Annotated in this window: 103 protein-coding genes and 1 pseudogene (2 of these 104 only partly in view); 57 read left to right on the top strand and 47 right to left on the bottom strand. The window is 72.8% G+C overall.

What is annotated here, in order from left to right:
- On the top strand, positions 1-432 hold the end of the coding sequence (locus tag ACZ4UV_RS29485) for an AraC family transcriptional regulator (protein WP_451018818.1). It extends 483 nt beyond the left edge of the window; only the last 432 of its 915 coding nucleotides appear in the window; the start codon falls outside the window, past its left edge; the stop codon is at positions 430-432.
- Between the two features lie 9 nt (positions 433-441).
- Positions 442-1,278, top strand: a complete 837-nt coding sequence (locus tag ACZ4UV_RS29490) for a pentapeptide repeat-containing protein (RefSeq protein ID WP_451018817.1) — start codon at positions 442-444, stop codon at positions 1,276-1,278.
- Here ACZ4UV_RS29490 and ACZ4UV_RS29495 read toward each other — a convergent pair.
- Positions 1,234-2,769, bottom strand: a complete 1,536-nt coding sequence (locus ACZ4UV_RS29495) for a cytochrome P450 (RefSeq protein ID WP_467841936.1) — start codon at positions 2,767-2,769, stop codon at positions 1,234-1,236. The genes ACZ4UV_RS29490 and ACZ4UV_RS29495 overlap by 45 nt on opposite strands.
- Positions 2,770-2,876: 107 nt before the next feature.
- Between ACZ4UV_RS29495 and ACZ4UV_RS29500 the strand changes: the two genes are divergently transcribed.
- Positions 2,877-3,482, top strand: a complete 606-nt coding sequence (locus tag ACZ4UV_RS29500) for a TetR/AcrR family transcriptional regulator (RefSeq protein ID WP_390036267.1) — start codon at positions 2,877-2,879, stop codon at positions 3,480-3,482.
- 111 nt (positions 3,483-3,593) lie between these two features.
- Entirely contained in the window at positions 3,594-4,325 is a 732-nt protein-coding gene (locus ACZ4UV_RS29505) for a DUF2470 domain-containing protein (protein ID WP_451018815.1), read from the top strand.
- On the opposite strand, the gene ACZ4UV_RS29510 is transcribed toward ACZ4UV_RS29505, so the two are convergent.
- From ACZ4UV_RS29510 to ACZ4UV_RS29520, 3 genes are all read right to left on the bottom strand, one after another.
- Positions 4,293-5,495: a lactonase family protein gene (locus tag ACZ4UV_RS29510; protein WP_451018814.1), complete on the bottom strand. Its 1,203-nt coding sequence runs from the start codon at positions 5,493-5,495 to the stop codon at positions 4,293-4,295. The genes ACZ4UV_RS29505 and ACZ4UV_RS29510 overlap by 33 nt on opposite strands.
- 105 nt (positions 5,496-5,600) lie before the next feature.
- Positions 5,601-6,656, bottom strand: a complete 1,056-nt coding sequence (locus tag ACZ4UV_RS29515) for a hypothetical protein (RefSeq protein ID WP_451018813.1) — start codon at positions 6,654-6,656, stop codon at positions 5,601-5,603.
- The gene (locus tag ACZ4UV_RS29520) at positions 6,653-7,933 is read right to left on the bottom strand and encodes an FUSC family protein (RefSeq protein ID WP_451018812.1); all 1,281 of its coding nucleotides are present in this window, start codon (positions 7,931-7,933) and stop codon (positions 6,653-6,655) included. Before ACZ4UV_RS29520 ends, ACZ4UV_RS29515 begins: the two co-directional genes overlap by 4 nt.
- 197 nt (positions 7,934-8,130) lie before the next feature.
- Here ACZ4UV_RS29520 and ACZ4UV_RS29525 point away from each other — a divergent pair, with 197 nt between their 5' ends.
- Entirely contained in the window at positions 8,131-8,529 is a 399-nt protein-coding gene (locus ACZ4UV_RS29525; RefSeq protein WP_451018811.1) for a DUF3592 domain-containing protein, read from the top strand.
- 83 nt (positions 8,530-8,612) lie between these two features.
- Positions 8,613-9,521 (top strand): DUF3626 domain-containing protein, encoded by a 909-nt coding sequence (locus ACZ4UV_RS29530; protein ID WP_467841941.1) that lies wholly within the window; start codon positions 8,613-8,615, stop codon positions 9,519-9,521.
- On the opposite strand, the gene ACZ4UV_RS29535 is transcribed toward ACZ4UV_RS29530, so the two are convergent.
- Positions 9,467-10,096, bottom strand: a complete 630-nt coding sequence (locus ACZ4UV_RS29535; RefSeq protein WP_451018809.1) for a helix-turn-helix transcriptional regulator — start codon at positions 10,094-10,096, stop codon at positions 9,467-9,469. The genes ACZ4UV_RS29530 and ACZ4UV_RS29535 overlap by 55 nt on opposite strands.
- On the opposite strand from ACZ4UV_RS29535, the pseudogene ACZ4UV_RS29540 reads away from it, so the two are divergent.
- The 6 genes and pseudogenes from ACZ4UV_RS29540 to nrfD form a co-directional block, all read left to right on the top strand.
- Positions 10,097-10,908 (top strand): annotated as a pseudogene (locus ACZ4UV_RS29540) (ferredoxin reductase domain-containing protein); the annotation flags it as partial.
- 226 nt (positions 10,909-11,134) lie between these two features.
- Positions 11,135-12,424 (top strand): ROK family transcriptional regulator, encoded by a 1,290-nt coding sequence (locus ACZ4UV_RS29545; protein WP_390036253.1) that lies wholly within the window; start codon positions 11,135-11,137, stop codon positions 12,422-12,424.
- A 112-nt stretch (positions 12,425-12,536) separates the two neighbouring features.
- Positions 12,537-12,758, top strand: a complete 222-nt coding sequence (locus ACZ4UV_RS29550; RefSeq protein WP_390036251.1) for a hypothetical protein — start codon at positions 12,537-12,539, stop codon at positions 12,756-12,758.
- Positions 12,759-12,783: 25 nt separating this feature from the next.
- A complete protein-coding gene (fdh, locus tag ACZ4UV_RS29555; protein WP_467841946.1) occupies positions 12,784-16,029 on the top strand; it encodes a formate dehydrogenase in 3,246 nt (1,081 codons plus the stop codon).
- Positions 16,026-16,859 (top strand): 4Fe-4S dicluster domain-containing protein, encoded by an 834-nt coding sequence (locus ACZ4UV_RS29560; RefSeq protein WP_451018808.1) that lies wholly within the window; start codon positions 16,026-16,028, stop codon positions 16,857-16,859. The genes fdh and ACZ4UV_RS29560 overlap by 4 nt, the downstream gene beginning before the upstream one ends.
- Complete coding sequence (gene nrfD, locus ACZ4UV_RS29565; protein WP_467841950.1) at positions 16,856-17,833, top strand: NrfD/PsrC family molybdoenzyme membrane anchor subunit; 978 nt, start codon at positions 16,856-16,858, stop codon at positions 17,831-17,833. The genes ACZ4UV_RS29560 and nrfD overlap by 4 nt, the downstream gene beginning before the upstream one ends.
- A 37-nt stretch (positions 17,834-17,870) precedes the next feature.
- Here the strand turns inward: nrfD and ACZ4UV_RS29570 are convergent, their stop codons facing one another.
- The 3 genes from ACZ4UV_RS29570 to ACZ4UV_RS29580 all read right to left on the bottom strand — a co-directional run bounded on the left by ACZ4UV_RS29570 (position 17,871) and on the right by ACZ4UV_RS29580 (position 20,886).
- Entirely contained in the window at positions 17,871-18,833 is a 963-nt protein-coding gene (locus ACZ4UV_RS29570; protein WP_467841953.1) for an SDR family NAD(P)-dependent oxidoreductase, read from the bottom strand.
- Positions 18,834-19,137: 304 nt separating this feature from the next.
- Positions 19,138-19,800 carry an HAD family hydrolase gene (locus ACZ4UV_RS29575; RefSeq protein WP_451022809.1) on the bottom strand — a complete coding sequence of 221 codons (663 nt, stop codon included), beginning with the start codon at positions 19,798-19,800 and terminating at the stop codon, positions 19,138-19,140.
- A gap of 48 nt (positions 19,801-19,848) precedes the next feature.
- Complete coding sequence (locus ACZ4UV_RS29580; protein WP_467841957.1) at positions 19,849-20,886, bottom strand: PHP domain-containing protein; 1,038 nt, start codon at positions 20,884-20,886, stop codon at positions 19,849-19,851.
- 67 nt (positions 20,887-20,953) lie between these two features.
- Here ACZ4UV_RS29580 and ACZ4UV_RS29585 point away from each other — a divergent pair, with 67 nt between their 5' ends.
- Positions 20,954-21,211, top strand: coding sequence for a hypothetical protein (locus ACZ4UV_RS29585; protein WP_351486610.1), 258 nt, complete (start codon positions 20,954-20,956; stop codon positions 21,209-21,211).
- Between the two features lie 16 nt (positions 21,212-21,227).
- On the opposite strand, the gene ACZ4UV_RS29590 is transcribed toward ACZ4UV_RS29585, so the two are convergent.
- Positions 21,228-22,472: an RICIN domain-containing protein gene (locus tag ACZ4UV_RS29590; RefSeq protein WP_451022811.1), complete on the bottom strand. Its 1,245-nt coding sequence runs from the start codon at positions 22,470-22,472 to the stop codon at positions 21,228-21,230.
- Positions 22,473-22,638: 166 nt separating this feature from the next.
- The gene (locus ACZ4UV_RS29595) at positions 22,639-23,235 is read right to left on the bottom strand and encodes a VanZ family protein (RefSeq protein ID WP_451019579.1); all 597 of its coding nucleotides are present in this window, start codon (positions 23,233-23,235) and stop codon (positions 22,639-22,641) included.
- 537 nt (positions 23,236-23,772) lie between these two features.
- On the opposite strand from ACZ4UV_RS29595, the gene ACZ4UV_RS29600 reads away from it, so the two are divergent.
- Genes ACZ4UV_RS29600 through ACZ4UV_RS29625 form a run of 6 tightly spaced genes read left to right on the top strand, consistent with a single transcriptional unit; the run spans position 23,773 to position 27,518 of the window.
- Positions 23,773-23,955 carry a hypothetical protein gene (locus ACZ4UV_RS29600; RefSeq protein ID WP_451019563.1) on the top strand — a complete coding sequence of 61 codons (183 nt, stop codon included), beginning with the start codon at positions 23,773-23,775 and terminating at the stop codon, positions 23,953-23,955.
- Complete coding sequence (locus ACZ4UV_RS29605; RefSeq protein WP_390036233.1) at positions 23,952-24,404, top strand: MrpF/PhaF family protein; 453 nt, start codon at positions 23,952-23,954, stop codon at positions 24,402-24,404. The genes ACZ4UV_RS29600 and ACZ4UV_RS29605 overlap by 4 nt, the downstream gene beginning before the upstream one ends.
- Positions 24,397-24,651: a Na(+)/H(+) antiporter subunit B gene (locus ACZ4UV_RS29610; protein WP_451019565.1), complete on the top strand. Its 255-nt coding sequence runs from the start codon at positions 24,397-24,399 to the stop codon at positions 24,649-24,651. Before ACZ4UV_RS29605 ends, ACZ4UV_RS29610 begins: the two co-directional genes overlap by 8 nt.
- Positions 24,648-25,388, top strand: coding sequence for an MnhB domain-containing protein (locus ACZ4UV_RS29615; RefSeq protein ID WP_451019566.1), 741 nt, complete (start codon positions 24,648-24,650; stop codon positions 25,386-25,388). The genes ACZ4UV_RS29610 and ACZ4UV_RS29615 overlap by 4 nt, the downstream gene beginning before the upstream one ends.
- 22 nt (positions 25,389-25,410) lie before the next feature.
- The gene (locus ACZ4UV_RS29620; RefSeq protein WP_451019580.1) at positions 25,411-25,758 is read left to right on the top strand and encodes a sodium:proton antiporter; all 348 of its coding nucleotides are present in this window, start codon (positions 25,411-25,413) and stop codon (positions 25,756-25,758) included.
- The gene (locus ACZ4UV_RS29625) at positions 25,758-27,518 is read left to right on the top strand and encodes a complex I subunit 5 family protein (protein ID WP_467841963.1); all 1,761 of its coding nucleotides are present in this window, start codon (positions 25,758-25,760) and stop codon (positions 27,516-27,518) included. Before ACZ4UV_RS29620 ends, ACZ4UV_RS29625 begins: the two co-directional genes overlap by 1 nt.
- A gap of 14 nt (positions 27,519-27,532) precedes the next feature.
- Here the strand turns inward: ACZ4UV_RS29625 and ACZ4UV_RS29630 are convergent, their stop codons facing one another.
- Positions 27,533-28,165: a DUF4230 domain-containing protein gene (locus ACZ4UV_RS29630; RefSeq protein WP_467842882.1), complete on the bottom strand. Its 633-nt coding sequence runs from the start codon at positions 28,163-28,165 to the stop codon at positions 27,533-27,535.
- Positions 28,166-28,388: 223 nt separating this feature from the next.
- Positions 28,389-29,201 (bottom strand): helix-turn-helix transcriptional regulator, encoded by an 813-nt coding sequence (locus ACZ4UV_RS29635; protein WP_451019568.1) that lies wholly within the window; start codon positions 29,199-29,201, stop codon positions 28,389-28,391.
- A gap of 77 nt (positions 29,202-29,278) precedes the next feature.
- Here ACZ4UV_RS29635 and ACZ4UV_RS29640 point away from each other — a divergent pair, with 77 nt between their 5' ends.
- The 3 genes from ACZ4UV_RS29640 to tuf all read left to right on the top strand — a co-directional run bounded on the left by ACZ4UV_RS29640 (position 29,279) and on the right by tuf (position 32,270).
- Positions 29,279-29,995: an SDR family oxidoreductase gene (locus ACZ4UV_RS29640; RefSeq protein ID WP_451019569.1), complete on the top strand. Its 717-nt coding sequence runs from the start codon at positions 29,279-29,281 to the stop codon at positions 29,993-29,995.
- 59 nt (positions 29,996-30,054) lie between these two features.
- Positions 30,055-31,011, top strand: coding sequence for a ribose-phosphate diphosphokinase (locus ACZ4UV_RS29645; protein ID WP_390036221.1), 957 nt, complete (start codon positions 30,055-30,057; stop codon positions 31,009-31,011).
- A gap of 65 nt (positions 31,012-31,076) precedes the next feature.
- Positions 31,077-32,270, top strand: coding sequence for an elongation factor Tu (gene tuf, locus ACZ4UV_RS29650; protein ID WP_467841967.1), 1,194 nt, complete (start codon positions 31,077-31,079; stop codon positions 32,268-32,270).
- A 20-nt stretch (positions 32,271-32,290) separates the two neighbouring features.
- On the opposite strand, the gene ACZ4UV_RS29655 is transcribed toward tuf, so the two are convergent.
- Positions 32,291-32,683: an anti-sigma factor antagonist gene (locus ACZ4UV_RS29655; protein ID WP_467841970.1), complete on the bottom strand. Its 393-nt coding sequence runs from the start codon at positions 32,681-32,683 to the stop codon at positions 32,291-32,293.
- A gap of 224 nt (positions 32,684-32,907) precedes the next feature.
- On the bottom strand, positions 32,908-33,336 hold the full coding sequence (locus ACZ4UV_RS29660) for a MarR family winged helix-turn-helix transcriptional regulator (RefSeq protein WP_451019572.1): 429 nt from the start codon (positions 33,334-33,336) through the stop codon (positions 32,908-32,910).
- Between the two features lie 104 nt (positions 33,337-33,440).
- On the opposite strand from ACZ4UV_RS29660, the gene ACZ4UV_RS29665 reads away from it, so the two are divergent.
- Both ACZ4UV_RS29665 and ACZ4UV_RS29670 read left to right on the top strand, forming a co-directional pair.
- Positions 33,441-34,898, top strand: a complete 1,458-nt coding sequence (locus ACZ4UV_RS29665) for an aldehyde dehydrogenase family protein (RefSeq protein WP_451019573.1) — start codon at positions 33,441-33,443, stop codon at positions 34,896-34,898.
- 25 nt (positions 34,899-34,923) lie between these two features.
- Complete coding sequence (locus ACZ4UV_RS29670; protein ID WP_451019574.1) at positions 34,924-36,030, top strand: NAD(P)-dependent alcohol dehydrogenase; 1,107 nt, start codon at positions 34,924-34,926, stop codon at positions 36,028-36,030.
- 7 nt (positions 36,031-36,037) lie between these two features.
- On the opposite strand, the gene ACZ4UV_RS29675 is transcribed toward ACZ4UV_RS29670, so the two are convergent.
- Positions 36,038-36,988, bottom strand: coding sequence for an NADP-dependent oxidoreductase (locus ACZ4UV_RS29675; RefSeq protein WP_467841975.1), 951 nt, complete (start codon positions 36,986-36,988; stop codon positions 36,038-36,040).
- A 157-nt stretch (positions 36,989-37,145) separates the two neighbouring features.
- Here ACZ4UV_RS29675 and ACZ4UV_RS29680 point away from each other — a divergent pair, with 157 nt between their 5' ends.
- Positions 37,146-37,994, top strand: a complete 849-nt coding sequence (locus ACZ4UV_RS29680) for a hypothetical protein (RefSeq protein ID WP_451019576.1) — start codon at positions 37,146-37,148, stop codon at positions 37,992-37,994.
- 4 nt (positions 37,995-37,998) lie between these two features.
- Here the strand turns inward: ACZ4UV_RS29680 and ACZ4UV_RS29685 are convergent, their stop codons facing one another.
- Positions 37,999-38,565 carry a TetR family transcriptional regulator gene (locus ACZ4UV_RS29685; protein ID WP_351486579.1) on the bottom strand — a complete coding sequence of 189 codons (567 nt, stop codon included), beginning with the start codon at positions 38,563-38,565 and terminating at the stop codon, positions 37,999-38,001.
- Positions 38,562-38,924, bottom strand: coding sequence for a DUF1304 domain-containing protein (locus tag ACZ4UV_RS29690; RefSeq protein ID WP_451019577.1), 363 nt, complete (start codon positions 38,922-38,924; stop codon positions 38,562-38,564). The genes ACZ4UV_RS29685 and ACZ4UV_RS29690 overlap by 4 nt, the downstream gene beginning before the upstream one ends.
- Before the next feature lie 348 nt (positions 38,925-39,272).
- Here ACZ4UV_RS29690 and ACZ4UV_RS29695 point away from each other — a divergent pair, with 348 nt between their 5' ends.
- Genes ACZ4UV_RS29695 through ACZ4UV_RS29715 form a run of 5 tightly spaced genes read left to right on the top strand, consistent with a single transcriptional unit; the run spans position 39,273 to position 43,710 of the window.
- A complete protein-coding gene (locus ACZ4UV_RS29695) occupies positions 39,273-41,093 on the top strand; it encodes a sensor histidine kinase (protein WP_451019578.1) in 1,821 nt (606 codons plus the stop codon).
- Positions 41,094-41,098: 5 nt separating this feature from the next.
- Entirely contained in the window at positions 41,099-41,509 is a 411-nt protein-coding gene (locus ACZ4UV_RS29700) for a roadblock/LC7 domain-containing protein (RefSeq protein WP_046733906.1), read from the top strand.
- On the top strand, positions 41,506-41,877 hold the full coding sequence (locus tag ACZ4UV_RS29705; protein WP_089103419.1) for a DUF742 domain-containing protein: 372 nt from the start codon (positions 41,506-41,508) through the stop codon (positions 41,875-41,877). The genes ACZ4UV_RS29700 and ACZ4UV_RS29705 overlap by 4 nt, the downstream gene beginning before the upstream one ends.
- Positions 41,858-42,463 (top strand): GTP-binding protein, encoded by a 606-nt coding sequence (locus ACZ4UV_RS29710; RefSeq protein WP_351486576.1) that lies wholly within the window; start codon positions 41,858-41,860, stop codon positions 42,461-42,463. Before ACZ4UV_RS29705 ends, ACZ4UV_RS29710 begins: the two co-directional genes overlap by 20 nt.
- Positions 42,460-43,710, top strand: coding sequence for a cytochrome P450 (locus ACZ4UV_RS29715; protein ID WP_390036202.1), 1,251 nt, complete (start codon positions 42,460-42,462; stop codon positions 43,708-43,710). Before ACZ4UV_RS29710 ends, ACZ4UV_RS29715 begins: the two co-directional genes overlap by 4 nt.
- Before the next feature lie 57 nt (positions 43,711-43,767).
- Here ACZ4UV_RS29715 and ACZ4UV_RS29720 read toward each other — a convergent pair whose 3' ends face one another.
- From ACZ4UV_RS29720 to ACZ4UV_RS29730, 3 genes are all read right to left on the bottom strand, one after another.
- A complete protein-coding gene (locus ACZ4UV_RS29720; RefSeq protein WP_451023021.1) occupies positions 43,768-45,498 on the bottom strand; it encodes a hypothetical protein in 1,731 nt (576 codons plus the stop codon).
- 618 nt (positions 45,499-46,116) lie between these two features.
- The gene (locus ACZ4UV_RS29725; protein ID WP_467841983.1) at positions 46,117-47,757 is read right to left on the bottom strand and encodes an amidohydrolase; all 1,641 of its coding nucleotides are present in this window, start codon (positions 47,755-47,757) and stop codon (positions 46,117-46,119) included.
- Between the two features lie 12 nt (positions 47,758-47,769).
- Positions 47,770-49,263 (bottom strand): APC family permease, encoded by a 1,494-nt coding sequence (locus ACZ4UV_RS29730; protein WP_451018674.1) that lies wholly within the window; start codon positions 49,261-49,263, stop codon positions 47,770-47,772.
- A 128-nt stretch (positions 49,264-49,391) separates the two neighbouring features.
- Between ACZ4UV_RS29730 and ACZ4UV_RS29735 the strand changes: the two genes are divergently transcribed.
- Together ACZ4UV_RS29735 and ACZ4UV_RS29740 are read left to right on the top strand one after the other, a co-directional pair.
- On the top strand, positions 49,392-50,120 hold the full coding sequence (locus ACZ4UV_RS29735; protein WP_451018673.1) for a TetR/AcrR family transcriptional regulator: 729 nt from the start codon (positions 49,392-49,394) through the stop codon (positions 50,118-50,120).
- Positions 50,121-50,173: 53 nt separating this feature from the next.
- The gene (locus ACZ4UV_RS29740) at positions 50,174-50,566 is read left to right on the top strand and encodes a VOC family protein (RefSeq protein ID WP_451018672.1); all 393 of its coding nucleotides are present in this window, start codon (positions 50,174-50,176) and stop codon (positions 50,564-50,566) included.
- Positions 50,567-50,571: 5 nt separating this feature from the next.
- On the opposite strand, the gene ACZ4UV_RS29745 is transcribed toward ACZ4UV_RS29740, so the two are convergent.
- Positions 50,572-50,877 carry a DUF4235 domain-containing protein gene (locus ACZ4UV_RS29745; RefSeq protein WP_351486562.1) on the bottom strand — a complete coding sequence of 102 codons (306 nt, stop codon included), beginning with the start codon at positions 50,875-50,877 and terminating at the stop codon, positions 50,572-50,574.
- A gap of 16 nt (positions 50,878-50,893) precedes the next feature.
- Entirely contained in the window at positions 50,894-51,910 is a 1,017-nt protein-coding gene (locus tag ACZ4UV_RS29750) for a glutathione S-transferase family protein (RefSeq protein WP_467841988.1), read from the bottom strand.
- Between the two features lie 302 nt (positions 51,911-52,212).
- Between ACZ4UV_RS29750 and ACZ4UV_RS29755 the strand changes: the two genes are divergently transcribed.
- Positions 52,213-53,130 (top strand): cation diffusion facilitator family transporter, encoded by a 918-nt coding sequence (locus ACZ4UV_RS29755; RefSeq protein ID WP_390036188.1) that lies wholly within the window; start codon positions 52,213-52,215, stop codon positions 53,128-53,130.
- 164 nt (positions 53,131-53,294) lie between these two features.
- Here the strand turns inward: ACZ4UV_RS29755 and ACZ4UV_RS29760 are convergent, their stop codons facing one another.
- Together ACZ4UV_RS29760 and ACZ4UV_RS29765 are read right to left on the bottom strand one after the other, a co-directional pair.
- Positions 53,295-53,735, bottom strand: a complete 441-nt coding sequence (locus ACZ4UV_RS29760; protein ID WP_390036186.1) for a nitroreductase family deazaflavin-dependent oxidoreductase — start codon at positions 53,733-53,735, stop codon at positions 53,295-53,297.
- A gap of 133 nt (positions 53,736-53,868) precedes the next feature.
- On the bottom strand, positions 53,869-54,492 hold the full coding sequence (locus tag ACZ4UV_RS29765) for a LysE family transporter (RefSeq protein ID WP_390036184.1): 624 nt from the start codon (positions 54,490-54,492) through the stop codon (positions 53,869-53,871).
- Positions 54,493-54,785: 293 nt separating this feature from the next.
- Here ACZ4UV_RS29765 and ACZ4UV_RS29770 point away from each other — a divergent pair, with 293 nt between their 5' ends.
- Positions 54,786-56,027, top strand: coding sequence for a cytochrome P450 (locus ACZ4UV_RS29770; protein WP_390036182.1), 1,242 nt, complete (start codon positions 54,786-54,788; stop codon positions 56,025-56,027).
- 12 nt (positions 56,028-56,039) lie between these two features.
- The gene (locus ACZ4UV_RS29775; RefSeq protein ID WP_293991516.1) at positions 56,040-56,240 is read left to right on the top strand and encodes a ferredoxin; all 201 of its coding nucleotides are present in this window, start codon (positions 56,040-56,042) and stop codon (positions 56,238-56,240) included.
- On the opposite strand, the gene ACZ4UV_RS29780 is transcribed toward ACZ4UV_RS29775, so the two are convergent.
- Positions 56,237-56,863, bottom strand: a complete 627-nt coding sequence (locus ACZ4UV_RS29780) for a sigma factor-like helix-turn-helix DNA-binding protein (RefSeq protein ID WP_467841994.1) — start codon at positions 56,861-56,863, stop codon at positions 56,237-56,239. The two genes, ACZ4UV_RS29775 and ACZ4UV_RS29780, sit on opposite strands and share 4 nt — an antisense overlap.
- 72 nt (positions 56,864-56,935) lie before the next feature.
- Entirely contained in the window at positions 56,936-57,487 is a 552-nt protein-coding gene (locus tag ACZ4UV_RS29785) for a TetR/AcrR family transcriptional regulator (protein ID WP_451018667.1), read from the bottom strand.
- An 88-nt stretch (positions 57,488-57,575) separates the two neighbouring features.
- Between ACZ4UV_RS29785 and ACZ4UV_RS29790 the strand changes: the two genes are divergently transcribed.
- The 3 genes from ACZ4UV_RS29790 (at position 57,576) to ACZ4UV_RS29800 (ending at position 59,653) form a co-directional block, all read left to right on the top strand.
- Positions 57,576-58,034 (top strand): nuclear transport factor 2 family protein, encoded by a 459-nt coding sequence (locus ACZ4UV_RS29790; RefSeq protein WP_451018666.1) that lies wholly within the window; start codon positions 57,576-57,578, stop codon positions 58,032-58,034.
- 21 nt (positions 58,035-58,055) lie between these two features.
- Positions 58,056-58,589 carry a flavoprotein gene (locus ACZ4UV_RS29795; RefSeq protein ID WP_451018665.1) on the top strand — a complete coding sequence of 178 codons (534 nt, stop codon included), beginning with the start codon at positions 58,056-58,058 and terminating at the stop codon, positions 58,587-58,589.
- Between the two features lie 95 nt (positions 58,590-58,684).
- A complete protein-coding gene (locus ACZ4UV_RS29800; protein WP_451018664.1) occupies positions 58,685-59,653 on the top strand; it encodes an aldo/keto reductase in 969 nt (322 codons plus the stop codon).
- A 97-nt stretch (positions 59,654-59,750) separates the two neighbouring features.
- On the opposite strand, the gene ACZ4UV_RS29805 is transcribed toward ACZ4UV_RS29800, so the two are convergent.
- The gene (locus ACZ4UV_RS29805; RefSeq protein WP_390036168.1) at positions 59,751-60,533 is read right to left on the bottom strand and encodes a phytanoyl-CoA dioxygenase family protein; all 783 of its coding nucleotides are present in this window, start codon (positions 60,531-60,533) and stop codon (positions 59,751-59,753) included.
- A gap of 69 nt (positions 60,534-60,602) precedes the next feature.
- Between ACZ4UV_RS29805 and ACZ4UV_RS29810 the strand changes: the two genes are divergently transcribed.
- Both ACZ4UV_RS29810 and ACZ4UV_RS29815 read left to right on the top strand, forming a co-directional pair.
- Positions 60,603-61,499, top strand: coding sequence for a helix-turn-helix domain-containing protein (locus ACZ4UV_RS29810; protein ID WP_467842000.1), 897 nt, complete (start codon positions 60,603-60,605; stop codon positions 61,497-61,499).
- Positions 61,500-61,913: 414 nt separating this feature from the next.
- Entirely contained in the window at positions 61,914-63,788 is a 1,875-nt protein-coding gene (locus ACZ4UV_RS29815; protein ID WP_467842003.1) for an RICIN domain-containing protein, read from the top strand.
- A 12-nt stretch (positions 63,789-63,800) separates the two neighbouring features.
- Here ACZ4UV_RS29815 and ACZ4UV_RS29820 read toward each other — a convergent pair whose 3' ends face one another.
- From ACZ4UV_RS29820 to ACZ4UV_RS29840, 5 genes are all read right to left on the bottom strand, one after another.
- On the bottom strand, positions 63,801-64,289 hold the full coding sequence (locus tag ACZ4UV_RS29820) for a universal stress protein (protein ID WP_390036164.1): 489 nt from the start codon (positions 64,287-64,289) through the stop codon (positions 63,801-63,803).
- A 173-nt stretch (positions 64,290-64,462) separates the two neighbouring features.
- Positions 64,463-65,722, bottom strand: coding sequence for an SLC13 family permease (locus ACZ4UV_RS29825; protein WP_451018675.1), 1,260 nt, complete (start codon positions 65,720-65,722; stop codon positions 64,463-64,465).
- Between the two features lie 69 nt (positions 65,723-65,791).
- The gene (locus tag ACZ4UV_RS29830; protein ID WP_467842006.1) at positions 65,792-67,048 is read right to left on the bottom strand and encodes a polysaccharide deacetylase family protein; all 1,257 of its coding nucleotides are present in this window, start codon (positions 67,046-67,048) and stop codon (positions 65,792-65,794) included.
- Positions 67,049-67,239: 191 nt separating this feature from the next.
- A complete protein-coding gene (locus ACZ4UV_RS29835) occupies positions 67,240-67,944 on the bottom strand; it encodes a DUF4232 domain-containing protein (RefSeq protein ID WP_451018660.1) in 705 nt (234 codons plus the stop codon).
- 127 nt (positions 67,945-68,071) lie between these two features.
- Positions 68,072-69,469, bottom strand: coding sequence for a serine/threonine-protein kinase (locus ACZ4UV_RS29840; RefSeq protein ID WP_451018659.1), 1,398 nt, complete (start codon positions 69,467-69,469; stop codon positions 68,072-68,074).
- Between the two features lie 46 nt (positions 69,470-69,515).
- On the opposite strand from ACZ4UV_RS29840, the gene ACZ4UV_RS29845 reads away from it, so the two are divergent.
- The 3 genes from ACZ4UV_RS29845 to helR all read left to right on the top strand — a co-directional run bounded on the left by ACZ4UV_RS29845 (position 69,516) and on the right by helR (position 73,899).
- The gene (locus ACZ4UV_RS29845; protein WP_351486530.1) at positions 69,516-70,064 is read left to right on the top strand and encodes an RNA polymerase sigma factor; all 549 of its coding nucleotides are present in this window, start codon (positions 69,516-69,518) and stop codon (positions 70,062-70,064) included.
- A gap of 168 nt (positions 70,065-70,232) precedes the next feature.
- Positions 70,233-71,432, top strand: a complete 1,200-nt coding sequence (locus ACZ4UV_RS29850; protein ID WP_390036157.1) for a glycosyltransferase — start codon at positions 70,233-70,235, stop codon at positions 71,430-71,432.
- Between the two features lie 295 nt (positions 71,433-71,727).
- Positions 71,728-73,899: an RNA polymerase recycling motor ATPase HelR gene (gene helR, locus ACZ4UV_RS29855; protein ID WP_467842011.1), complete on the top strand. Its 2,172-nt coding sequence runs from the start codon at positions 71,728-71,730 to the stop codon at positions 73,897-73,899.
- A 138-nt stretch (positions 73,900-74,037) separates the two neighbouring features.
- Here helR and ACZ4UV_RS29860 read toward each other — a convergent pair whose 3' ends face one another.
- Positions 74,038-75,513, bottom strand: a complete 1,476-nt coding sequence (locus ACZ4UV_RS29860) for a PucR family transcriptional regulator (RefSeq protein WP_451022281.1) — start codon at positions 75,511-75,513, stop codon at positions 74,038-74,040.
- Between the two features lie 153 nt (positions 75,514-75,666).
- Here ACZ4UV_RS29860 and speB point away from each other — a divergent pair, with 153 nt between their 5' ends.
- Genes speB through ACZ4UV_RS29880 form a run of 4 tightly spaced genes read left to right on the top strand, consistent with a single transcriptional unit; the run spans position 75,667 to position 79,251 of the window.
- Positions 75,667-76,635: an agmatinase gene (gene speB / locus ACZ4UV_RS29865; protein ID WP_467842014.1), complete on the top strand. Its 969-nt coding sequence runs from the start codon at positions 75,667-75,669 to the stop codon at positions 76,633-76,635.
- The gene (locus ACZ4UV_RS29870) at positions 76,632-78,200 is read left to right on the top strand and encodes a purine-cytosine permease family protein (protein ID WP_451022280.1); all 1,569 of its coding nucleotides are present in this window, start codon (positions 76,632-76,634) and stop codon (positions 78,198-78,200) included. The genes speB and ACZ4UV_RS29870 overlap by 4 nt, the downstream gene beginning before the upstream one ends.
- Before the next feature lie 5 nt (positions 78,201-78,205).
- Positions 78,206-78,859 carry a cyclase family protein gene (locus tag ACZ4UV_RS29875; RefSeq protein ID WP_451022279.1) on the top strand — a complete coding sequence of 218 codons (654 nt, stop codon included), beginning with the start codon at positions 78,206-78,208 and terminating at the stop codon, positions 78,857-78,859.
- Positions 78,856-79,251, top strand: coding sequence for a YybH family protein (locus ACZ4UV_RS29880; RefSeq protein WP_467842018.1), 396 nt, complete (start codon positions 78,856-78,858; stop codon positions 79,249-79,251). The genes ACZ4UV_RS29875 and ACZ4UV_RS29880 overlap by 4 nt, the downstream gene beginning before the upstream one ends.
- A 130-nt stretch (positions 79,252-79,381) precedes the next feature.
- Here ACZ4UV_RS29880 and ACZ4UV_RS29885 read toward each other — a convergent pair whose 3' ends face one another.
- Complete coding sequence (locus tag ACZ4UV_RS29885) at positions 79,382-81,766, bottom strand: SpoIIE family protein phosphatase (RefSeq protein ID WP_467842021.1); 2,385 nt, start codon at positions 81,764-81,766, stop codon at positions 79,382-79,384.
- 272 nt (positions 81,767-82,038) lie between these two features.
- On the opposite strand from ACZ4UV_RS29885, the gene ACZ4UV_RS29890 reads away from it, so the two are divergent.
- The 4 genes from ACZ4UV_RS29890 to ACZ4UV_RS29905 all read left to right on the top strand — a co-directional run bounded on the left by ACZ4UV_RS29890 (position 82,039) and on the right by ACZ4UV_RS29905 (position 88,002).
- On the top strand, positions 82,039-85,140 hold the full coding sequence (locus tag ACZ4UV_RS29890; RefSeq protein WP_451022255.1) for a glycoside hydrolase family 2 TIM barrel-domain containing protein: 3,102 nt from the start codon (positions 82,039-82,041) through the stop codon (positions 85,138-85,140).
- A gap of 123 nt (positions 85,141-85,263) precedes the next feature.
- Complete coding sequence (locus tag ACZ4UV_RS29895) at positions 85,264-85,506, top strand: hypothetical protein (protein WP_351486516.1); 243 nt, start codon at positions 85,264-85,266, stop codon at positions 85,504-85,506.
- Between the two features lie 3 nt (positions 85,507-85,509).
- On the top strand, positions 85,510-85,887 hold the full coding sequence (locus tag ACZ4UV_RS29900; protein WP_351486514.1) for a toxin Doc: 378 nt from the start codon (positions 85,510-85,512) through the stop codon (positions 85,885-85,887).
- A 477-nt stretch (positions 85,888-86,364) separates the two neighbouring features.
- Positions 86,365-88,002 carry an RICIN domain-containing protein gene (locus ACZ4UV_RS29905; protein WP_451022254.1) on the top strand — a complete coding sequence of 546 codons (1,638 nt, stop codon included), beginning with the start codon at positions 86,365-86,367 and terminating at the stop codon, positions 88,000-88,002.
- A 120-nt stretch (positions 88,003-88,122) separates the two neighbouring features.
- On the opposite strand, the gene ACZ4UV_RS29910 is transcribed toward ACZ4UV_RS29905, so the two are convergent.
- Complete coding sequence (locus ACZ4UV_RS29910; RefSeq protein WP_351501985.1) at positions 88,123-88,653, bottom strand: hypothetical protein; 531 nt, start codon at positions 88,651-88,653, stop codon at positions 88,123-88,125.
- Between the two features lie 323 nt (positions 88,654-88,976).
- Between ACZ4UV_RS29910 and ACZ4UV_RS29915 the strand changes: the two genes are divergently transcribed.
- Entirely contained in the window at positions 88,977-89,399 is a 423-nt protein-coding gene (locus ACZ4UV_RS29915; protein ID WP_390036137.1) for a subtilase-type protease inhibitor, read from the top strand.
- 134 nt (positions 89,400-89,533) lie between these two features.
- On the opposite strand, the gene ACZ4UV_RS29920 is transcribed toward ACZ4UV_RS29915, so the two are convergent.
- Positions 89,534-89,917, bottom strand: coding sequence for an STAS domain-containing protein (locus tag ACZ4UV_RS29920; RefSeq protein WP_467842026.1), 384 nt, complete (start codon positions 89,915-89,917; stop codon positions 89,534-89,536).
- Between the two features lie 285 nt (positions 89,918-90,202).
- Positions 90,203-91,705 carry an MFS transporter gene (locus tag ACZ4UV_RS29925; protein WP_451021550.1) on the bottom strand — a complete coding sequence of 501 codons (1,503 nt, stop codon included), beginning with the start codon at positions 91,703-91,705 and terminating at the stop codon, positions 90,203-90,205.
- Between the two features lie 196 nt (positions 91,706-91,901).
- On the opposite strand from ACZ4UV_RS29925, the gene ACZ4UV_RS29930 reads away from it, so the two are divergent.
- Together ACZ4UV_RS29930 and ACZ4UV_RS29935 are read left to right on the top strand one after the other, a co-directional pair.
- The gene (locus ACZ4UV_RS29930; RefSeq protein WP_451021549.1) at positions 91,902-92,240 is read left to right on the top strand and encodes an ArsR/SmtB family transcription factor; all 339 of its coding nucleotides are present in this window, start codon (positions 91,902-91,904) and stop codon (positions 92,238-92,240) included.
- A 44-nt stretch (positions 92,241-92,284) separates the two neighbouring features.
- The gene (locus ACZ4UV_RS29935) at positions 92,285-92,809 is read left to right on the top strand and encodes an SRPBCC family protein (protein WP_467842031.1); all 525 of its coding nucleotides are present in this window, start codon (positions 92,285-92,287) and stop codon (positions 92,807-92,809) included.
- A 4-nt stretch (positions 92,810-92,813) separates the two neighbouring features.
- Here ACZ4UV_RS29935 and ACZ4UV_RS29940 read toward each other — a convergent pair whose 3' ends face one another.
- The 5 genes from ACZ4UV_RS29940 to ACZ4UV_RS29960 all read right to left on the bottom strand — a co-directional run bounded on the left by ACZ4UV_RS29940 (position 92,814) and on the right by ACZ4UV_RS29960 (position 99,924).
- Positions 92,814-95,630: an NHLP bacteriocin export ABC transporter permease/ATPase subunit gene (locus tag ACZ4UV_RS29940; protein WP_467842034.1), complete on the bottom strand. Its 2,817-nt coding sequence runs from the start codon at positions 95,628-95,630 to the stop codon at positions 92,814-92,816.
- 1 nt (position 95,631) lies between these two features.
- Entirely contained in the window at positions 95,632-97,854 is a 2,223-nt protein-coding gene (locus tag ACZ4UV_RS29945) for an NHLP family bacteriocin export ABC transporter peptidase/permease/ATPase subunit (RefSeq protein ID WP_451021546.1), read from the bottom strand.
- Entirely contained in the window at positions 97,851-98,657 is an 807-nt protein-coding gene (locus tag ACZ4UV_RS29950) for an HlyD family efflux transporter periplasmic adaptor subunit (protein ID WP_390036123.1), read from the bottom strand. Before ACZ4UV_RS29950 ends, ACZ4UV_RS29945 begins: the two co-directional genes overlap by 4 nt.
- A 125-nt stretch (positions 98,658-98,782) precedes the next feature.
- A complete protein-coding gene (locus tag ACZ4UV_RS29955; RefSeq protein ID WP_293991413.1) occupies positions 98,783-98,998 on the bottom strand; it encodes a type A2 lantipeptide in 216 nt (71 codons plus the stop codon).
- A 512-nt stretch (positions 98,999-99,510) separates the two neighbouring features.
- Positions 99,511-99,924 (bottom strand): PaaI family thioesterase, encoded by a 414-nt coding sequence (locus ACZ4UV_RS29960; protein ID WP_451021545.1) that lies wholly within the window; start codon positions 99,922-99,924, stop codon positions 99,511-99,513.
- 207 nt (positions 99,925-100,131) lie between these two features.
- On the opposite strand from ACZ4UV_RS29960, the gene ACZ4UV_RS29965 reads away from it, so the two are divergent.
- Positions 100,132-101,538 carry a S1 family peptidase gene (locus ACZ4UV_RS29965; protein WP_451021544.1) on the top strand — a complete coding sequence of 469 codons (1,407 nt, stop codon included), beginning with the start codon at positions 100,132-100,134 and terminating at the stop codon, positions 101,536-101,538.
- 103 nt (positions 101,539-101,641) lie between these two features.
- Here the strand turns inward: ACZ4UV_RS29965 and ACZ4UV_RS29970 are convergent, their stop codons facing one another.
- Positions 101,642-103,798 (bottom strand): PP2C family protein-serine/threonine phosphatase, encoded by a 2,157-nt coding sequence (locus ACZ4UV_RS29970; RefSeq protein ID WP_467842886.1) that lies wholly within the window; start codon positions 103,796-103,798, stop codon positions 101,642-101,644.
- Positions 103,799-104,116: 318 nt separating this feature from the next.
- Here ACZ4UV_RS29970 and ACZ4UV_RS29975 point away from each other — a divergent pair, with 318 nt between their 5' ends.
- Entirely contained in the window at positions 104,117-104,725 is a 609-nt protein-coding gene (locus tag ACZ4UV_RS29975; RefSeq protein ID WP_451020042.1) for a LuxR C-terminal-related transcriptional regulator, read from the top strand.
- Between the two features lie 46 nt (positions 104,726-104,771).
- Here ACZ4UV_RS29975 and ACZ4UV_RS29980 read toward each other — a convergent pair whose 3' ends face one another.
- The 4 genes from ACZ4UV_RS29980 to lanKC form a co-directional block, all read right to left on the bottom strand.
- Positions 104,772-106,439, bottom strand: coding sequence for an ATP-binding cassette domain-containing protein (locus ACZ4UV_RS29980; RefSeq protein ID WP_467842040.1), 1,668 nt, complete (start codon positions 106,437-106,439; stop codon positions 104,772-104,774).
- On the bottom strand, positions 106,436-108,142 hold the full coding sequence (locus ACZ4UV_RS29985; protein ID WP_467842042.1) for an ABC transporter ATP-binding protein: 1,707 nt from the start codon (positions 108,140-108,142) through the stop codon (positions 106,436-106,438). The genes ACZ4UV_RS29980 and ACZ4UV_RS29985 overlap by 4 nt, the downstream gene beginning before the upstream one ends.
- 100 nt (positions 108,143-108,242) lie before the next feature.
- Positions 108,243-108,359, bottom strand: coding sequence for a SapB/AmfS family lanthipeptide (locus ACZ4UV_RS29990; RefSeq protein ID WP_093506696.1), 117 nt, complete (start codon positions 108,357-108,359; stop codon positions 108,243-108,245).
- 88 nt (positions 108,360-108,447) lie between these two features.
- Positions 108,448-111,009 (bottom strand): class III lanthionine synthetase LanKC, encoded by a 2,562-nt coding sequence (gene lanKC / locus ACZ4UV_RS29995; RefSeq protein WP_467842045.1) that lies wholly within the window; start codon positions 111,007-111,009, stop codon positions 108,448-108,450.
- A 197-nt stretch (positions 111,010-111,206) separates the two neighbouring features.
- Here lanKC and ACZ4UV_RS30000 point away from each other — a divergent pair, with 197 nt between their 5' ends.
- On the top strand, positions 111,207-112,445 hold the 5' portion of the coding sequence (locus ACZ4UV_RS30000; protein WP_390036109.1) for a SpoIIE family protein phosphatase. Its footprint extends 1,209 nt past the window's final position; only the first 1,239 of its 2,448 coding nucleotides appear in the window; its start codon is at positions 111,207-111,209; its stop codon lies off the right edge, out of view.

A 112,445-nucleotide genomic window follows, 5' to 3' on the forward strand; every position in this document is an offset into this window, starting at 1 on the left:
ATGATCGAGCGGGAGATCCTGTGGCGGCTGATCACCGGCGAGCAGGGCGCACTGGTCCGGCAGATCGGGCTCGCCGACGGCAGGCTCACCCAGATCAGCAGGGCCGTCCGCTTCATCCGTGATCACTACAGCGACCCGCTGCGCATCGAGGACCTCGCCCGGCTCTCCGGAATGAGCGCCTCCCCGTTCCACCGGTACTTCCGCGCGGTCACCGCGATGACCCCGATCCAGTACCAGAAGCACATCCGCCTCCAGGAGGCCCGGCTGCGCCTGATGAGCAGCACCGACGACGTGGCGGACGTGGGGTACGCGGTCGGCTACGACAGCGCCTCCCAGTTCAGCCGCGAGTACCGGCGGCAGTTCGGCCGGCCGCCGGGGGCGGACGCGGTACGGCTGCGAAACGCGGAGGACGAGGTCCGCACCGGTCAGTAAGCTGCTCGGATGCCAGAACAGATATCCGAACGTGGCCCGCTGAGCGGGGACTGCGCCCGCTGTTTCGGGCTCTGCTGTGTCGCCCTGCCGTTCGCCGCCTCGGCGGACTTCGCGGTCGACAAGCCCGCCGGAAAACCCTGCGCGAACCTCGGCGGCGACCACCGCTGCGGGATCCACGCCGAGCTGCGGCAGAAGGGGTTCAACGGCTGCACGGTCTACGACTGCTTCGGCGCCGGGCAGAAGGTCTCACAGGTCACCTTCGGCGGCCGGGACTGGCGGAGCGGGTCCCGGGAGGACGCCCGCCGGATGTTCGACGCGTTCCCGGTCGTCCGGCAGCTGCACGAACTGCTCTGGTATCTGGCGGAGGCCCTGGGCCTGGCCGCCGCCCGCCCCGTCCACGCCGATCTGCGCGCCGCGCTGCGGAGGACCGAGCTACTGAGTCTCGGGACGCCCGAAGAGCTGGCCGCCCTGGATGTGGCCGCGCACCGGCAGGAGGTCAATGTGCTGCTGCTGCGGACCAGCGAGCTGGCCCGGGCCGGGGTGCGCGGGAAGAAGAAGGACCGGCGCGGCGCCGACCTGATGGGCGCCCGCCTCAGGGGCGCCGACCTGCGCGGGGCGAGTCTGCGCGGCGCCTGCCTCATCGCCGCCGACCTGACCGGGGCCGACCTGCGGGACGCCGACCTGATCGGCGCCGACCTGCGGGACACCGACCTCCGCGACGCGGACCTCACCGGCGCCTTCTTCCTGACCCGGCCCCAGCTCGACGCGGCCCGGGGCAACGCGGGGACGCGCCTGCCGGCGTCAGTCACCCGCCCCGTGCACTGGGCAGCCGCCGCCGGTCGCTGACCCGGGTGCCTCCGGCACGGTCACCGGCGCCGGGGCGGGGGTGCGCCGCTCCAGCCGCAGCCGCAGCCCCTCCGGCATCAGCGTCAGCCGCTCGGTCACCCGCAGCCGGTAGTCCGGGTCGGCCCCGAGGCCGTAGCGGCGCAGCAGCAGGCCGAGGACGAGGGTGGCCTCGTGCAGGGCGAACTGGCGGCCGATACAGGCGCGGGCGCCGGTGCCGAACGGCTTGAAGGTGTGCGGGGCCCGGCCCCGTGCCGCCTTCGCCTCGAACCGGTCCGGGTCGAAGCTCTCGGCGTCCGGGCCCCACACCTCGGGGTCCCGGTGCAGCATCGGCGTCAGGACCAGCGCCCAGCCGCCCCGGCGCATCGGATGCCGCCCGGCCAGCACGGTGTCCTCGCGGGCCTCGCGGGCGAACGCGGGAGCCGTCGGCCACAGCCGCAGCGACTCGTCGAGGACCCGGCGGACATAGCGGAGCTTGGCCACCTGGTCGTAGCCCGGCATGGGCGTGTCGCCCCAGACGCGGTCCACCTCGGCGGCGGCCCGGGCGGCGATCCCGGGGTGCAGGGCGAGGTAGTGCAGGGCGAAGGAGAGCGCGCCCGAGGTGGTCTCGTGGCCGGCCACCAGGAAGGTGATCACCTGCCGTCGTACGTTCTCGGCGGACAGCCGCTCACCGGTCTGCGGATGGGCCGTCTCCAGCATCCGGTCGAGCAGGTCGCCCTCCCCGCGGCCGGTCCGGCGCCGCTCGGCGACGAGATCGTCGACGGTGCGGTTGAGGAAGCCGATGTCGGCCGCGTTGCGCCGGGCGGCCTGCCGCAGCATCAGCGGGGCCAGTGGCCCGGGCACGCTGTTCAGGCGCTGCGCGTAGGTGAGCGTGCCGATCATCGCGGTGACGAAGGGATGCGGCCGGTCCCGCTCGAAGGAGCCGAAGTCGTGCCCGAACCCGGTGCGGGCGATCGTCTCCAGGGTCAGCTTGGTCATGTCGCCGGGCACGTCCACCCAGCGGCCGGCCGCCAGCTCCCGGTCCCAGTGGTCGGTCAGCCGCCCGGCCACCGCCAGCATCATCGCGTGGTAGCCCTCCATGGCCTCCCGGCTGAAGCCAGGCGCCAGCACGTCGTGCGCCAGCTGCCAGTTCGGCTCGTGGTTGTACGCCGTGAACAGGCCGTCCCCGGCGACCGGACGCAGGTTGGCCACCCCGAGCCCCACGTGCTTGGCGAACCGCGACTCGTCGGCCATGTCGGCGGCCAGTTCGGCACCCCACACGAAGACGAACTCGTTGCCGAACGCCTTGCGGCGGAAGATCGGGCCGAGCTGGGCGCCCAGGCGCATCGAGTCCTGCAGGGGGGTGCGCCTGTCGACGCCCAGGACGTCGCCGAGCAGGGGAACCCGGCGCGGCGGACGGGGGATGCGGCTCAGCTCGGGCCAGCCCTGTTCGGCGCCCCGGAACCCCTTGGGCAGCGGGGCGTCCGCCTCCGTCCGCGTGACCGTCTCCGCCATGACGCGATCTCCCTCGATGCTGCGGCAGGTGAGCTAGTTGTACATGGGTTCAATAAGCGGTTTCAGTCTCGTCCCGTTGCTGAACCCACGTCAAGTAAGGTGCGGGTATGGCCGCGAACCCGAGTGAGCGCACCCGCCGCAGGCTCAGTACCGCGGAACGCCGTGAGCAGCTCCTCTCGGTCGGGGCCAGGCTCTTTTCCGAGAGCCCCTACGGCGACGTGTGGATCGAGCAGGTCGCCGAGATCGCCGGGGTCTCCCGGGGCCTGCTGTACCACTATTTCCCGACCAAGCGCGATTTCTTCGCGGCGGTGGTGGAGCGGGAGAGCGAGCGGATGCTGCGGATGACGGCGGCCGAGCCCGGTGTGCCCGCCCGTGAGCAGCTGACCGCGAGCCTGGACATCTACCTCGACTACGTCCACACCCACGCGCACGGCTTCCGGGCGTTCCACCGCGCCGAGGCCTCCGGCGACCAGGCCGTGCGGCGCGTCTACCGGCAGGCGCAGGCGGCCCAGGAGCGCCAGATCCTCGCCGCCCTGGCCGCCGACCCCGAGTTCGGCCCCGCCCTCGACCGGCGCCCGGACGCCCGCCTCGCGGTGCGTGGCTGGCTCGCCTTCACCACGCATGTCTGCCTGGAGTGGCTGCGCACCGAGGAGCTGACGCGGGAACAGGTGCGGGACCTGTGCGCGCGGGCCCTGCTGGGCGTCATCTCCTGACCGTCCCGGTCTCTTTCCGTGCCCTGTTCTCCGCGTGCGTGACGCACGCCGTGCTTGGCGTGCTCCCCGATCTTCGCTAAGTTAGGTGAGGCTGACCTAAGGAGGTTCGGGATGGGTGACGAACAGGCAGCCTGGGCGGCCGGGCCCGGTGCGGCGGAGCAGGCCCGGTCCCTGCTGGCCGTCGCGTGGTCGTGCATGGTGACCGCGGACGGCGGACGCGAGGAGTACGTCGGCGCGCACGCCGTCGCCGGCGACGGCCGGGTGCTGCTGCGCGTGCCCGAGGACGGCGCACTGCGCACGGCCGCGATCTGCGCCCCGCGCGGTGAGCCGTCCGCGATGCTGGAGTTCGCCGACGTCGCACCCGTCCCGGTGCGCAGCCGGATCCGGGCCCGGCTCTGGATGGCCGGCTGGTTCACGCCCGTCGACGAGCACCTCGTCTTCCGGCCCACCCGCATGGTGCTGCGCCGGCCCTCCGGTGCGGTGGTCGTCGACCTCGACGAGTTCGCCGCCGCGAACCCCGATCCGCTGGCCGGCGCCGAGGCCGGACTGCTCACCCATCTCGCCGACGCCCACCCGGACGCCGTCGAGCGGCTCACCCGGCTCGTCGAACCCGAGAGCCTGCAGGCCGCGACCCGCGTCCAGCCCCTCGCCGTGGACCGGCACGGACTGACCCTGCGCATCGAACGCACCCGAGCCCACGGCGACGTACGGCTCGCCTTCCACGCGCCGGCCGACGACGTCGCCCAGCTCACCGAGCGCATGCACGTCCTGCTGGCCCAGGCCGGCGCGGCCGCCTCCTGCCCGCGGACGCTACAGCGGCAGCGCGCAGACCGCGACCGGTGACGCGAACGGCTCGCCCGCGAGCCGGAGTCCGCCGCTGTGCGGGTCGACGGTGAAGGCGCTCACGGTGCCGGACCGCTGGTTGGCGGCGAACAGCAGCCGGCCGTCGGGGGAGAAGGCGATCTGGCGGGGGAAGTCCCCGTGCACCGCCACCGTGTCCAGCAGCCGCAGCCGGGCCCCGGCGGCCTCGACCGCGTACCTCGCGAGCGTGTTGTCGCCCCGGTTGGCCAGGTAGGCGTAGGCGCCGTCCGCGGTGACCAGGAACTGGGCCGGGTAGTTGGTGGTGCCGGCGGCGCTGCCGGTGGACTGCGGCTCGCCGATCGTCAGCCGGCCGGTCGCCGGGTCGTAGCCGCAGACCGCGACCGTGTTTCCCACCTCGTTCGCCAGGTACGCGTACCGCCCGCCCGGGTGGAAGGTCAGATGGCGCGGTCCCGCCCCCGGCCCCGTGTGCGCCCGGGCGGCCTCGGTGAGCGTGCCCCGCGCGGGGTCCAGGCGGTAGCTGTAGACCGTGTCGGTGCCGAGGTCCACGGCGAGGACGTGGCCGCCGTCCGGACTGGCGATGAACTGGTGGGCGTGCGGTCCCTGCTGTCCGGGCCCCGGCGCCGGACTGGAGTGCGTCACCAGGTCCGTGCGCTCGCCGAGGGCGCCCGAGACGTCGACCGGGTGCACGGCCACGCTGCCCGAGGTGTAGTTGGCGCTCAGCAGCCAGCGGCCGGTCGGATGGACCGAGACGTGACACGGGCCGGCCCCGCCCGTGCTCCGGCTGCCCAGGATTTTCCGGTCCGACAGGCGTACGGCGGTCACGCTCCCGTCCGTGCGCTCGTCCACCGCGTACAGGGTGCGGCCGTCCGGGTGGACGGCCAGGTACGACGGGTCGGCGACCCCCGTGAGCGTGCCGGCGCCGGTGATCCCGCCGGTCGCCGGATCGTAGGTGGCGAGGCCGATGCCGGTGCCGCCGCCGTCCACGGAGGTGTACGTGCCGAGGTAGAGCGGGCGGGGCGCCGAGGAGGTCTTCGCCAGGCTGTCGGCCGCCGGGTGGGCCGCCCGGCGCGGCCGTTCCGCGGGTGGTGCCGCCGGCGCCGGGACCGCGACCACCGCGGCCGCGCCCCCGAGCGCGCCGACGAACCGGCGCCTGCTCCAGCCGCCGCGCGTCCCTTCCGTACCACTGCCCATGCCACGCACCTCAGGTCGTGATTCACCCCGGACCTGACACACCTTGACGTGGACCGAGGGGGCAACGCAAGAACAGCAACGCCCGTTGCGTCCAGTGCAATGGAGTCACCAGTCGCCGTCCTCCACCGGCTTGCCCTGCGCGTCCTTCAGGGGAACCACCTGCCCCGGGGACGGCTGTTGCCAGGGCTCCAGGTCGTCGCCGAGCCAGTCGCCGACCGGCTTGACCGCCTCCAGGGTGTCCGTGGGGGCGAGGTCCCGGGCGTCCTGGTCGTAGTAGTCGTACCAGGGCAGGCCCGCGCGGGTGTACGCCGCCCGGTCCACCGGCGAGGGCGGGGGTGCCTCGCCCGTGATGCGGTGCCACTGCGGGGGCGTGACCAGGTGCACGAAGACGCGCCCGGCCGGGTTCTCGGCCCAGTCCCGCAGCGGACGCTCGTCCAGGTACACCTCCTGGCGCATCGAGCCGCCGACACCCAGCCCCATCGCCGCCGGGGCCGACCTCCGTCCCCGGGCCGCCGGGGCCGCTCCCGGCGCGGCCGCCGCCATGGGCAGTGCCGCACCGAAGGCGCCGGCCGACCGCCTGCTGCGCGTCCGCTCCCGGCCCAGCCGCTCCTGCCGCAGCCGCTCCTGACGGTGGTACTCGGCGAGCGCCTCCTCGGACAGCGGGAAGGACTGCAGCTGCACCCCGCCCCACACCTCCTCGCCGGTGACCTGCCCCTCCACCGTCGCACCCAGACCGAGCGGAACCGCCACGAACTGGCGCACCGTGCCCTTACCGGTGTTGATCCCGTCGAGCCACGGCTGCCGGGGGAGCGCCAGATAGTTCTGCGGCTGCTGCGAGAGCCGGTCGCTCCACGGCTTGCCGGACACCGCGCACACCTTGCCCACGCCGACCTGGAGAGCCGCCGGCCGTGCCGTGCCCGCGAAGCTCAGCCACATCGCCTCGCGCAGGTACACCGGCAGCATCACCCCGCCCCGTGCCCGCCATTCGTCCGGAACCGTGTCCGGGAAGTCGCCCACCCGCCGGACCGGAAACTCGCCGAGCCCCGGCGGCAGCGGATGCGTGCCCGTCTCCGGCAGCCGCAGCGTGCGCACGAACCGCACCGCCACCCCGCCCGGCAGCCGCAGTGTGTTCCCGTCGATCCGTACCGCCGTGTCCGTCATCGGCGTACCCCCTTCCCCGTCCGTGACGGAGAACGCCCCGGACCGCCGTCCTGGTTCCGCCACAGCCGCTCCGGTACGCCCACCCGCTCCCGCAGCCAGGTCAGCCACGGCCGCTTGGCGCGCTGCTCACCGGAGACCCGGTCCAGTTCCTCCAGCAGGCGGCGGGTGCGGTGCTCGGTGTCCAACTCGTCGAGGAGCCGGTTGACCTCGGTCAGGACCGCGCCGAGCAGCTGCCAGTTCCGGTCGTCGCGGCGGACCTCGTCCTGGAGCAGTTCGGCGAGCTTGTCGCGGGTGCCGGTCGCGGTGTGCAGTTCGGCGGCGAGCCGGGCCTCGGCCGACTCCGCGTTCTCGCTGACGCTGGTGGTCACCAGCACCGCGAAGCTGACCACGGCGTCGGCGATCTGGGACAGCAGCTGCTCCAGGGCCGTGCCCGCGTCCGACGCGAACAGCGGTTCGGGTTCGCGGGCCTTCGCCAGGTCGGTGAAGGTGCGGGCCAGCACGCGCAGCACGACCGTGCAGATCTCCAGCGTGTCCAGGCCGGTGCGCAGCACCACCCGGTGCAGCAGGCCCTCCCGCACCCGTGGGTTGAGCCGCAGGCTGTCCTCCGCCTGCCGCAGCGCCGCGTCCACCTCGACGATGGCGTGGTCCAGGCGGCGGGCCTCGTGCAGCCGTGCGGCGGCCTGCTGCCAGGGCATGATCTCGGCGGCCTCCTCGCCCATCCGCAGCATCAGCTGCCGCAGCCGGCGGGCGAGGCCCTCGATCGACTCCCCGGCCTCGTCCACCCACACCGGGGGCGGAAGGAGGAGGTTGCAGCCCATGCCGACGACCGCGCCGATCAGGGTCTCCACGATCCGCGCCCACGCGGTACTGCTGATGGTGGTGACCCCCAGCACCAGCATGGCGCTGATCGCCACCTCGGGGATGTACTCGTCGACGCGCACCAGATGCCCCACGGCGAGCGAGGCCACGATCAGCAGGGCCAGGCTCCACCAGGTCAGCCCCACCAGCTGGCTGAAGGCGATGGCCACCAGCACCCCGGCCACCACCGCGTTGACCCGGCGGAAGCCGTTGGTCAGGGTGGCGTACAGGGTCACCTGGACGACCAGCAGCGCGGTCAGCGGGGCGGTGAGCGGAGCCGGCTCAGGGCTCAGGTGGAGAGCGACGACGTAGGCGATCGTGGCCGCGGTGGCCGACCGCAGCGTCTGGACGACCACCGGGTCCCGGTGCCGCCGCAGGAGTCGCGACAGCCCCTCGGTCCACTTCCGTACGTTTTGCATCTCTTGGCCTGTTCCCACTCGGGTGTCACGGCGAACGTGCTTTCCACAGATCATGCGCGTCCTGATGGCTGGTTGACCAGAGTCGATTACGGAGGGTGTCCGGCCCCGCGCACCCGCCTCGGAAACCGAACGCCTGGCCGACGCGTCTTGTGCACCCGAGGTGCTGAACGGTCGGGCGGGGCGGAAGGGTTGGGGCATTGAACTTCGGAGCGGTGCTGTGCACGGTGGCCGGCCTGGGGCTGCTCGTGGCCGCGGTGCACGAGGGCACGGTGGTGCACCGCCTGCGGCGGCACGGGGTGCACACCTGGGGATCCGTCGTGGACAACGTGCGCACCAGGGACAGCGACGGACCGAAGCGGGTCCCGGTCATCGCCTTCACGGACCGCCTGGGCTACCGGGTGGAGTTCTCGCCGCGGGTGCAGGGGTCCGGCATGGGACTGGCGACGGGGCGGCAGGTGGAGGTCGTCTACCTGGCGCAGAACCCGCAGATCGCCCGGGTACGCATGCGGCGGCACGTCGTGGGGCCGGTGGTGTTCCTGACCTTCGGCGCGGCGGCCTTCCTGGGGGCCGGGGTGCTCATCGCCATGACGAGCTGACACCCACGGCGGAAAGGCCGCGACCGGGGGGACCGCGACCGGCTAGGGTCGGCCGGCATCGGACCGGCCACAGGGGGAAACCGATGGAACTCACGGACGTCGGCACTGCGCGGGGCGCGGCGGCGCTGCGCCATGTGGCCGCGCTGTCCTCCGGACCGCCCCTCGACCCCGGCCTGCGCATCACCCTGAACTTCCACCCCGACCGGCTCTCGGCCGGTCTGCCGATCCTGGAGGCGCTCGCCCGGGACGGCGCCTACCACTCCCAGTTCGTCACCGGCACCAGCAACGGCGGGCTCACCGCGCACCCCGGCGGCGACCGGTGGCGCTGGGAGAGCCGGATCTTCGGCGGGACCTACGACGACGCCCACCCGGCCGAGCGGCCGGTGTACGGCGCGCTGGACTTCCGCCGCCAAGTGGTCGGCGCGGCCCCCCGGTTCGGTTCCTCGCACCTGCGTCTGACCGGACCGGCACTCCACCGTGCCACCTTCTGCTATCCCGACAGCGCGGCCGAGCCCACGGACTTCGGGGTGGCCGCCGGTACCCACCTGCCCACCCTGGCCGAGGCCGACGAACAGGACGCCCTCAACGACTACATCGAGGCACAGGTGCACGGCGGGGTACGGCTCGACCGGGACGTCGAGGCACTGGTGCTGGACGCCTGCTACCGGAACACGCCCGTGGCCGCGGCCGCCCGCCGGCTGCCCTTCCCGGTCGAATGGCACCCCGGCTACCGGCTCACCGTGCCCGACCTGCGCCGGCGCGCCGACTACCGCGGCCCGGAGTACGCCGAACTCGGCGCCGCGATCGCGGAGAAGGGCGTGGTCGACCCCCGGATCATCGGTGCCGCGGCCCGCGCCGGCCGGTACGCCGTCCAGGACCTGAAAATGGTCTGGCACACCCTGGCCCGCTTCGGCGCCCCGGAAGGTGCGGGTACGGCCTACCGGGCCGGGGCGGGCGGCCAGGCGTCCGGGGTGAGGACGCCCAAGGCGTAGGCGCGGGCGACCAGTTCGGTGCGGTTGGCCGCGTCCCAGCGGGCCGACAGCCGGCGCAGGTGGTAGGTGACGCCGTCCCTGGTGAGGCCCAGGTCACGGGCGGCCCGCTCGGTGGTGGCGCCGCCGGCCAGCAGCGCCAGCACCCGCCCCTCGACGGGCGTGACCCGAGCGGGTTGCGGCCGCGGCGCCTCGTGCTCGCCGTCCACCCGCAGCATCACCAGCAGCGACGGGGTCTCGCCCACCGACTCGCTGACCGGGTCCGCCGTCAGCTCCCCGTACCGCTCGCCCCCGTCGGGCGCCCGCCACCGTACCGACACCTGGTAGCGCGAGCGGTGCCGCAGCCGCAGCGCCTCGGCGATCCGCTCCACCTGGGCATCCTCCTGCGGGCGGAACAGCTCCAGAACGTCCCGGCCGCGCAGCCGGCCGGGTGTCGTACCGCACTCGGCGGCCATCGCCGGGTTGGCCAGCACCACCAGCCCGTACACGTCGCACACCGCGACCGGCACCGCCACCCGGTCGAACAGCGTCAGGGCGCGATTGCGCCACACCACGCCGTCGACCCCGCCCGCCTCCATGCCCACCTCAGCTCCCCCAACCCCTGCCCGCCCGAGCGGGGCGCCCTCGCCTCCCTGCGCGACGACCCGCGCACCCTCGTCGAGATCATCGAGGACCACCCCGCGCCCTGCGCGGCGCCCTCGACTGGCCACGCCTCCTGGACCTCCTGACCCCGCTGAAGCCCCGGCACTACTCGATCTCCTCGTCCCCGGCCACCGCCCCCCGCCACGCCGACCTGATGATCTCCCTCCTCGAGGCCCCCGCCAGGTCCGGCAAGGGCACCTACCGGGGCACCGGCTCCGGCCACCTGGCCGCCCTGCGCCCGGGCGACACGGTGTACGCCCGCGTCCGGCCCTGCCGGGAGGCCTTCCGTATCGACGGCAGCGCACCGGTCGTCATGATCGCCGCGGGCACCGGCCTGGCCCCCTTCCGCGGCGCCGTCGCGGACCGCACCGCAACCCTCGCGGCAGGTGCCGAACTCCCGCCCGCCCTCTGCTACTTCGGCTGCGACGCCGCCGACGCCGACTACCTGCACGCAGACGAACTCCACGCCGCGCAGACCGCCGGCGCCGTCTCCCTGCGCCCGGCCTTCAGCACCGCGGGCACCTTCGTCCAGCACCGCATCGCGGCCGAGGCCGACGAGGTGTGGCGGCTGCTGGAAGCGGGCGCCCGGGTGTACGTCTGCGGAGACGGCAGCAGGATGGCACCGGGGGTACGGGAGGCGTTCCGCACGATGTTCCGCGACCGCGTACCCGGGGGAAATCCCGACGAACGGCTGAACTCCCTGGTGGTGGAAGGCCGTTATGTGGAGGATGTATACGCGTCGAGCTGATCGACGCCGCCGCCTGCAGCGGCCCCGTCAGGGGCGCGGGGAACTGCGCGAGCAACCACGACCGACCTTTCGCCCGCGTACGACCTCCACCTCCATGGCGCGACCCGGCACCGACCGCATCACCCCCTCCTTAGCTCACATCGTGAACTAAGGGTTGGGGAAATATCGCTTCCCGCTGCCCGAAGGAGTATGTTGCAGGTCGGGCAGGGTTCGTGAAGGGAGCCACATGGCGGGGCGGAACGGGCGCACGGTACGCGACCTCAGAAGGGCCAACCGCACGGCCGTACTGCAGCGGCTCTACTTCGACGGCCCCCTCAGCCGCTTCGAGCTGGGCCCGGCCACGGGCCTGAGCTCCGGCTCGGTGAGCAACGTGGTCGCGGACCTGGTCGCCGACGGCCTGGTCGAGGAGGCCGGCAGCGTCGACTCCGACGGTGGCCGCCCCCGCACCCTGCTGCGCGTCGCCCCGCACAGCGGTCACATGATCGGTGTGGACGTCGGCGAGACCCGGGTCCGCGTCGAGCTGTTCGACCTCAACCTCACCGAACTGGCCCGCGTCGAGCGCCCCTTGGAGCAGCAGGGCTACGACGTCGAGGTGATCGTCGGCCACATCCGGGACGGCATCGACGAGGTCCTCGCCACCGAGGGCTCCTCGCCCGAGCTGCTCCTCGGCGTCGGCGTCGGCGTCCCCGGCATCATCGAGCACACCGACGACCGGGGCGCCGTCGTGCACGGCCAGACCATCGGCTGGGACGCCGTCCCCCTGGAGGAGCTGCTCCGCAGGGGCTGCCGGCTCCCGGACTCCGTGCGGTACTTCATCGACAACGGCGCCAAGACGCTGGGCCAGGCCGAGATGTGGTTCGGCGCCGGGCGTGGCGCGGACAACGCGGTCGTGGTGCTCTTCGGCTCCGGCGTCGGCGCCTGCCTGGTCACCGCCGACGTGGAGAACGGCCGGGCGGTCGAATGGGGACATCTGACCGTACGGGTACGGGGCCGCCGCTGCCGCTGCGGCGCGCTCGGCTGCCTGGAGGCGTACGCCGGCGCCGAGTCGCTGCTCGCCCGCTGGCGCGAGGAGGGCGGCCGTCCGGCCGAGGGCCTCGACGAGGAGAGCGCGCTCACCGCGATGCTCGCCGCCGCCTACCCGGCCGAGGGCACCGATGCCGACCCCGTGGCACTCGCCGTCCTGGAGGAGACCGCCGAGTACCTGGGCGCCGGCCTCTCCGACCTGATCAACCTCTTCCAGCCCGAGCGGATCCTGATCGGCGGCTGGGCCGGCCTCCAGCTCGGCGCCCGCTTCCTGCCCGCCGTACGCCGGTACGCGACCACGTACGCGCTGCGCCACCCCGCCGAGCAGGTCACCATCGACCTCGGCCGGCTCGGCCCGGACGCGGTCACCGTCGGCGCCGCGATCCTGCCCCTCGCCGACTTCTTCAGCCGCGGCGGCCGCCGCGCGGAACCGGCGACCGAGGACCGGCTCCCCGCCTGGCGCGCGGCCCTGGAGGAACGCAGCCCGCGCTGACCCGGGCGCTGCCCCGCCCGTCCCACGCCGACCCCGCGTTTCGCGCCGTTCCGCCGAGGTACTCGCCGGACGCCCGTAACGAGGCCTCGGAACGACGCGAGGGGAGTACGCCGTGGGCGACAAGCAGGACGGCAAGCCGGTACCCCGGGACCTGCCGGACCAGCAGGCCGGGTCCGGTCAGGACCCGTGGGAGGCGGCGGAGAGCGGACAGCCCGAGGGCCGCGGCGACGAGGACCTCCCTGACCCCGACGAGGCCGGCGCCGGCCCCGGTGGCACCCCGCGCTCGGGGTCCGTGCATCCGGAGGACCCCGTGCCCGACGAGCCGTCGGCCTAGTGCCGGAGTACCTGGGAGGAACGCCATGACCCTCGCCGACCGGCTCCGCTCCTGGCCTGTCTACCGCCAGCTCACCGGCCCCGACCGCACCGGCCGGGGCGCGGCCGCCAAGTCGTCGTACACCGAGAACCTGCACCCCCGCACGGAGAGCGCCGAGCGTGTCGTGAAGTCGGTGTGCCCGTACTGCGCGGTCGGCTGCGGCCAGCAGGTCTACGTCCGGGACGAGAAGGTCGTCCAGATCGAGGGCGATCCGGCCTCCCCGGTCAGCCGCGGCCGCCTCTGCCCCAAGGGCTCGGCCACCCTCCAGCTCACCACCGGCCCCGCCCGGGAACACCAGGTCCTCCATCGGCGCCCGGGCGCCACCGACTGGGAGCCCCTCGACCTGGACACGGCCATGGACATGGTCGCCGACCGCGTGATCCGCACCCGGCGCGAGACCTGGGAGTGGGAGTACGAGGGCATGCGCACCGCCCGCACCATGGGCATCGCCAGTCTCGGCGGCGCGACCCTCGACAACGAGGAGAACTACCTCATCAAGAAGCTGCTGACCGGCCTCGGCGTGGTCCAGGTGGAGAACCAGGCCCGGGTCTGCCACAGCGCCACCGTAGCCGGGCTCGGCACCTCCTTCGGGCGCGGCGGCGCCACCACCTTCATGCAGGACCTCCAGCACGCCGACTGCATCGTCATCGAGGGCTCCAACTTCGCCGAGTGCCACCCGGTCGGCTTCCAGTGGGTGATGGAGGCCAAGCTGCGCGGCGCCACGATCATCGACGTCGACCCGCGCTTCAACCGCACCAGCGCCCTCGCCGACCTGTACGTCCCGATCCGCGCGGGCACCGACATCGCCTTCCTCGGCGGGATCATCAACCACGTCCTGACCGAGGAGAAGGACTTCCGCGAGTACGTCCTGAAGTACACCAACGCGGCCACCCTGGTCAGCGAGGACTTCCGGGACACCGAGGACCTGGACGGCGTCTTCTCCGGCCTCGACGAGGAGAAGGCCCACTACGACCCCCACAGCTGGCAGTACGAGGGTGTCGAGGTCCAGCAGCCGACGGGCGAGGCCGACGAGCTGTACGAGGACCGCACCAGCAAGTCCGCGGGCGCCGAGGCACACGGCTCCGGCGGTGCCCGGACGGGCCACCGCGCCCCCACCGACGAGACGCTCCGGCACCCGCGCTGCGTCTACCAGGTCCTCAAGCGCCATTACGCCCGCTACACCCCCGAGATGGTCGAGAACGTCTGCGGCATCCCCCGCGAGACCTTCCGGAAGGTCTGCGACGCCCTCACCGCGAACTCCGGCCGGGACCGCACCAGCGCCTTCTGCTACGCCGTCGGCTGGACCCAGCACTCCACCGGCAGCCAGTTCATCCGCGCCGCGTGCGTCCTCCAGCTGCTGCTCGGCAACATCGGCCGCACCGGCGGCGGCATCCTGGCGCTGCGCGGCCACGCCTCCATCCAGGGCTCCAGCGACATCCCCACCCTGTTCAACCTGCTGCCGGGCTACATCCCGATGCCGCACGCCCACGAGGACATGAACCTGGACAACTTCATCGAGGCGAGCAAGACGGTGAAGGGCTTCTGGTCGAACATGCGGGCGTACGCGGTGAGTCTCCTCAAGGCGTACTACGGCGACGCGGCCACCCCCGAGAACGACTTCTGCTTCGACCACATCCCGCGCCTGACCGGGTCGCACTCCACCTACGACACGGTGATGGCCCAGCTCGACGGCGACTGCAAGGGCTACTTCCTGCTCGGCGAGAACCCGGCCGTGGGCTCCGCCAACACCCGTCTCCAGCGGCTCGGCATGGCCAACCTGGAGTGGCTGGTGGTCCGGGACTTCTCCCTGATCGAGTCGGCGACCTGGTGGAAGGACGGCCCCGAGATCGAGACCGGCGAACTGCGCACCGAGGACATCGGCACCGAGGTGTTCTTCTTCCCGGCCGCCGCCCACACCGAGAAGTCCGGCTCCTTCACCAACACCAACCGCTGGGTGCAGTGGCACCACACGGCCGTCGAACCCGAGGGCGACGCCCGCAGCGACCTGTGGTTCATGTACCACCTCGGCCGTCGCATCCGGGAGAAGCTGGCCGGCTCCACCGACCCCATGGACCGGCCGGTCCTCGACCTGACCTGGGACTACCCGGTCAATGGCGAGCTGGACGAACCGGTCGCCGACGCCGTGCTCGCCGAGATCAACGGCCACGGCCCCGACGGCGCACCGCTGAGCGCCTACACCGAGCTCAAGGAGGACGGCTCCACCCGCTGCGGCTGCTGGATCTACTGCGGTGTCCACGCTGACGGCGTCAACCAGGCCGCCCGCAAGAAGCCCGAGTGGGAGCAGGACTGGGTGGCCGCCGAATGGGCCTGGGCCTGGCCGGCCAACCGCCGCATCCTCTACAACCGCGCCTCCGCCGCCCCCGACGGCACCCCGTGGAGCGAACGCAAGAAGTACGTCTGGTGGGACCCGGAGGAGGGCAGGTGGACCGGCCGGGACGTCCCGGACTTCGTGCCCGACCGCGCGCCCGACTACGAGCCCGACGCGGACGCCGAGGGCGTGGCCGCGCTGCGCGGCGACGACCCGTTCATCATGCAGGCCGACGGCAAGGGCTGGCTCTACACCCCGGCAGGTCTGGAGGACGGCCCGCTGCCCACCCACTACGAGCCCCAGGACTCCCCGTTCCCCAATGCCCTGTACCCTTCCACCCCGCGCAGCCCGGTGCGTCGGCTGCTGCCGCGGGAGGGCAACCGCTATCACCCGAGCGGGGACGAGAAGGGCGCCGAGGTCTTCCCGTACGTCGTGACCACGCACCGGCTCACCGAGCACTTCACGGCGGGCGGCATGAGCCGGTGGTCGGAGTACCTCTGCGAGCTGCAGCCGGAGTTCTTCTGCGAGGTCTCGCCCGCGCTGGCCCGCGAACGAGGCCTGGAGAACGGCGGCTGGGCCACCATCGTCACCGCCCGCAACGCCGTCGAGGCCCGGGTCCTGGTCACGGACCGCATCCGGCCGCTGCGCGTCCAGGGCCGCACCGTCCATCAGATCGGCCTGCCCTTCCACTGGGGGCCCAACGGAGTGGCGCGCGGCGACGCGGCCAACGAGCTGGTGGCCATCGCCCTCGACCCCAACGCCCACATCCAGGAGGACAAGGCGCTCTCCGCCGACATCCTGGCCGGCCGCCGCCCCCGCGGTCCCGGCCTGCCGAAGCTGGTCGCCGAGTACCGCAGACGGGCCGGCATCACCGCGGCCACCGGAACGGAGGTGCGCAAGTGACCGAGGACCGCGTCGGGTTCTTCACCGACACCTCCGTCTGTATCGGCTGCAAGGCCTGCGAGGTCGCCTGCAAGGAGTGGAACGCCATCCCCGAGGACGGCCTCTCCCTGACCGGCATGTCGTACGACAACACGGGTGCGCTCGGCGCCTCCACCTGGCGGCACGTGGCCTTCATCGAACAGCCGCGCCCGGACGGCCGAACCGAACTCCCGCTGGTGGACGGCGGGTCCGGGGGCGGCGACGGCGGCGGTGACCTGCGCTGGCTGATGTCCTCCGACGTCTGCAAGCACTGCACCAGCGCCGCCTGCCTCGACGTCTGCCCCACCGGCTCGCTGTTCCGCACCGAGTTCGGGACCGTCGTCGTCCAGGAGGACATCTGCAACGGCTGCGGCTACTGCGTGCCCGCCTGCCCGTACGGCGTCATCGAGCAACGGCCCGCCGACGGGCGGGTGTTCAAGTGCACCCTGTGCTACGACCGGCTCGGCGCGGGACAGGAACCGGCCTGTGCCAAGGCCTGCCCGACCGAGTCCATCCAGTTCGGCCCTCTCGACGAACTGCGCGAACGGGCCGCCCTGCGCGTCGACCAGCTGCACGAACAGGGCGTCGCCGGCGCCCGGCTGTACGGCCACGACCCGGACGACGGGGTCGGCGGCGACGGCGCGTTCTTCCTGCTGCTGGATGAACCCGAGGTGTACGGACTGCCCCCGGCTCCCGTGGTCACCACCCGCGACCTGCCCGCCATGTGGAAGCACGCGGGCGTCGCCGCTCTGTCCCTGCTGGGCGGCGTGGCCGCCTGCTTCGCGGCCACGGCAGGAGGGAGCAGGCGATGAGGGTGCCGGAGCGCGGCGGGCGCAGGCGGCGTGGCCGGGGCGGCCGGGGTGAGCGACCGGTGGTTCCCCGCGCGGAGTTCGGGTCCTACTACGGCCGCCCGGTCATCAAGCCGCCGTCCTGGGCCGCCCCCGACATCGCCGGGTACTTCTTCCTCGGCGGGCTGGCGGGCGCCGGGTCGGTCCTCGCGGCCGGCGCGCACCTGACCGGCCGTACGGCGACCGCCACGACGCTGAAGGTGTCGTCGCTGGCCGCCGTCTCCCTGTCGGCCGCCGCACTGATCCACGACCTGGGCAGGCCGGGCCGGTTCGCGAACATGCTGCGGGTGTTCAAGCCCACCTCACCGATGAGCATGGGCTCCTGGCTGCTCGGGGCCTACGGGCCCGCGGCGGGTGCGGCCGCCGCGAGCGCCGTCACCGGCCGGCTGCCGCGGCTAGGGGGCGCGGCAACCGGCGCGGCGGGGCTGCTCGGACCGGCCGTCGCCACGTACACCGGGGTGCTGGCCGCCGACACCGCCGTACCGGCCTGGCATGACGCCCACCGTGAACTGCCGTACCTCTTCGCCGCCTCCGCCACGGCCGCGGCGGCCGGTATGGCCCTGGTGACCGGGCCCACCCGGGAGAACGCGCCCGCGCGCTGTGCCGCCGGGCTGGCGGCGCTGGCGGACGCGGCGGCGGAGCGGGCCGCGGAGCGGCGGCTGGGCCTGGTCGCCGAGACCTGGCAGGAAGGGCGTGCCGGGACCCTGCTGCGGGCCGCGCGGTATCTCACCGCGGGCGGCGCGCTGGGAGCCGTCGTGCTCGGCGGCCGCCGGGTGCCCGCGGCCGCCTCGGGGCTCGCCCTGCTGGCCGGTTCGGTGTGCACGCGGTTCGGCGTGTTCGCGGCGGGCGTGGCGTCGGCCGAGGACCCGAAGTACACGGTGGTCCCGCAGCGGCAGCGGGAGCACGCCGAGGCCGTACAGCCGGCCACCGGCTCCTGAGGCTCCGCGGGGGCGGCGTTTCGAACCCCTCGGTCCCTCAGGCGAACGCGTTCACGCCCGTCAGCTCCGCCGACAGGTCCCACAGCCGGGCGGCCTGCTCCGGGTCGACGGCCCAGGCCTTCACTCCGGTCTGCTCGCCCTCCGCGGCGGGCTCGGCGATGTCGCAGTCCTCCAGGTACACCCCGCCCAGGTCCGCCAGCTGCGCGGAGGCGGCCGCCCAGGTCTGGGTGGCCGCGCCCTGCTGGGGTGTCTTCATGCCCGCGACCTCCAGCAGGTTGCCCTGCTCGTCCACCCAGCCGCGCTCGATCTTCTCCGCGAGGGGGATGTGCCGCTGGAGCGGGGTCATGATGCCGCCGGGGTGCAGGGCGAAGGCCCGCACGCCCGAGTCCCGGCCCAGCCGGTCGAGGTGCACGGCGAACAGGACGTTGGCGGTCTTGGCCTGGCCGTACGCCTCCCACTTGTCGTAGCCGTGCCGCCACTGGACGTCGTCCCAGCGCATGCCGGAGAAGTGGTGGGCGCGCGAGGAGACCGACACGACCCGGGCGCCGCCGGGCTCCAGGGCGGGCCAGAGCCGGTTGACGAGGGCGAAGTGCCCGAGGTGGTTGGTGGCGAACTGGGCTTCCCAGCCGGGCCCGACGCGGGTCTCCGGGCAGGCCATGATCCCCGCGCTGTCGATCATGAAGTCGACGGTCCGCCCGGAGGCCAGGAACCGCTCCGCGAAGCCGCGCACGCTCTCCAGGTCACCGAGGTCCAGTTCGTCCACCTCGACCCCGTCGAGGCCGGCCAGCGCCTCGCGTCCGGCCTCGACGCGCCGTGCGGGGACGACGACGTGGGCGCCGGCCTTGGTGAGGGCCCTGGTGGTCTCCAGTCCGATCCCGGAGTAACCGCCGGTGACGATCGCGAGCCGGCCGCCGAGGTCGAGTCCGGCCAGGACCTCGTCGGCGGTGCTGTCCGCGCTGAAGCCGGAACCGATCTTGTGCTGAGGTGTCGTAGCGCTCATGACCCGAACGCTACGAATTGGAGTGCGCTCGAAGTCAAGCGGGTGATCCCGGGGTGTCCGGAGCCGCCCCGAACAGGGGAAAGCCCCGGCCGCGACGGGGGATTCGCGGCCGGGGCGGCCAGGTGGTGGGCACGGATGGCGGTCGCCTCTCGGCGAAACGCTCCACAGGGCTTCAGCCGAACGATCGTCCCTGTGGGCAAAAGGTGAGGCCCGGGGACACTGTCCCATCCGCACCCACGGCTGCTTCAACGGACAACCACCCCCGGCTGCTCCGGCCCGGTACGTGATGCGCGTCACCCGGCCGTCACCCGGCGGAGAACGGGCTCTCCGCCAGCGAACCGAGCAGGTCGGCGGGGTCGGCGTAGATCTCCTCCGCCCCGGCGGCCACCAGGTCCGAGCGCGGGATCCCGCCGCACAGCACCCCCACACAGCGCACCCCGGCCTTGGTGCCCGCCCGCATGTCCCACACCGTGTCCCCGACGAACACCGCCCGGTCCGCCGGCACCCCGGCCAGCTCCAGGGCGTGTTCCACCGGCTCCGGCGCCGGTTTGCCCCGGGCCACGTCGTCGGCGCTCGCGGTGCCGGCGATCGCGTCGTCGGCGTCGATCGCGCGGCGCAGCGCGGCCAGCTCGGGGCCGCTCGCCGAGGTGGCGAGCACCACCCGCCAGCCGTCCCGGTGCAGGCGCCGCAGCAGCTCGCCGGCGCCCGGCAGCGGTGCCAGCCGGTCGAAGAACTGCCCGTACAGCGCGGTGTGCGTGGCGTTGAGCTCGTCGTCCTGGCTCCGGTCGCGGTCCTCGCCGAGGAGATGGGCGATCAGGTCGCCGGAGCCGAGCCCGACGGAGTGGTGCACGGCGTTCATGGTGACCCGGTGACCGGCCTGCCTGAAGGCCTCCCACCAGGTGGTGACGTGCAGGTGGTTGGTGTCGACGAGCGTCCCGTCGACGTCGAACACGGCAGCCCGGTCCATCGCTCGGCGCCCCTTCCTGTCGTTCGGCCCCAGGCACCGGGTACCTCGTCAGACGCCGGTCACGCGCGCCGGAACCCGTCCCTCCCGGGTCCAGGCCAGCAGCTCCTGCGCGGACCAGGTGGTCACCACCCGGTCGGCGGGCACCGCGCACTCCTCGGCCCGGGCGCAGCCGAGGATCTGCCAGTCCAGCTGGCCGGGGGCGTGGGCGTCGGTGTCGATCGAGAACAGCACCCTGGCGGCGACGGCCCGGCGCAGCAGCCGGCGGGGCGGGTCGAGCCGCTCCGGGCGGCTGTTGATCTCCACGGCCGTGCCGGACTCGGCGCAGGCGGCGAACACCTCGTCCGCGTCGAACTCGGACTCCGGCCGCCCCCGCCCGGTGACCAGGCGGCCCGTGCAGTGGCCGAGGACGTCGGCGTGCGGATCGCGGACGGCCCTCACCATGCGCCGGGTCATCGAGCGGGCGTCCATCCGCAGCTTGGAGTGGACCGAGACGACGACCACGTCGAGCCGCTCCAGCAGCTCCGGCTCCTGGTCCAGCGAGCCGTCCTCCAGGATGTCGCACTCGATGCCGGTGAGCAGCCGGAACGGCGCCCAGGAGGCGTTGAGCCGGGCCACCACGGCCAGCTGCTCGCGCAGCCGCTCCGGGGACAGCCCGCGCGCCACGGTGAGCCTGGGGGAGTGGTCGGTGAGCACCGCCCACTCGTGCCGGAGGGCCGCCGCCGTGCGGCCCATCTCCTCGATCGGGCTGCCCCCGTCGGACCAGTCCGAGTGCAGATGGCAGTCCCCGCGCAGCAGCTCCCGCAGCCCGGACCCGGGACCGGTCGCCGGTTCGGCCGTCTCCTCCTCAAGACCGCGCAAATATCCGGGCAAATCTCCGGCCAGCGATTCGAGGACCACCCGGGCCGTCTTCGGGCCCACACCGCGCAGCGATTCCAGGGTTCCGGCCCGGGCCCGCGCGGCGACCTCGTCGGCGGGCAGGGCGGCCAGGACCCTTGCGGCGGTGCGGAACGCACGCACCCGGTAGGTGGGTGCCCGCGACCGTTCCAGCAGGAAGGCGATGCGTTCCAGCGCCTCGACGGGGTCCATGGCCACCTCCACCGTCAGGGTGACTCAGGCCGGTCACTTCCGCCCGGGGAGATCTACCCTCGATTGCATGACCGAGATAGCGAGCCCGTACATCTCCCAGCCGCGGATCCTGGTGCTCGGGGTCATGACCGGCAAGCCCGGCACCCCGCCCTTCCGCATCGTGGAGATCGACGGAGAGGTGGTCTGCCAGGCGCGCACCGTCACGGACGTGCTGGAGGTTGCCGCGTCCTGCGGGATCCGGGTCCACGACCTGGACGACCCGGACGTGGTCCGCTGGGTGGGCGGGGACAAGTTCACCTGGACGCCCCGCCCGTCCCGCCGCTAGCGGGAGAGCGCTGCTCTCAGCCGACCGTCCACTTCTGGTTGGCGCCGCCCGAGCAGGTCCAGATCTGCAGCCGGGTGCCGTTGGCCGAGTTGTTGCCGGTGGCGTCCAGGCACTTGTTCGCCTGGGGGTTCACGATGTCGTGCGCGGAGGAGACGGCCCACTGCTGGGCGGCGGTGCCGTTGCAGTCGTAGAGCTGGACGGCCGTGCCGTCCGCCGTGCCGCCGCCGGTGACGTCCAGGCACTTGCCGAGCGCGCGGACGGTGCCGTCGCTGCCGACGGTCCACTGCTGGGCGGCGGTGCCGTTGCAGTCGTAGAGCTGCACGGGCGTGCCGTTGGCGGTGTTCGCCCCGGCCACGTCCACGCACTTGCCGGCCAGGCCCTTGATCGCGACGCCGGTCGCGCTGTCGCTGGTCGTCACCGACACCGAGTCCACGACCAGCTGCGCCGGGAAGGCGGTGGAGCCGTCCGGGTCGCCCGGCCAGTAGCCGCCCACGGCCAGGTTCAGGATCAGGAAGAACGGCTTGTTGAACGCCCAGGTGTTGCCGCCCACGTCGGAGGGGGTGCGGGTCTCGTAGACGGTGCCGTCCACCGACCACTTGACCGAGTTGGGTGCCCAGTCGACCGCGAAGGTGTGGAAGCCGTCCGCGAAGGCCTGGCCGTTCGGCAGCGAGTAGGCCGCGCCTATCCCGTTGGAGCCGGAGTAGCCGGGGCCGTGGATGGTGCCGTGCACGGTCGACGGCTCGTAGCCGACGTTCTCCATCACGTCGATCTCACCGGAGTTCGGCCAGCCGACCGACCCGATGTCGGTGCCGAGCATCCAGAAGGCCGGCCACATGCCCTGCCCGCGCGGGATCTTCATCCGGGCCTCGACGTGCCCGTACTGGGCGCTGAACTTCCCGGAGGTGTTCATCCGGGCCGAGGTGTACTGGCAGGTGCCGTACCAGCACTGGTAGTTGGCGGGGTTCTCCTTCCTGGCCGTGATGACCAGGTGCCCCTGGCCGTCGAGGGCGGCGTTGCCGGTGCCCGAGGTGTAGTACTCGCGCTCGTGGTTGTTGACGTTGTCGCCGGTCTCCAGCGTCCACTTCGAGGAGTCGACGGGCGAACCGGCGGCCCCGTCGAAGGTGTCGGAGAAGGTCACGGCGGCCGCGCTCGCGTCGGCGGACGCGGACGCTGCCCGCGCGGGACCGACGGCGGCCGTCGCGACCAACGCGGCGGAGAGCGCTGCGAAGAGGCATCTGCGGAGCAATCGTGGGGAGGCCACGGCTCTTCCTTCCGTACGGCGGCCGGGCGCGGGGAGGCAGCCGGCCGGGGTGGGGGGTGAAGGCGTCGCCTCTTGATTTAAGAGATGAGATAAGTGACCCGTCAATACCTTGGTACGGACCAGTATCGGACGGCGGGGCGGCCTCCCCGGGAGGCCGCCCCGCGGGTTACGCCTTGCGCTTGCGGGCGTGCACCGCGCGACCGAGCCGGCGGCCCAGCAGCAGCCAACCGACCAGCGCTCCCGTGGTGTTGAGGATGACGTCGTCCACGTCGAACGCCCGGCCCGTGACCAGCGCGCCCTGTGCCATCTCCACCAGCAGCATCACGACCGCGGTGAGCAGCAGCACCCGCAGCACGCCCCGGGCACGGGGCGCGAGGACCGGCACGAGTATCCCGAACGGAACGCCGAGCAGGACGTTCCCGCCGATCTGCTTCACGGCGTCACGGAACGCGGGCTGATCCAGATAGATCTTGAGGGTGGCGCCGGGATGCAGGTTGGTGTGGGCGATCGACACGGAGGCCGGGGACGGATCCAGGGTCAGATCGGCCAGCACGACGGCGAAGGCCACCATCGCGGCGAAGGCGCAGGCCATGGCCAGCAACCGCAGGGGGAGGGGGAGCGGGCGACGCTCGGTGCCGGTCCTGGCCGCGGACGTGCCCGCCTTGCCTGCGGAGCCCCCCGTTCCCGCTGCGCCCTTCCTGCCGGTCCCGGACTTCCTGGCGGCCGGCCCTGTCGCGCCGCCCGCCGCGCCGGAGCCGCGCAACCTGCCGAGGAAGCCCTTCTTCCCGGCGGCCGCAGGCTCGGCCGTGGCGCCCGGACCGGCTGCGCCGCCCGCAGCGCGGGAACCGCGCAACCTGCCGATGACGCCCTTCCTTCCGGCGTTCGCCGGCCCGGTGGAGCCGTCCCCCTTCGCGGCGGCGCCCGGCTGGTCGCCGCGGATGCCGACGACGCGTGCGACCCTGCTCAACAGCCTCGCCCTCGTGCCGGTGTCCCCGTTCTTCTTCGTCTCCTCGGTGCTCTCGCCTTTGGTGATGCGCAGGCGCGAGGCGGCGCTGGCCATTGAGTCCTCCACTCTCCAACCTTGCGGCGTGGTAAGCCAGTTACCCCCGAAACGCGGGGCGATGCCGGAGCCCGGACGGCGACCGGAGCAGATCGCTGGTTTCCGGGTGCGCTCCCTGGGCACTCCGGGTGCGTTCCCGCGTGCCGCCGCTCCCGGCGACGGTCGCGATGCTTGGATGCACAAGCGGCGAAGAAGCGGCGAATCGGACATCGTGCCGCGCGGCGACCGAGGAGGCGGCGTATGACCAGGCGTACGGCGCTCGGCGCCGCGGCCGAACTGCTGGCGTGGTGGGCCGTACTCGCCCTGCTCTGGCTGGCGTTCATCAGTACCGTCGACACCCTGGAGCGGATCGTCGGCGCGAGCGCGGCGGCGATCGGTGCGCTGGTGGCGCGGGCCGGCCGGCGGGCGGTGAACTGGCGGTGAACGGCTGGATCCTGGCGGCGACCGTGCTGCTGGCGGGGGGCGCGGGCACCGCCCTGTGGGGCGTGGCCACCGGCCCGCTGAGCCGCCGCGTGGTCGCCCAGAACCTCTCCACCTCGGTGGTCTGTGCGAGCCTGCTGCTGCTCGCCCAGGGCTACGACCGTACGTCCTACGTCGACCTCGGCCTGCTGCTGGCCGTGCTGGGCCCGGTCGGCACCCTCGTCTTCGCCCGGCTGCTCGCCGACGACCTGACGGACGACCAAGCTGCCGCCTGGGGCCTGACCTGGACGACGGTCGGCGTGGACGCGGCCGTCGTGGTCGCCCTGTGCGTGGCGGCCGGGCCGGGCCGGGCGATGGTGAAACTCCTGGTCGTCGGGGCGTTGCTGACCGGCGGGAACGTGGTCGCCTCCCGGGCGCTGTCCGGCGGCTTCCGGGGGGTGCGCGGTGGCTGACGCGGTGATCGTCGTGGCCCTGCTGCTCACCGCGGGAGCGGCGACCGCGGCCGTGGCGGTCCGGGACCCGGCCCGCCAGGCCCTGGTGCTGTCGCTGCTCGGCCTGTTCCTCGGCGTCGTCTTCACCGTGCTCCAGGCCCCCGACGTCGGCCTCTCCCAGCTCGCCGTCGGCTCCGCCCTGACCCCGCTGCTGATCATGCTGTCAGTGCGCAAGGTGCGACGGCGCGGGAGGGAAGGCGAGAAGTGAGCCGCTCCTTCAGGCTCCGGGTGCTGGCGATCGGCGGTGCGGGCGTGGCGGCGCTGCTGGTCGCGGCCTGCTTCGACCTGCCCGGCTTCGGCGGCACCCGCCACCCCTACGGCGACCGTGCCGTGCGCGCCTCCCTCGCCCGGCACACCGCCAACGTCATCTCCTCCGTCAACTTCGACCAGCGTGCCTACGACACCCTGGGCGAGATGAGCATCCTCTTCGCCGCCGTCCTCGGCTGCGTGGTCCTGCTCCGCCAGAACCGGGACGAACACCGGGATCGCCCGCAGCCCACCGAAGTGGTGCTGCCGGTCCGCCGATATGCCCTGCTGGTGCTCCCCGTCGCCCTGGTCACCGGCCTGTACATCATCGCGCACGGCCAGCTCAGCCCCGGCGGGGGCTTCCAGGGCGGGGTCGTCGCCGCGACCGCCCTGCACCTGCTGTACCTCGGCGCCGACTACGGCGCCCTCGAACGCGTCCGCCCGATCGGCGTCTTCGAGGTCACCGACTCCCTCGCGGCCTGCTCCTACCTGGTCCTCGGCCTCGCCGGGGTGCTGGCCGGCACCGCCTTCCTCGCCAACACCCTGCTGCCGTACGGCACCTTCAACACGCTGTCCTCCGGAGGCCTGGTCCCCCTGCTGAACGCGGCCATCGGTATGGAGGTGGCGAGCGCGGTCGTGGTCCTGCTCGCCCGCTTCCTCGACCAGGCCGTCGAGATCGAGGAGGAGAACGGGAGTTGAGCCCGCAGTGACGCACTCCGTGATGCACGTCTTCCCCTATCTGGTCGCCGTCTGGATCTTCCTGACGGGCTGTTACGGCCTGGCCACCAGCCGGAACCTGATCCACGCCGTCGGCTGTCTGGCCGTCGTCCAGTCGTCGACGTACGTCCTGCTGCTCGCCGTCGGTTATCGCGACGGCGGCACCGCACCTGTCCTCTCCGACCTGAAGCCGGGCACCCGGCCGCTGGTCGACCCGGTCGTGCAGGCTCTCGCCCTCACCGACGTGGTCGTGGGCGCGACCGTCACCGCGCTGCTGCTCGCGCTCGTCCTCCAGGTCGCCAAGCGGCACGGCACGGTCGACCCCGACGAACTGACGGAGCTGCGCGGCTGATGCACCACCTGCTTCCGCTGCTCACGGCCGGCCCCCTGCTCGCCGCCACCCTGCTGGTGGCCGCCGGCCGCAGGCTGCCCAGGGTCGTCGCCGAGAGCTTCGCCTGCGCGGTCAGCGCGGGCACCTGCGCCCTCGCCCTGGTCCTGCTGCTGAACTGCTCGCCCCCGATGACCGAGTGGGTGGGCGGCTGGCGGCCGGTCCACGGGGAGAGCGTCGGGATCCTGGTCATCGGGGACGGACCGGCCCTCGGCATGGCCGCCCTGGTCTCCCTGCTGACGCTGGCCGCCCTGGCCTACTCCTGGCGCTACTTCGCGGAGCCGCCGAGTCGGCACGCGGGTTCGTACCCGGCGCTGATGCTGGTCTTCCAGGCCGGGATGTGCGGGTTCGCGATCGCGGGCGACCTGTTCAACGCCTTCGTGTTCTTCGAGCTGATGAGCGTCGTCGCCTACGTACTGACCGGCTACCGCATCGACGAGGCGAAGGCCGTGCAGGGCGCGCTCACCTTCGGCGTGGTCAACTCCCTGGGCGCGTACGCCATGCTGTTGGGGATCGGCCTGCTGTACGCCCGCACCGGCGAACTGTCCATGTCGGAGATCGGCCGTGGTCTGGACGCCCACGGCCGCCCGGACGCCCTGGTCCTCGCCGCCTTCGTGCTGGTCCTCACCGCGCTGCTGGTCAAGGCCGCCGCCGCCCCCTTCCACTTCTGGCTCCCCGACGCCCACGCGGTGGCGCCCACCCCGGTCTGCATGCTGCTGTCCGGGGTCATGGTCGAACTCGGCGCCTACGGCGTCTGGCGGGTGTACGGCACGGTCTTCGCCGGACCCGGCGGCATCCCGGCGGCGGACCTGGAGCGGGCGCTGGTCGTCCTCGGGGTGTGCACGGCCGCGCTCGGCGCGTTCATGTGCTGGCACCAGCGGCACATCAAGCGGCTGCTCGCCTTCTCCACCATCGCGCACACCGGCCTGTTCCTCGTCGGCCTGGGTGTCCTCACCCCGGAGGGCGACGCCGGGGTCGCCCTGTACCTCCTCGGGCACGCCGGGGTGAAGGCTGCCCTGTTCGCCTGTGCGGGCATTCTCCTGGACCGCTACGGCAACGTCGACGAACGCGCGCTGCACGGCCGGGCCAGGGAACTGCGCACGGTGGGCGTGCTGTTCGGGCTCGGCGGGCTGGCGCTCGCGGGACTGCCGCCATTCGGCACCGGGCTCGGCAAGTCGGTCGCCGAGGAGGCGGTGGGCTCCCCGCTGACCGTGCTCTACGTCGTCGTGTCGGCGGTGACGGCGGGGGCGGTGCTGCGTGTCGCGGCCCGGGTGTTCCTCGGCCTCGGTGCCAGGCCGCCGCGGGGTGACACCTACGAGACCACCGGGTCCGGGGAGGAGCCCGAGACCGAGGGCCGGCTCGGCCGGATCCCGGACACGATGACCGTCGTCCCCGCGGTGCTGCTGGCCGGGGCCCTCGCCGTCGGCCTCGCCCCGGGCTTCGCCGGGGTGGTGGCCCGTGCCGTGACCCGGGCCGGTTCCGGCGGTGCCCCGGCCGCCGCGCACTGGACGGCGACCGGGGTCCTGCTGGGCTGCCTCTCCACCCTCCTGGCCCTCGGCCTGGCCGCGCTCGCGGTCACCCGGCCCGGCCTGCTCGTGCCGAAGGGCCTGGCGCTGCCGGTACGCCGCCTGCAGTCCGGGCACGTCGGGGACTACGTGGCCTGGCTGCTGGTCGGCGCCGCCGCGCTCGGGGCACTGGCGGCGCCGGGGGTGCTGGGCGGTTGATCACCCGGCGTGGGTCAGACCGTCCCGTAGGACACGTGCACCTCCGTGAAACCGAGGGAGTGCAGCAGCCCCTCCAGCATGTCGGTGGTGTTGGTCTCGGCCCGGGTGGTCAGCCCGCTGTCCTTGGCCGCGGTGTCGATGTGCTTCACGGCCAGCTTCTGCACCGCCTGCTCGCTGTTGGGGTTGTCGGAGAACAGGTCGCCGAGCCGGTCGAACAGGCCGCGCTGCTTGGACACGGCGTAGGAGTGGTCGGGGTCCAGCGTCGCCTTGCCGAGCTGGGCGTGCGGCAGCCGGATGGTGGCCTCGGTGCGGTCGCCGTTGACCGTCACGTCCTTCTGGGCGATCTTGCCGAGGTCGACGTAGGAGTCGACGGTGCCCGCGCCGACGTACAGGGTGCGGGTGCCGCGGATCGCGCTGGGCAGGTACTTGGCGTCCTTCTCCAGGTCCACGACGACCTGGAAGTTGCCGGAGGCCGCGTCGTAACGGCTCATGTCCTGGATGGACTTGAGAAGCGCCGGGCCGGTGTTGTCGCGGGTCTCCGTGCCGAACAGGTCCTTGATCCCGGGCAGCACCGCCAGTTTGATCCCGGCGAACAGCACCACGAGCACCAGCACCAGCGCGGTGACCAGTTTCGCCCAGCCGGGCATGCGCCGGGGCCGGGCCGTGACGGGAGCCTCCTGAGTGGAGCTCGCCTTGCTCTCCTTGGTGGAACTCGCCATGTGACGGTCCTCCTTTCCAAGGACACGAATGCCCGCCAACAGCCCTGCCAGACCGCGTTGTCGGCCGATTGAGACAGCTGAGGCAGGACTGATACACGCGGTGCCGAAACGTGGCCGACGGCCGCCCGCGACCAGCGCGCCCGAAGGCGGGTCAGGCGCCCGCGGCCAGCTCCGCGATCCGGCGTGCCGACGCCGAACCCGGGTCCGCGGTGACCAGGACGACCTCCTGGTCGTCCTCCGGCACCAGCAGGACGTCGCAGTTCAGCCGCAGCCGCCCCAGCTCCGGATGGTCGAGGACCTTGGTGCGGTGTCCGGGGGCGTGTACCGGATGGGTCGCCCAGATCCGCCGGAAGTCCTCGCTTCCCGCGCGCAACTCACCCAGCAGCACGGCGAGTTGAGCATCGTGCGGATAGCGTTCGGCGGCCCGCCGCAGCCGGGCCACCACGATGTGCCCGGTCTCCTCGGCACTGGAGCTCTCGTGCATCCGCCCCTGGCCGAGGAAGCGCCGCCGCGCCAGGTTGGTCGTGCCGTGGCCGAGATCGCCGCCGAACAGCAGCTGGGCGAGGGGGTTCCAGGCCACCAGACCGTAGGCCGCGTCGGTGACGATCGCGGCGGTGTCGGGAAGCCGCTCCAGCAGGCGGGCCACGTGCGGTCGTACCCGCCGTACCGCCGCGCTGCCGGGCGGCGGCGCGGCCGAGCCGGCCAGCCGGAAGAGGTGGCTGCGCTCGGCGGGGGCCAGCCGCAGCGCCCCGGCCAGGGCGTCCAGGACGCGCGGGGAGGGGCGGGGGCCGCGGGCCTGCTCGAGCCGGATGTAGTAGTCGACCGACATGTGGGCGAGCTCGGCGACCTCCTCGCGGCGCAGCCCGGGGGTGCGGCGGTCGGTGCCCGGCGGCAGGCCCACCGTCTGCGGGCGCAGTCCCGCCCGGCGCTCGCGCAGGAAGCGGGCCAGTTCCTGCCTCGCCATGCCGCCGTCCTCTCCTCGGTCCGCCTGGTACAGGTGGTCCCTGGCAGGGCGGACGCGGCCGGGGGACCGTGGCTGACATGAACGATCGCACAGCACTCGTCACCGGTGCCAACAAAGGCATCGGCTTCCACATCGCCAGGCTGCTGGCCGAGGAGGGCTGCCAGGTCCACGTCGGGTCCCGGGATGCCGAGCGCGGCGCGCGGGCCGTGGCGGAGATCGGCGCGAACGCACGGCTCCTGGTGCTCGACGTCACGGACCCCGGCAGCGTCGAGCGGGCGGCCACCGACGTGGACCGCCTCGACGTCCTGGTCAACAACGCGGGTGTCCAGCCGGTGACCGGCACCCCCTCGGAGACCGGCGTCGAGGACTTCCGGCGGACGTACGAGGCCAACGTCTTCGGCGTCGTCGCCGTCACCAACGCCTTCCTCCCCGCCCTGCGCCGCTCCGCCCACCCGCGCGTCGTGAACGTCACCAGCGGTACCGCGTCCCTCACCTGGAGTACCCGGCCCAACCCGCAGTTCGCCGAGGGCGTCCCCAGGTCCGCCGCCTACCGCTCGTCCAAGACCGCGCTGAACGCGCTGACCGTCCTGTACGCCCAGGAGCTGGCCGAGGCCGGATTCAAGGTGAACGCCCTGGCCCCGGGGCGGCGGGCCACCGACCTGGTGCCCGGCGCGGCCCTCGGCGGCGGCGATCCGGCCGAGGGCGCGCGGGGTGCCGTACGGCTGGCGCTGCTGCCCGACGACGGCCCCACCGGCCGGTTCTTCTCCTGGGACGGCACACCCGTGCCGTGGTGAGAGCGGCACGGTCCGTAGCATGAACCCGTAGCCCGTATTGATCATGCGAGGAGCGGATCGTGCGAGACATCGCCGTCTTCAGCGGCAGCGCCCACCCCGAGCTGGCCGAGGAGGTCTGCGCGCACCTCGGGGTGCCGCTCAGCCCGACGCGGGTCAGCCGGTTCGCCAACGACTGCCTGGAGGTGCAGCTCCAGGCCAACTGCCGGGAGCGGGACGTCTTCCTGATCCAGCCGCTGGTCCGGCCGGTGCAGGAGCACCTGGTGGAACTGCTGCTGATGTGCGACGCGGCCCGCGGTGCCTCCGCGGGCCGGATCACCGTCGTCATGCCGCACTACTCCTACGCCCGCTCCGACAAGAAGGACGCCCCGCGCATCTCGCTCGGCGGCCGCCTGGTCGCCGACCTGCTGGTGGCCGCCGGTGCGAGCCGGGTCCTCGCCATGACCCTGCACGCCCCGCAGGTGCACGGCTTCTTCTCGGTGCCGGTCGACCACCTGCACGCGCTGCGCGAGCTGGCGGCGCACTTCCGGCGGTACGACCTGTCGCGCACCACCGTCGTCTCGCCCGACCTCGGCAATGCCAAGGAGGCCGCCGCCTTCGCCCGGCTGATCGGCGCCCAGGTGGCGGCCGGCGCCAAGCAGCGCTACCCGGACGACCGGGTCACCATCAGCTCGGTGATCGGCGAGGTGGCCGACCGGGACGTCATCGTGCTCGACGACGAGATCGCCAAGGGCAGCACCGTCGTCGAACTGCTCGAGAAGATCCGGGAGTTGGGTCCCCCGCGGTCGATCCGGATCGCCTGCACCCACGGCCTGTTCGCGGCCGGGGCGCTCAAGCGGCTGAGCGAGCAGCCCGACGTGCTGGAGATCGTCTGCACCAACACCGTGCCGGTGCCCGCCGAGGAGCACACCGACAAGCTGCGGATCCTGTCCATCGCCCCGGCGCTGGCGGAGGCCGTACGCCGTATTCACAACGGTGAGTCCGTGAGCGCCCTGTTCGACGAGCCGCGCAACCTCTAGACAGGAAGGAGGAGTTGTAGCGCTGAACCGCGCTCGGCGGCACCGACGCGATCAGGAGGCCCCCAGTGGCGAAGGCCAGGTTCGAGCGGACGAAACCACATGTGAACATCGGCACCATCGGGCACATCGACCACGGCAAGACGACACTCACCGCGGCCATCACCAAGGTGCTGCACGACAAGTTCCCCCAGCTCAACCCCTTCACGCCGTTCGACCAGATCGACAAGGCGCCCGAGGAGCGCCAGCGCGGCATCACCATCTCCATCGCGCACGTCGAGTACCAGACCGAACGCCGGCACTACGCGCACGTCGACTGCCCAGGCCACGCCGACTACATCAAGAACATGATCACCGGGGCCGCCCAGATGGACGGGGCGATCCTGGTGGTGGCCGCCACCGACGGGCCGATGCCGCAGACCAAGGAACACGTGCTGCTGGCCCGTCAGGTGGGCGTGCCGTACATCGTCGTCGCCCTCAACAAGACCGACATGGTCGACGACGAGGAGATCCTGGAACTGGTGGAGCTGGAGGTGCGCGAGCTGCTGACCGAGTACGAGTTCCCCGGCGACGACGTCCCGGTGGTCAAGGTCTCCGCGCTCAGGGCCCTGGAGGGCGACCCGCAGTGGACCGCGGCGCTCCTCGAACTCCTCGACGCCGTCGACGAGTTCGTGCCCGAGCCGGTGCGGGACGTGGACCGGCCGTTCCTGATGCCCATCGAGGACGTCTTCACCATCACCGGCCGCGGGACCGTCGTCACCGGCCGGATCGAGCGCGGTGTGCTGCGGGTCAACAGCGAGGTCGAGATCATCGGCATCCACCCGCAGAAGACGCGGACCACGGTCACCGGCGTCGAGATGTTCAGGAAGCTGCTCGACGAGGGCCGGGCCGGGGAGAACGTCGGCCTGCTGCTGCGCGGAATCAAGCGCGACGACGTCGAGCGCGGCCAGGTCGTCATCAAACCCGGATCGGTCACCCCGCACGTGGAGTTCGAGGCCCGCGCCTACATCCTCTCCAAGGACGAGGGCGGCCGGCACACCCCGTTCTTCGAGAACTACCGTCCCCAGTTCTACTTCCGCACCACCGACGTGACCGGCGTCGTCACCCTGCCTCCGGGCACCGAGATGGTGATGCCGGGCGACAACACCACCGTGCACGTCCGGCTGATCCAGCCGATCGCGATGGAGGAGGGCCTGAAGTTCGCGATCCGCGAGGGCGGGCGGACCGTCGGCGCCGGTCAGGTCACGAGGATCCTCAAGTAGCCGTTGCCGCAGGGCGGCTGTCACAAGGTGCCGGACGTGGCCTCGGGCAGGCCCAGGGCCGCGTCCAGCGTCGCCCGCGGCGGCAGCAGACGCGACAGCCCGGTCACCTTCAGCACCCGCAGGGTCAGCGGATGGGTGCAGACCAGCTGAAGCTGTCCGCCGCGCTCCAGCACCCGGCTGCGCGCCCGGTACAGCAGCCGCAGCCCCGAGCAGTCGAAGAACTCGACGGGCAGCAGGTCGATCACCACCCGGGCGTTCTCCTGGGCGGTCACCCGGTCCAGGTGGGGCGCGATCTCCGTCGCCGCCGCGATGTCGATCTCGCCCCGCAGCTCCAGCACCGTGTGGCCACGGTCCTGGTGGACGCGCAGGTGCCGGGAGAGCGGCGCGGGATCCTGCCGGGGTTCCTGGCGCACGACGACATCACCTCCCACCCCTGCCGGTTCAATTCCGTTCCCCGCACTGCAAGTTACCCTCGATGGAGGGAATTTGAGCATGTTCGATTGACATATGTCTGCTGCTTCGGCTCGCCATTTTCTGTGGCGTGCGCGACAGTCGGCGAACGGGCACGTGGGAGCGGTGCCACGCGACGGGCGGAGCGAGCCGGGAGCGGGGGCGGGGAGAGGGCGGGGACGGCGAGCTAGGAGAGCGCGTGCCACGCCTTGCTCAGCGCCTGGCGGAACTGCTCCTCCTGGTGCGCGGTGAGCTCGCGGACCATCCGCTCCTCCAGCTCCCGTACCGGCCCGGCGACCCCGGTGAGCAGTTCGCGCCCGGCGTCGGTCAGCAGGATCAGCAGCTCGCGCCGGTTGCGCGGATTGCGCTCCCGCCGGATCAGCCCACGCGTCTCCAGGGACCGCACGAGGTCGGCCATCGACTGGGCGGTGACGAACGAGTCCCGTGCCAACTGGGCCGCCGACAGGCCGTCGTGGCGCTCCAGGACGGTCAGGGCCGTGTACTGCAGCGCGGTGATCCCGGCGGGCTTCACCAGCTCGTCGAGGTGTGAGCGCACCACCAGCTCCACCTGCTTGACCATGTACAGCAGCGAGGGGCGTGTCTTTGTACCGACCATGCGTTCACCCTAGACCATTGACAGGAATCCTGTCTGTAATGAGACTGCGGACCAACAGGAATCCTGTTTGTTGAAGGCTTAGCGATCGACGCTGGGAGTGGGCAATGACGACCACCTTCGAGACCGGACCGGGGCAGCTGTTCATCGGCGGACAGTGGCGGGAGGCCGCCGACGGGGCCCGGACGGAGGTGACCGACCCGGCCACCGGCCAGGTGATCACCACCGTCGCGGAGGCCGGCGCCGCCGACGTCGACGCCGCCGTCCGCGCCGCCCGCGAGACCTTCGACGCGGGGGAGTGGGCGGGACTCAGCGGCCGGGAGCGCGGCCGCGTGCTGCACCGCGTCGCCGAGCTGATCCGGGAGAACGCCGAGGAGATAGCCGCCCTGGAGAGCCTGGACGTCGGCAAGCCCATCACTCTCGCCCGGGCCGTCGACGTCACCAACGCGGCCAACGACTACGAGCACGTCGCGGCCCTCGCCCACTCGCTGGACGGCGCCGTCCGCGACGTACCGATGAACGCCCTCGCCTATACCCGGCGCGAGGCGATCGGCGTGGTCGCCGCCATCACCCCCTTCAACTTCCCTCTCATCCTCGCCGGTTCGAAGCTCGGCCCGGCCCTCGCCGCCGGCAACACGGTCGTCCACAAGCCCGCCGACGAGACCCCGCTCAGCGCCCTGTACATGGCCCGCCTGTTCAAGGAGGCGGGCGTCCCCGACGGGGTGGTGAACGTCGTCACCGGCGCCGGACCGGTCGCGGGCGAGGCCCTGCTGCGCCACCCGGGCGTCGACAAGGTCGCCTTCACCGGCTCCACCGCCGTCGGCCGGCACGTCGCGAGCGCGGCCGGGGAGGCGCTCAAGCCCGTCACCATGGAACTCGGCGGCAACGCCGCCCACCTGGTCTTCGAGGACGCCGACCTGGAGAAGGCCGTCGGCGCGGTCATCAAGGCCTTCGTCTTCAACACCGGCCAGTTCTGCATGGGCGGCCCCCGCCTCCTGGTCGCCCGCCCCGTCTACGCCACCCTGCTCGGCATCCTCGCCGAGGCCGTCCCCGGCGTCCCGGTCGGCGACCCGCGCGACCCGGCCGTCGTGGTCGGGCCGATGGCGGGGGAGAAGCACCTGCGCAAGGTCGAGGAGTACGTCGACCTCGCCCGCAAGGAGGGCGGCCGCATCGTCTGCGGCGGCGAACGCCTCGACCTGAACGGCGGCTACTACTACCGGCCGACCGTCCTCGCCGACCTGCCGAACGACTCCCGGGTGATCCAGGACGAGATCTTCGGCCCGGTCCTCACCGTGCAGCCCTTCGACTCCGAGGACGAGGCCGTCGCGCTCGCCAACTCCACCCCGTACGGCCTCGCCTCGGGCATCCAGACCGGCAGCCTGGCCCGCGCGCACCGCGTCGCAGCCCGCCTCCAGGCCGGGATCGTCTGGGTCAACGACTGGGCGATGCTCGACCCCGCCGTCCCCTTCGGCGGCGTCAAGGCCTCCGGATTCGGCCGCGAGTACGGCCCCGAGGCGCTCGCCGCGTACACCAAGGTCAAGTCCGTCGTCGTCTCGCTCGACTGAGCCCCGCAGACCAGGAGTTCCCACGATGTCCCTCACCACCCGAGCCGCCGTGGTCGAGTCCGGCGGCGCCCCCTTCACCCTCGGCGACGTCCAGCTCGACGCGCCGGGGCCGTACGAGGCGCTCGTCCGCATGGTCGCCACCGGTCTGTGTCACACCGACCTCAGCGTGGCGAGCGGCGGACTTCCCTTCCCGCTGCCCGGGGTTCTTGGCCACGAGGGCGCCGGCGTCGTCGAGGCCGTGGGCTCCGCCGTCACCGGCGTGGCCCCCGGCGACCACGTCGTGCTGTCCTTCACCTCCTGCGGTGGCTGCCGCAACTGCCACGGCGGCCACCCCGCCTACTGCACCACCTGGCTGCCGCTCAACCTGATCGGCGGCCGGCGCGCCGACGGCACCGCCACCGTCAGCCGGGACGGCGAGCCGCTCGGCGGCCACTTCTTCGGCCAGTCCTCGTTCGCCGAACGGGCGTTGGTGGACGAGCGCAGCCTCGTCAAGGTCGACCCGGACGTCCCGCTGGAGTCGATCGCCCCGCTCGGCTGCGGGGTGCAGACCGGGGTCGGCGCCGTGTGGAACGTCCTGGAACCGGCCACCGGCAGCACGGTCGTCGTCCTCGGCGCCGGAGCGGTCGGCCTGTCGGCCGTCATGGCCGCCGCGCTCACCCCCGCCACCACGATCGTCGCCGTCGACCGGGTGGCCGAACGCCTCGAGCTGGCACGGGAGGTGGGCGCCACCCACACCGTCGACGCGACCCGGGAGGACGTGCCCGAGGCCCTGCGGCGCATCACCGGCGGAGCGGGCGCCGACGGGATCGTGGAGACGACCGGCAACGTCGGCGTCCTCCGCCAGGGCGTCGACGCGCTGGCCGCCCGCGGCACCCTGGTCGTGGTCGGCGCCCCGCCCTTCGGCACCGAAGTCCCCCTGGACGTCAACGGGTTGCTCTCAGGTAAACGGATCGTCGGCCTCACCCTCGGCGACAGCGAGACCCAGGCCTTCATCCCGGCCCTGGTCCGGCTGGTCCGCGAGGGGCGGCTGCCGCTGCACCGGCTGATCAGCACCTACCCGTTCGCCGAGATCGACCGGGCGGTGCGGGACATGAGCACGGGCAAGGCGATCAAGCCCGTGCTCACCTTCTGACCCGCGGTCAGTCCACGACCAGGACCAGCTTCCCGGTGGTCCGGCCGGTGCCGCCCAGCTCGTGCGCCTTGGCGGCATCGGCCAGCGGGAAGGTCCCCGCGACGGTCGCGCGCAGCTTCCCCGCCTCCACCAGCTCCGCGACCGCCTGCATCCCCGCCCGGTCCGCGTCCACCAGCATCCGCACCGCCCGCACGCCCAGCCGCTCGGCCTCCTCGTACAGCTGAGGGGTGCCCACCGGCAGGATCGACACCAGGGTCCCGCCGGGCCGCAGTGTCCGCAGCGAGGCCGTCGAGGTGTCACCGCCGACCGTGTCCAGGACGACGTCCACGTCCCGTACCGCCTGCGTCACGTCCACGGACCGGTAGTCCATCGGCTCGTCCACGCCGATCTCGCGCAGGAAGTCGTGCTTGCCGGCGCTCGCCGTGCCGATCACGTACGCGCCGCGCGCCTTGGCGATCTGCACCGCCACATGCCCGACCCCGCCGGCCGCCGCGTGGATCAGCACCCGCTGTCCCGGCTCCACGCCGGCGTTCTCCACCAGGGCCTGCCAGGCGGTCAGCGACACCAGCGGCAGTGCGCCCGCCTGCACGTGGTCGATCCCGGCCGGCTTCGGCACCAGGGCGCGGGCGGGGGCGATCACGTACTCGGCGTGCGTACCGTGGCCGAACGGGTAGGGCACCATGCCGAAGACCTCGTCACCGGGCCCGAAGGCGGCGACGCCGATCCCGGTCTCCTCGACGGTGCCGGAGACGTCCCAGCCGAGGACGAAGGGCGGCTCGCCCAGGAAGCCGCCGGTCTCCCGGTGCTTCCAGTCGGTCGGGTTCAGCCCGGCGGCCCGTACCCGGACCAGTACCTCGTTGGGGCGCGGCTTCGGCCGGGCCACCTCGATCACCTTCAGCACCTCGGGACCGCCGAGGACGTCCTGGCTGACCACACGCATCGTGTTCACATCGCTCATGGTCACCCAGCCTGCCGGGACGCGCCCGGCGAGGAAATGGCACGATGGCCAACCTTCGATGGAATCGTGCCAGCCCCGCACGCGCCCGGCGAGTGTGAACGTTCCGGCCCGCCCCGGCGTCGAAGGACGGCAACGGTGGCGAGCGGCAGGGGTGGGCATGCGCAGAGGTCTGGCGGCGGCGACGGTACTGGTGGCGGCCGCGGCGATGGGCTGCGACGGCGCGAGCGGGCCGGACGTCGTGGTCGAGGGGACGCCGCCGGCGACGCCGTACCGCGGGCCGCTGGACATCCCCACGAAGGAGGTCGACGCGACCACCGCACAGGCCATGCGCACCGCCTCCGGCGCGGCCGGCCGCGCGCTGGAGTGCGACGGGGAGATCTACTGGGGCACCGGGCCCGACGGCTGGAGCGACAGTGACGGCGGCGACTCGCCCGAGGACGGTCTGCGGCTCTTCTTCGACATGTTCGACCCGGAGGTGCCGCGCGACGGCTACCGCGTGGAGCGGCGGGACGCGGACCGGGTGCTGTACTCCTACGACGTCGGCGGGCGCACGAAGGTGGCCGTCGTGGTCGCCAGGGACCAGCAGGACAGGCCCGGTTGGGGGCCGGAGACCAACGCCTCCTGCGATCCCTCGGAACTCCCGGCGAGCGTGACGTCGGGCCCGGAATGGCCCGAGATCTGGACCGACGCCCACGGCCGCCGGGTACCGGTCTCGAAGATCACCAGCTCCGCCGGCGACGGGCACTGCGGCTGGCAGTCCGCGCACTTCCTGACGGTCGGCGGCAGGACCTACGTCCGCGATCCCCACGGCGTGTTCGCCCACGACTCCGTACTCGCCGGGCGTTACGACGGTGCCACCACGATGCCCGCCGACGCGCACGACACCGGATACCGCTTCCGTGCCTGGCGGCTCTGGCTGACGGACGACGGCGGCACGGCGTACGTCCGCACTCCGCACGGCGTGGAGGCCTGGCCGAAGGAGCGGCGCGGTTTCGCCTGCGACTGACCGCTCAGCGGCTCATGTGCAGGGCGACCAGCAACTGCCAGACCTGGTCCGCCACGTCGTCGGCGCCCGCGTCCAGCAGGCCGTGCAGCCAGTCGGCCAGCACCCCGGCGAAGGTGGCGGCCACCGCCGACGCCACCAGCGGGGCGTCCGCCGCGCCCACCAGCTCCCGCTCGGCCAGGCTGCGCGCCCGCAGGTCGCGGTGCAGGACCCGGCCCAGCGGACCCCCACCGCCGGGCGCGAGCAGCTCCCGGTACAGCGCGGCGTGCGGGACCAGCCCGGCGAAGAACTCCCGCAGCGCCGGCGGTGCGTGCACCGGGTCCGGCCGGCCGCGCCAGGCGTGCAGCGCGTCGACGGCTTCCCGTACGACGTCCGCACAGGCGTCGACCGCCAGTGCCTCCAGGCCGTCGTAGTGGACGTAGAACGTGGCCCGGCCCACCCCGGCCCGGCGCGCCACCGCGGCCACGGCGGCCTCGGCGAGCGGTCGTTCGGCGCACTCCTCCAGGAGGGCCGCCCGCAGCCGAGCCCGGGTGCGGGCGGCCCGCGGGTCCGCCACGGCCGGTCGGCCGGTCATCGGGCGGCGAGGACGGCGGCCAGGGCGAGCGCGCCGGGCAGCGCCTGCGCGAACAGGATCCGCCGGTTGGCGGTGACCGCGCCGTACACCCCCGCCACCACCACGCACGACAGGAAGAACACCTGGGCCCGGAAGCCGGTCGGGTCGGCGGCCACCAGTCCCCACACCAGGCCGGCCGCCAGGAACCCGTTGTAGAGGCCCTGGTTGGCGGCGAGCGGCGCGGTCCGCCGGGCCAGGTCCGCATCGAAGCCGTGGAAGCGCATCCCGGGGCTCTTCTGCCACAGGAACATCTCCAGCACCAGGATGTACGCGTGCAGCGCGGCGACCAGCCCGACCAGCACGTTCGCCAGGATTTCCATGATCGACGGACCCTCCCCATCTCTTGAACAGGTGTCCACTATAGCTGGACAGGTGTCCAGGATGCCAAGGGGCCTGAAGGCTCGGGGTTTGGGGGTGCATGTCCTGAAGTCGTGGACCGGAATGGGTATTTGTTGATTTGCCGCCAACTGGCGGAGCGTGACGGAACCCTCACTTCCTCTGCTCGCCGAGGTTGATCCTTTGGGGTTCAAACCCGATAAGCTCCCTTCCGTCACAGCGAGTTGACGTACCCCAGGGTGGGTCCGTCCCGCCGTGCGTACTCGTGAGTGCGGTCTTCGCACACCGCCCCTGTTCGCTGTTGTTCGATCGTGTTGCTTCGAGGGATGCAGATGGAACTCGCCTCTCCGCCGCCGGCGGCGCGGGCCCCTGTCGCCTGGTACAGCTGGTGGCTGATGCCGCTGGCCTTAGGGGGAGGGACGGTCGCCGCCACGTTCATGAGCTCGGAGCGAATAACGGCGGCCGTCGCCGGCGCCGCGGCCACCGCCGCGAGCTCGGTGTGCGTGCGCCTGCTGATCCGCACGCAGCGCCAACTGCGCAGCGCCGAAGGGTCGTTCCGCAGCTCGCAGGCCGAGCACTCCCAGCAGTGGCAGCAGCATGTCTCGGGCCTGGAGCGCAAGTTCTCCGCCGAGCGCGCCACCCTGGAGGGCCGGCTCGACGAGCAGGCGGCCGCGTTCGACGCCCAGGCGGCGGAGCAGACGGCCGCCTTCGAGGCCCGGCTTGCCGACCGGACCGCCCACTACGACGCCCAACTGGCCGAGCAGGCCCGGGCGTACGAGGAGCGGCTCGCCGACCAGCTGAAGTCCTCCGACGCACAGCTCGCCGACCAGGCCGAGGTCTGGCAGGACCAGGTCACGCACCAGCGGGCCGCGATCTCCCGGCTCGCCGGCGAGCAGCTGCCCGAGGCGCTGAAGCGGCTGCGTGACGGCGAGGCCATCGACGACCTGCTGCCCGTCACCGAGCAGTGCGCCAAGGTCGACAAGGACGTCCAGGCCGATCTGCGTCGCATCCTGCGGACCTCGCTGATCGGTGTGGAGGAGGAGTTCAACCGCTCCACCTCCGCCGAGCAGGCCGTGATCAGCATCGGCAACCGCATCCATGTCCTGACCAGCAAGCTGCGCGGCCGGCTGCACGAGATGCAGGGCGAGCACGGCCGGCTGCCCGCCGTGGCCCGCGGTCTGATGGAGCTCGACCAGGAACTCGGCCCAGCCGACTCGCTCGCCGCCAGTATCGGCGTGCTGGGCGGCTCGGACCGCCCCGGCCGCCAGTGGCAGGAGCCCCAGCGCCTGCTCAGCGTGGTGCGAGGCGGCATCGGCCGGATCAAGGACTTCCACCGCGTCGAGGTCCGGCATCTGCCCGAACTCGGCGTCGACGGCGGTCTGGTGGACCACCTCACCCTGATCTTCTCCCACCTGCTCGACAACGCGGCCCGCTACTCGCCGCCCACCGAGCCGGTCGTCGTCTCCGGCAAGGAGGTGCCGAACGGCGTCGGCATCGAGATCCAGGACTCCGGCAAGGGCCTGAGCGAGGAGAAGAAGCGCGAGGCCGAGCACTCCCTGGCGGGCACCGACGCCGGACCCGGTATCGGGGGCATCTCCGAGGACGCCAACATCGGCCTGCGGGTGGTCGGCATCCTCGCCCGCCGCTACGGCATCCGGGTCACCTTCGCGGACTCGCCCTGGCTCGGCACCTCGGTGGTCGTCGTGGTCCCGCACAAGTTCTTCAGCCCGCTGCCCGCGGCCCCCGCCGCCCCGGCCCCCGCGACGGCCGCCCCCGCCGCCGCGTCCCCGGTGCAGGCGCACGGCCCGGTCGCCGTCGAAACCGTCACTCAGCCGGAGTCCGGCGAGGCCCTGGACACCACCCCGGGCGGACTGCCCCGGCGGCGCAGCCGGCGCCGCGACGAGGAGCAGCCCGAGGTGCGCGCCCCGCGCACGGAGGGCACCGCGTTCCCCGCGGTGCCGCCCGAGGAGTCCTTCGCGGGCCTGGCCGCCTTCGCCACCGCGGGCCGCGCGCCCGCGGCGGACGAAGCCGCAGACAGCGAGGCCGAGTTGACCGGAGACGAAGACGACCCGGCACCCGCGAGCCCGGCCGGCGCCGATGACGCCGCCGCCGGACGCGAGTCCGCCGAGCACCGCACTGAAGAGAGCGACTAGTCCACATGACGCAACAGGGAACCGACGTGAGCTGGGCGCTCCGTGATCTGGTGGAGAGCATCCCGGAGATCCGTTTCGCCCTCGTGGCCTCCAGCGACGGCAAGGCCATCACCTCCTTTGGTGCCGAGGACCCCGACGACGTGGACCGCTTCGCGGCCGTGGTGGCAGGGCTCCAGGCCCTGGCCCAGCCGGTCGCCGAGCAGTTCCCCAAGTACGCGGGGCAGCTGCGACTGGCGATGATCGAGGTCGACGGCGGTCACCTCTTCGTCGTACGGGCCGGTGTGGAGACGTATCTCGGGGTCCTCGCCCGCGAAGGACTCGACCAGGGGCTGCTCGGCCATCAGATGAGGGATCTTTCCCGGCGGATGGGCGAGCTGCTCGGCACCTCTCCGCGCCTGGAGGAGCACTCTGGATGAGTGCTCCCCGCCGACCGTCGGATCCGTCCGGTCTCGAACGTTATTACGTCCTCACCGGGGGACGCAGCGGACCGGGCGGGTCGGCGTCGAGCCTCGACGTGGCCACCCTCGTCGTCTCCCGCACCGCCCCCGTCCCGGGGATGCAGCACGAGTACGAGGAGATAGTCCGGCGCTGCCGTGATCCGCTGTCGGTGGCCGAACTCACCGCCCATCTCGGATTGCCCTTCAACATTCTCGCGGTGCTGTTGGCGGATCTGCTGGACGCAGGCCGTATTGAAGCCCGTGATCCCATTCCGGCGCACCACGCCGGACGCGGGCCTGACCTCGCGCTCCTCCAGGAGGTACTCAGTGGACTTGAAAGGCTTTGACCATCCCGGCGACCCCGGTGCCGGGGGGACCCGCTCGGTCAAGGTGATGATCGCCGGGGGGTTCGGCACCGGGAAGACCACCATGGTCCGCTCCGTCAGCGACATCAAGCCGCTCACCACCGAGGAGACACTCACCCAGGCCACCGTCGGCGTCGACAACCTCATCGGCGTCGCCGACAAGGCCGAGACCACGGTCAGCCTCGACTTCGGCAAGATCAGCATCAACGAGAACCTGATGCTGTACCTGTTCGGCACCCCCGGACAGGAACGGTTCTGGTTCCTGTGGAACGGCCTGTTCAAGGGTGCGCTCGGTGCGATCGTCCTGGTGGACACGCGTCGGCTGGCCTCCAGCTTCCGGGCGATCGAGGAGATGGAGCGGCAGAACGTGCCGTTCGTCATCGCCCTGAACGTCTTCCCGGACTGCAAGGAACACCCCATCGAGGAGATCCGGGACGCCCTCGACATCTCCCCGCACACCCCGATCGTGGCCTGTGACGCCCGTGACCGGGCCTCCAGCCGTGACGTACTGATCGCCCTGATACGTCATTTGAAGGAACGCTCCGCCGTCGCACTGGAGCCCCGATGAACGAGCAGAACGCCGACAGCCCCGACGTCCCGCGCGGCTGCCCGGTCGCGCACGGTTCGGCCGAACTGACCCGGCTGTACGGGTCCGAGGCGGCGACCGACCCGTTCGGCATCTACGAGCGGCTGCGCAAGGAGCACGGCTCCGTCGCGCCGGTGCTGCTGGAGGGCGACATCCACGCCTGGCTGGTGCTGGGCTACCGGGACGGCCGGCGGGTGCTCGACAATCCCCGCCAGTTCGCCCGGGACGCGCGGATCTGGCGGGACTGGCGGGAGGGCCGGGTCGCGGAGAACCATCCGCTGGTCCCGATGGTCGCCTGGCGCCCCGACTGCGTGTCGCAGGACGGCGAGGCGCACCGCCGGCTGCGCGGTGCCGTCAACGACGGCCTCCAGGCCGCCGTGGGCCGCGGTATCCGGCGCCATGCCACCTACTTCGCCAACAAGCAGATCGACGCGTTCGCGGCCGACGGTCGCGCCGACCTGGTCGCGGACTACGCCGGCTACCTGCCGATGCTGATCCTCACCCGCATCCTGGGCCTCACCGAGGCGGAGGGGCGCCGGCTCGTCGAGTCCAGCGCCCGGCTGTTCCAGGGCGGCGAGGACGCGATCCTGCACGACGGCATCATCAAGGAGATCCTCGGCGGACTCGTCGACCGCAAGCGGGCCGAGCCCGGCTCCGACTTCACCACCGGTCTGCTGGAGCATCACGCGGCCCTCGACCACGACGAGGTCGTGAGCCATCTGCGCCTGGTGCTGGTGGCCGGGCACAGCACCACCAGCAATCTCCTGGCCCGGGTGCTGCAGCTCGTCCTCACGGACGCCTCGCGGCTCGCCGGCCTGACCAGCGGTCAGGTGACCATCACCGCGCTGGTGGAGGAGGTCATGTGGAACTCTCCTCCGCTGTCCGTCCTGCCGGGGCGCTTCGCCGTCAGCGACGTGGAGCTGGGCGGGCACCGCATCGAGGAGGGCGACCTGCTCGTCCTCGGTCTCGCACCGGGCAACCTCGACCCCGAGGTCCGGCCCGACCCGGACATCTCGGTGCAGGGCAACGAATCGCACCTGGCTTTCAGCGCGGGCCCGCACGAGTGCCCCGGGCAGAGCATCGGGATGTCCATCATCCAGATCGCGGTGGACGTCCTGTTGCACCGGCTGCCGGGCCTGCGCCTGGCCGTGCCGGCGGAGGAGCTCACCTCGACCGCGTCCACATGGATGTCCGTGCTGGACAGCCTGCCGGTCGAGTTCGCAGCGTAGGCCCGGACACACCGTTGCCCGGTCGGGTCACCCGACCGGGCAACGCGCGTTGGGGCGTCAGCCGTCGAGCCAGTCGCCCGCGACGCCCGTGGGCCGGTAGCCCGTGGCGTTCCAGAGGAAATGCGGGTGCGCGCAACCGAACATGTAGGCGAGCAGTGTGGTGTCCTCCCGCCCGGTCAGCGGGTCGTGCAGGGCGTGAAACCTTTCGGATCCCACCACACCGGCGTCCTGCTGGACCTGACGAGCGAGGTCCGGGGACGGCGCGGCACTGGACGCCTCCACGGCGGCGATGTAGGTGCGGCGCAGGATCTCCCAGGTGCTGTCGGTGTCGCCGTACCAGGGGCCGTGCACAGCCTCGAAGGCATGGAGCTCGGCGTCGAAGAGGGGCCATGCCCCGGGGTGCTCGGACCGGCAGCGTGCGGACAGCTCGGCGGTCCTGGGGCTCAGTGCCGGTGCGGTGGGCCGTGGCGCGATGGTGAGGGTCGTGCCGTGGGTGAGGATGCCGGTGCACGCGTTGGGCTGCAGGTCGCACAGCGGGCATCCCTCGGCCGGGGGGAGACCCTCGGTGATGCCGTCGAACCACAGGGCGTGCCGTCCCGTGAGCCCCATCCAGACGATGGTGGTGGTCAGCAGCCAGGTGTTCCACATCGGGCGATGCGCCTCGGGCGTGCAGCCGTACTTGACGAGGGCTATCGCGCAGGCAGCGTAGAAGGCCTTGGTGTGGGTGGGCATCTCGGCGAGCCAGAAGTTGCTGATCTCGCCGGTGAGGGCGTCGGCCCGGACGTCGGCCATGTCGTCGATGACGCGGCACAGCAGCAGGGAGGCGAGGTTCTCCTCCTGCCAGAGTTCCGTGTCGGGTGCGACGTGCCAGAACAGGCAGTCCAGCATCTGCAGGGCCGAGTAGGAGCTGTGGCCGAGCGGGTTGGTCTGGGGGAGCGTGACGCTGCCCGCCTCGTGCTGCTGGAGCCAGTACTCGTCGACGGACCGCTTGTGGGCCGCGAAGAGTCCGGAGACCAGGGCCCGTGCGCTGTTGGTGCTGAAACTCTCGGCCAGGCGGCCTTGGACGTGCTGGGTGAGGCGCGTGGTGTCGATGGTGTCGATAACGCGCTTGTACTCGTGGAAGACGAGGATGTCGTCCTCGAAGCGGTGGCGGTGGCCGAGGTCTCGTTCGAGGTCGTTCATCTGGCGGGTCCAGGACCATCCACCGGTCAGGACGCTGTCGAGTTCCCGGCGGTACGGCCAGGTCTTGACGGCGAGGGGGCGGCCCGCGCTCTGCCGCCAGCGGTAGTGGTCGAGTGTGCGGGCGGGGGGCGTGGGCAGGTGACGGCAGAGCGGGCAGGCGCAGTCGGTCGCCTGCTCCTCCGCGCGCGGCGGGGTGAGTGCCCGGCTCCGCCAGGCCCCTTCCAGCATCGTGCAGGTCAGCCGGCAGACCTCGGCATCGGTGCTGACCTCGGGGAAGGCCGCCTCGATCATGCGCAGCCTGGTGTCGAGGTGCCTCAACCTGGCGTAGCCCTCCTCGTCGGGCGGGAGGAACTCGCGCGGCGCCTGGTGGAGGGCTCCCGCCAGATGCAGCGTGGTGCCGGAGCGGCGGGATCCGAGCGCGTCCAGTCGCTGCTGAGCGGCGTTCTGGAAGGTCCGGTACTGATCCGTGCTCCCGTGTATGCGTTTCACGAGGAGGTCGGCCAGGGTGTTCCCCGCCTCCGCGGGCCGGAACTGGGCGCTTGGCTGCGCCGGGAGCAGGCTGTCGGCGGACGCCTCCGGAACAGCACCTGCGCCTCGGGAATTCACACCGGTCTCCTTCAAGTTGTGGTCATGACAACGGAATCGGTCGGCTGCGGTCGCCGGCGGTCGTGTCCGGGTAAGGCGGCCCCATTCGCGACGGCCTCGCAGGGCAGCCGGACGCGTGCGACCGGATCCTGCTCATGCCGCGACGAACGACCGCGAGGGGTACCACTGCCGCGTCGACGGCCGGGAAAGGGGCGCGGGTCGCCCAGGGGGCGCTGGTCCACGGCTGATGCATCCTCGACACCGCCGGCGATCCGTGGACGGCCCGCCCTCGCCGAAGCGCTCCTGCTACAGGACGAGGACCTGGGGCGCCGCCTCAGCTGTGCCGATGAGGCTGCGCACCAGGTCCATGTCCCGGATCCGGCGCGGATGACGGGCGCGCGGACTCCGGATGCTCACTGACGGGGAACTCGAAGGGCAGGTCGGAGGTGACGTCCTGAGGCATGTGTTTCCTTTCGGGCGACAGTGCGCAGAGCCCCCGTCCCTGCGAACGGGTGGCCTGTCGGCCACCCGTGCACTCGAACTGGCCTTCGTGGCTCGAAAGTTGAGCCGTGAAGCGCTACGAGGCTGCCCAGAGCGTAAATGATCTACGCGTGACCTGGCCGTGATGTGTGTTACTGCTCACGCCTCCTGAGCTGAGTACACTCGCGCGCCCCCCACGTATGTGTGCGCGACGCGTGTGTCCGCGATGCGCTCCGGGGGGCCGGCGAACGGGTCGCGGTCCAGGACCACCAGATCCGCGAGCGCGCCGACCGTCACCCGCCCGGTGTCGTCGAGGTGGTTCACGTACGCCGAACCGGCTGTGTACGCCCTGATCGCGGCCGCGAGTCCCAGCCGTTCCTCCGGCAGGAACACCGGCGCGTCGCCGCCCGGTTCGACCCGGTTCACCGCCACATGGATGCCCTGGAGCGGGTCGGGACTGCTCACCGGCCAGTCGCTGCCGCCCGCGAGCCGCGCCCCGGAGCGCAGCAGCGACCCGAACGGGTACTGCCGTCCGGCCCGTTCCGAGCCCAGGAAGGGGATGGTCAGCTCGTCCATCTGCGGCTCGTGCGCGGCCCACAGCGCCTGGATGTTCGCGGTGGCGCCCAGCCGGGCGAACCGCGGTACGTCGGTGGGGTGCACGACCTGAAGATGTGCCAGGTGGGGCCGCGTGTCGCTCATCCCGTTGGCGGCCCGCGCCGCCTCGACGGCGTCCAGGGCGTCCCGTACCGCCCGGTCGCCGAGCGCGTGGAAGTGGCACTGGAAGCCGAGGGCGTCCAGCTCGGTCACGTACGTCGGGAGTTGCCCAGGATCGATGAAACTCTTGCCCCGGTTGCGCGTCGCGCAGCCGCACTTGTCCAGGTAGGGGTCGAGCAGCGCCGCCGTGCCGTTCTCCGCGACCCCGTCCAGCATCAGCTTCACCGTGCCGGCCCGGAACCTGCCATGGCTCAACGCGGCCCGCTTCTCCACGAGTTCGGGGATCTGTTCGGCCCCGCGCTCCCGGTCCCACCACAGCGCCCCGACCACCCGCGCGGTCAGGGAGCCGTCCCGCGCCGCCGTGAGGTACGCCTCGGCCGGGTTGTCCATGCCGAGGAACTCCCCGACCAGTGCGTCCTGCCAGGCCGTGACGCCCAGCGCGTGCAGATGGCGCTGCGCGTGCAGCAGCGCCGCCAGCCGGTCCGCCGGGCCGGCCGGCGGGGCGAGCCGGCCGACCAGCTGCATCGCGCCCTCCTGGAGCGTGCCGCTCGGCACGCCGGAGGCGTCCCGCTCGATCCGCCCGTCGGCCGGGTCGGGCGTGTCGCGGCCGATTCCGGCCAGCTCCAGCGCCCGGCTGTTGACCCACGCCCCGTGATGGTCCCGGTTGGGCAGGTACACCGGCCGGTCCGGTACGACGGCGTCCAGCAGCTCCTTCGTCGGTGTGCCGCCCTCGAACGCCTCCATGGACCAGCCGCCGCCCAGGATCCAGGCCCGCTCCGGATGCGCGTCGGCGTAGGCGCGCACGGCGGCCACGGTCTCCCCGGCGGTCCGCAGCCCGGTCAGGTCGCACTGGGTCAGTTCGAGGCCCGCCGGGACCGGATGGACGTGCGCGTCCTGGAAACCGGGCAGCAGCAGCCGCCCGGCGAGGTCGACCACCTCGGTGCGCGGCCCGGCGAGCTCCCGCAGCTCCCCGGCGGAGCCGACGGCGGTGATGCGCTCACCGGTGACGGCGACGGCAGTGGCCGTGGCCGTGGGGCCCTCGTCGGTGAGGACGCGGCCACCGGTGAAGAGCAGATCTGCGTGCATGTTTCCTGTTCCTCAGTTGGGGGTCGTGAGCAGCTGGGGTGCGTCGGCATCGGTGCCCCGGCCGGTGCGGAAGTACGGCGAGCGGCGCACGTACTTCGCCCAGCCGGCCGCGACGAACCCGGAGACGATCATCGCCAGCGGGGTGGCCAGCAGGAACCACCCGTTGTCCGCGCTGACCTCGAAGTGGTCGGCGGAGGTGTAGAAGGACCAGCCGAGGTAGCCGCCGAGACCCAGCAGGGCGAGGGCGCTCAGCGCCGGGAGCACCACGGCCGCCACCCCCTGCCGCCAGTCCTCGCGCAGCAGGGAGCGGAAGCGCGCGGCGGCGGCGAGCGCGGTGAGCGCGTACGACAGGGCGACCACGATGCCGACGGCGTTCACCGTCGCCATGATCATGTCGGCGAGCCGCGGGATCACCAGGGCGAGCCCGGCGACCGTCGCGGCCAGCGCGCCGATCAGCAGCGTGCCGGCCGCCGGGGTCCCGTACCGGGCACTGACCCTGGACCACACCGGCCCGAGGGTACGGTCCCGGCTCATCGCGAACATGCCCCGCGCCGTCGGGATCACCCCGGCCTGCAGCGAGGCCACCGCCGAGAACATCAGCGCCACCAGCGGCAGCGCGGCCCACGGCTGCGCGGCCAGCCGGTCGCCGAAGAACGCCAGACCCTCGGCCCCGTGCCCGGCCAGCTCCTGCTCCGACAGCACCCGCTGGAAGGCCACCGAGCCGAGCAGGAACAGTCCCAGCATGGTCACCAGGGTGATCAGCCCGGCCCGGGAGGCGTCCCGGGGGTCGCGGACCTCCTCGTTGACGCTGAACGCGGCCTCGAAACCCCAGTAGCAGAACACCGAGAGAAGCAGGCCCTGGGCGAGCGCGGTGGCCGACGGGATCGCGAACGGGTCGAACCAGCTCAGGCTGAAGGGGTGCGGCCCGGTGACGATGCCGTAGCCGCAGAACCCGAGCAGGACCACGTACTCGAAGACCAGCAGCCCGGTCTGCAGCCGGGCGGCGGTGCGGATGCCGGTGACGGCGGTGAGGGTGACGGCGACCAGGACCACGATCCCGAGGGCCGTGGTCTGCGCCGTCGAACCGGGGTCGAGGGCGAGCGAGCCGATCCGGTGCACCCCGGCCTCTCCCGCCAGTTGCAGCAGCGCGGATCCCGTGACCGCCGTGGTGTAGGCGAGGAAGGCCACCGTCGCCACGATGTTCACCCAGCCGACCAGGAAGCCGAGCCACGGATTGAGTGAACGGCCCACCCACACGTAGCCGTTGCCCGCGTTCGGCTCCACCCGGTTCAGCCGGGAGTAGGCGCCCGCGATGCCGAGGACCGGCAGGAACGCCAGCAGCATGATGGCCGGCAGATGGAGCCCGACCACCCCGGCCGTCACCCCCAGGCCGATGCCGATGCTGGTGGTGGCCGCCGTACTGGACGCGGCGACCGCGATGCCGTCGAGGACGCCGAGGGATCTGCGCAACTCGGGGGGGTCTGCTGTGTAGGGCTGGTCGGTCATGGCCGGCACACTCCGCTCGCACCTGGGGGCCGGACGGGTCGGCCCCGGTGACGGGACATGAAACTGCCGGCGCCCTTCACAGGTCAACAGTGTTGTCATAAGGTGCCCACACGTCATGAGGAGGTCCGTTGAGCGAACGTGTCGTCCCGGCCGCCGCCCGGCAGCGACGGCGCCCCACCAAACAGGGCGTGGTCCTCTCCGAGGCCCTGATCGTGGAGACCGCGCTGCGGCTGATCGAGGAGCACGGCGCCGACGCCCTCTCCGTGCGCCGCCTCGGCCGCGCCCTGGGCGCCGACCCCAGCTCCCTCTACCGCTACTTCCGGCACACCGACGACCTGATGCTCGCCATCGCCGACGAGCTGATCGGCCGTACCCTGCGCGTCTGGCGGCCCACCGGCGACTGGCGCGCCGACCTGCGCGACCTCGGCCTGCGGATGCACGCCGGCGCCCTCGCCCATCCCCGGGCGGCGGTGCTCAGCGCCCACCGGGTGACGGGACGGACGTACGAGATCCAGGCCGTCGAGACCATCCTCGGGATACTCCGCGACGCCGGTTTCCCGGATGCCGAGGCGGTCCGCGTCTACCACGCCTTCGTCGACCAGGCCCTCGCGTACGGCGCCCTCGACTCCGCCAACACCGCACTGCCGAGGCCTGCCCGGGAGGCCGAGGCGGACGTGTGGCGGGCGACCTACGCCCGGCTGCCCGCCACCAGCCACCCGAACATCGCGGCCACCGCCGGCCACCTCGTGGCCTCGATGCGCGGCAGTTCCTATCCGGCCGCCCTCGACCTGCTGCTGACCGCGGCCGAGGCGCGGCTGGCCCGACTGGGTGCCGGTAAGCGGCTGGTGGGCGACTGAATCCGCTGATCGGGGACAGACGTGTGCCGGGAGAACCTGCCGAGGGAGGAAGCATGGCACTGGTGACCGCGGCCGTCGTGGTGCTCGACTGCGCAGAACCCGAGAAACTAGCCCAGTTCTACCGGGAGTTCCTGGACGGCGAGGAGGGCGAGGCCTCGGCCAACCTGGTCGAGATCCGGGCCACCGGCGGCTTTCGGATCGCCTTCCGGCGCGACGTCAACGCCACCCCGCCGAGCTGGCCGCGGCCCGAGAACTCGCTCCAGGCCCATCTCGACTTCCTGGTCGAGGACCTCGACGAGGCCGAGCGCCGGTTGGTCGGCCTCGGCGGACGGCCGATCGAGACGAAGGACCCGGCCGGGCCCTACGAGGAACGTGGGTACGCCGACCCGGCCGGACACTCCTTCACCCTGCGCCTGGTGCCGCCCTCGGCACCCAAGCAGGGCTGAGACACTCAGTCCCGGCCGCCCTTGCCGGCCGTCGGCCACACCCCGGTGGAGCGCTCTATCGCCGTCGCGCCGGTCCGGTCCACGGCGCTGCGCACCACCGCGAAGACCGCGCCCTGGACCGCCGCGGCCAGCAGCACCTCGCCCCAGCCGCGGTCCCGGTCCAGGGCGTCCGGCGCGTCCTCCTCGCCCCGCAGCGCCTTCCAGGTGCGGCGGAAGGCCAGTGCGCCCAGCGCCCCGCCGGCCCAGCTCAGCACGAAACCGACGGGCGCGTAGACGAGGGGGAGCTTCAGCTTCTTCCTGCTCTTGGCCATGCCTGCCTCCGCCTTCTCAGGGCCGCCCCGTGACCGCGACCTCCTCGGCCGCCCGCACCGGGCCGGGCGGCGTCCCGTCCCCGAAGGGCCGGCCGCCGAGCTCCTCCCGGTGATGGGGCGTCAGCCACCCGGCGAGATCCGGGCCGAGGGGCACGATACGGGTCGGGTTGATCCCGGAGTGGACCTGGTAGTAGTGCCGCTTGATGTGGTCGAAGTCGACGGTGTCACCGAATCCCGGCGTCTGGTAGAGGTCCCTGGCGTACGACCACAGCACCGAGTGCTCAGCGAGCTTGAAGCGGTTGCACTTGAAGTGGCCGTGGTAGACGGCGTCGAACCGCACCAGCGTCGTGAACAGCCGGATGTCGGCCTCCGTGATCGTGTCCCCGACCAGGTAGCGCTGCCCGGCCAGCCGCTCGCCGAGCAGTTCCAGCCGCCGGAACACTCCGGCGCACGCCTCCTCGTACTTCTTCTGCTCGTGCGCGAAACCCGCCCGGTAGACCCCGTTGTTGACGTCCTCGTACACCCCCGCCATCACCGCGTCGATCTCGTCCCGGTGCCGTTCCGGGTACAGGTCCGGCGCTCCGTCCCGGTGCAGTGCCGTCCATTCGGTGGCCAGGTCCAGGGTCAGCCGCTGGTAGTCGTTGGTGACCAGCTTCCCGCTCGGCACGTCCACGACGGCGGGCACGCTCACCCCGCCCGGGTAGCCGGTCTCCCGGCGGTCGTACGCCTCGCTGAGGTACCGGATGCCGAGCACCGGGTCATGGCCGCCGGGGTCGAGGGTGAAACGCCAGCTGCGGTCGTCCTGGATCGGGTCGGTGACGGCGAGCGACAGGGCGTCCTCCAGACCGAGCAGCCGTCGGGAGACCACCGCCCGGCTCGCCCACGGGCAGGCCCGGCTGACCACCAGCCGGTAGCGTCCGGCCGCCACCGGCCAGCCGTCCCGCCCGTCCGCGGTGATCCGGTCCGTGAAGTGGCTGGGGGACCGGTTGAATGCCTTGTGTCCCAGCGCGCTGTTGCCGTCGCCGCCGCTCATGCGTCCTCCTTGCCCGGGGGCCGCCCTACGGTCGATCGGGAGCCCTGAGGGGATGCGTTCCCCTATTTCCGCCTCTCGCACGGAGTGATCAGTGCGCGTCGGGGCAGTCGGCGGGCGTGAGCAGGACACCTATTCAGCAGCAGCCGAGGCAGAAGCATCCCAAACAGAAGCAGTCGGACCGGAAACAGAAGTATCTGAAACGGAAACGGTCGGAGCAGAAACAGCCGGAGGAAGAGCGCTCGGAGCAGGAGGGTTCGGAGCAGGAGGGTTCGGGGCAGCCGAAGGCCGACCGCCGGACCCGCGTGACCGTGTTCGTGGCGCTCGCCGCCAATCTGGTGATCGCGGTCGCCAAGGCCGTCGGCGGAGTCGTGGCCGGCTCGCCGGCGTTGCTGTCGGAGGCCGCGCACTCCGTCGCCGACAGCCTGAACGAGGTCTTCCTGCTGGCCGCCCTGCGCCGCAGCCGCCGCCCGCCCGACGCCCGGCACCCCTTCGGCTACGGCAAGGAGCGCTTCTTCTGGGCGCTGCTCGCGGCCGTCGGGATCTTCGTCATGGGCGGCTGCTTCTCCTTCTTCCAGGGGATCGAGGCACTGCGCGACGGCGCGGACGAGCAGCTCAGCGGCTACGTGGCCGGACTGGTCGTGCTGGGCATCGCCCTGCTCGCCGAGGGCGCGTCCCTGATCCGGGCGCTGCACCAGGCCCGCGGGGAGGACCGGGGGCTGCGCGACCCGGCGCTGCGTACGGTGATCGCCGAGGACGGCACCGCGGTGCTCGGCGTCTGCCTCGCGATCGTCGGCATGGTCCTGCACATGGTGACCGGCCAGGTCGCCTGGGAGGCGTCGGCCTCGCTGGCGATCGGCGCCCTGCTGGTGTTCGTCGCCTACCGGCTGGGCGCCGACGCCCGTGACCAGCTGATCGGGGAGGCCGCGGATCCGGAGCTCAGCGGCAGGATCCGCGAGCAACTGGAGGCGGAGTCCGAGATCGACAGTGTGGAGGCGCTCTTCACGATGCAGATGGGCCTCGAATCGACCCTGGTCGCGGCCAGGGTCGACCTGGTGCCCGGCCTCGACAGCGAGGAGGTGGAGGAGGTCCTGGTGCGCATCAAGGGGGCGCTCACCGAGACGTTCCACCAGACCGACCAGGTCTTCCTGGACGTCACCGACCGCTCCGCGCAGGAGGCACGTGAAAGCCCCGCCGCGACGGGGGAACGCGGCGGGGCCTGATGTTCGGCTGCCCGGCCCGAAGCCGGTTCATGCCTTCCGGAAACAGATTTTTCTAAATTCCGACGGTCCCCGGCCGGAATGAATTCCCGGAACCGTCAATTCCCCTGATCCGGTTCCTGCTGCTTCGGATCCGGCCACTCCGGTTCCGACTACTCCGGTTTCGACTACTTCGGTTCCAGCACGAACACCGGGATCTCCCGGCTCGTCTTCTCCTGGTAGTCGGCGTACGGCGGGTACGCCGCCACGGCCCGCTCCCACCACGCGGCTTTCTCCGCGCCGGTGACCTCACGAGCGGTCATGTCCTGCTTGACCGGCCCGTCCTGGAGCTCGACGACCGGGTGTGACTTGATGTTGAAGTACCAGACCGGATGCTTGGGCGCCCCGCCCTGCGAGGCGACCACGGCGTACGCGCCGTCGTGCTCCACCCGCATCAGCGGCGTCTTGCGGATCTTCCCGCTCTTCGCACCCAGGGTGGTGAGCAGGATGACGGGCATCCCCGTGTCCATCAGGGTCGTGCCCTCCTTCCCGCCCGAGCTCTCGTACAACTCGACCTGCTCGCGCACCCAGGCGGTCGGGCTGGGCTCGTACTCGCCCTCAAGAGGCATGAGGTCCGTCCCCTCGTCGATTCCAAGACTGACGTCACGATTCAACACGCGAAGTGCCCCGGATCATCCGTACGACACCGGTCCCGTCCCCGGGATCCCGCCCGCGTCCCGGACGCACCGGACGCCGGCCCGGTCACAGCACCATCCGGGCCGCCAGCCCCAGCATCACGCAGCTCGACAGCAGCGCCGTGACCAGGCGGCCCCGGTGGCCGGTCAGGCCGCGCCCGAGGAGCGCCCCGCCGCCCGCCAGCAGGAGCTGCCAGCTCGCGGACGCGGCGAAGGCCGCGAGGACGAAGACACCCTGCTCCAGCGGTCGTACCGCCTCGGCGGAACGCGTGCCGACCACCAGGGCGGCGAAGTAGATCACCGTCGTGGGGTTGAGCAGCGTGATCCCGAGGAGGCCGAGATACGCCCGGCCGGGGCCGGGTACCGGCCGCTCCGCCCGGGTCGCGAGCCGCCGCTCCCGGTACTGGCGCAGCGCGACCGCCGCACCGCGCACGGCGAGCGCCACCAGCACCAGGGCCGAGGCCCACCGCAGCGGCGCCAGCACCGGCAGCAGCGCCGCCGCCAGCGCGGAGCCGCCGATCGCGGCGAGCAGGGCGTACAGGCCGTCGGCGCTCGCCACGCCCAGCGCGGCGCAGGCGCCGGTCCGCAGTGACGTGCGAGCCGTGAGGGAGACTAGATATGTGCCGACCGCGCCGACCGGGACGGCGATCCCGTACCCGGCGAGCAGGCCGGCGACGAGCGCGGCCGTCACGCGCGTGCGGGCTCGGGCCTCCAGGGACGCCCCGGCTGCTGCTGGACCCGCACCCGACGGACGGTCGCGGTGGTCAGCGGCACGATGGCGTCAGGAGAGTTCATGCGCAGATCCTGGGGCCCACGTCGCCGCACCGGCAAGCGAATTTCGGCGCGGAACCGTCCCCCGACCGAACGTGGTTCGGCCAGATCACCGGGTGCAGCGATCTGGCTGAACTTCCGGTCGCCCCATAGGTGCCCCGAGCATCTAATGAAGATCGGCACGACGTACGACACTCGTCTGCGAGGTCTTCCATGAACGAACTTACGGACCTGACGGAACCCATCCCTCCCACCGGCCGGGCCGAACCCGTGGCCTGGCCGCAGGACCGCACGTGCCCCTACCACCCGCCCACCGGCTACGACCCGCTGCGGGACGGAACCCCGCTGTCCCGTATCCGTCTCTACGACGGCCGCACCGCCTGGGCGGTCACCGGCCACGGCGCGGCCCGGGCGCTGCTCTCCGACCCCCGGCTCTCCAGCGACCGCCGGCGCGAGGACTTCCCGATGCCGAACGCCCGGTTCGCGGTGGCCCGGGAGCGCCGCCAGGTCGCCCTGCTCGGACTCGACGATCCCGAGCACCAGACCCAGCGCCGCATGCTGATCCCGGACTTCACCCTCAAACGCGCGACCGGGATGCGGCCCGCCATCCAGCGGATCGTCGACGAGCTGCTCGACCGGATGATCGCCGCGGGACCGCCCGCCGACCTGGTGAGCTCCTTCGCGCTGCCCGTGCCGTCCATGGTCATCTGCGACCTGCTCGGTGTGCCCTACGCCGACCACGAGTTCTTCGAGGCACAGTCCCGGCGGCTGCTGCGCGGTCCGGCGCCCGCCGACTCCCTGGACGCGCGCGAAAAACTGGAGGCCTACCTGGGCGACCTGGCCGACCGCAAGAGCCGGGACGAGGTGCCCGGCGAAGGCGTCCTCGACGACCTCGTCCACGAGCGGCTGCGCGAGGGCGCCCTGGACCGCCAGGAGGTCGTCTCGCTCGCGCTCATCCTGCTGGTCGCCGGGCACGAGACCACCGCCAACATGATCTCGCTCGGCACCTTCACCCTGCTCCAGCAGCCCGAGCGGCTCGCCGAGCTGCGCGCAGACCCCGCGCTGGTGCCGGCCGCCGTCGAGGAACTGATGCGGATGCTGTCCATCGCCGACGGGCTGCTGCGCGTCGCCCTGGAGGACATCGAGCTGGACGGCACCACCATCCGCAAGGGCGACGGGGTCCTCTTCGCGACCTCGGTCATCAACCGCGACGAGTCCGTGTACGACGACCCCGACACCCTCGACTGGCACCGCCCGGCCCGCCACCACGTGGCCTTCGGCTTCGGCATCCACCAGTGCCTGGGCCAGAACCTGGCCCGCACCGAGCTGGAGATCGCCCTGCGCACCCTGTGGGAGCGGCTCCCGGACCTGCGGCTCGCCGCACCGCCGGAGGAGATTCCCTTCAAACCCGGCGACACGATCCAGGGGATGCTGGAACTCCCCGTGACCTGGTAAGAGGCTCCTGCCATGCACATCGAGATCGACAGGGACGTCTGCATCGGCGCGGGGCAGTGCGCCCTGACCGCCCCTAACGTCTTCACCCAGGACGACGACGGCTTCAGCGCCCTGCTCCCCGGCAAGGCGGACGGCGGCGGCGACCCGCTGGTCAAGGAGGCGGCCCGAGCCTGCCCGGTGCACGCCATCACGGTCGGGGAACCGACGGGTTAGGCAGCCGCCGGCGCGTCGAGCACCGCCACCTCCAGCCCGCGCAGCCGCACCGGGTCGGCGACCACCTCGTACGCCGCCACCCGGTCGCCCTCGACGGTGACCCGCAGGACGTACCGCAGCCGTCCGCGCGGGGCGACGACGAGGCCGACCCGGCCGTCCACCAGGGCCGGTACGGCGAACCGGGCGCGTTCGCGCAGCAGCGCCGTGCCCTCCGCGACCGCCCGTGCGCCCCGCAGCTCCGTCGCCATGCCCGGCGGCAGGGTCGCGGGGTCGGCGTGCCGGACCACGTCAGGGGTGAGCAGGCCGAGCGGTGCGCCCAGGTCACCGCCCCGGGCGGCGGCCAGGAACGCCTCCACGACCCCGCGGTGCCGGTCCTGCTCGGCGGCCGGCGGCGCGGGCGTGCCCCGGACCTTGTGCCGGGCCCGGCTGGCGAGCTTCTTCGCGGCCGGCAGCGAGCGGTCGGTGATCGCCGCGATCCGCTCGAACGGCGCTCCGGACAAATCGTGCAGCACGAACGCCACCCGCTCGGCCGGGCATGGGGGTCCCCCGGTTCGAGCGAAGCCGAGAACTGGGGGAGTCTCCAGCACCACCAGCAGGGCGAGCCCCACCGACTCGGCCAGCACGGCCTCCTCCGGCCCGTCACCGGCCGCCTGCTCCGGGAGGTCCTCGCCGTACGGTGCCGCCGTGCGCCGACCTCACCCGGCGCGCAGCAGCACCCAGGCCGCCGCGCGGGCCTCCGCCGCGGGCTCCGCGCTCCCGGTGACGCCCGCGGTGACCATCGCCCCCTCGGCGAGCAGGAACAGTGGCCCGGTGAGCGCGGAGTCCAGCCCGGCGTCGGCCACCAGCTCCGCGAGGTAGTCCCGGAACGCCCGCTTGTGGCCCCGCACCTGGGTCACTACGCGGGGCGAGGTGGCGCCGAGCTCGCCGTACGCGTTGATCCAGGCGCACCCCCGGAAGTCCGCCTCCCCGAACCACCCCTCCAGCCAGTCGAAGACCGCGAGCAACCGCTCCCGGGGATCCTCGTGCCGCCGGACGTGCTCGGCGAGCCGCTGCCGCCAGCGGACGTCCCGCCGCTCCAGATAGGCCTCCACGAGCTGGTCCTTCGCGGGGAAGAGCTGGTAGAGCCGTTTGAGGGAGACGCCGGAGGCGCCGCGTATGTCGTCCATGCCGACGGACTGCACCCCGCGCCCGTAGAACAGCCGTTCGGCGGCGTCCAGGGCCTGCTCACGCGCGACCGCGCTGTCCATGGGCCACTCCTTGACGAGAGAACGTGCGTTCTCCTACGGTAGCAGCGACCCGGAGAACGTGCGTTCTCTGTTCGACCAGGAGGAGACCATGGCCGACCGACCGCCCCTGCCGCCCTTCACCCGGGAGACCGCCGTCCAGAAGGTCCAGGCCGCCGAGGACGCCTGGAACACCCGCGATCCCGGGCGGGTGGCGCTCGCCTACTCCGAGGACTCGGTATGGCGCAACCGCGGTACCTTCGTGACCGGCCGCGCCGCGATCGTCGAGTTCCTCACCGCGAAATGGGCCCGCGAACTCGACTACGCGCTCCGCAAGGACCTGTGGGCCTTCGACGGCGACCGCATCGCGGTCCGCTTCCAGTACGAGTGCCACGACGCGGACGGCCAGTGGTGGCGCTCGTACGGCAACGAGCTGTGGGAGTTCGACGGGCACGGACTCATGACCCGGCGCGAGGCCGGCATCAACGACGTCCGGATCGAGGAGCACGAGCGCCGGATCCACGGTCCGCGCCCGGAGTCCGAGCGGGGCCTGTCCTTCCCGCTCCGGTAGCCCCCCGCATAGGGTTCCCGGATGACCGACGAGCCCCGCAAGCCCTTCCTCTACCTGGTCGTCTGCGCCGCCGGTATCGCCGCGGGCGTCGGCAGGCTCATCACCGCGGCCCAGGAACGCGGCTGGGAGGTCGGGGTCATCGCCACACCCGTGGCCATGAACGGCTTCTTCGACACCGCGGAGGCGGAGGCGCGAACCGGCCGTCCGATCCGGTCGGCCTGGCGCCGCCCCTCCGATCCGCGCCCCTTCCCCGCGCCGGACGCCGTCGTCGTCGCCCCCGCCACCTTCAACACCGTCAACAAGTGGGCCGCCGGGCTCGCCGACACCCTCGCCGTCGGCACCCTGTGCGAGGCCCTGGGGCTCGACGTCCCGATCGCGGTCCTGCCCTGCGTCGCCGGCGCGCTGGCCGCACACCCCGCCTACCAGGAGAGCCTGGCCCGGCTGGGCGCGCTGGGCGTCCGCTTCGGCGACCCCTACGCCGGCGAGGCCGAAGCGGACGGCGGGCGCCCCGAGTTCGCCTGGGAACGGGCGCTCGACCTGCTGGAGCGGCCCTGACACCGGCCGACAACCACCGCCACGACAGGAGACCGGCCGGCCGGGCGACGTACGCTCGCCTCTGTACGACGTGATCTCGACGGTGGGAGACAACGATGGAGTACGTGAAGCTCGGCCGCACCGGTATGGACGTGTCCCGGATCTGCCTCGGCTGCATGACCTACGGCCTGCCCGACCGCGGCACCCACGAGTGGACCCTCGACGAGGAGGCGACCCGCCCGCTGATCAGGCAGGCGCTGGAGGCGGGCATCAACTTCTTCGACACCGCCAACGTCTACTCGGACGGCACCAGCGAGGAGATCGTCGGCAAGGCGCTGCGCGACTTCGCCCGGCGCGACGAGATCGTCCTCGCCACCAAGGTGCACGGCCGGATGCGCCCCGGCCCCAACGGCGGCGGGCTGTCCCGCAAGGCGATCCTCACCGAGATCGACCACAGCCTCAGCCGCCTCGGCACCGACTACGTCGACCTCTACCAGATCCACCGCTACGATCACGCCACGCCGGTCGAGGAGACGATGGAGGCGCTGCACGACGTCGTCAAGGCGGGCAAGGCGCGCTACATCGGGGCGAGTTCGATGTACGCCTGGGAGTTCTCCAAGGCCCAGTACACGGCCGAGCTGGGCGGCTGGACCAAGTTCGTGTCCATGCAGAACCACTACAACCTCCTCTACCGCGAGGAGGAGCGCGAGATGCTGCCGCTCTGCGCCGACCAGGGCGTGGGCGTGCTGCCGTGGAGCCCGCTGGCCCGGGGCCGCCTCACCCGCGACTGGGGCACGGTCACCGAGCGCAGCGCGAACGACAACTTCGGCAACCGCCTCTACCAGGAGGGCGACCGCGCCATCGTCGAGGCGGTCACCCGCATCGCCGGCGACCGGGGCATCCCACGCGCCCAGGTGGCCCTGTCCTGGCTCCTCCACCAGAACACGGTGACCGCCCCGATCATCGGCGCGTCAAAACCGAACCACCTCGAGGACGCGGTGGCGGCAGTGCAACTGGAGCTCAGCGACAAGGAACTGGAAGAGCTGGAGCAGCCCTACGGCCCCCATCCCATCTCCGGCCACTGAGGCGCGCCCCTGCTTTTTGCTTTCAGGGGCGCGGGGCTGTGTCAATTTGCGGCTCCGCCGCGTGGGTGCGACCAACCCCCACTCACCGGCACCCGCATCACGACCGCTCGGTCCCGCACGGTCCACCCCCTTCGCTCTTCAGCAAAGGAACAGGTTCCCCACCCATGGACAACGTCCGGTAGTACCCGCCGATCCGCTCCGCCGACCGCCCCACGTAGTGCCCGATGAACGACCGTCGGCTGCGCCCGGCGGAGCGATTGGGCTGGGACCCGTGCACCAGACTCCCGTTGAAGAACAGCACATCCCCCGGCCCCATATCGACCGGCACCGCCGCGAGCCCCTCCGGCGGTGCCACGTACTCCCGCGCGAACGACAGCTCCGCATCCGACTCCTCCGGGCAGAACAGGTCCATCCGGTGCGTCCCGGGCACCACCTCGAGGCCGCCGTTCTCCCGGTCGATCGCCTCACAGGCGACCCACGCCGCGACACACGTCCCCGGCTCCACCCGCAGATAGAAGTTGTCCTGATGCAGCGCCTGCCCCCGGGCCCCCGGTGGCTTGAAGTAGAACATGCTCTGCGCGGCCAGCACCTCCTCCCCGAACAGCGCCTCCAGGACCACCCGCAACCGCGCGTCCAGCAGGAACCGCCGCGCGAGCGCACTGATCTCGTGAGGCTGCATCACCCGCGGATACCGCTGCAGCGGATCCCCCGTCGGCTTCGGCTCGAAGTGCCCCGGCACGACCCGCCCCGCCGCGTGCAGCGCCTCGAACTCCGCGCACAGCCGCTCGATCTCGTCGTACCCGAACAACCCCCGTACGACGGTGAACCCGTCCTCCTCGAACTGCCGCACTACGGTGCTGTCGATGCCCGTGGCTGTCATGGCCGCCCTCCTCGCTCCGGTGCCCTGGACCTGTCACGCTAGGCCGACGCCACCGCGGAGAGGATGCCCATGAGCGCTGCGGAGTTGCCCGGCACTGCTGTCCCGGCCCCGCCGCCGGGCATGGTCGTCACCGGCCGCTACGACGAGGGACCCGGCTACCGGATCAACCGCCCCGAGGGGGCGAGCAGCTGGCTGCTCACCTGGACGACGGACGGCTGCGGCCTGCTCCGGCAGGGGGCCGTGGAGACGCCCGCGCGCGCCGGCGACCTCGTCGTCCTCGCCCCCGGCGTCCCGCACAGCTACGCCGTCGGGCTTGGCGCGCACCGCTGGCGGTTCTGGTGGACCCACTGCCAGGTCCGCCCCCACTGGACCCCGTGGCTGGCTCCGCGCGCCCTCGGCGACGGCGTGTACGCCGTCGGCGCCCCGGACGGTACCCACGCCCGGATCGAGGCGGCCTTCCACCGCGTGCTCGCCGACTCCCGCTGGACCGGCACCGGCGCGCCGCCCGCCCCCGCACCCGGCGACGCCCCCGTTGCCGTCGCGCACGGCAGCGCGGCACGCGAACTCGCCCTGTGCGCGCTGGAGGAGGTCGTCCTGCTCGCCACCGCCGGCGCGCACCTGGCGGTGCCCGGCCCGGCCGCCGAGGACGCGCGGGTGCGCCGCGCCGAGGAACTGATCGCCGCCGACCCGGGCGCCCCGCACACGGTCCGCTCGCTCGCCGCGCGTGTCGCGCTGTCGCCGTCCCGGTTCGCCCACCTTTTCACCGGTCAGACCGGCGTGCCGCCCATGCGCGCACTGCGCGAGGCCCGGCTGCGACACGCCGCCCGGCTGCTGGAGAGCACCGACCTGACCGTCGAGCGGGTCGCCGCCGCGTCCGGATTTCCCAGCCCGTTCCACTTCAACCGGGTTTTCCGAGAAAGATACGGTGTCCCGCCCGGCGCCTACCGGTCCGGTGAACGCCTGTAATGCGTGCGGCTATTGGTTCCCGGGCGCCGGTGGCCCGGCGGATCGTGCAGGTCGGGGCGTGGTTCAATGGTTGGGGTCGATACCAGGGCGGTCGGCCCTGAATCCCCGCGCCAATTACGATGTCGATACGGCGACAATGTGCCGAGACTGTCATTGACGTTTCGTCAAATTACCGCAGCCGCCGGGCAATGCGCAAAACCCTGGGATCTCTTGTTCTGCCCTGCTGGCCTGTGCAAAGGTGTGGCGTGTCGGCATGCGGGCGATTATTTTCGACCGCCGCGTGCACGAGGCCGCTCCCCGCGTGCCGAACCCCCCAACAAGCCCATCCGGCCTCGGCGTCGGCCGGGCCGCATATCGGTCGCATACCAGACGGTATGAACCGAATCCCGCGTTGCGTCTGGAAGGAATGCAGCCGTGAATGACGCAGGCCTGGGGAATTCCCCTACCCCCGCCCGGCCGTTCGACGTCACCGACGAGCAGCTCAGCGCCGAGCTCAAACAGTGGACGGGCACGGCGCCCGCCCTGCACCCCGTCGGTGAACTCCTCGACCGGCACTGGGAAGCGGCCTTCGCCTACGCCCGTCTGTGCACCGACGGGACGCGCGGCGCGGGAATGCTCACCACCGCCGCATTCACCCGGCTCTTCGGTGAATCCCTCCGCCAGGCCGGGCCGACCGCTGCCTGGCGCCCTCAACTCCTCGTCACCGTCCGCCGCATAGCCGCCGAATGGGACCACGACGGCCGCGGCGAACTGCTCCACCCCCAGCTGCGCGTCGGCAAGGGCGAACGGGCCGCCGCCCGGCTGCTCCCGCCCGCGAACCGGCGGCTGCTCTCCCGCGCCTTCCAGCGGCTCACCCCGTCCTCGCGGACCGTGCTGTGGCACACCGAGGTCGAGTCGGAGCCCCTGGCGGCACCTGCCGCACTGCTGGGCCTGGACGAGCAGGACGCGCAGGTCGAACTGCGCCGGGCCCGCGAGCGGATGCGCGAGGAGTGCCTCCAGGTGCACCGCGAAGTCGCCCACGAGGACGAGTGCCAGCGCTACGTCCGGATGATCGACGTGACCTTCCGGCGTGGCGGGATCGACATCGACCGGGACCTCCAGCAGCACCTGAACGGCTGCAAGCACTGCCGGTACACCGCCGACCAGCTCCACCAGTTCAACGGCGGCGGCCTCGGCGTCGCCCTCGCCGAGGCCGTGCTCGGCTGGGCCGCCCGCGCCTACATGGAGTCCCGGGCCGGCCTGGCCCAGGAGCCCGCCGAGTCCGAGGTCACTCCCGTCGGGGGGCTCGCCGGCGGCGAGGCGTTCGCGCCGCCCGCCGCCCCCGGCAAGGACCTGGTCGTGCACCCCGCCGCCTCCCGGCGTGCCAAGCAGCGGGCCGCCCGCCGGGTCCGCCGCCGCAACCTCACCGTGGCCGTGGGCACGGTGAGCGGCCTGGTCGTGCTGCCGCTGGTGCTGTGGTCGGTGCTCGGCTCGGGCGACGGCAGCACCTCGGCCGCCGCCAAGCCGTCCGCCACTCCGGCCGGCTCCGCCACCTCGGGCCCGTCCTGGGTCGGCACCAGCCGCACCACCCAGGGCACCCTGCGCGGCCGGCTGCACAACATCACCTCCGGCCTGTGCATCGGCGTGGTCGGCAAGAAGGCCGTCAAGGGCGCCGAGACCGAGCTCGCCGGGTGCTCCTCGGTCGCCAGTCAGCAGTGGACGTACGAGGGCGACGGACTGCTGCGCAACGCCGCGGCCCCCGACCTGTGCCTCGACTCGCACCTCGGCTACTCCGTCCAGCTCGCCCCGTGTACCGCGGCGGCCGGGACCAAGGCCAAGAGCGTCCACTACGACTTCACCCTCCAGGGCGCGCTGGTGCCCCGCTGGGACCAGGACCTGGCCCTCGCCCCGGCCGCCACCGACGGCGGTGGCGCGCTGGTGGTCAAGAACCGGACGAACGCCGGCGCGCAGCGCTGGGTGATGGACACCTCGCAGCCCGACCTGCAGATGCAGATCGTCAACTGGGACGCCGACAGTACGCCGACGCCGGCCGCGACCGCGTCCGCCACCCCGACCACCAAGGCCGCGAAGCCCGCCACGCCGACGCCCGCCCCGTCGGCGTCCAGGACGACCGCGCAGCCGACCCCGTCGAGCACTCCGAGCTACGACCCGTGTGCCGAGTACCCGGGGTACTGCTACGGATCAGGGGACGGCCAGTACGGCGGCGGCTGGGGCGGCGGCGGATATGGCGGCGGCTACGGCGGCGGTTATGGCGGCGGTTATGGCGGCGGGGGCTACCCCGGGCACTGAGTCCGTGCGGTCTCAGGGGTGCGGCGGCGGGGGCGGCATCGTCGTCAGGTCCGGCGCACCCTCCGGCCACACCAGCAGCACCGGGCAGGGCGCGTGGTCGACGACGAACCGCGCCGCCTTGCCCAGGCTGTGCGGCCCGAGCCGGGACCGGTCGCCGTCCCGGGCCAGGACCAGCAGCCCGGCGTCGCCGGCGGCGGCCACCACCTCCCGCTCGACCCGGCCGACCCGCTCCAGCCGGGTGCACGGCCGCCCCAGCCGGGCCTCGGCCGCGTCCAGCAGCTCCGCCGCCGACCTCCCGCCGAGCTCCACCAGCCGCCGCTCCGGGTCCGGTTCCGAGCCGGCCCGGCCCAGTAGCCCTGCGAAGGCGCCGTGCGCGAGCCCGGCCACCCCCGGTTCGTCCACATGCAGCAGCACCACCTCGGACGCGTCCGGCGCGTAGCCGCGCGCCGCGTCCACACAGGCGGGCCAGGTGCCCTCGACCAGCCAGACGATCACCCGCATGTCCTTGGCCTCCCAGCTGTTTCCCGACTGATACCCGACTACGCGCTCCGCTTGAAGTGCCGCGATCTGCCGCGAGCCGACTGCGGCGCCGTCGTGGCTGGTGGCGCCCACGCGGCGGAGCCGCACATGGATACAGCCCCGCGCCCGTTACGGAGCGCTTTCGCCGGACTCGGTTACACCCCGACCACCTGGAGCGCCCCCCACAGTGCCACCACCGCCGCGCACAGCGCGGCCGGCACGGCGAGCAGCCCCAGGCGGGTGAACTCGCCGAGGTCCACGCCGTGGTCGTGCTGGTGCACGATCCTGCGCCACAGCAGCGTCGCGAGCGACCCGGCGTAGGTGAGGTTCGGGCCGATGTTCACCCCCAGCAGCACGGCCAGCACCGCGCCCGGCCCGGCCGGGGCGGCCAGCGGCAGCAGCACCAGCACCGCCGGCAGGTTGTTGACGACGTTCGCGAGGACGGCGGCGAGCGCGGCGATGCCGAGCAGCGCCGGCAGCCCGGTCCCGTCCGGCAGCACGTGGCCGAGCGCGTCCGCGAGCCCGTTGTCGACGACCGCCCGCACCACGATCCCGAGCGCCAGCACGAACGCCAGGAACGCGGGTGCGGCCGCCTTCACCACCGTCAGCGGCGTCGCCCGCCGCCGCAGCAGGGCCCGACCGGCCAGCACCAGCGCACCCGCGCACGCCGCCCACGCCGGGTCGACGCCGACCGCGGAGGTGAGCACGAACCCGGCGAGCGTGCAGGCCACCGTCACCAGCGCGAACACCGGCAGCCGGGGCGGCTCGCCGGGGTCGGCGGAGCCCGGCGCCGCCGAGGAGAGGTCACGGGCGAAGAACCGCCGGAACACCAGGTACTCGGCGCCGATCGCCACCAGCCAGGGCAGCACCATCAGCGCCGCGAACCGGGTGAAGCTCAGCCCGCTCGCCGCGAACGCCAGCAGGTTCGTCAGGTTGGACACCGGCAGCAGCAGCGAGGCGGTGTTCGACAGGTGCGTACAGGCATAGACGTGCGGTTTCGCCCGCACCCCGGACCGGGCCGCCGTCGCGAACACCACCGGCGTCAGCAGCACCACCGTCGCGTCCAGGCTGAGCACGGCCGTGATCACCGACGCCAGCGCGAACACCGCCGTCAGCAGCCGCACCGGCCGCCCGCCCGACCACCGGGCCATCCACGCCCCGCAGGCCTGGAAGAGGCCCTCCACGTCACAGAAGTGGGCCAGTACCAGGACCGCGGCGAGGAAACCGACCACCGGCCCCAGCTGCTCGGCCTCCGCCCGAGCGTGGTCGAGGGAGATCGCCCCGGTGGCGACGACGATGCCCGCCGCCGGTACGGCGAGCACCGCCTCCGGCCAGCCGCGCGGCCGGATCACGGCCCAGGCCAGGACGGCGGCGAGCAGGAGGACGGACAGGGTCTCGGCGAGCGGGGTGTTCAGGGCGCGTCCCTCGGAGGCGTGATCAAGTACGGCCCGACCATGAAAGCAGATGAAAGCAGACGGACCAGGTTACGACGACGGGGTACCCGCCGCGCCCAGGAACTCCCCCCAGCCGCCCGTGGGCTCCTGCCCCGGGTTCAGTGTGCGCAGCGTCCGCAGCACCGCCGGGTCCTGGGCCTCCAGCCACGCCACCAGCTGCTTGAAGGACACGAAGCGCACGTCGTCGTACTGGGCCATCCGGCCGATCGCCTCCTCGACGGCGTCCATGTAGATGCCGCCGTTCCAGCGCTCGAAGTGGTTGCCGATGAAGAACGGCGCCCGGTTGGTGGTGTACGCCCGCTCGAAGCCCGCCACGTAGCTGTCGCGGGCCTGGGTGCGCCAGGCCTCGTACTGGGTCTTGTCGCCCAGCGGATTGCCGGCGGACTGGTTGTACATCATGTTGTAGTCCATCGACAGGACCTGGAAGGAGTGCCCGGGGAACGGTATGGACTGCAGGGGGAAGTCCCAGATGCGGTTGCCCTGCACCTTGCCCGGCCAGATCTGCAGGCCGCCGGGCGAGGAGGCGTCGTACTTCCAGCCGAGCGCGGCGGCCGTGGGCAGCAGGTTGGCCTGGCCCTCCAGGCACGGGGTGCGGCCGCCGATCAGTTCCTTGCTGTAGTCGAAGGGCAGCGGCTCCAGGTCGGTGAAGCCGGTGTTCGTCTTCCACTTGGTGACGAAGTCCATGGCCTGGTCGATCTCGCTGCGCCACTCGGCGGGGGACCAGTTGCGCACGCCGTCGGAGCCGCAGAAGTGCCCGTTGAAGTGGGTGCCGATCTCGTGGCCCTCCAGCCAGGCGGCGCGCACCTGCTGGAGCGTGTTGTGGATGTGCCCATCGGAGAGGTAGCCGATCGCGGAGGCGCCGACCGGGTGCTGCGGGGGACGGTAGAGGTCCTTCTTCGACTCGGGCAGGGTGTAGATGCCGGAGAGGAAGAACGTCATCTTCGCGCCGTGGTCCGCGGCCACCTTGCGGAAGCGGGAGAACAGCTTGTTGCTGAGCTCGCCCGCGCCGTCCCAGGAGAACACCACGAACTGCGGCGGCTTGGTGCCGGGCGCCATCCGCGTCGCCTTCGGCTGGTGCGGCTGCGCGCCGGTGTCGGCGGTGGAGCCGTCGCCGATGAGCTTCAGCGGCCTGGCCGACGCGTTCCCGTTCGCGCCGCCGTCCTTGACGCCGGCGGCCGAACTGCTGCCGCCCAGCGTCCAGTTGCCGTTCGAGCATGCCGAGAGGGCGCCGAGGGCCCCGGCCGTCGCGCCCGCCGTCAGCACCCGCCTGCGAGAGATGCCGCTCATGTCCGTCCCCGATTCCGTCGTCCCGGCCCCTCGCGGAGCCCCGTTGCTGTGTGGTCGACGGGTTCGATGGGCGGTCCGGCGGAAAAGATCGGAGCCGGCTGTGCGTGTTGCACGTCTGTGACACTCGTGGCCCGGACATGACGAACCCCGCTGCCCGGGGGAGTGGGCAGCGGGGTCCGGTCAGGGGGCGGTCAGGCGCCGGTACCGGCGCTGAACACGCCCAGCCGCACCGAGGAGGCGTTCCCGGAGACCGGGACCGCGCCGTTCTTCCAGGTGACCTTCAGCGAGTCCTTCTCGTCCGGCGGGGTGACGAGGAGCGCGGCCGGTGTCGCCGTCTTGGCGCCGCTGATCTCCGGGTTGGAGAAGGTCAGCCCCGCCCAGGCGCTCTGGCCCGGCTTGAGCGTGACCGTCGCGGCGGTGCTGCCGGACTCGCGCTGCGGGTCGGGGCCGAGCTGGGTGCCGGCGGCGTTCACGAAGGCGGCGCCCGGGTAGCCGCGCACGGTGCAGGTGCGGCCCGATGTGTTGGTGAGCACGATCGGGAAGTTCTCCTGACCGGCCCCCGGGTTGTTGCCGCCCACCGAGGCGGTCAGCTCGGAGGTGTGGCAGCGGGTCGAGGCGGCGCTGCTCGTCGTGGTGCCGCCGGTCGACGAACCGCCGCCGGTCGCCGAGCCGCCGGTCTGGGACGCCGACGAGGATCCGGTGCCGGACGGGACGGCGGAGGTGTTCGAGGTGTCCGTGCTCGACGCGTTGCCGGTCGCGGGCGCCGCCGTGCCCGACACCGACTCCGGGGACTTGCCCTGACCGCCGTTGCCGCAGGCGGTCAGCAGGCCCAGGGCGGCGACCGTGCTCGCGAGCAGGGCCGCCCCGCGCCGCAAGGACTGGGACGTGTGCGCCATGTGTCTTCACCACTCCTGGATGTCGGGGCACACCTGCGAGGCGTGCCCTGGGCGCTCCGTGCGCCGTCACTCCCATCCGATGCGAGGAAGGGCGGAAAAGTTCGGGGGCACGCCGAAACTCACCGGGTCAGGTGACCCGAAGGGACCGGAGTATGCCGTCGGTGACGCTCCTGTCGACGGCACCCTTCTGCCGAACCTGCACATACACCTGGGGCCGGCTGTCCCCGTCGGCCGGGCTCAGGGCCGCCTCCTGGATCGAGCCGCCCGCGCCGGAACAGGCGCTCCAGCTGCGGATGCTGCCCTTCCAGTCGGTGCCGGTGAAGGCGCGGCTGCCGTCGTAGTGGCAGCCGGAGTGGGAGAGGGCCTTCACCTCGGCCGCGACGCCGCCGTGTTCGCTCACGCCGATGAACACGCCGTTCACCGCGGTCGTCAGGTCCTGCCACTCGGACACGTCGTCGGCGACCTCCAGACCCGGCTCGTGCCCGGAGGCCAGCCCCAGGGCCTGCGGGTTCCAGCCGGAGTTCCGCAGCTCGCCCGCCCAGCCGGACGGCACCTGGGCCACCACCCGCCCGGTGGAGTCGGCGACCCGCGTCTCGTCCCCCGCCGACCCGTTCCGGTCGATCATCGTGACCGCGAGGGCCGTGCCCCCGGCCGCGAGCACCGCGGCGACGGTCAGTGTGACCGCGTTGAGCCGCCTGCGGACACCGTCCAGGCGCCGTGGCCGGCGGGCCGCCGAGGCCGCCGCCAGCCGGTCCAGCTCGTCCGCGAAGACCTGCGCGGACGGCCAGCGCCGCTGCCGGTCCGGCTCCAGGGCCCGCATCAGCGCCCGCTGCACGTCCTCCCCGAGGTCCGGCCGCAGCCGCTCCGGCCGGATCACCCTCCCGGGCGCCGCCGGCACCGTCCCGGTGACCAGCTCGTAGCCGACCGCACCCAGCGCGTAGACGTCGGCGCGGGCGTCGATGCCCTCGCCGGGCTCGGCCTGCTCCGGCGGCTGGTACCCCGCCGAACCGGCGGCCAGGGTCAGCCCCGACGCCTGTGCCAGGCTCTTCGCCAGCCCCAGGTCGGCGAGCAGCACCCGCCGGGTGCCGTCCTGCGCGGTGCGCAGCAGCACGTTGGTCGGCTTGATGTCCCGGTGCACGATCCCCGCCCCGTGCAGGTCCGCCGCGCCGCGCGCCGCCAGCGCGGTCAGCCGCAGCGCGTCGGGGATCGGGAGCGGGCCGCCGCCGAGCAGGTCGGCGAGGGTGCCCGCGTCGGCATACTCCATCACGAAGTACGGCCGCCCGTCCGGGAGTTCGCCGATGTCGTAGACCTGAACCACGCGCTTGGAGTCGGCCCGCCGAAGCAGCCGCGCCTCGGAGAGGAAGCGGTCGTGGATGTCGAGGCGGTGGGACCAGTTGTCGGCGAGCACCTTCACCGCGACCGGGGCGTCCAGCTGGTCGTCGTGGGCGAGCCAGACCGTCCCGAAGGCACCGGTGCCCAGGCGCTGTTCGAGGCGATAGCGGCCGATCCGCTCCAGGGGTTGCATACGACTATCATGCCTGTCCTGAGATCGACTTCGAGGGGGACCTCCCGTGCCGGACGCCGCGCTGACCGAAGACCTCGCCCGGCGGGCCTCCGCCGGCGACCAGGTGGCCCTGAACCAGCTGCTCTCCGAGGTCTGGCCGGACGTCGTACGGCGCTGCGGGCGGTTCCTGCCGTGCCGGGAGGACGCCGAGGAGGCGGCCCAGGACGTGCTGCTCCAGATCTCCCGGAAGATCTCGACGTTCGAGGGCCGCAGCCGCTTCAGCACCTGGCTGTACACGGTCGTCGCCAACTGCTCCCGGCAGAAGTACCGGGACCTCAAGCGGCGGGCGGCGGAGCAGCCGGCGACCATCGAACCCACCGAGCACGTCGACCCGCGTACGACGAGCGTGATCGCCGGGTCCCGGATCGATCTGCTGGAGGCGCTGGACCGGCTGGAGCGTGAGCACCCGCAGCTGGTCGCGCCGCTCGTCTACCGGGACATCTGCCAGCTGGACTACGCGGAGGTCGCCGAGCGGGTGGGTATCCCGCTGGGCACCCTGAAGTCCCGGCTGCACGAGGCCCGCAAGCAGGTCCGGCCCTGGCTGAGCGCGCGGTGACAGCAGAAAGGGCCGCACATCGGCGGCCCGGAAGAAACACAGGGCGACGAGTTCTTCTCCTTGCCCTTCTTAACGTATAGCGCACGGGGGGCCTTGCGGCAAGGCCCCCCTCGTCCCGCAGAATCGCAGGCCGAAGCCAGGAACCGCGGTATTTGGGGGATGCGCGACATGCGTGTGCTGTTGATGGGATATGGGTCGCGCGGCGACGTCGAACCGCTGGCGGGACTTGCCGTGGCGCTGCGCGAGCTCGGCGCCGAGGCACGGGTGTGCGCCCCGCCGGACGAGGAGTTCGCGGAGCTGCTGGCCCGTGCGGGCGTGCCGCACGTGCCGTTCGGGCCGTCGGTGCGCGCGCTGGTGACCCGGCCGAATCCGGCACCGGAGGACGCGTTCAAGCTCGCGCCCGAGCTGGTGGCCGCGCACTTCGAGACGGTCGGCCCGGCGGCCGAGGGATGTGACGCGCTGGTGGCGAGCGGCCTGATGCCGGCCGGCGCGCGGTCGGTGGCCGAGAACCTGGGCATCCGCTACGTGCTGGCCTGCTACCACACCGCCGGACTGCCGTCCTCGCGCTTCCCGCCGGCGGGCAGGCCGGGCCGCCCGGCCCCTGCCGACGCCGACCTGCCGACGCTGTGGAAGGTGGACGCCGAGCGGGTGAACGCCCTGTACGGCGAGGCGCTCAACACCCACCGGGCCGCGCTCGGCCTGCCCCCGGTGGACAACGTCCGCGACCACGTCCTCACCGACCGGCCGTGGCTGGCGGCCGATCCGGGGCTGGGCGCGTGGCAGGAGATGACGGATCTCCAACTGGTGCAGACCGGCGCCTGGCTGCTGCCGGACCACCGCCCGCTGGCGGACGACCTGGTGGCGTTCCTGGAGGCCGGTGCGCCGCCGGTGTACGTCGGCTTCGGGAGCATGGCCATGCGCGGCGCGCCGGACGCCGCCGAAGTCGCCGTCGAGGCGGTACGCGCCCAGGGCCGCCGCGTGCTGGTCGGCCGCGGCTGGGCGGACCTCGCCCCGAGCGACGGCGCCGACTGCTTCGCCGTCGGCGAGGTCAACCACCAGGCGCTCTTCCGCCGGGTCGCCGCCGTCGTCCACCACGGGGGCGCGGGTACCACGACGACGGCCGCTGTGGCCGGGGTGCCCCAGGTGGTCGTCCCCCAGCTCGTGGACCAGCCGCACTGGGCCGCCCGGGTGGCCGCACTGGGCATCGGCGCGGCCCACGACGGCCCGACCCCGACCTTCGAGTCCCTTTCGGCCGCGCTCGCGACCGCCCTCACCCCCGAGACCCGGGCCCGCGCGGCCGCCGTGGCCGGCACGCTGCGCACCGACGGAGCGACCGTGGCCGCGCGGTTGCTCCTCGACGGCGCCTGAGCACGGCGTGACGCACCGTCCGGCGCCCACTGGGGTGCCCCTCAGGGGGCTGGGGGTGGAACTGCGCGACCAGCCACGGCGGCCCCGCAGTTTCCCGCGCACCGCAACCTGCCATGAACTCCGGACGACGGTCGCCGTCCCAGCCCCCACGGTCCGACCCCCTTCACGGGTCACGACCGCCGGCCCGCCTCTCGCGCCGCCCTCCGTCCGTCCCACCCTTCCGGACCTTCCGGCCCTTCCGGACGTCCTGCCGTACGCGCCCTGGGCCGCACGGCCTCCCCACGGAGCTGATGCATTGCACCCCCTGACCACCAGCGCCTTCGACCTCCCCGAGCGCCTCTCAGTCAAGGCCGACCCGGCTCTGATCGCCGACGACGAGCGGCACCTGGCCGCCATCGCCGCGTGCCTCGCCCAGACGATCGCCGAACTTTCCGACCGCCTCGACGCCGAGCTCAGGGCACCGGGCGGCACCGGCCGGGCCGCGATGGACCGGGACATCGAGGTCCACCGGCTGACCGGACGGCTGCGCACCCTGCGCCGCTTCGGCCTCGACCTGTGCCTCGGCCGCATCGTCGGCGCGGACGACCCCGAGCCCGTGTACATCGGCCGCCTCGGTCTCACCGACAGCACGGGCCGCCGGCTGCTGATCGACTGGCGGTCGCCCGCCGCCGAGCCGTTCTTCGCGGCGACCCACGCCGACCCGGCGGGGCTGCGCAGCAGACGCAGGTACCGCTGGACGGACGGCCGGATCAGCGACTACTGGGACGAGGTGTTCACCGCCGACGGGCTCGACGGGCACGCCGCACTCGACGACCAGTCCGCGTTCATCGCCAGCCTGGGTGCCGACCGCTCGGAGCGGATGCGGGACGTGCTCGCCACCATCCAGGCCGACCAGGACGCGATCATCCGCGCGGGATCCCGCGGCGCCCTCGTCGTCGACGGCGGCCCGGGCACCGGCAAGACGGTCGTCGCCCTGCACCGCACCGCCCACCTCCTGTACTCCGACCCGCGTCTCGGCCACCGCCGGGGCGGGGTGCTGTTCGTCGGCCCGCACCGGCCCTACCTGAACTACGTCTCCGACGTCCTCCCGAGCCTCGGTGAGGAGGGCGTGCAGACCTGCGTCCTGCGGGACCTGGTCGAAGAGGGGGCCTCCGCTGCCGTCGAGACCGACCCGGAGGCGGCCCGGCTGAAGTCGTCCGCGGACATGGTGAGGGCGATCGAGACGGCCGTCCGGTTCTACGAGGAGCCGCCGGCCCAGGGGATGACGGTCACCACCGACTGGGGCGACCTCCGGCTGACCGCCGACGACTGGGCCGACGCCTTCCGGGCACCGGCTCCCGGCACCCCGCACAACGAGGCACGCGACCAGATCTGGGAGGAGCTGGCCGCCATCCTGCTGGACAGGTACCGCGGCGCCGACGTGGCGCCCGAGGAGTTCCGCAGGTCGCTGCAGCAGGACCGGGAGCTGGTCGACACCCTCGGCCGCGCCTGGCCGCTGCTGGAGCCGACCGACCTGGTCGGGGACCTCTGGTCGGTCCCCGCCTACCTGCGGCTGTGCGCGCCCTGGCTCGGCCGCGACGACGTGCGCAGGCTCCAGCGCGCCGACGCCCAGGCCTGGACGGTGTCCGACCTGCCGCTCCTGGACGCGGCCCGGCAGCGGCTCGGCGACCCGGAGGCGGCCCGGCGCAAACGGCGGCAGGAGGCCGTGCTCGCCGCCCAGCGCGAGCGGATGACCCAGGTCGTCGACAACCTGATCGGGGCCGTCGCCGACTCCGGCGCCGACGGTGACGACGGCGAGGGCCTGGTGAGGATGCTCCGGGGCGCGGACGCCAAGGTCAGCCTGGTCGACGAGTCCGAACTCTCCGTCCTCGCCCCTGACCTGCTGGCCGGCCCGTTCGCGCACATCGTCGTCGACGAGGCCCAGGAGCTCACCGACGCGGAGTGGCAGATGCTGTTGCTGCGCTGCCCGTCCCGGAGCTTCACCATCGTCGGAGACCGCGCCCAGGCACGGCACGGGTTCACGGAGACCTGGCAGGAACGCCTGGCACGGGTCGGGTTCGACCGGATCGAACTGGCCTCGCTCGGCATCAACTACCGCACCCCGGAAGAGGTCATGGCGGAGGCCGAGCCGGTCATCCGGGCCGTGCTCCCGGACGCCAACGTGCCGACGTCGATCCGCGGCGGCGGCCTTCCCGTGGTCCACGGATCCGTCTCCGAGCGGGACGAGATCCTCCGCACCTGGCTCGCCACCCACGCCGAGGGCGTCGCCTGCGTGATCGGCGACCCCCGCTTCACACCGACGCCCCGGGTCGCCTCGCTCACTCCCGAACTGTCGAAGGGGCTCGAATTCGACCTGGTCGTCCTGGTCGACCCGGAGGGGTTCGGCACGGGCGTGACCGGCGGCGTCGACCGCTACGTCGCGATGACCCGCGCGACCCGGCAACTGGTCGTCCTGACGACCGACTGAGCGCTCCGCTGGAAGGGCCGCGACATGCCGTCGGTCGACTGCGGCGCCGTGGCCGCCGGTCGCGCAGTTCCTACCCCCGGCCTTCGGCTGGGGGTACCCCCAGCGCCCCTTACGGGGCGCTGCCGAACCCCCCCGGAGTCAGGCCACGCCGAGTTCGGTCGCCGCGCGCACGGCGAACCAGACCTCGGTGAAGGCGGCCGTCGTCGACAGGTCCCGGCCGGTCACCTCGCCGAAGCGGCGCAGCCGGTAGGCGAGGGTGTTGGGGTGGACGTGCAGGGCCGCGGCGGCGTCCTCGGTGCGGCGGTCGCGTTCCATCCAGGTGCGGACGGAGACCAGCAGCTGCGACCCGTGTGCCTCGTCGTAGCGCAGGGCCGGGCCGAGGACCTGCTCGACGAGCGCCGACAGCAGCCGGCGGTCCTCGGGCAGCCACCGTCCGGTGGCGTCCTCGCCGTAGTGGAGGAGCGGCTTGCCCGCCTCCTCCGCGCGGCCCGCCGCCCATTCCGCCTCCTGCTGGGCGACCCGCAGCGGCTCGCCGACGGTGAAGGGGCGGCTCACCCCGCATACCGCGCCGGGCAGCTCGGCCAGTGCCTCGGTGAAGCCGGGTTCGGCGAGGACCAGCCGGTCCTCGCCGCGGCGCAGGGTGAGGTGCGGGTGGCCGGACAGGGCGCCGTCCAGCTGCTCGTCCGGGGTGCGCCGGAGCACCGCGAGAACGACGGGCCGCTGTGCGTCCAGACCGTGGTGGGCCAGTCGGCGCTGGGCACCGGCCGGGTCGAGGGTGTCCTGGAGCATCTCGGCGAGGGTCTCCGCCCCCTCTCGCCGCAGCACCTCGCGTTCCCCGCGCACCATCGCGAGCCGCAGCGCGGCGACGGTGGCCAGGTGCTGGACGACGGCCAGCCCGGCCGGGCGGGCGCCCGCCTGTTCCAGCGCGACCAGGTAGCCGGCCGCGCCGCCCGGACCGAGGACCGGGAGCACGAAGCCGCCGGGCACGGTCGGCGGAGCGTCCGGGTGCGCCGGCAGCACCGAGAGGTCCTGCGGCGCCGGGACGCCGGGCAGCAGCGGGCGCCCCTGGGGGGTGCACAGGAAGAGGCGGTAGCCGCTGAGCTGCTCCAGGCGGTCGAAGAGCGCGGGGATGTCCAGGTTCTCCTCGGCCATCCAGCGCAGCGCGCCGAAGACCTGGAGCTGCGCGCCGAGCCGTTCGGCGGACTTCTCACTGACCGCGGCGGCGACCTCCTGGGCGATGGTGACGAAGGGAACGGTGAGTGGCACCTCGAGGACCGGGAAGCCGCGCTCCTCGGCCGCGGTGAGGAAGGCCTGGCGCAGCGGCGGGGTCCGCAGCTGGGTGCTGAGTACCAGCGCCGCGACACCCGCGTCGTCGAGCCGCTCCAGGTAGCGCCGCTGCGCCTCGCCGCCGCGGGGCACCGCGAGGCCCACGGTCATGAGGACCTCCGAGCCCTGGAGCCACGGGGTCGGGTCCTCCAGTTCGCTGACGTGCGCCCAGGAGACCGTGCGGGCCAGGCCGCCGCCGCCCGCGAGCAGGCGTATCTGCAGGGCCGGGAAGGACAGCAGGTCGCCGACGGTGAGGACGGAACGCGGCGTGGCTTTGTGGTCAGACACAAGACCACTGTAGTTCTTCGTGCCGTCAACAATTGACCCTGTCGGCCGGCCGTCCGCACACTGAGGCATCCCCCCGTTACCGGAACCACCAGCTCCGGTCCAGGGTCCGCCCACCCGGCGGTGCACACCCCAGGCTCGACAGGAAGGTGCCCCATGACGACCGAGCCCCGTGGACCCGTGGACTCCTCCCGGATCCCCCGCTACGCGGGACCCGCGACCTTCGCCCGGCTGCCGCGCCTCGACGAGGTGCCCCGCGCGGACATCGCCGTCGTCGGCGTGCCCTTCGACGCCGGTGTCTCCTACCGGCCCGGCGCCCGGTTCGCCCCGGCCGCCGTGCGCGAGGCGTCCCGGCTGCTGCGCCCGTACCACCCGGCACTGGACGTGTCCCCGTTCGCGTCGGCACAGGTCGCCGACGCCGGTGACATCCCGGTGAACCCCTTCGACATCAACGAGGCGATCGAGACCGTCGAGCACGAGGCCTCCCGCCTCCAGGCCGACGGCACGAAGCTGGTGACCATCGGCGGCGACCACACCATCGCGCTGCCCCTGCTGCGCGCGGTCGCCAAACGGCACGGACCGGTCGCCGTCCTCCACTTCGACGCCCACCTCGACACCTGGGACACCTACTTCGGCGCCGAGTACACCCACGGCACCCCGTTCCGGCGCGCCGTCGAGGAGGGCATCGTCGACACCGAGGCGCTCAGCCACGTCGGCACCCGCGGCCCCCTGTACGGCAAGCGGGACCTGGAGGAGGACCGTCGGCTCGGCTTCGGCATCGTCACCTCCTCCGACGTGCTGCGCCGCGGCGTCGACGAGACCGTGGACGCGCTGCGGCAGCGCATCGGCGACCGGCCGCTGTACGTGTCCGTCGACATCGACGTCCTCGACCCCGCACACGCCCCCGGCACCGGCACCCCGGAAGCCGGCGGCATGACCTCGCGTGAGCTGCTGGAGATCCTGCGCGGCCTCGCCGGGCTCAACCTCGTCGGCGGCGACGTCGTCGAGGTCGCCCCCGCCTACGACCACGCCGACATCACCTCCGTCGCCGCGTCGCACGTCGCCTACGACCTGATCAGCCTGTTCACCCTGGACTCCGCCGGCCCTCGCGAGGAGCAGACATGACCACCAGCCCCCAAGCGGAGCAGCACGACGCCCCGTCGCTGACCGAGATCGAGACGTACGGCGTCGAGCGCATCCCGGACGCCGACCGCACCGCCCGGCCGCTCGACCTGTTCCGGGTCGCCTTCGGCGGCGCGAACACCTTCGCCACCTGCGTCCTCGGCGCCTTCCCGATCCTGTTCGGGCTCTCCTTCTGGCAGGGCCTGGCCGCCACCGGCCTCGGGCTCGCCGTCGGCGCGATGATCCTCGCGCCGCTGGCCGTGTTCGGCCCGCTGAACGGCACCAACAACTCGGTGTCCTCCTCCGCCCACCTGGGCGTGCACGGCCGGGTCGTCGGTTCCTTCCTCTCCCTGCTGACCGCGGTCGCCTTCTTCTCCATCTCCGTGTGGTCCTCCGGCGACGCCCTCGTCGGCGGCGCGCACCGGATGTTCCACCTGCCGACCAACGACGGCGTGTACGCCCTGGCGTACGGGCTGTTCGCCGCGCTGGTGCTGACGGTGTGCATCTACGGCTTCCGGTTCATGCTCTTCGTGAACAAGATCGCGGTCGCCGCCGCCTCCCTGCTCTTCGTCCTCGGCCTCTTCGCCTTCGGCGGCGACTTCGACCCCGGCTACCAGGGCAGCTTCCACTCGCTGAGCACCCCCGGCTTCTGGCCGGCGTTCATCGGCTCCGCGCTGATCGTGCTCTCCAACCCGGTCTCGTTCGGCGCCTTCCTCGGCGACTGGGCCCGCTACATCCCCGCCGACACCCCGCGCCGCCGGGTCATGGGCGCGGCCTTCCTCTCCCAGATCGCGACGATCCTGCCCTTCTTCTTCGGACTGGCGACCGCCTCGATCATCGCCGCGAAGGCCGGCAACTTCCTCGACCCGAACGCCCCGGACTACGTCGGCGGTCTGCTCGCCGTCTCGCCGTCCTGGTACTTCCTGCCGGTCTGCCTGCTCGCGCTGATCGGCGGCATGTCCACCGGCACCACCTCGCTCTACGGCACCGGCCTCGATTTCGCCAGCGTCTTCCCGAAGTTCAGCCGGGTGCAGGCCACCGTGTTCATCGGCGTCCTGTCGATCTCCTTCATCTTCGTCGGTCGGTTCGCCGCCAACCTGACCCAGTCCATCTCCACCTTCGCGACGCTGATCATCGTCTGCACCGCGCCGTGGATGGTCATCATGACCCTGGGCTTCCTCACCCGCCGCGGCTGGTACGACCCGGACTCGCTCCAGGTCTTCAACCGCCGACAGCGGGGCGGGCGTTACTGGTTCACGCACGGCTGGAACTGGCGCGGCATGGCCGCCTGGCTGGCCGCCGCCCTGCTCGCGGTGCAGTTCGTCAACCTCCCCGGCCAGTTCGTCGGCGCCCTCGGCGACCTCGCGGGCGGCGTGGACATCTCGCTGCCCGTCGGCCTGGGCCTGGCCGCGATCCTCTACCTGGCCCTGCTGTGGCTCTTCCCCGAGCCCCGCGCCGTCTTCGGTCCCGAGGGCCCGCGGCTGGTGCGCGCCGTCGACACCCCGGTGCCGCCGATCACCGCCGCCGACGGACTCCCCGTCGCCGCCCCCGAGCCCGCGGAGGTGTGAGCCCGATGCGCCTGATCGACCTGTCCGTGCCGCTGCGCACCGGCATGCCGGTCTACCCCGGCGACCCGGAGGTGGAGATCCGGCCCGCGCTCACCGCGGCCCGGGACGGCGTCAACGTCCTTCAGGTGCACATGGGTTCGCAGTCCGGCACGCACGTGGACGCCCCCTCCCACATCGAGGACGGCCTGCCCGCGTTGAACCAGCTGCCGCTGGACCGGTTCGACGGTCCGGCCCACGTCGTCGACGCCCGAGGCCTTCCGCCCCGGGCGGCCATCGGGACCGACCTGCTCGCCGGTGTCCCGGCGGGCCGGATCGTGCTGATCGCCACCGGCTGGTCCGCGCACTGGGGCACCGACGCCTACCACGACCACCCCTACCTGACCGAGGAGGCGGCCACCCTCCTCGTCGCCCGCGGCGTGTACACCGTCGGCATCGACGCCCTCAGCGTCGACCCGACCCCCGGCGAGACCCTTCCCGCCCACCGCATCCTGTGCGGCGCCGACGCCGTCATCGCCGAGAACCTCACCAACCTCGCCGAGGTCCTCGACGCCCAGCACACCGGCCATGACGTCCACGTCAGCCTCTTCCCCCTGCACCTGCCCGGCGCCGACGGCGCACCCGTCCGCGCCGTGGCCCGGATCTCGGAGCCGAAACCTTGAGCAACGACCACGACACCGCCCTCGCCGCGGCGGACGCCCTGATCGCGGCGTTCGCCGAGGGCCGTACCGACGACTACTTCGACGCCTTCGCGGCCGACGCCACGTTCGTCTTCCACACCACCGGCCGGCGGCTGGACTCCACCCAGGAGTACCGCGAGCTGTGGCAGCGATGGAGCGAGGAGGACGGCTTCCGCGTCCTCGCCTGCGACTCGGACGACCGCCGCCTCCAGTTCTTCGGCGACACGGCCGTGTTCACCCACGCGGTGACCACCCGCGTCTCCACCACCGCCGGAGAGGAGGTCCTGCACGAACGCGAGACCATCGTCCTCCACCGCACCGCCGGCGACGCCTGGCAAGCGGTCCACGAGCACCTTTCCGCCGTGACCGGATGAAGTCTGCGGTTCTGCAGCGCGCCCCCTAAGGGGCGCTGGGGTCCCTCTGGCCGAAGGCTGGGGGAGGAACTGCGCGACCAGCCACCACGGCGCCGCAGACGACCACGACACGGCACCCCCAGCGGAGCGCTCAGCCGAACTCGTCCTCGAAGAGGGAAAGCTCCGCCCAGATCGTCTTGCCCTCCGCCGTGTGCCTGGTGCCCCACCGCTGCGTCAGCTGGGCCACCAGCAGCAGGCCCCGGCCGCCCTCGTCCCAGGTCTTGGCCCGGCGCAGGTGCGGAGCCGTGTGGCTGGTGTCGGAGACCTCGCAGATCAGGGTGGTCGTGTCGTGGATCAGCCGGAGCCCGATGGGGTGGGCGCCGTAGCGGATGGCGTTGGTGACCAGCTCGCTGACCACCAGCTCCGTCGTGAAGGCGGCCATGCTCAGGTCCCACACGTCGAGCTGCTCCACGACCTGCTTGCGGATCGGCGCGACCAGCGCCGGGTCGGCGGGGATGTCCCAGGACGCAACCCGGGTCGGCGGCAGGCCCTGGGTGCGGGCCAGCAGCAGCGCCACGTCGTCGGCCGCGCCGCCGGACGGCAGCAGGGCGTGCAGGATCCGGTCGCAGGTCTCGTCCAGCGAGTCGCTGTCCGCCGCCAGCGCCTCGTGGAGGAGCCGGCGGCCGGTGTCCGGGTCCCGGTGCCGTGAGGTGATCAGGCCGTCCGTGAACATCGCCAGGACCGTGCCCTCGGGCAGCGTCACCTCGGCCGACTCGAACGGCAGCCCGCCCAGGCCCAGCGGGGGACCGGCGGGCAGGTCCAGCAGGTAGGGGTGGCGGCCGGGGCGCAGCAGGACGGGCGGCGGGTGCCCGGCGCGGGCCAGCGTGCAGCGCCGGGACACCGGGTCGTAGACGGCGTACAGGCAGGTCGCGCCGACCTCGCCGGGGCTGCCCTCGCCGCCCTGCTCCTCCGAGAGCCGGAGCACCAGGTCGTCGAGGTGGGTGAGCAACTCGTCCGGGGCCAGGTCGATGTCGGCCAGGGTGCGCACGGCGGTCCGCAGCCGGCCCATGGTCGCCGAGGCCTGCACGCCGTGGCCGACGACGTCCCCGACGACCATGGCGACCCGCAGCCCGGACAGCGGGATCACGTCGAACCAGTCGCCGCCCACCCCGGCCCGCGCCGCCGGCAGGTAGCGGGAGGCGGCCTGCAGGGCCGCGGTGCGCGGCAGTGTCCGGGGCAGCAGACTGCGCTGCAGGGCCAGGGCGGTCTCGCGCTCCCGCGAGTACCGGCGGGCGTTGTCGATGCAGACGGCGGCCCGGGCCGTGATCTCCTCGGCGAGCAGCACGTCGTCCGGGCTGAACGGGTCGAGCCGCCGGTGCCGCCGGAACACCGCGACCCCCAGGGTGGTGCCGCGGGCCTGGATCGGCACCGACATCGAGGAGTGCACGCCGAACTCGCGCACCCGCTCTCCGCGGCGCTTGTTCCAGGACAGCCACTGGTCCAGCTCGCCGGAGGTCACCGAGGCCACGATCGTGTGCCCCGCGGTCAGCGAGTCCGCCTGCGGTGAGGAGGCCGGGTAGACCTCGCTCTGCCCGGGCTTGAGGACCGCCTCGGGGACGCCGGGGAGCACGGACTGGTGTGCGATGCGGCGCAGGGTGACCGGCGCGCTCAGCCGGGCCGGGAGGTCGCCGCCGTGGTCCGGCGGGTCCAGCAGGTCGACGGTGACGAGGTCGGCGAGTGCCGGGACGCAGACGTCCGCCAGCTCCTGGGCCGTCCGGACGACGTCGAGGGTGCTGCCGATCTGCACGCTCGCCGCGTTGACCAGCTGGAGCCGCTCCCTGGCCAGGTAGTTCTCGGTGAAGTCGTGGGCGGCCAGGCTCACGCCCCACACCCGCCCGGCGGCGTCGGTGACCGGCGCCATCCGGGCCAGCCACGCGTGCGCCCGGTCCTCGCCGCCGGTCCGCATGAACGTCTGCACGTCCAGCGGCCGGCCCGAGGCCAGCACCCGGAGCATGTTCCGCTCCAGGTCCCCGCTCTCCGGCTTGCCGCCGATCTCGGTGACCCTGAGCCCCTGGACCCGCTCCTCGGCAAGCCCGATGACGTGGGCCATCGCCTCGTTCATCCGGCGCAGCCTGAGCTGGTCGTCGTAGACCGCGATGGCGCACGGCGACTGCGTCAGCGCGGCCGTCGCCAGCGGATCGTCCGGGGTGCGCGGTCCGCCGCCGTCGAGCGGGGAGACCACCAGCCAGTGGCCGGGCCGCTGGTCGTGGGCCGGGGTGTGGTGGGCGAGCAGCCAGACCGGGATCGTACGGCCGTCCCGGTGGCGGAGCCCGAGGGTGCCGTCCCAGCGGACGCCGACGGGCGCGCGCGGTGTCACCTCCCCGGCGAGCAGCAGCGCCGCCGGCCGGCCCACGACCTCGTCGGCCGGGTGGCCGAGGAGCCGGCGCGCGCCCTCGCTCCACTCGGTCAGTGTGCCGTCCTCGCCGATGACGGCCCGGGCCGTCGCCGCATCGTCGAAGGGATAGACCCGGCTCATCTCGCCACTCCCAAGCGCACACTCACCGTCAACAGGTGCACCACTCGTGTTCAGGGTAGTGCTTCGGACCCTCCCGCGACCGGCAAGCGGCGGCGGCCGGTCGGTCGGGACCGGGCCCTGTCCGGGGTGCCGAACGAGGGCCGGTCGACAGGGCGAAAGGGGTGGGTGGAGGCTTCCGGACCCTTGACGGACACAAGTGCCACCCCGTCAGAATCTGTTTGTTCGCGATCAGTTGTGAGTAGTTCTGGGCCCTGATGAGGGAGAGCCGCACCATGACGGTCACACGCAGATCGGTCCTGGCAGCCGCCACGGCAGCCCCGACGGCCGGCGCCCTGCTGGGCGCCCCGGGCGCCTGGGCGGCCCCGGACGCGGGTACGTCGTCGCAGGTCACCGGCCGCCGCACGGTCGCCCTGCGGGACGGCTGGCGGTTCGCGCTGGTCAACCCGGGCGGGATCACCGACCCGACCGGCGCCTACGCGGACGCCGCCGACCCCGGGTTCGACGACTCGGCCTGGCGGCAGGTCGCCGTACCGCACGACTGGAGCATCGAGCAGACCCCCACCACCGACCACGGCACCACCAGCGGCACCGGCTTCTTCCCGGGCGGCCTCGGCTGGTACCGGCTCGCCTTCACCCTGCCGCCCGGCTACGCCGGCAAGCGGATCTCGGTGGAGTTCGACGGCGTCTACATGGACTCGTACGTCTACTGCAACGGCACCCAGGTCGGCCGCCACCCCTACGGCTACACCGGCTTCGCCTTCGACCTCACCGACCTCCTGCACACCGACGGCAGTACCGTGAACGTCCTCGCGGTCAAGGTGCAGAACCAGCTGCCCAGCAGCCGCTGGTACTCGGGCAGCGGCATCTACCGTGAGGCCCGCCTGGTGGTGACCGACCCCGTGCACGTGGCGCGCTGGGGAACGTACGTCACCACTCCGGACGTCAGCGCCGGGCGGGCCGTGGTGCGGGTGCGCACGGCCGTCGTCGACGAGTTGGGCGCGGGCGCGGACGTGACGGTCCTCTCCCGGATCGCCGGCCCCGACGGCCGCACGGTGGCCCGCACCTCCTCCACCGTCACCGTCACCGGTTCCGGCGGGACCACGACGACCCACGAACTGACCGTCGAGAGACCGAAGTTGTGGGACGTCGACGCCCCGCACCGGTACACCCTGCACACCGAACTGCGGGTCGGCGGCACCACCACCGACACCTACCGCACGGTCTTCGGCATCCGCAGCTACCGCTTCGACCCCGACGAGGGCTTCTCCCTCAACGGCGTCCCCACCAAGATCAGGGGCGTCGACCTCCACCACGACCAGGGCGCCCTCGGCGCGGCGATCAGCGCCGACGCGGTGCGCAGACAGATGACCATCATGAAGTCGATGGGCGTCAACGCCTTCCGCACCTCGCACAACCCGCCCTCGCCGCAGATGATCGAGGTCTGCGAGGAACTGGGCATCGTGATGATGGTGGAGGCCTTCGACTGCTGGAAGACCGGCAAGACCAAGTACGACTACGGCCGGTTCTTCGACGAGTGGTGCGAGGCCGACGCCACCGAGATGGTCCTCGCCGCCCGCAACTCGCCCGCCGTCGTCCTGTGGTCCATCGGCAACGAGATCCCCGACTCCACCTCGACGGCCGGTCTTGCCATGGCCGACCGGATCATCGCCGCCGTCAAGGCCGCCGATGACACCCGCCCGGTCGTCATCGGTTCGAACAAGTACCACGGCGTACCGGCCAAGGGTTCCGCCGCCGACCTCATGCTCGCCAGACTCGACGGACTGGGCCTGAACTACAACACGGCCAAGTCGGTGGACGCCCTGCACGCCGTCTACCCGCACCTCTTCCTCTTCGAGTCGGAGTCCTCCTCGGAGACCTCGACCCGCGGCACGTACCAGGAGCCGGAACACCTCAACACCGGGGAGAACCACACCCCCGGCCGCCGCGAGACCTCGTCCTACGACAACAACCTCGCCTCCTGGACGATGAGCGGCGAGTACGGCCACAAGAAGGACCGGGACCGGAAGTGGTTCGCCGGCCAGTTCCTGTGGTCGGGCATCGACTACATCGGTGAGCCGACGCCGTACGACGTGTTCCCGGTGAAGTCGTCCTTCTTCGGCGCGGTCGACACGGCCGGCTTCCCGAAGGACATGTACCACCTCTTCCGTAGCCAGTGGACCGGCGAGCCGATGGTGCACCTGCTGCCGATGAGCTGGAACCACGAGGAGGGGGAGACGGTCGAGGTGTGGGCGTACGCCAACGTGCCCTCCGTCGAACTGTTCCTCAACGGAACGTCCCTGGGGGTACGGGAGTTCGACACCAAGCAGACCACCGACGGCCGCACCTACCTGGAGACCACCGAGGCCACCGGCGACGACAAGACCTTCACCACCGGCCCCTACCCGGGCAGTTACACCAGCCCCAACGGCAGCGCGGGCAAACTGCACCTGACCTGGGAAGTGCCCTACCGGCCGGGCGAGTTGAAGGCGGTGGCCCGGCGCGACGGCAGGGTGGTCGCGACGGACGTCCTGCGCACCGCCGGCGCCGCGCACGCCGTCCGTCTCACCCCCGACCGCACCTCCCTGGCTGCCGACGGGCGTTCACTGGTCTTCGTCACCGCCGAGATCGTCGACGCGCACGGCGTGGTGGTGCCCGACGCCGAGCACCTCATCTCCTTCACCGTGACCGGCGGTTCGCTCGCCGGGCTCGACAACGGCCGTGAGGAGAGCGCCGAGCGCTACCAGGCAAGCACCCGGACCGCCTTCCACGGCAAGGCGCTCGCCGTCGTGCGCTCCGGTACGAAGCCCGGGGGACTCAAGGTGACCGCCCGGGTGGACGGCCTGCGCAAGGACACCGTCACCGTGCCCACCACCCCCGCCCGCACCGTGGCGAGCACCCCCGCCCCCGACTTCGGCCCGGACCACCCGTCCCCGCCGGACCTCCCCCACGCGGACGCCAGTTACTCCGGCCGTCCGGACACCCTCCCGGCGGCCATGCTCGACGGCGACCCGGCCACCGGCTGGTCCAACGCCTTCGCCAAGTCGGCCACCGCCCTGCTGCCCGCGTTCGGCGGCGCCCGGACCGCGGACTGGGTGTCGGTCGACCACGGGCGCACCCGTACCTACGACCGGGTGGACGTCTCCTTCACCGTGGACGCCACCCACGCCCTCCCCGCCTCGGTCGAGGTGGCCGTCTGGGACGGCACCGCGTACCGGGCGGTCGAGGACACGGCGGTGGCCTGGGCGACCGCCTCGGACGCCCCGACCGTCATCACGTTCACCGCGGTGCGCGGCTCCCGGATCCGGCTCACCCTGACCAGCGCCCACCCGGGACAGACCTCGGGCGCGGTAAGGATCAGCCGCCTCGACACCTGAGGCGGCCGAGGCGGCGGGCGGTCCTGGCGGGCCGCCCGCAAGGGGCCCCCGCAGGTACCGTGGTGAGTCGGTCTTGACCTGCGGGTATTTACGGTGGAGTACCCTCGCGGTACCGTGAAGGGCATGCCAGCTCTCAACGTGGAGTTCAGCGACCGCGAACTTGAGGACCTCAGGCAGATAGCCAAGGAGCGCGGTACGTCGATGAAGGCCCTCGTCCGTGAGGCGGCCGCCGCCGACATCGCCCGGCACCGGGCCCTGCAGGAGGGGGCGGAGGAGTTCCGCCGTTTCTTCGCGGCCCACGCCGCCGAGTTCGCCGCCGCGTTCCCGGACGACGAACAGCCGCCCGCGAAGGGCGAGGCCGCCTGACCCATGCCGCCGGTCATCCACATCGACGTGCCCTGGCTGCTCCAGCGCCATGAGGAAGTCATGCCGGAGCAGCCCACCATCAACGACTTCTCCGCGCTGGTCGCCGCCGTCGCCCGGCACCGGGTCGACCCGCCGCGGCTCGGGGTGGACTCCGACGCTGCCTGGCGGGCCGCGGCCCTGCTGCACACCCTCGCCCTGCTGAAGCCGCTGCCCTCGGCCAACGCCAGGTTCGCCTGCGCGACCGCCGTGGCCTACATGTACGTCAGCGATGTCGGCATCGACCCGCCCTACGGCGCCCTCGTCGACCTCGCCCGCGACCTGATGAACGGCAAGGCCGACGTCTACGCCGCGGCGGACCGGCTCCGTTCCTGGCAGCTCTGACACCTGCCCGGACGTCCAGGGAGAGCTGCCCCCGCGGTCCTCGGGGCCGCCGGCCGAGGGCGGGAGGAACGGGGCCGGCGGCCTGTTTCGCGCGGAAGAGCCGCCGTTCCACGCGGGGCCTCGTGAGGAGGGCCGGTCATCAGTGGACCACCCGTGCGGGCGGGCCGGGAGCGTGCGCGCGGGACCGGTGCGTGCGCACGGTTCACACGGGGCGCGCGGAATGGTGAATGCGGCCATGAAGGGGCAATAGCCACCGGCGCCTTTCTGACTTCCTGTCAATGCTGTCGATGTTGTACGGGCGCCTTGTTGCTTGTGTGAGACTTGTGCGAGGGTGAATACCCGCGCGGGGTAATGGCCTGGTCCAATTCGGCAGTTGAGGAACGCGACCGACACCGTACCGACACCGTGGCGGCGAATTCCCGCTCCCCGCAGGCGCACCGAAGAGGTACGCACCACCGCACCAAAGGAATCCGCTCCGTGCCCACCCCCCACCCGCCTCGCCCTTCCTACCCGCCGCCGGGCGGTGGTGCGGGGGAGTCCGACGAGTCCCTCGCCGCCCCGCTGCGAGCCGGATCGGACATCGAGGCCTCCCGGTCCGCCGCGCTGCTCATGGCCCGGCACTGGCGGCCCGTCCAGGAATACGCGGTCATCTGCCTGGCCGCCTCCGGGCCCGTCGCGCACATGGTCGCGGCGGCCGCCTTCCACCAGGTCCTCGACCGGGTGGCCCTCGGCGAGACGGCCGACGCGATCCGGCCGCGCCTGCTGGTCTCCGTCCGCGACACGGTCGCCAACTGGGCCGTGGAGGACCGAATAGCGGAGGTTCTACCGGACCTCGGGAAACCGGCCGGCGGTCGCGGTATGCGCGCCACGAAGTCCATGACCCCGGAAAACCGCACCCTCGCGGAGCGTTCATTCCTGGGCCTTCCGGCGCTCGCCCAGAGCCTGCTCTGGCATGCCGAGGTGGAGGCCGAACCGATAACCGTACCGGCCGGTCTGTTGGGCATGGACACGGCAACCGCATCGGCGGCTCTCGAAGACGCCCGGGAGAAATTCCGCGAGGGCTGTGTCCGCGCCCACCGGGAACTCGCGCCGTCGCAGGAGTGCCGCTACTACAACCGGCTCCTGGACGTGCCGATCCGGCGCGGGGGTGCCCTGCTGCCGGACGTCCAGGAGCATCTGGCGCAGTGCCCCTACTGCAGGGCCGCCGCCGAACAACTCGGCCATGTCGAGGGCGGACTGGGCGTGCTGCTGGTGGAAGCGGTGCTCGGCTGGGGAGCCCGCCGCTACCTCGACTCGCGCCCGGGACGCAAGGGCGACGAGGAGGCTCCCCGGACCCGCGCCGCCGCCCGGCGCGCCGGCGGGGGCGGGCGACGGCGTGCGGCTGCCCGGACCCGGATCCTCGCCCGCATCCCCGTGCAGGTGCGCCGCCCGCCCGGCTCCTGGTCGTCGAAGACGCTGCTGACCAGTGTCGGCGTGGCCGGCGCGGGACTGCTCGCCTCCGTCCTCGCCGTCAGCACGCTGTCCGGCGGCGGTGACGGCAAGGACGCCGTCGCCACCTCGGGCCTGGTCCCCGGCGACTCCGAGGCCGAGACCACGCCCTCGCCCACCTCCGGCACGGCCGGGCTGCCGTCCGCCGACCACACGACGCGGCTGCGCAATGCCGCCGCCCAGCTCTGCCTGGACATCGACGGCGAGCCGAAGGCCGGGGCGAGTGTCGTGCTCGCCGTGTGCTCCACGGCCTCGACCCAGCAGTGGACGTACGAGAGTGACGGCGAGCTGCGCAGCGCGGCGGGGCCGGACCTGTGCCTGGACTCGCACGCGGACGCCGGGGTGGTCATCCTCGGCACCTGTGCGGCGGAGGACGCCGGGCGCGGCAAGGACGTGCGCTACGACCTCACGGTCCAGGGCGAGTTGCTGCCCAGCTGGGACGAGACCCTCGCCCTCGCGACGGGCGGGGTGGACTCCGGCTCCGACATCGTGGTCAAGGTCCGCGACCACACCAGCGGCCAGCACTGGCTGACCGACGCCCCGCTGCCGTCCCGGAGCCGCGGCTCGCTCTCCATCGCCGGGACCGGGGGGCCGTCGGCACAGCCGGCCGAACTGGCCGGCCACTAGGCGCTCCGCTGGAATGGCCGCGATGCGCCGTGGGTCGTCCGCGGCGCCGTCGTGGCTGGTCGCGCAGTTCCTCCCCCAGCCTTCGGCCGGGGGTACCCCCAGCGTCCCTTCGGGGCGCGTTCAGTTCTGGTCGGCGTCCGGGCCCTGGGCCCGGACCTTCTCGACGTGCTCCAGCGATTCGCGCAGTTCCGTCAGCCAGTCGTCGGTGTGTCGCTGGACCAGCCGTACGCACCAGGCCAGCGCCTCGCTGCGGCTGCGTGCCACGCCGCCGGCGATCAGGGTGTCCAGCACCTCGCGCTCGGGCTGGCGCAGCCGGGTCATCACCGGCGCGGCGACATGCGTGAACAGCGCCCGCTGCCCGGCGCACTCCACGCCCCAGGAGACCTTGCGCCGGAACTGGTGCTCCGCCTCCCTGGCCACGGCCATCCGGCTCTCCCGGGTGCGCTCCCGGAACTCCTGGATCCGGCCCTGTACGGCCGCCTCCCGTTCGGCGTCCGACGCGCCGTCCGCCAGGGCGGGGCCGGGGATGCGCCCGATGACGGTGACCTCCTCGCGGTCGACCGTCACCTCGACCAGTTCCTCGAAGAGGTCGTCGGGCAGGCGGCCGGTGAACCAGCCGCGGAGCTTGTCGCGTTGCTCTTGAGTAATCATGTAATGACGATTACTCCGTTGCAGCACGAAGGCAAGGGCTTGCCCGGAAGTCCGCCGACAGCGGAAGCGGAATGTTTCAGGACGATTAACGAGGCGATGGGATCAGGCCATTTGGCCGCTTCGAGCGATCAAGAACCGCTCCGTTGAGCGGTCGATGCGTTCGAATTCCGTGACTTCACGCCACTGATTCAATACGCAAGGTTACCGAAACCTGTGGGTTCGATGTGTGTTTCGGCGGCGGACTCGGCAGAGTGGCGCCCGCCGCCCCGGCACCCACCGGGCCGGGGGCGGCACCCGTCGAATCGAGCGGAAGGATGCACACAATGCGAACCACCGCGCGCTGGGCAGCGACCCTCGGCCTTACGGCCGCCGCCGTCTGCGGACCCCTGACGGGGGCCGCCGTCGCCGCCCCGAGCTCGCTCTACGCCCCGTCGGCCCTGGTGCTCACCACCGGCCACGGCACTGACGCGGCCACCGCCACGCCCGAGCGCGCCGTCACCCTGAACTGCGCCCCGAGCGCTTCCGGGACCCACCCGGCGGCCGCCGATGCCTGCGCCGAACTGCGCGGCGCCGGCGGTGACCTGGACGCCCTCGTGCCCAAAGCCGACGTGTGGTGCACCAAGCTCTACGACCCCGTCGTGGTCACGGTGGAAGGCGTCTGGCAGGGCAAGCGCGTCTCTTACGAGCACACCTTCGGCAACCAGTGCATGAGGGATGCCTACGGGGCGCACGTCTTCGCCTTCTGAGCCCGGGATCGCACGGTCCTCGTGACTGCCGGACAGGTCCGCAACTGGGGAGTGCGGCCCCTGGAGCGGGGAACCTGCGATCCCGCACCGGGGGGCGGACGGGTGGTGTGGGGCTGCCCGTCCGACCCCCGGCATCACCGCCGCTCTTCGGCGTTCCCGTCCCGGGGAACGCCGGGGAGCGGCGGAAAACGCCCCAGGAGTCCCGAGGCCCGTAACAGCCGTGGAATCCGGGGCCCTTCGCACACCAGCCGCAGCCGGCCGCCCCGCTCCCTGGCCCGCGCCTCGGCCCGGCACAGCACTCGCAGCCCCGAACAGTCGAGAAAGTCCAGCCGCCGCAGATCGACGAGCACATCGGGCCCGGCTCCGGCGGTCGCCGCGAGCAGGTGCTCGGCGAGCAGCTCCTCGGTGGCGATGTCGACCTCGCCGTAGACCTCGACGACGAGGTACGGCCCGCTGCGACGGGTGCGCGCACAGGAGTTGGCGGCGGGCAGCCCGAGGCCGTCGGCTTCCGGCGTCATCTCAGAGCCCCCCTCGCCGGGGCGGACATGGGCCGAGTTGTTACCCGCTGGGAGCGCCTGGCATCCCTGATGGCGGCGGCGCAAGATCAGATCCACTCAACCGGGTGAATTTCTCTGAAGTGGCTTGACTGGACGCGCCCCATAGGGCGCTGGGGGTACCCTCGGCCGAAGGCTGGGGGAGGAACTGCGCGACCAGCCACAACGCACCCGCGGGCGACCATGGCGAGGGGCCACCGTCTCCCTGCTGACGGCGGCCCCTGAGTCCCTGTTGCGGCTCTGCGGACGTTACATGTGCACAACCGGCGCCGCGTCCGGGTCCTGCTGCGGCACCCCCTTGCGGAACAGCAGGAAGGCGATGACCGCGCCGGCCGCGAACATCCCGGCCGACCACCAGAACGCGGTCGTGTAGCTCTCGATCGTGGCCTGCGCCTGCACCAGCTTGCTGGTCGCGTCCTTCCCGGCCAGGTAGTCCGTCGCCGCGCTCGCCGCGAGCGTGTTGAGCAGCGCCGTACCGATCGAACCGCCCACCTGCTGCATGGCGTTGACCGTCGCCGACGCGACACCCGCCTCGTCGGCCGTCACCCCGCCCGTGCCCAGCTGCATGGCCGCCGGCATGACCAGGCCGAGGCCGAGGCCGGTGATGATCAGCTGCGGGAGCACCGCGCTGACGTAGCTGGAGCCGACGCCGATCCCGGTCAGCCAGGCCATGCCGGCCGCGGAGACCGCGAAGCCCAGCGGGATCACCACCTTCGGGCCGAGCCGCGGAACCAGGGCCTGGGTACCGATCTGCGCCGTCACCATCAGGCCGCCGATCATCGGCAGGAACGCCACGCCGGTCTTCGTCGGGCTGAAGCCGAGGTTCAGCTGCAGGTAGTAGGTGAGGAAGAGGAACACGCCGAACATGCCGCCGGCGGAGATCAGCACGGTGAGGAGCGAGGCCGCCCGGTTGCGGTCCATCAGGATGCCCAGCGGCAGCAGCGGGTGCTCGGCCTTGGTCTGCCACCAGGCGAAGGCCGCGAGGAGCACGACGCCGGCGATCAGGAAGCCCCAGGTCAGCGGCGAGCCCCAGTCGTGGGTCTCGGCGTTGGAGAAGCCGTAGACCAGCGAGAACAGGCCGGCCGCGACCAGGACCGTGCCCAGCACGTCCAGCTTGGAGTTGCCGGCGTCCCGGTGGTTGTGCAGCAGGGCCATGCCGCCCGCGAAGGCGACGAAGGCGATCACGACGTTCACGTACAGGGTCGAGCGCCAGTCGAACGTGTCGGTGAGGACACCGCCGAGCAGCAGGCCCACCGCGCCGCCGGCACCGGCGATGGCACCGTAGACACTGAACGCCCGGGCCCGCTCACGGGCGTCGGTGAACGTGGTGTTGAGCAGCGAGAGCGCGGTCGGGGCGAGCAGTGCGCCGAAGGCACCCTGCAGGGCGCGCGCGGTGACCAGCATCCCGAAGCCGTTCGCGGCACCGCCCAGCGCCGACACGGCGGCGAAGCCGACGACGCCTATGAGGAAGGCGGTCTTGCGGCCGAACAGGTCGGCGATCCGGCCGCCGAGCAGCAGCAGGGACGCGAAGCTGAGGGCGTACGCGGTGACGATCCACTGCCGGTTGCCGTCGGAGAACCCGAGGTCGGCCTGGGCGGAGGGGAGGGCGATGTTCACGATGGTGGCGTCGAGCACCACCATCAACTGGGCGACGGCGATGACCGCGAGGATCCACCACCGCTTGGAGGAGGCGGCCGGCGGCGCCTCCTCGGTACCGACGCTGACGTCGTCGGTCAGGGTCTTCTCAGACATGCGGGAACCACTCCAGGGAAGTCGTTCGGGATTTACCAAGAATCCGCTTCACTGCCACGGCACCTACAGCTCCGCGAACGAAACGGTTTCGTACACATCGAGCCTAGACCACTTTCAGCGAAACGGCAACGTTTCGCTGGGGCGGGCCCTCGTCCATTCCTTGACGGGAATATAACCATGCAGGCATATTGAAACCATGTCCGCAGACACCCTCTGGACCGCCCTGGCCGACCCTCACCGACGCGCCATGGTCGGCCTCCTCCTGACCCGCCCACGCCCCGTCGGCGAGATCGTGGAGGCATGCGGCCTCAGCCAGCCGAGCACCTCCAAGCACCTCAAGGTGCTGCGGGAGGCAGGCCTGGTCCGGGTACGGCAGGACGCGCAGCGCCGCGTCTACGCCCTCGACCCGGCCCCGATCGCCGAGCTCGACGCCTGGCTGGCTCCGTACCGCCGGTTGTGGAACCGCAGCCTGGACCAGCTGGGCCGCCGCCTGGACGAGACGGCGGACGACCCAAAACCGGCGGACGACCCATAACCGGCGGACGACCCGGAACCCCCCTCCCCGAAGGACTGATCCCGATGCCCGCCGAACTCACCGGCACCTACGTCACCCTCGACGACGGCCGCCCCGCGGTCCGCTTCAGCCGCGTCTACGGCCACCCCGTCGACCGCGTCTGGCACTTCGTCACCGACCCCGACGAACTCGCCGGGTGGTTCCCCTCCCGCGCCGAGTTCGACCTGCGCCCCGGCGGAGCCGTCACGTTCACCGGCGACCCGAACATGCCCGAGTCGCAAGGCACCGTGCTCGCCGTCGACCCGCCCCGGAACCTGACCTTCGCCTGGGGCGGCGACGAGATCCGCTTCGACCTGGAGGACGCCGGGCCCGACCGGACCCGCTTCACCCTCACCCACGTCCTGGGCGAGGAGAACACCGCCGCCCGCAACAGCGCCGGCTGGGAGGTCTGCCTCGCCGCCCTCGACGCCAAGGCCGGCGGCGAGCGTTTCCAGGGCCCGCACGCCGGTGTCACCGCGCCCTGGAAGGAGTACTACCAGGGCTATCTCGACGCCGGCCTGCCCTCCGGCGCCCCCGTCCCCGGGGCCTGACCCGTCAGGCGAGCTGCCGCCGCACCAGCTCGTGCAGCCGCCCACCCGTGTCGGCGAGCAACTGGGCCGGCGGGCCCTGCTGGGCGACCTTGCCGTCCTCCATCACGATCACCCGGTCGGCGTCCAGAACCGTGGACAGCCGGTGGGCGATGACGATCCGGGTGGCGTTCAGCGCGCGGGTGCTCTCGATGACCGTGCGCTGGGTGTCGTTGTCCAGGGCGCTGGTCGCCTCGTCGAAGAACAGGATGCGGGGCCGCCGGATCAGCGCCTGGGCGATCATCAGCCGCTGCCGCTGGCCGCCCGAGATCGCGCCGCTCCCGGCGACGATCGTGTGCAGCCCCATCGGCATCCGCTTGATGTCCTCCGCGAGCCCCGCCATCTCGGCCGCCGCCATCGCCTCCTCGGGGGTGTACGGCTCGGTGCCGCAGATGACGTCCAGGATCGAGCCGCTGAACGGCTGGGCGTGCTGGAGCACCACCCCGCACTGGCGGCGGACCGCCGACTGGTCGAGGGCGCCCAGGTCCTGTCCGTCGTACAGCACGCTTCCCGAGACCGGCTTGTCGAAGCCGATGAGCAGCCGCAGCAGCGTCGACTTTCCGCAGCCGCTGGGGCCGACGACCGCCACGAACTCGCCCGGGCGGATGGCGAAGGAGACGTCGTCCAGGACCAGGGGACCGTCGTCCGTGTACCGGAAGGAGAGGCGGCGGGCCTCGACGGCGCCGGACAGCGGGCCCGGGCGGGTGCTGGCGGTGCGGACCTCGGGGGCGGCCTCCAGGACCGGCTTGATCTCCTCGAAGAGGGGGAGCGCGGCCACCGCCGACACGAAGGAACCGGTCAGCTGGGTGACCGAGGTGAGCAGCATCGTCACCGACGTGTTGAAGGTGAGGAAGGCCGCCGCGTCCATCGCCCCGCGCGCCGGGCCCGCGAGGAGCATGAACATCAGCAGGGTGCAGACCGGGAGGTAGACCGAGCCCAGCACCGTGGTGAGGTTCTTGATCCGGCCCACTTTCTGCTGGAGCTCCCGGCTGCGCGCGAACTCGCCCGCCCAGGCCGCGTACGCGTAGTTCTCGGCCGCCGCCACCCGCAGCTTCGGCAGGCCCCGCAGCGTCTGGAAGGCCTGGTTGTTCAGCTTGTTGCCGAGCACCACGAGCCGGCGCTGCCAGCGCACCTGCCACAGTCCGAGCCCGAGGAACAGCGCGGCGATGACGACCAGCATGGCAAGGGCCGCCAGCGCCATCGGCACGCTGTACCAGAACAGCAGACCCAGGTTCATCACCCCGACGGTCACCGACTGGGCGACCACCGGACCGACGCCCGCCAGCAGCCGGCGCATCGCGCTCACACCCATCGCCGCGCTGGCCAGCTCCCCGGTCGAGCGCTGGGTGAAGAACTTGGTCGGCAGCCGCAGCAGGCGGTCCCAGACGGCCGGTTGGAGGGTCGCCTCGATACGGCCCTCCAGGCGGAGGATGGTGAGGTTCTCCAGGAGCGTGAACGCGGCGGACACCACGGCGCTGACGATCACCGCCAGGCAGACCTGCACGATCAGGTTCGTCTGGGCCTTGGGAACGTAGTCGCCGAGCACCTTTCCGGTGGCGATCGGCACCAGGGCGCCGATGGCCACCGTGACCAGACCGGCGAGGAGCAGGCTGCCGAGGTCGCCGCGGGTGCCGTGCAGGCTGAAGCGGAGCAGGCCGAGCGGGCTGAGCGCCTTGTCGGGCAGCGGCCGGTAGAACATCACCGCGCGCGGCTCGAACTCCGCCGCGTTCGCCTTTTCGATCGGGGTCTCGCGGCCGGTCGCCGGATGGACGGCCACATAGCCGCCCCGCCGCCACAGCAGCGCGACCGGCGCGCCGGACAGGGCGCGGTGTCCGACCAGCGGGCCGACGTTGTCGTGCCACCAGCGGCCGTCCAGACGTACCGCCCGGGTACGGACCCGGGAGGCGAGGGCCACCCGTTCGACGGGGTCGATGCGGTCGCTCTCGGTGCCGCTCTGCGCGGGCTCCGCGAGGGTGATGCCCGCGGCCTCGGCGACCAGTCTGCAGGCCGCGTAGGAGGCGTCGGCGTCGGCGGCCGTGGTGCGCTTGGCCGCCTTGCCGATGGAGGCGAGGAGGGTGTGGTCGGCCTGGGCGCGGACCGCCTCACCGGCCTTGATACCGGCCGCCGTACGCGTCTCGTGGGTGCGCTCCAGCTGCTCGATCCACCGGTCGAGGGTGGTCAGCAGCCGGTACTGCTGGTCGACCATGCTCTGCCACAGTGCAGGGTCCGTCAGCAGGTCGGCGGCCGCCTCCGCACCGTACAGCGAGCCGTACTGCACGCTGCCCGGCGGCACCTGCATCCAGAAGACGTCGTCGTCGGTGGGGGCCGCGGCGCGCTCGCTGGCGGTCATCGGGGCCTGGAAGAGGATGGACAGGCCGCGGCCGACGCCGAGCGCGAGGGCGTACTCCAGGGGGCTGGTGGCCGGCGGGACGTACTGGGGGTTGCCGTACTCGTCGTAGGACCAGGTCTGGGTGTCGGAGGGCTGGTACAGCTCGCGCAGGCCGATGCGGTGCACGACGCAGTCGCGCAACGGGCGGGCCACCAGGGTGTGCTGGGGCCCCGCGACCGGGCCGAGCAGGAGCGAGCCCGCCTCCAGGCGGCCCAGGTGGTGCCAGTGGCCCTGCTGTCCGGCGTCCACCGCGAACAGGTCCAGGGCGCCGGACGCCACCAGCCACAGCACCTGCGGGCCTTCGAGGTCGAGGCGGTTGAAGCCGGCGCAGTCGATCCGGGCGCCCAGTGATCCGAACGCGCCGAGCACGAGGTCGCCTTGGTCCACGGTCGTCATCTCATCGCTCCCTGACCAGCGCGGCGTACGCCCCGCCGTGTGCCACCAGCTCGTCGTGCCGCCCGCGCTCCACGACCGTGCCGTGCTGGAGCACGACGATCTCGTCGCTGTCGCGGACCGTGCTCAGCCGGTGCGCGATGACGACACAGGCACAGCCGCGGCGGCGCAGGTTGTCCATGACGATCAGCTCGGTCTCGGCGTCCAGGGCGCTGGTCACCTCGTCGAGGACGAGGATGCTCGGCCGGCGCACCAACGCCCGGGCGATCTCCAGACGTTGGCGCTGGCCGCCGGAGAAGTTGCGGCCGTCCTGCTCGACCCTGCTGTGGATGCCACCGGGCCGGCGCGTCACCACGTCGTACAGCGCCGCGTCCCGCAGCGCCTCCTCCACGGCCTCGTCCGGGATCGACGGGTCCCACAGCGCCACGTTGTCGCGCACCGAGCCCTCGAAGAGGAAGACGTCCTGGTCGACGAAGGAGACGGAGGCGGCCAGGGCACCGCGCGGGATGTCCTCCAGGCGCTGCCCGTCGATGCGGATCACGCCTTCCCAGGGGGCGTACAGGCCCGAGATCAGCCGGGAGACGGTGGACTTGCCGCTGCCCGAGCCGCCCACCAGGGCCACCTGGCGGCCAGGGCCGACGGTCAGGTCGAAGCCGGTGAGCAGGGGCTTGTCCAGCGGGCTGTAGCCGAAGCTGATGTTCTCCAGCTCGACATGGCCCTGCAGCCGCCGGGTGGAGTCGGCGGCGCCGGGGCGGGCGTACACCGGGTCCGCCTGGAAGTTCTCCACGTCCTTGAGGCGGGCCACGTCGGCCGCGAAGTCCTGGATGCGGCCCGCCACGCCGTTGAGCCGGGTCAGCGGGGCGGTGAACCGGGTGACCAGGGACTGGAAGGCGACAAGGAGGCCGACCGAGATACCCCCTTCGACCGCCCGCATGCCGCCGATCCACAGGATCAGCGCGCTGTTGACGGTGGCGAGCGTCGGGGCCACCACCCCGAGCCAGGCGCTCGGCACCCCGAGCCGCTGCTGCTCCTCCAGCGTGCTCGCGTGCTGCCCGGCCCACCTGCGGAAGTAGCCGTCCTCGCCGCCGGTCGCCTTCATCGTCTCGATCAGCTGGAGGCCGGTGTACGAGGTGTTGGTGAGCCGGGCGGTGTCCGCGCGCAGCTTCGCGGTCCGGGTCGCGCGCAGCCGCACGACGAGCCGCATCGCCACGATGTTCAGCAGGGCCACGCCGATGCCGAGGAAGGTGAGCTGGACGTCGTAGGTGTAGAGGAGCACGGCGTAGAGGACCACGACCACGGCGTCCACGCCGGCCGCCGCCAGGTCGCGGGCCAGCGTCTCGGCGACCTGGTCGTTGGACTGGAGCCGCTGCACCAGGTCGGCCGGGCTGCGCTGGGCGAAGAAGGTCACCGGGAGGCGCAGCAGGTGGCGCAGGAAGCGGGCGCTGGTCAGCGTGGAGGAGACGATCCTCCCGTGCAGCAGGTTCGCCTGTTGCAGCCAGGTCAGGACCAGGGTGAGCAGGACGCAGGTGCCCATCGCGGCGAACAGCACGGTGAGCAGCGAGGTCTGGCCGCCGATGAGGAACAGGTCGATGTACTGGCGGCTGAGCGCGGGCACCGCCGCGCCCACGACCACCAGGAGCAGGCTGGCCAGGACCGCGGCCGGCATGGTGCCGGCGGTGCCGCGCAGCCGGGCCGGCAGCGCGCCGAGGACGCCGGGACGCCGGCCGCCCTTCTCGAAGCCGTCGCCCGGCTCCACCACCAGCACGACACCGGTGAAGCTGCCGTCGAACTCCTCCATGGGCACGAACCGGCGGCCCTTGGCGGGGTCGTTGATGTAGACGCCCCGGCGGCCGAAGCGGCGGCCCATGCCGTCGTAGACGACGTAGTGGTTGAACTCCCAGAACAGGATCGCCGGCCCCTGCACGTCGGCGAGGGCGGCCAGGTCCATCTGCATGCCCTTGGCGGTGAGGCCGTAACTGCGGGCCGCCTTCAGCAGGTTGCTGGCGCGCGAACCGTCGCGGGAGACACCGCAGGCGATGCGCAGTTCCTCCAGCGGGACGTGCCGGCCGTAGTGGCCGAGGACCATGGAGAGGGAGGCGGCGCCGCACTCGACGGCCTCCATCTGGAGCACGGTGGGCGTGCGGACCGTCCGGCCGCGGCCCTTGGGAACCGGGCGCTTGGGCGGCGCGGCGCGCCGGCGGCCGCGGGTCTCCTGGGCGGTGGTCACGGGAGCAGCCAATCGACGGGATGCTGGTCGGCCAGCCGGATCGAGCCCGAGGCCAGGGTCATGGAGTCGAGCCGGAACGGCGGCCCGTCGGCCGAGGACCACTTGTAGCCGCTCTTCGTCCTCCGGGACGGGTCCAGCCGGACCAGTACGGCCACCGGGCGGCCCTTCTTGGTGAACTGGTCGCCGAGCTGGCTGTCGCCGAGGAACGCCGCGATCGACTGCGCCGACTGGGCGGCGCGGTCCACCGACTTCACGTGGCCGCGCAGCACGCCGTACTCCTGTGTCGACACCGACGACACGGTCAGGTCGACCGGGGCGTTCGCGGGGATGGAGGAGGCGTTCTCGGCGGGGACGTAGACCGTGGCGTACAGCGGGTCCGAGGCGTGGGCGACCTTCTCCACGGCGGCGACGTTCGCACCGGTCTGGATGATCTGCCCGATGGTCGCGGCGAGCGCGCTGATCCGGCCCGCGGCGACCGTGCGCACGACCGAGTCGCCCTGGCTCGTGTGCACCTTCAGGACGGGGGAGTTCGCCGGCAGCCGCTCGCCCTGCTCGGCGAGGACCGCCGTGACCTGCCCGGCGACCGGGCTCTGCAGGATGTAACTGCCCTGCCCGTGGGTGAGGATGGCCTGCGCGCTCACCGTGGAGGCGACCGAACCGGTCACCGCCCACACCGAGGCCGCCGCCATCACGACGACCGAGACGGACAGCGCGAGCCAGCCCTGCGGGCGGGCGAAACGCACCGGGAGATCGAGCTCCTCCGGTGACTGGAGCTTGGCGAGGGCCTGTTGGCGGAACTGCACGGAACTTCCCTCACCTAGGGGAGAGGCACTGGTGAAGAGGGTGTTTCGGAACGGGGGTGTTTCGGGACACCCGAGAGCCCCGGGGCCGGGATCCGGCTCCGGGACTCAGCGGCAACGAGGTGCGATCAGAGACCGGCGACCAGGTTGGTGACCGGCTGCGTGTTCAGGCCGGTGACACCCTCGACGGTGCCGACGACCGTGTTGACCAGGCCGGAAACCGGGGCAACGCTGTCCACCAGGCCGGTGACGGTGCCGACGGCGTTCAGGGACAGGCCGCCGGAGACGTTGTCGAGCTCGGCGTCGGAGATCTCGACGGTCTCAACCTGGGGGGTGGAGTTCATGATGGAACTTCCCTTCATATGGATATTCACAAGGGGGAGAGCGGCCCCCCGACGCCCTTCAGGGACGAACACGGCCCTTGGGGGGACGAGCGGACGGCCGCGACCGCGAGCGCCGGGCGCCCGTTTCCGGAAGCCCTTCGCGGCTCCCGCGGTGCGATGGATCAAAGCACGCCCGCGGTCCGGGCTTCCAATCAACCAGGCTCCTCACCTGGGAACTTGAGCTCCACAAGGGCGCAACCGTGCAGGCTCGCGCACCGCTTGTCGGCGACTCCTTCACAAGGCGCACGACTTCGCCCCGGCCGCACGGCTTGCCCACCCGGCGGCGAATCCGGCACTCCGGGCCAAGGGCGCGGCAGGGGGCGTGCGGTTGTGCAGATCCGCCGCTTCCCGTGACCCGCTTGGGTGGTGGATGTGCAGATTCCCTGAAGCAAGGATTCCGGTCCGTGGTCGCAACAGAACGTTGGTGACCGGTTGCTGACGGTGTCGGTTCGTCGCTGCGGAAACGCGCGGGGTCAGCCCAGGAGCGCGTAGACCGTGCTGGCCCGGGCCGCGAGCGCCCCCGACCTCTGATCGCTCATCGTGATGTCGGCGAACGCCATCCGGCGGCCCAGTTTGGTCAGCACCGCTTCGATCAGGACATCCGAACCGGTCACCGCACGCTGGAACGAGGTCGACTGCTGCACCGTCGTCATCGGCACGAAGCCGCCCCGGGCCGCCGAGACCGCGATCACCGTCGCCGTGTCGGCCGCCGCCATCAGCGCCTGCCCCGACAGCCCGCCGCCCTCCCGGGACAACCGGTCCGACCAGGGCAGACGCAGCGTCGCCCGGTCCTCGCCCAGCGCCTCGACAGCCAGCCCGAGGTCGAGCACCCAGGGGGCGAAGTTGGCGGAGAGGATCTTGTCGGCTTCGGCGGTGGTGATCGTCATATGGGGGATTGTTCCCGGCCCGGCGGCCCGGTACGCGGACCTGGTTCACCACGGGCGCGCCATGGCCGATTCAGCACCGGGTCAAGGAAGTTGGGAAACGGAATTGAACGCACCACGTGACCCGCCCGTACCTATGGCCATCCAGGCGCCGCTCACGAACGACTGCCCCGCAACGGCAGACACTCCGTCCCTTGGAGGTCGAGAAGTTTGAGTCACAAGCGAATTCCGAAGCGCAAGGCCGCGATCGCGGTGGGCGGTGTCGCGGCGCTCGGAGCCGCGGCGTTCCTGCTGCCGATGGCCAACGCGTCCCAGGACAACGCCTCCGGCGCCACGGCCACCGCTCCCAAGACGCTCAAGTCGGCGTCCGACGCCTCCGACCTTGCCTCACAGCTCCAGGACCTGCTCGGCCAGGCCTTCGCCGGGTCCTACTACGACAGCGGCAAGCAGCAGCTCGTCGTCAACGTCATCAGCGGCGACAACAACATCGTCGTCCAGGCCGAGAAGGCCGGCGCGGTCGTCCGCCAGGTGCAGAACAGCAACTCCGAACTGGCGGCCGTCGCCCAGACCCTGAAGACCAAGGCGACCATCCCGGGCACCGCCTGGGCCGTCGACCCGAAGACCAACAAGGTCGTGGTCACGGCCGACTCCACCGTCACCGGGTCCAAGTGGGACACGCTGCAGTCGACGGTCCAGAGCCTCGGCTCGAACATGGCGACCCTCAAGAAGTCGTCGGGCACCTTCAAGACCCTCGTCTCCGGCGGCGACGCGATCTTCTCCCAGGTGCAGGACGGCACCGTCCGCTGCTCCCTCGGCTTCAACGTCACCGCCTCGGACGGCAGTCCCGCCTTCCTGACGGCCGGTCACTGCGGGGTCGCGGCCAAGGACTGGTCCGACTCCGAGACGGGCCAGCCCATCGCCACCGTGGACCAGGCCCAGTTCCCCGGCAACGGCGACTTCTCGCTCGTCAAGTACAACGACGCCACCACCCAGGCGCCGAGCGAGGTCAACATAGGCAACGGCCAGACCGTCGCCATCAACCAGGCCGTCGACGCCACCGTCGGCGAGACCGTGTTCCGGATGGGCTCCACCACCGGGCTGCACGACGGTCAGGTCACCGGCCTCGACGCCACCGTCAACTTCCAGAGCGAGACCGACCCCAACGGTGTCGACACCGTCACCGGTCTCATCCAGACCAACGTCTGCGCCGAGGCCGGCGACAGCGGCGGCTCGCTGTTCACCCAGGACGGCGGCGCGGTCGGCATGACCTCCGGCGGCAGCGGCGACTGCACCTCCGGCGGCGAGACGTTCTTCCAGCCGGTGACCGCCGCCCTCCAGGCGACGGGCGCGACCCTCGGCGACGGGGGCGCGGGCGCGGGTGCCGGCGACGCCAGTGCCACGGCCGACCCGTCCGCCACCGCCGGTGACCAGAACGGCGCCGGCGACCAGGCCGGCGGCGACCAGATCGGCGGCACCGCCGACCCGTCCGCGACGGCCGGCGACCAGAGCGGCACCGGCGACGCGACCGGTACCGGCGACCAGTCCGGCACGAGTGACGCGACGGGCACCGGCGACCAGTCCGGCACCGGCGCGGACAACACCTCGTCGTCCAACTGATCCGTTGCACTGACCCGTCGCACGGCCGGCCGGCGGTTCCCCGCCGACGGTGGACGATCCGGCCCTCCGGCGGGAGGGCCGGATCGTCCACCGTCGTCAGGTGTCAGCCGTCGGGCTCGGCCCGCAGCAACAGCACCGCGACATCGTCGACACGCTCCTGCGCCGCCGCACTGTGCCGCACGAGCGTGTCGGCGAGCTTGTCCAGGGGCTGGTCGCCGTTCTCAGAGAGCAGTTCCCCCAGGTCGACCAGGGCGTCCTCGATGTCCACGCCGGGGGATTCGACCAGCCCGTCGGTGTAGAGGGCGAGCACCGAGCCCGGCGCGAGCGACACCTCGGTCGTCGGGTACGTCGCCTCCGCGTCGATGCCCAGCAGCGGACCCCCGGCCAGGTCGAGGACCCGTACCCGCCCGTCCGGACGTCTCAGCAGGGGCGGCGGATGCCCCGCCCGGGCCATCACCGCGCGCCCGCGCTCCGGGTCCAGCCGCAGGTACAGACAGCTCGCGAACAGCTCGGCGCCGGAGTCGATCAGCAGCCGGTTGGTGCTGCGCATCACCTCCTCCGGCGCCTGCCCGACGCTCGTGAAGGCCCGTACGCCGGTACGGATCTGGCCCATCAGCCCGGCCGCCGTCACGTTGTGCCCCTGCACGTCCCCGATCACCGCCGCCGCCAGCGGGCGGGTGGGCACCAGGTCGTAGAAGTCGCCGCCGATCTCCATGCCGTGCATGGCCGGCAGATAGCGGGCGGCCGCCTCGATGCCGGCCGGCGGGGCCAGCGAGCGCGGCAGCAGGGCCGCCTGCAGACCGTGCGCCAGCTGGTTCTTCGCGTCGTAGAGCAGGGCCCGCTCCAACGCCTGCGCGATCATCCCGCCGAGGCTGGTGAGCACGGCACGCTCGTCGGCCGGGAAGGCGTGCGGCTCGGCGTAGGCGAGAACGCAGGTGCCCACCGGGCGGCCCGAAGCGATCAACGGCAGATACGCCCAGGCGGCGAACCCCTCCGGGGACTCCTCCAGGTCCGGATACAGCCGTTCCAGCTGCTGCCTCGACTCGAAGAACGCCGGCACGCCGCTGTTCAGGGCATGGGTGCCGGGCGTGCGTTCTGCCAGCGGGAGGCCGTCGAAGCGCTCCACGGTCCGCGGGTCCTCGTACCCGCGGTGCCCCAGCACGTGCAGCCGCCCGCCCCGCGGGCCGAGGACCACCACGGCCTGGCTGCCCACGGACGGGGCGACCTCGTCCGCCACCAGCTGCACCACGTCCTGCACCCCGACCGCCTCGGTCAGCGCCCCGGCCAGGCTCAGCACCTGCGAGATGGTGACCAGCCGGTGCGCGGGCGTAGCGTCCGCGCGCGGTGCCGCCCCCACCATCTCGGCGACCGCCCGCGCCCGGCTGATCCGGGTGGTCAGCCCGGTCGTGCTCGGATACATCCGGAACGACAGCCAGTCGCCCGGCGGCCGCAGCGCCACGAACGACGTCACATGCTGGCTGATCAGCGCCGCCCGGTAGCGGTCCTCGTACATCGGGTCGTTCAGCCACGGCACCGACACCCACGGCTGGGTGCCCAGCAGATCATCGACCGGCACACCGAGCAGTTCGGCCGCCGCCGCGTTGGCGAAGGCCACCCGCCCGTGCAGGTCGAGCGAGGCGAGTCCGTACGGCAGCCGCCCCACCATCCGCGCCGCCTCCACCGTGCCCAGCGTGCCCGCCACCCCCGACGGCGGTGCCGCCAGCAGATCCGGTTCGGCGCGCAGCGGACGGTTCTTCCGGGCGACCCGCTCCAGCCGTACCGCCAGCCGGTCGCACGCATAGGTCAGCGACTCCCGCTCCCGGTCGGACAGCACCGTCGGATGGGCGCCGGGCCAGGTCACGTACACCGCCCCGTACACGGTGTCCGGCGTCGCCACGGGCAGCGCGGCCAGCGCGAACGGGTACGGCAGCACCATCGCGATGCGCGGGTACCGACGGGCCATGTCCTCCTCGCCGCCCACCCACACCAGCCGCCGTTCGCGCGCCGCGTCCGCGACCGGGATCGGCGCGCTCAGCCCGACCCGCTCCCAGGGCGCCGCGAAGGCCCGGGGCAGCCCCGCCGTCACCGCCATCTCCAGAACCGGCTCGTCGGAGGCGAGCAGATAGACCGCGCCGGAGTGCGCCTGGACCTCCTCCATCATCGAGGCCAGCGCCAGCGACAACAGCGGCAGGCCGGACCGGGTGCCGTCGGGCGCCGGCACCTGGACGTCCGGCTCCGCCCCCGCCGGAGGCGCCCCCATCCCGTCGGACACGCCCGACCACCTCCTCGTCCGGCCGCGCGTCGCGTCCTCGGGATCAAGGCTCCCTCCTGGCGGCGACCGGCGCACGGCGAGAGCGGCGTGGACCCCCGCACCGGGGCGGCCCGGCATACCCCGTTCGCCCCCGCACATTCCCCCGCAGTCGAAGCGCGCGGCGGGGTACGAGCGCCGGGCGTGCGCCCCCGCGCACCCTGATGGCCGGATCTTCGCGCCCATGAAGGGTGGACGGCGCCAACAATGGGGCACGCGTTCCACACCTTGAACGGAAGAACCGACGTATGTCTGGCTGAGGGGGCGGCGGTGATCCGGGTACTTCTGGTGCACGACGTGTCTCTGGTGAGATCGGTCCTGGCGGAGTGGTTACGCCGGGAACCGGGTCTCCGCGTGGACGACACGCCGTGGCACAGCGCGCGGGGGCGGGTTCGGACGGTGCCGCCGGACGTGTGCGCGGCGGACCTCGACAGCTCCGGCACCCACGGCGTGCCGCCGCTGGCCGACCTGCGCCCGGCCGAGCCCGGTGCGCGCGCGCCGAGGCTGGTCGTACTTGCCGGTGCGAACCGGCCGGGGCTGCTGAAACGGGCGGCCGAGGCGGGGGCGCTCGGCTATGTCGACAAGGCGGGCGCGCCGGAACGGCTGGTGCAGGCGATCCGGCGCGCCGCCGAGGGGGAACGTTTCGTCGACGATTCACTGGGCTTCGGCTTCCTGCGGGCCGCGGAGATGCCGCTCACCAGACGTGAGCTGAGCGTGCTGGAGCTGGCGGCCGGCGGGGCCTCCATCGCGGAGATCGCCGGCAGCCTGCACCTGTCGCACGGGACCGTGCGCAACTACATGGCGGCGATCACCCGCAAGACCGGAGCCCGCAACCGCGTCGACGCGATCCGGATCTCGCAGGGCGAGGGATGGCTGTGACGGCACCGGCCGGTCCCGTCGGGCGCGGACGGTGGCGGCGCCCGTCTCACCGGGGGACGGACGGGTGTGACGAGGCCGCCAGGTCCCGGTACAGCGCGCAGGAGCGCAGCAGGTCCTCGTGGGTGCCGTAGGCCGTGCGGGGCCCGTCCAGCACCAGGATCCGCCCGGCGCGGCGGGCCGAGTCGATGCGGTGTGCGACGACCACCAGGGTGCCGCCGGGCCGCGTGGCGAACGCGTGCTCGGCGCGGGCCTCGGCCTCCGCGTCGAGATGGCAGGTGGCCTCGTCGAGGAGGGCGAGCGGCGCGGGGGAGAGGTAGGCGCGGGTCAGCGCGATCAGCTGCCGCTCGCCGGCGGACAGCGCCGCAGGACGCACCGGGGCGTCCGGACCGCCCAGTCGTTCGAGCAGCGGGCTGAGTCCGACCGCCTCGGCGGCGGCCAGCAGTTCCGGTCCCGGTACGGGGGCCGGGCGCAGCAGCCCGAGGTTCTCGGCGAGGGTGCCCGTGCAGACGTACGCCTCCTGCGGGATCAGCACCCGCAGCGCCGCCGCCCGCGCCCCCGGCACGGGGTGGCCGCACACCCGGACCGTGCCGTGTTCCGGGTTCAGCAGCCCGGCGGCCACCGCGGTCAGCGTCGATTTGCCGATCCCGCTCGGACCCACGACGGCGAGGTGACCGCCGTGCGGGACCTCGAGGTCGAGTGCGTCGAGGACGGGGGTGCTCGCCGGGCCGTAGGCGAAGGTGACGGCGGAGAGGGCGAGAGCGGGGGCGCCGGCGTCCGCTTCGCCTGCGGGCATCGGGGGCGCTTCGGTGTCCGCGGGCGGACGCAGTCTGCGCAGGACGACGGTGAGGCGCGCCCCGCCGGTGCCCAGGCCGTGCACGAGGTTCTGCAGGGCGGGGAGCAGGGACTGGGTGACGTAGGCGAGCGCGCCGACCAGGGCACCCGCGGTCACACCGTGCGCGAGCAGCCAGGGCGCGGCGGCGAGCAGCAGCACCAGGGGCAGCTGGCCGCCGACCGCGAGCGCCGCCACCCGTACGGCGCTCCAGCGGGCCAGCGCCCGGGCGGCCCGGAACTCCGCGTCCACCCGCTCCCCGACCCGGGCGGCGACCTGCTCCTCGGCCCCCGCCGCCGTGATGTCCCGCAACCCCGGGCCCACCTCCCCCAGTTCCGCCGCGAGCGCCTCGTCGGCGACCAGGAAGGCCTCCTGCCGGCGGGCCAGTGGCCGCAGGGCCGCCGCGAACAGTCCCAGTCCGGCCAGCAGCGGGGGCAGCACGACCAGCAGCAGCGGCGGCGCGAGCGCGGACAGCCCGGCGAGCGCGCCGGCGACCGTGAAGACGAACGACCGGGACACCAGCACCAGTCCGGCGAGGGTGTCCCGGGCGATCTCCACCTGCTGGGTCAGCCGGGACAGTGATCCCCGGTCCGCCTCCCGCACCCCGCGCGCGACCACCCCCACCACCAGCCGGTCCCGCACCGGCTCGACGAGGTCGGCGACCACGCCGTACACCCGCCGCGTCCCGTACGCCCCGGCCGCCACCCCGGCAGCGGCCACGGCGAGCCACCACAGCCCGGTCCGGGTGTTCCCGGCCAGGAACCCGGTGTCGAGCGCGCGGGCCAGGGCGTATCCGAGGAGAAAGGTCTGCCCGGTCTCCAGCAGCGACCAGCACACCAGGCGCGCCCATGCGGCCCGGCGCACCTGGAGCGGCGAGGCGGTCACCGTGCCGCTCCCTCGGCCGCCCGCGCACCGAACACCGCCCGGTACTCCGGATCACGCCACAGCTCCGCATGGGGACCCACCGCCCGCACCCGGCCGCCGTCCAGCCAGGCCACCGTGTCCGCACGGGCCGCGGTCGAGACCCGGTGCGCCACGATCAGCCGGGTCGGCCCCGGGCCCGGCGCCAGCAGGGCCGCGGCGACGCGGTGTTCGGTCACGGTGTCCAGCCCGGAGAGGGCGTCGTCCAGGATCAGCAGCCGGCCGGGGTGCGCGAACGCGCGGGCGAGGCCGAGGCGCTGGGCCTCGCCGCCGGAGCGCGGGGCGTCGGCCAGCCGGGTCGCCCAGCCGTCGGGCAGCCGGCGGATGTAGGCGTCCGCCTGCGCCTTGCGGGCGGCGGAGCGGAGGTCGGCGGGGGAGGGGGTGGTGAGACCGAAGGCGATGGTGTCCGCGACGGTCGTACCGAGGAGGGCCGGGCGGGCGAAGGCATGGGTGACGGCGCGGCGCAGCTCGTCGTGGCGGAGGGCGGCCAGCGGGACGCCGTCCAGCAGGACCTCCCCCGCGTCCGGGTCGGCCAACCGCCCGGCGAGTGCGGCCAGCAGGGACTTGCCGGTGCCGGAGCGGCCGACGACGGCTAGGGCGGTGCCGCCGGGGACGGTCAGGTCCACGCCGTCCAGCATCGTGCGGCCGCCCCGGTGGACGGTGGCTCCGCGCAGTTCCAGGCGGCCGGGGCCGGGCGGGAGCCGGTCGCTGCCGTGGGCCGGTGCGGGGTGGGTCAGCACCTCGGCGAGGCGGCGCGCGGAGGCGTGCGCCCGGGTGGCGGCGGCGAGCTGGCCGACCAGCACGCCGACGCCGGTCGCGAGGACGGCGTAGCGGGAGGCGGCGAGCAGTTCTCCGACGGAGATCCGGTGGCGGGAGAGCAGGAGGCCCGCCACCGCCACGACGGCGAGCTGGAGGAGGGGACCCACGGTGACCGCCTGGGCGGCGGCCCGGCCCTGCACCCGCCACATGCGGTGCCCGGCGCGGGCGAGATCCGGCAGCGGGCGCAGCACGCGCTCCGCCTCCCGGGTCTGGAGCCCGGCCGCCACGATCGTCCGGTGGCCCTCGACCGCCTCCGCCAGCGCCGTCGCGATCCGACCCTGCTCCCGCTGGTACTCGGTGACGCACGCCGAGGTGTCCCGGGTGAACGCCCGCAGCAGCAGGGCGAGGACGGGTGCCCCGGCCAGGAACACGGCCGCGAGCCACGGATCGACGAGACCGAGCGCGACCACCCCGCCGACCGGACCGGCCAGCGCGGCGAGCAGCGCGGCGAGGGCGGCGGGCCCGGTCCCGGCCTGCGCGGCGTTCCCGACCAGCCGGCCGACCAGGTCCCCGGCGCCGAACCGGGCCGACGCACGCGGTCCCAGCGCCAGCACCTGCCCGGTGACCCGTTTGCGCAGCCCGGCCGTCACCCGTGCGTCGACGGTCCCGGCGAGCACGCCCGCGCAGCCGTCCAGCAGCGCCAGCAGCAGCACGAGTCCGGCGGCCCGGGCCACCCACGCGGTCGCCGGGGCGCCCACCAGCAGCAGGTCGAGGGCGTGGCCCAGCACCGCGGGCAGCAGCAGCCCCGCCGCCGTGGCCGCCGTGCTCACCAGGCCCAGGGCGGCGCAGCGCGCCCCGGCGTGGCGCAGGGCGGTGCGTATCGGATCGCGGTGCGGGGGTCGGGTCATCGCGGCAGTCCTCGTAGCGGCGAAGGCCCCGGACGGACCCCCTCCCGAAGGAGAGGGCCGCCCGGAGCCGGTTTCGTGGTGCCGGTCAGGGACGGAGCAGTCAGAGACAGAGCAGAACGCTCGCCGCCGAGACGCACGACAGCAGGCTCACCGTGCTGGCGCCGCCGCCGTCGTGACCTTCCTCGGACTCCATCGTCTGCAGGTCGAGCAGTGCCATAACGTGTCCTTTCCGGGGGCCGAGCGGCCCCCCGGGTGTGATCGGGGACGGGGTTGTGTCACGACTCCGCCGAAGCGCGGAGCCGCGTTCAGGGGGCCGCCAGTGGCGGCGGGAGGAACGGCAGGTGGGCGGCGCGGTCGCCGTCGAGGGCGGCGGTGAGCGCCAGCAGACACCCGGCGGTTCCGGTCGCGAGGTCCATGGAGAGCCGCATCATCTGGTGGCCGGGAAAGGCGAGCTGGCCCTGGTAGGCCATCGCGAGCCAGCCGAGTCCGTCGATCTGCGCGGCGAGCCGCTGCGGGTCGGCGCCGGTGCGGGCGAGGTGCAGGATCATGCCCGCGCGGCCCTGGAAGAGGCCCGGCTGGGCGTAGAAACGCGAGGTGGCGGCGGTGTGGATCGCGTCCCGGGCGCGCTCGAAGTCACCGGTCCCGTCCGTCCCGTGGGCGAGCCAGTCGTCGAGCACCATGCCGATCCCCACGCTGCCGTCGCCGAGGTAGGGCAGCGTGCGCCACCCCTCGTCGACCTCCAGGCCCCCGCCCTTCTGCACCACACAGCGGTCCAGGTCCCGGCGCAGTGCCCGGCCGGCCGCAGCCAGCAGGGCGGCGTCGCCGGTCCGTTCGTGGCGCCGCAGCAGGAACAGCGCGGGCCCGGACGCGCCTCGCAGCAGTCCGGCGCGGCGCCGGGGCGTGTCCGGGAGCGGTTCGGCGAGACGTCGCAGGAGGATCTCCGCGGCCTCGGCGGCGCGGGCGCGCAGCTCCCGCTCGCCGGTCGCGTCGGCGAGGGAGTCCAGGACCAGGCCCAGGCCGGCCAGGCCGCCGTGCAGGTCGGAGGAGAGGCTGCGCCAGTTCTCCCGGAGGACGCCGTCGACGAGGTCCAGGGCGCGCTGCCGGTGGCCGAGCAGGTCCAGGACGTGGGCGACGCCCGCGAGACCGTCGTACAGGCCGAGCGGGGTGCCGGGCGGCGGGGGCGCGGTGTGGTCGAGCAGCCAGCGCTCACCCTCCTCGTACCGTCCGGCGCCGGCCCGGTCCAGGGCGTACAGCACCCCGGCGGCACCGTGCGCGAGGCCGAGGCCGCCGCCGTCCCCGAACTGGGCGATGTCACCGGGGAAGAGCCGGTCGTCGCGCCCGGGGGTCGCGGAGGCGAGGATCGCCTTGGCCATCGAGTCCCGGCTGTGCGGCCACTCCGCCGGTACGACCGGACGCGCGGCCGGGGCGCCCCGGGTGATCTCCGCGACCGCCTCGTCCAGGAACCCGCGCGGCACGTCCGGGAACTGACCGGCGATCACGTCCGCGAGATGGGCCGCCTTGCCGCGGTCCACGACGAACAGCGTGGTCACGGGCAGGAAGAGGGCCAGGCGCAGACAGGCCAGCGCATACCGGTCCACCTCGGCGCCCCGGCGGTCCGGCGGGGCGAAGAAGCCGGGATGGGCGACCACCTGACGGCCGTTCTCCCCGGCCGGGGCGGCCGCCTCGAAGTCGATGAGGAACACCGACTCCTCGTCGGGCCCGACCATGATGTTGAAGACGTGCAGGTCGTTGAAGACGATCCCGCGCGCGTGCACCGCCGCCACGGCCTCCTCCACCTTCCGGTGGATGCGCAGCGCCCAGGCCGTGTAGTCCCGTACCGCCCCGGGATCCGGGTCCGCGGTGAGCAGCGGATGCCGTTCGGCGAAGAAGGCGTTGAGCGGGCGGCCCTCGAGGAGGTCCATCACCAGGAACCGGTGCTCGCCCAGCGTGAACCAGTCCCGGACCTCGGGGACCACCCCGGTGCCGGCCACCGCCTCGAGAGCGGCCTTCTCCCTGCCCAGCCGGGTGACGGCGTCGGCGCCGTCGGCCGCCAGCCCCGCGTGCGGCCGCCCCTCCTTCAGCACCACCCGCCGCCCGTCCCGGGTGTCGGTCCCGGCGTACACCCCGCCGCCGTTGGAGAAGTGCAGCGCCTTCTCGATCCGGTACGGCAGCTCGCCCACCGTCGTGGCCTCCCGTGCCGCCAGCTGCGGCCGCAGGAACTCCGGCAGCGTCACCCACTCCGGCACCTGGAAGGCCGGCGTCCGCCGGTCCGGCACCGGCTTGCCGGCGCCGTCCCGCACCGCCGTCACCAGCGCACCGCGCTCGTCGACGACGTACGTGCGCGCGAACGCGCCGTAGCGGACGTACAGCGGTCCGTCGTTCCAGCGCAGGTCGGTCAGGATGTACGGTCCCTCGAAACCCTCCAGGAGGGCGCCCAGCTCCCGCAGCACCTCCTGCAGACGGCCCTCGTCGGGCGGGTACACCGTGACGAACTTCCCACTGGTGTCGCGGGCCGCGTACTTGGCGTTGCGCAGGTGCAGCAGGTGCGGTCCCGGGACGAACTTGAACGGGATGCGGCGCGGTACGCAGTAGTCCCACACGATCTCCGCGATCCGCTCCGCGTTCGCCCGGGTGGCCGATGAGTGGATCTTCCAGCCCTGGGCCGGCGAGGGCAGCGGCGCGTCGTCCGCGCCGAGCGGGGTCATGGTCAGCCAGTCCCCGGAGCGCGCCGCGTGCCAGCCCTCGGGCACCGCGCGACGCGCCGTGGCGAACAGCCGCTCCGCCCGCGGCCCGTTGGTACCGAGCCGGTCCGGCGTGTCGTAGAAGTGTCCGTCGGCCAGCGCGTACACCTCGTACCGTCCGTCCATCTGAGTCCCCCTCCGTGGGCCGGCCTCGACACTTCCAGGCGTCGCACGGTCGCGGACAGTCACGTCCGTCACGACATCCCTGTGCGGAACGCACGGGTCAAGACATGTTCGGTGGGTTTCGAGCGCGTCGGCGCCCCGCCCTCCACGGAACGGTCACAGGGGCTGCGCAGACGCCTCATAAGCGCTGTAATGGCGGCGTGGTCAGTGAGGGTGCTGCGATACGCGGAACGAGAACGGATCGCGCCGAAATCGCCCTCGAAACACTCACTGGCGATCCCGGCGCACCCGATCGGCTCCGCCGCGTGCTCGAACAGGCGCTGGTGTTCGCGGGCGCGGCCTTCGCCGGGGTGTACACCCCGGGCGACGACGGGGCCGTGCTGCGCCTCGCCGAGTCGGCGGGCCTGCCCCGCACCCTGTACGGGCTGCGCGACGCCTACCCGGCGATCGGACGGTCCCCGGCGGCGGAGGCGTACGGCACCGGGCGGCCCCTCTGGCTGGCCCCCGACGAGCTGGCCGGCTGCCCCGAGGCACGGCGGACCCCGTCCCAGGAGTTCTGGCTGGCCGCCCTGCCGGTGCCCGGCGGCGCCGGGCTCCTCGTGGCCGTCAGCGAGCGCGACGACGGGTTCGGCCCCGAGGACCGCGCCTGCCTGGACCTGGTGGCCCGGGCGATCGCCCTCCCCGCCCCGCTGCCGGCGGCGGCGGACACCGGCGAACTGCCCGCAGGCGCCTTCAGCCTCGCCATGGATACCGGCCGGATCGCGGTCGGCGACGGCATCCTCGACCTCTTCCGGATGGGCCGGGACGAGTTCGACGGCAAGGTCGAGACGCTGCTGGGCCGCACCCTGCCCGAGGACCTGCCCGCCCTGATGTCCGTCGTCGAGGCCGACCACATGTCCATCGGCGACCGCGAGCTGGAGTTCCGGATCCTCCAGCCGTCCGGCCCGCCCAAGTGGCTGCGGCTGCGCGGCCGGCTGGTGCCCGGCGGCGAAGGACGCCCGGCCCGGCTGGCCGGCACCGTCGCCGACGCCTCCACGCTCCGCTCGGACGCCACCGACGTGACCCGCGTGCAGCAGCTCGCCGCCGCCCTGGCCACCGCCCGCACGGTCAGGGACGTCGGCCAGGCCGTCGTCAACGCCCTGCGCGAGCCGCTCAAGGCCGACCGGATCGCCCTGGCCGAACTGGAGAACGACCGCCTGGTCGTCACCGTCCTCGACCCGCCCGAGGCCGAGTCCTGGCCCGAGCTGTGGCGCAGCGAGTGGCGCAGCGAGTGGCCCGACGCCCCGGTGCGGGCCATGCCCACCCTCGCCGCCGCCCTGCGCGAGGGCCGCGCCCAGATCTGGCCCGCCCGGGCCGCGCTGGAGCCCGCCCTCGCCGAGGTCGGTCCCGGCGGCCTCGCCGTCCTTCCGCTGCCCGCCGGCGGCCGGATGGCCGGCGCC

This window comes from Streptomyces sp. NPDC028289 (genome assembly GCF_055565975.1).

Coding starts and splice junctions, on each gene's coding strand:
- ACZ4UV_RS29840 (WP_451018659.1), bottom strand. CDS start 69,469: ATGCAACCCCTGGAGCGGATCGGCCGCTATCGCCTCGAACAGCGCCTG.
- ACZ4UV_RS29760 (WP_390036186.1), bottom strand. CDS start 53,735: ATGCCTCTTGAGGGCGAGTACGAGCCCAGCCCGACCGCCTGGGTGCGC.
- ACZ4UV_RS29925 (WP_451021550.1), bottom strand. CDS start 91,705: ATGTCTGAGAAGACCCTGACCGACGACGTCAGCGTCGGTACCGAGGAG.
- ACZ4UV_RS29580 (WP_467841957.1), bottom strand. CDS start 20,886: ATGGACCCCGTCGAGGCGCTGGAACGCATCGCCTTCCTGCTGGAACGG.
- ACZ4UV_RS29875 (WP_451022279.1), top strand. CDS start 78,206: ATGCGCCTGATCGACCTGTCCGTGCCGCTGCGCACCGGCATGCCGGTC.
- lanKC (WP_467842045.1), bottom strand. CDS start 111,009: ATGGACGGACGGTACGAGGTGTACGCGCTGGCCGACGGACACTTCTAC.
- ACZ4UV_RS29870 (WP_451022280.1), top strand. CDS start 76,632: ATGACCACCAGCCCCCAAGCGGAGCAGCACGACGCCCCGTCGCTGACC.
- ACZ4UV_RS29575 (WP_451022809.1), bottom strand. CDS start 19,800: ATGGACCGGGCTGCCGTGTTCGACGTCGACGGGACGCTCGTCGACACC.
- ACZ4UV_RS29745 (WP_351486562.1), bottom strand. CDS start 50,877: ATGGCCAAGAGCAGGAAGAAGCTGAAGCTCCCCCTCGTCTACGCGCCC.
- ACZ4UV_RS29955 (WP_293991413.1), bottom strand. CDS start 98,998: ATGAACTCCACCCCCCAGGTTGAGACCGTCGAGATCTCCGACGCCGAG.
- ACZ4UV_RS29785 (WP_451018667.1), bottom strand. CDS start 57,487: ATGGACAGCGCGGTCGCGCGTGAGCAGGCCCTGGACGCCGCCGAACGG.
- ACZ4UV_RS29505 (WP_451018815.1), top strand. CDS start 3,594: ATGGGTGACGAACAGGCAGCCTGGGCGGCCGGGCCCGGTGCGGCGGAG.
- ACZ4UV_RS29730 (WP_451018674.1), bottom strand. CDS start 49,263: ATGACCGACCAGCCCTACACAGCAGACCCCCCCGAGTTGCGCAGATCC.
- ACZ4UV_RS29490 (WP_451018817.1), top strand. CDS start 442: ATGCCAGAACAGATATCCGAACGTGGCCCGCTGAGCGGGGACTGCGCC.
- ACZ4UV_RS29700 (WP_046733906.1), top strand. CDS start 41,099: ATGACGCAACAGGGAACCGACGTGAGCTGGGCGCTCCGTGATCTGGTG.
- ACZ4UV_RS29665 (WP_451019573.1), top strand. CDS start 33,441: ATGACGACCACCTTCGAGACCGGACCGGGGCAGCTGTTCATCGGCGGA.
- ACZ4UV_RS29585 (WP_351486610.1), top strand. CDS start 20,954: ATGACCGAGATAGCGAGCCCGTACATCTCCCAGCCGCGGATCCTGGTG.
- speB (WP_467842014.1), top strand. CDS start 75,667: ATGACGACCGAGCCCCGTGGACCCGTGGACTCCTCCCGGATCCCCCGC.
- ACZ4UV_RS29640 (WP_451019569.1), top strand. CDS start 29,279: ATGAACGATCGCACAGCACTCGTCACCGGTGCCAACAAAGGCATCGGC.
- ACZ4UV_RS29820 (WP_390036164.1), bottom strand. CDS start 64,289: ATGCGGGTGATCGTCTGGCTGGTCGAGGGCACCTGGCCCGCCTGTGTG.
- ACZ4UV_RS29705 (WP_089103419.1), top strand. CDS start 41,506: ATGAGTGCTCCCCGCCGACCGTCGGATCCGTCCGGTCTCGAACGTTAT.
- fdh (WP_467841946.1), top strand. CDS start 12,784: ATGACCCTCGCCGACCGGCTCCGCTCCTGGCCTGTCTACCGCCAGCTC.
- ACZ4UV_RS29500 (WP_390036267.1), top strand. CDS start 2,877: ATGGCCGCGAACCCGAGTGAGCGCACCCGCCGCAGGCTCAGTACCGCG.
- ACZ4UV_RS29680 (WP_451019576.1), top strand. CDS start 37,146: ATGCGCAGAGGTCTGGCGGCGGCGACGGTACTGGTGGCGGCCGCGGCG.
- ACZ4UV_RS29520 (WP_451018812.1), bottom strand. CDS start 7,933: ATGCAAAACGTACGGAAGTGGACCGAGGGGCTGTCGCGACTCCTGCGG.
- ACZ4UV_RS29890 (WP_451022255.1), top strand. CDS start 82,039: ATGACGGTCACACGCAGATCGGTCCTGGCAGCCGCCACGGCAGCCCCG.
- ACZ4UV_RS29740 (WP_451018672.1), top strand. CDS start 50,174: ATGGCACTGGTGACCGCGGCCGTCGTGGTGCTCGACTGCGCAGAACCC.
- ACZ4UV_RS29495 (WP_467841936.1), bottom strand. CDS start 2,769: ATGGCGGAGACGGTCACGCGGACGGAGGCGGACGCCCCGCTGCCCAAG.
- ACZ4UV_RS29930 (WP_451021549.1), top strand. CDS start 91,902: ATGTCCGCAGACACCCTCTGGACCGCCCTGGCCGACCCTCACCGACGC.
- ACZ4UV_RS29510 (WP_451018814.1), bottom strand. CDS start 5,495: ATGGGCAGTGGTACGGAAGGGACGCGCGGCGGCTGGAGCAGGCGCCGG.
- ACZ4UV_RS29940 (WP_467842034.1), bottom strand. CDS start 95,630: ATGACGACCGTGGACCAAGGCGACCTCGTGCTCGGCGCGTTCGGATCA.
- ACZ4UV_RS29810 (WP_467842000.1), top strand. CDS start 60,603: ATGAGCGCTGCGGAGTTGCCCGGCACTGCTGTCCCGGCCCCGCCGCCG.
- ACZ4UV_RS29960 (WP_451021545.1), bottom strand. CDS start 99,924: ATGACGATCACCACCGCCGAAGCCGACAAGATCCTCTCCGCCAACTTC.
- ACZ4UV_RS29990 (WP_093506696.1), bottom strand. CDS start 108,359: ATGGCACTGCTCGACCTGCAGACGATGGAGTCCGAGGAAGGTCACGAC.
- ACZ4UV_RS29770 (WP_390036182.1), top strand. CDS start 54,786: ATGAACGAACTTACGGACCTGACGGAACCCATCCCTCCCACCGGCCGG.
- ACZ4UV_RS29715 (WP_390036202.1), top strand. CDS start 42,460: ATGAACGAGCAGAACGCCGACAGCCCCGACGTCCCGCGCGGCTGCCCG.
- ACZ4UV_RS29835 (WP_451018660.1), bottom strand. CDS start 67,944: ATGGCGCACACGTCCCAGTCCTTGCGGCGCGGGGCGGCCCTGCTCGCG.
- ACZ4UV_RS29900 (WP_351486514.1), top strand. CDS start 85,510: ATGCCGCCGGTCATCCACATCGACGTGCCCTGGCTGCTCCAGCGCCAT.
- ACZ4UV_RS29660 (WP_451019572.1), bottom strand. CDS start 33,336: ATGGTCGGTACAAAGACACGCCCCTCGCTGCTGTACATGGTCAAGCAG.
- ACZ4UV_RS29970 (WP_467842886.1), bottom strand. CDS start 103,798: ATGGGGGCGCCTCCGGCGGGGGCGGAGCCGGACGTCCAGGTGCCGGCG.
- ACZ4UV_RS29630 (WP_467842882.1), bottom strand. CDS start 28,165: ATGCCCGGCTGGGCGAAACTGGTCACCGCGCTGGTGCTGGTGCTCGTG.
- ACZ4UV_RS29685 (WP_351486579.1), bottom strand. CDS start 38,565: ATGACCGGCCGACCGGCCGTGGCGGACCCGCGGGCCGCCCGCACCCGG.
- ACZ4UV_RS29985 (WP_467842042.1), bottom strand. CDS start 108,142: ATGACCCGACCCCCGCACCGCGATCCGATACGCACCGCCCTGCGCCAC.
- ACZ4UV_RS29675 (WP_467841975.1), bottom strand. CDS start 36,988: ATGAGCGATGTGAACACGATGCGTGTGGTCAGCCAGGACGTCCTCGGC.
- ACZ4UV_RS29795 (WP_451018665.1), top strand. CDS start 58,056: ATGACCGACGAGCCCCGCAAGCCCTTCCTCTACCTGGTCGTCTGCGCC.
- ACZ4UV_RS29790 (WP_451018666.1), top strand. CDS start 57,576: ATGGCCGACCGACCGCCCCTGCCGCCCTTCACCCGGGAGACCGCCGTC.
- ACZ4UV_RS29850 (WP_390036157.1), top strand. CDS start 70,233: ATGCGTGTGCTGTTGATGGGATATGGGTCGCGCGGCGACGTCGAACCG.
- ACZ4UV_RS29935 (WP_467842031.1), top strand. CDS start 92,285: ATGCCCGCCGAACTCACCGGCACCTACGTCACCCTCGACGACGGCCGC.
- ACZ4UV_RS29600 (WP_451019563.1), top strand. CDS start 23,773: ATGACCAGGCGTACGGCGCTCGGCGCCGCGGCCGAACTGCTGGCGTGG.
- ACZ4UV_RS29775 (WP_293991516.1), top strand. CDS start 56,040: ATGCACATCGAGATCGACAGGGACGTCTGCATCGGCGCGGGGCAGTGC.
- ACZ4UV_RS29535 (WP_451018809.1), bottom strand. CDS start 10,096: ATGGAGGCGGGCGGGGTCGACGGCGTGGTGTGGCGCAATCGCGCCCTG.
- ACZ4UV_RS29895 (WP_351486516.1), top strand. CDS start 85,264: ATGCCAGCTCTCAACGTGGAGTTCAGCGACCGCGAACTTGAGGACCTC.
- ACZ4UV_RS29725 (WP_467841983.1), bottom strand. CDS start 47,757: ATGCACGCAGATCTGCTCTTCACCGGTGGCCGCGTCCTCACCGACGAG.
- ACZ4UV_RS29750 (WP_467841988.1), bottom strand. CDS start 51,910: ATGAGCGGCGGCGACGGCAACAGCGCGCTGGGACACAAGGCATTCAAC.
- ACZ4UV_RS29635 (WP_451019568.1), bottom strand. CDS start 29,201: ATGGCGAGGCAGGAACTGGCCCGCTTCCTGCGCGAGCGCCGGGCGGGA.
- ACZ4UV_RS29695 (WP_451019578.1), top strand. CDS start 39,273: ATGGAACTCGCCTCTCCGCCGCCGGCGGCGCGGGCCCCTGTCGCCTGG.
- ACZ4UV_RS29670 (WP_451019574.1), top strand. CDS start 34,924: ATGTCCCTCACCACCCGAGCCGCCGTGGTCGAGTCCGGCGGCGCCCCC.
- nrfD (WP_467841950.1), top strand. CDS start 16,856: ATGAGGGTGCCGGAGCGCGGCGGGCGCAGGCGGCGTGGCCGGGGCGGC.
- ACZ4UV_RS29830 (WP_467842006.1), bottom strand. CDS start 67,048: ATGAGCGGCATCTCTCGCAGGCGGGTGCTGACGGCGGGCGCGACGGCC.
- ACZ4UV_RS29625 (WP_467841963.1), top strand. CDS start 25,758: ATGCACCACCTGCTTCCGCTGCTCACGGCCGGCCCCCTGCTCGCCGCC.
- ACZ4UV_RS29885 (WP_467842021.1), bottom strand. CDS start 81,766: ATGAGCCGGGTCTATCCCTTCGACGATGCGGCGACGGCCCGGGCCGTC.
- ACZ4UV_RS29515 (WP_451018813.1), bottom strand. CDS start 6,656: ATGACGGACACGGCGGTACGGATCGACGGGAACACACTGCGGCTGCCG.
- ACZ4UV_RS29800 (WP_451018664.1), top strand. CDS start 58,685: ATGGAGTACGTGAAGCTCGGCCGCACCGGTATGGACGTGTCCCGGATC.
- ACZ4UV_RS29545 (WP_390036253.1), top strand. CDS start 11,135: ATGGCGGGGCGGAACGGGCGCACGGTACGCGACCTCAGAAGGGCCAAC.
- ACZ4UV_RS29920 (WP_467842026.1), bottom strand. CDS start 89,917: ATGACGCCGGAAGCCGACGGCCTCGGGCTGCCCGCCGCCAACTCCTGT.
- ACZ4UV_RS29690 (WP_451019577.1), bottom strand. CDS start 38,924: ATGGAAATCCTGGCGAACGTGCTGGTCGGGCTGGTCGCCGCGCTGCAC.
- ACZ4UV_RS29915 (WP_390036137.1), top strand. CDS start 88,977: ATGCGAACCACCGCGCGCTGGGCAGCGACCCTCGGCCTTACGGCCGCC.
- ACZ4UV_RS29910 (WP_351501985.1), bottom strand. CDS start 88,653: ATGATTACTCAAGAGCAACGCGACAAGCTCCGCGGCTGGTTCACCGGC.
- ACZ4UV_RS29805 (WP_390036168.1), bottom strand. CDS start 60,533: ATGACAGCCACGGGCATCGACAGCACCGTAGTGCGGCAGTTCGAGGAG.
- ACZ4UV_RS29620 (WP_451019580.1), top strand. CDS start 25,411: ATGCACGTCTTCCCCTATCTGGTCGCCGTCTGGATCTTCCTGACGGGC.
- ACZ4UV_RS29530 (WP_467841941.1), top strand. CDS start 8,613: ATGGAACTCACGGACGTCGGCACTGCGCGGGGCGCGGCGGCGCTGCGC.
- ACZ4UV_RS29570 (WP_467841953.1), bottom strand. CDS start 18,833: ATGAGCGCTACGACACCTCAGCACAAGATCGGTTCCGGCTTCAGCGCG.